The organism is Streptacidiphilus sp. MAP12-20 (assembly GCF_041262525.1).
Classification (GTDB): Bacteria; Actinomycetota; Actinomycetes; order Streptomycetales; family Streptomycetaceae; genus Streptacidiphilus.
In genome coordinates, this window is sequence record NZ_JBGCCK010000013.1 from 111,520 (window position 1) to 223,504 (window position 111,985).

The 111,985-nt window shown below is 70.8% G+C and carries 106 protein-coding genes and 1 pseudogene (2 of these 107 running past the window's edge); 38 read left to right on the plus strand and 69 right to left on the minus strand.

Going from position 1 to position 111,985, the window contains the following annotated elements:
• A protein-coding gene (locus tag ABIA32_RS19400; protein ID WP_370096790.1) for an XdhC family protein crosses the window boundary here: on the plus strand, window positions 1–507 show its 3' portion. It extends 609 nt beyond the left edge of the window; the window shows 507 of its 1,116 coding nt (coding positions 610–1,116); its start codon lies beyond the left edge, outside the window; its stop codon occupies window positions 505–507.
• Window positions 508–662: 155 nt separating this feature from the next.
• Here ABIA32_RS19400 and ABIA32_RS19405 read toward each other — a convergent pair whose 3' ends face one another.
• The 26 genes from ABIA32_RS19405 to ABIA32_RS19530 all read right to left on the minus strand — a co-directional run bounded on the left by ABIA32_RS19405 (window position 663) and on the right by ABIA32_RS19530 (window position 28,199).
• Window positions 663–1,280: a TMEM175 family protein gene (locus ABIA32_RS19405; RefSeq protein ID WP_370096792.1), complete on the minus strand. Its 618-nt coding sequence runs from the start codon at window positions 1,278–1,280 to the stop codon at window positions 663–665.
• 78 nt (window positions 1,281–1,358) lie between these two features.
• Complete coding sequence (locus ABIA32_RS19410) at window positions 1,359–1,700, minus strand: hypothetical protein (protein WP_370096794.1); 342 nt, start codon at window positions 1,698–1,700, stop codon at window positions 1,359–1,361.
• Window positions 1,701–1,748: 48 nt separating this feature from the next.
• The gene (locus ABIA32_RS19415) at window positions 1,749–3,194 is read right to left on the minus strand and encodes an ATP-binding protein (protein ID WP_370096796.1); all 1,446 of its coding nucleotides are present in this window, start codon (window positions 3,192–3,194) and stop codon (window positions 1,749–1,751) included.
• Window positions 3,191–5,071 carry a 1,4-alpha-glucan branching protein GlgB gene (glgB, locus tag ABIA32_RS19420; protein ID WP_370096798.1) on the minus strand — a complete coding sequence of 627 codons (1,881 nt, stop codon included), beginning with the start codon at window positions 5,069–5,071 and terminating at the stop codon, window positions 3,191–3,193. Before glgB ends, ABIA32_RS19415 begins: the two co-directional genes overlap by 4 nt.
• Entirely contained in the window at window positions 5,068–7,092 is a 2,025-nt protein-coding gene (locus ABIA32_RS19425) for an alpha-1,4-glucan--maltose-1-phosphate maltosyltransferase (protein WP_370096800.1), read from the minus strand. The genes glgB and ABIA32_RS19425 overlap by 4 nt, the downstream gene beginning before the upstream one ends.
• Before the next feature lie 177 nt (window positions 7,093–7,269).
• Complete coding sequence (locus ABIA32_RS19430; RefSeq protein ID WP_370096802.1) at window positions 7,270–8,118, minus strand: xanthine dehydrogenase family protein subunit M; 849 nt, start codon at window positions 8,116–8,118, stop codon at window positions 7,270–7,272.
• Window positions 8,115–10,508, minus strand: coding sequence for a xanthine dehydrogenase family protein molybdopterin-binding subunit (locus ABIA32_RS19435; protein WP_370096804.1), 2,394 nt, complete (start codon window positions 10,506–10,508; stop codon window positions 8,115–8,117). The genes ABIA32_RS19430 and ABIA32_RS19435 overlap by 4 nt, the downstream gene beginning before the upstream one ends.
• Window positions 10,509–10,543: 35 nt before the next feature.
• A complete protein-coding gene (locus ABIA32_RS19440) occupies window positions 10,544–11,068 on the minus strand; it encodes a (2Fe-2S)-binding protein (protein WP_370096806.1) in 525 nt (174 codons plus the stop codon).
• Window positions 11,065–11,802 (minus strand): type 1 glutamine amidotransferase domain-containing protein, encoded by a 738-nt coding sequence (locus ABIA32_RS19445; protein ID WP_370096808.1) that lies wholly within the window; start codon window positions 11,800–11,802, stop codon window positions 11,065–11,067. The genes ABIA32_RS19440 and ABIA32_RS19445 overlap by 4 nt, the downstream gene beginning before the upstream one ends.
• 129 nt (window positions 11,803–11,931) lie before the next feature.
• Complete coding sequence (gene glgA, locus ABIA32_RS19450) at window positions 11,932–13,086, minus strand: glycogen synthase (protein ID WP_370096810.1); 1,155 nt, start codon at window positions 13,084–13,086, stop codon at window positions 11,932–11,934.
• Window positions 13,087–13,112: 26 nt separating this feature from the next.
• Window positions 13,113–14,435: a sugar phosphate nucleotidyltransferase gene (locus tag ABIA32_RS19455; RefSeq protein WP_370096812.1), complete on the minus strand. Its 1,323-nt coding sequence runs from the start codon at window positions 14,433–14,435 to the stop codon at window positions 13,113–13,115.
• Between the two features lie 14 nt (window positions 14,436–14,449).
• Window positions 14,450–15,181: a MinD/ParA family protein gene (locus ABIA32_RS19460; protein ID WP_370096814.1), complete on the minus strand. Its 732-nt coding sequence runs from the start codon at window positions 15,179–15,181 to the stop codon at window positions 14,450–14,452.
• A 22-nt stretch (window positions 15,182–15,203) separates the two neighbouring features.
• Complete coding sequence (locus tag ABIA32_RS19465; RefSeq protein WP_370096816.1) at window positions 15,204–16,433, minus strand: PP2C family protein-serine/threonine phosphatase; 1,230 nt, start codon at window positions 16,431–16,433, stop codon at window positions 15,204–15,206.
• A gap of 49 nt (window positions 16,434–16,482) precedes the next feature.
• Window positions 16,483–16,917 carry an ATP-binding protein gene (locus ABIA32_RS19470; RefSeq protein ID WP_370096818.1) on the minus strand — a complete coding sequence of 145 codons (435 nt, stop codon included), beginning with the start codon at window positions 16,915–16,917 and terminating at the stop codon, window positions 16,483–16,485.
• On the minus strand, window positions 16,910–17,221 hold the full coding sequence (locus ABIA32_RS19475; protein ID WP_370096820.1) for an STAS domain-containing protein: 312 nt from the start codon (window positions 17,219–17,221) through the stop codon (window positions 16,910–16,912). Before ABIA32_RS19475 ends, ABIA32_RS19470 begins: the two co-directional genes overlap by 8 nt.
• A 56-nt stretch (window positions 17,222–17,277) precedes the next feature.
• Entirely contained in the window at window positions 17,278–19,404 is a 2,127-nt protein-coding gene (glgX, locus tag ABIA32_RS19480) for a glycogen debranching protein GlgX (protein WP_370096822.1), read from the minus strand.
• Window positions 19,401–19,754 (minus strand): STAS domain-containing protein, encoded by a 354-nt coding sequence (locus ABIA32_RS19485; protein ID WP_370096824.1) that lies wholly within the window; start codon window positions 19,752–19,754, stop codon window positions 19,401–19,403. The genes glgX and ABIA32_RS19485 overlap by 4 nt, the downstream gene beginning before the upstream one ends.
• The gene (locus ABIA32_RS19490; RefSeq protein ID WP_370096826.1) at window positions 19,754–21,592 is read right to left on the minus strand and encodes an AGE family epimerase/isomerase; all 1,839 of its coding nucleotides are present in this window, start codon (window positions 21,590–21,592) and stop codon (window positions 19,754–19,756) included. The genes ABIA32_RS19485 and ABIA32_RS19490 overlap by 1 nt, the downstream gene beginning before the upstream one ends.
• Window positions 21,589–22,053 carry a VOC family protein gene (locus ABIA32_RS19495; protein ID WP_370096828.1) on the minus strand — a complete coding sequence of 155 codons (465 nt, stop codon included), beginning with the start codon at window positions 22,051–22,053 and terminating at the stop codon, window positions 21,589–21,591. Before ABIA32_RS19495 ends, ABIA32_RS19490 begins: the two co-directional genes overlap by 4 nt.
• On the minus strand, window positions 22,053–22,658 hold the full coding sequence (locus ABIA32_RS19500) for a DJ-1/PfpI family protein (protein WP_370096830.1): 606 nt from the start codon (window positions 22,656–22,658) through the stop codon (window positions 22,053–22,055). Before ABIA32_RS19500 ends, ABIA32_RS19495 begins: the two co-directional genes overlap by 1 nt.
• Complete coding sequence (locus ABIA32_RS19505; protein WP_370096832.1) at window positions 22,651–24,258, minus strand: GMC family oxidoreductase; 1,608 nt, start codon at window positions 24,256–24,258, stop codon at window positions 22,651–22,653. Before ABIA32_RS19505 ends, ABIA32_RS19500 begins: the two co-directional genes overlap by 8 nt.
• Before the next feature lie 45 nt (window positions 24,259–24,303).
• Window positions 24,304–24,675 (minus strand): nuclear transport factor 2 family protein, encoded by a 372-nt coding sequence (locus ABIA32_RS19510; RefSeq protein WP_370096834.1) that lies wholly within the window; start codon window positions 24,673–24,675, stop codon window positions 24,304–24,306.
• Between the two features lie 46 nt (window positions 24,676–24,721).
• A complete protein-coding gene (locus tag ABIA32_RS19515; RefSeq protein WP_370096836.1) occupies window positions 24,722–25,171 on the minus strand; it encodes a nuclear transport factor 2 family protein in 450 nt (149 codons plus the stop codon).
• Window positions 25,172–25,223: 52 nt separating this feature from the next.
• The gene (locus ABIA32_RS19520; RefSeq protein WP_370096838.1) at window positions 25,224–25,682 is read right to left on the minus strand and encodes a nuclear transport factor 2 family protein; all 459 of its coding nucleotides are present in this window, start codon (window positions 25,680–25,682) and stop codon (window positions 25,224–25,226) included.
• Window positions 25,683–25,714: 32 nt separating this feature from the next.
• Complete coding sequence (locus ABIA32_RS19525; RefSeq protein WP_370096840.1) at window positions 25,715–27,370, minus strand: thiamine pyrophosphate-binding protein; 1,656 nt, start codon at window positions 27,368–27,370, stop codon at window positions 25,715–25,717.
• Between the two features lie 4 nt (window positions 27,371–27,374).
• A complete protein-coding gene (locus tag ABIA32_RS19530; protein WP_370096842.1) occupies window positions 27,375–28,199 on the minus strand; it encodes a type 1 glutamine amidotransferase domain-containing protein in 825 nt (274 codons plus the stop codon).
• Between the two features lie 244 nt (window positions 28,200–28,443).
• On the opposite strand from ABIA32_RS19530, the gene ABIA32_RS19535 reads away from it, so the two are divergent.
• The 4 genes from ABIA32_RS19535 (at window position 28,444) to ribA (ending at window position 32,200) form a co-directional block, all read left to right on the plus strand.
• Window positions 28,444–30,159, plus strand: coding sequence for an FAD-dependent oxidoreductase (locus ABIA32_RS19535; RefSeq protein ID WP_370096844.1), 1,716 nt, complete (start codon window positions 28,444–28,446; stop codon window positions 30,157–30,159).
• A gap of 130 nt (window positions 30,160–30,289) precedes the next feature.
• Window positions 30,290–30,625 (plus strand): putative quinol monooxygenase, encoded by a 336-nt coding sequence (locus ABIA32_RS19540; protein WP_370096846.1) that lies wholly within the window; start codon window positions 30,290–30,292, stop codon window positions 30,623–30,625.
• Window positions 30,622–31,098 carry a group II truncated hemoglobin gene (locus tag ABIA32_RS19545; RefSeq protein ID WP_370096848.1) on the plus strand — a complete coding sequence of 159 codons (477 nt, stop codon included), beginning with the start codon at window positions 30,622–30,624 and terminating at the stop codon, window positions 31,096–31,098. The genes ABIA32_RS19540 and ABIA32_RS19545 overlap by 4 nt, the downstream gene beginning before the upstream one ends.
• 61 nt (window positions 31,099–31,159) lie before the next feature.
• Entirely contained in the window at window positions 31,160–32,200 is a 1,041-nt protein-coding gene (ribA, locus tag ABIA32_RS19550; protein ID WP_370096850.1) for a GTP cyclohydrolase II, read from the plus strand.
• A 51-nt stretch (window positions 32,201–32,251) separates the two neighbouring features.
• On the opposite strand, the gene ABIA32_RS19555 is transcribed toward ribA, so the two are convergent.
• Together ABIA32_RS19555 and fbaA are read right to left on the minus strand one after the other, a co-directional pair.
• Window positions 32,252–33,193, minus strand: coding sequence for a TolB family protein (locus ABIA32_RS19555; RefSeq protein WP_370096852.1), 942 nt, complete (start codon window positions 33,191–33,193; stop codon window positions 32,252–32,254).
• A 281-nt stretch (window positions 33,194–33,474) separates the two neighbouring features.
• Complete coding sequence (gene fbaA / locus ABIA32_RS19560) at window positions 33,475–34,503, minus strand: class II fructose-bisphosphate aldolase (RefSeq protein ID WP_370096998.1); 1,029 nt, start codon at window positions 34,501–34,503, stop codon at window positions 33,475–33,477.
• A 193-nt stretch (window positions 34,504–34,696) separates the two neighbouring features.
• Here fbaA and ABIA32_RS19565 point away from each other — a divergent pair, with 193 nt between their 5' ends.
• Complete coding sequence (locus tag ABIA32_RS19565) at window positions 34,697–35,392, plus strand: DedA family protein (RefSeq protein ID WP_370096854.1); 696 nt, start codon at window positions 34,697–34,699, stop codon at window positions 35,390–35,392.
• Between the two features lie 16 nt (window positions 35,393–35,408).
• On the opposite strand, the gene pyrE is transcribed toward ABIA32_RS19565, so the two are convergent.
• From pyrE to ABIA32_RS19600, 7 genes are all read right to left on the minus strand, one after another.
• Window positions 35,409–35,945: an orotate phosphoribosyltransferase gene (pyrE, locus tag ABIA32_RS19570; protein ID WP_370096856.1), complete on the minus strand. Its 537-nt coding sequence runs from the start codon at window positions 35,943–35,945 to the stop codon at window positions 35,409–35,411.
• A gap of 11 nt (window positions 35,946–35,956) precedes the next feature.
• On the minus strand, window positions 35,957–36,799 hold the full coding sequence (locus tag ABIA32_RS19575) for an aldose 1-epimerase (protein ID WP_370096857.1): 843 nt from the start codon (window positions 36,797–36,799) through the stop codon (window positions 35,957–35,959).
• A gap of 53 nt (window positions 36,800–36,852) precedes the next feature.
• Window positions 36,853–38,058, minus strand: a complete 1,206-nt coding sequence (locus tag ABIA32_RS19580; RefSeq protein WP_370096859.1) for an SRPBCC domain-containing protein — start codon at window positions 38,056–38,058, stop codon at window positions 36,853–36,855.
• A 41-nt stretch (window positions 38,059–38,099) separates the two neighbouring features.
• Complete coding sequence (locus ABIA32_RS19585; protein WP_370096861.1) at window positions 38,100–39,581, minus strand: polyamine aminopropyltransferase; 1,482 nt, start codon at window positions 39,579–39,581, stop codon at window positions 38,100–38,102.
• A gap of 95 nt (window positions 39,582–39,676) precedes the next feature.
• The gene (locus ABIA32_RS19590) at window positions 39,677–40,183 is read right to left on the minus strand and encodes a DUF2617 family protein (RefSeq protein WP_370096863.1); all 507 of its coding nucleotides are present in this window, start codon (window positions 40,181–40,183) and stop codon (window positions 39,677–39,679) included.
• A 601-nt stretch (window positions 40,184–40,784) separates the two neighbouring features.
• The gene (locus ABIA32_RS19595) at window positions 40,785–41,369 is read right to left on the minus strand and encodes a hypothetical protein (RefSeq protein WP_370096865.1); all 585 of its coding nucleotides are present in this window, start codon (window positions 41,367–41,369) and stop codon (window positions 40,785–40,787) included.
• Window positions 41,370–41,423: 54 nt separating this feature from the next.
• Complete coding sequence (locus tag ABIA32_RS19600; RefSeq protein ID WP_370096867.1) at window positions 41,424–42,593, minus strand: pyridoxal phosphate-dependent aminotransferase; 1,170 nt, start codon at window positions 42,591–42,593, stop codon at window positions 41,424–41,426.
• 173 nt (window positions 42,594–42,766) lie between these two features.
• On the opposite strand from ABIA32_RS19600, the gene ABIA32_RS19605 reads away from it, so the two are divergent.
• Window positions 42,767–43,753 (plus strand): zinc-binding dehydrogenase, encoded by a 987-nt coding sequence (locus ABIA32_RS19605; RefSeq protein WP_370096869.1) that lies wholly within the window; start codon window positions 42,767–42,769, stop codon window positions 43,751–43,753.
• A 34-nt stretch (window positions 43,754–43,787) separates the two neighbouring features.
• Here the strand turns inward: ABIA32_RS19605 and ABIA32_RS19610 are convergent, their stop codons facing one another.
• On the minus strand, window positions 43,788–44,792 hold the full coding sequence (locus ABIA32_RS19610) for an Ig-like domain-containing protein (protein ID WP_370097000.1): 1,005 nt from the start codon (window positions 44,790–44,792) through the stop codon (window positions 43,788–43,790).
• 117 nt (window positions 44,793–44,909) lie between these two features.
• Window positions 44,910–45,464: a YbjN domain-containing protein gene (locus tag ABIA32_RS19615; RefSeq protein ID WP_370096871.1), complete on the minus strand. Its 555-nt coding sequence runs from the start codon at window positions 45,462–45,464 to the stop codon at window positions 44,910–44,912.
• 351 nt (window positions 45,465–45,815) lie between these two features.
• Between ABIA32_RS19615 and ABIA32_RS19620 the strand changes: the two genes are divergently transcribed.
• Window positions 45,816–48,563: an FG-GAP repeat domain-containing protein gene (locus ABIA32_RS19620; protein WP_370096873.1), complete on the plus strand. Its 2,748-nt coding sequence runs from the start codon at window positions 45,816–45,818 to the stop codon at window positions 48,561–48,563.
• A 102-nt stretch (window positions 48,564–48,665) separates the two neighbouring features.
• Here ABIA32_RS19620 and clpB read toward each other — a convergent pair whose 3' ends face one another.
• From clpB to ABIA32_RS19660, 8 genes are all read right to left on the minus strand, one after another.
• A complete protein-coding gene (clpB, locus tag ABIA32_RS19625; RefSeq protein WP_370096875.1) occupies window positions 48,666–51,260 on the minus strand; it encodes an ATP-dependent chaperone ClpB in 2,595 nt (864 codons plus the stop codon).
• Window positions 51,261–51,366: 106 nt separating this feature from the next.
• Window positions 51,367–51,873 (minus strand): LURP-one-related/scramblase family protein, encoded by a 507-nt coding sequence (locus tag ABIA32_RS19630; protein ID WP_370096877.1) that lies wholly within the window; start codon window positions 51,871–51,873, stop codon window positions 51,367–51,369.
• Between the two features lie 163 nt (window positions 51,874–52,036).
• A complete protein-coding gene (locus ABIA32_RS19635) occupies window positions 52,037–52,744 on the minus strand; it encodes a hypothetical protein (protein ID WP_370096879.1) in 708 nt (235 codons plus the stop codon).
• A gap of 132 nt (window positions 52,745–52,876) precedes the next feature.
• Window positions 52,877–53,917 (minus strand): inositol monophosphatase, encoded by a 1,041-nt coding sequence (locus ABIA32_RS19640; protein WP_370096881.1) that lies wholly within the window; start codon window positions 53,915–53,917, stop codon window positions 52,877–52,879.
• Window positions 53,829–54,857 carry a hypothetical protein gene (locus ABIA32_RS19645; RefSeq protein WP_370096883.1) on the minus strand — a complete coding sequence of 343 codons (1,029 nt, stop codon included), beginning with the start codon at window positions 54,855–54,857 and terminating at the stop codon, window positions 53,829–53,831. Before ABIA32_RS19645 ends, ABIA32_RS19640 begins: the two co-directional genes overlap by 89 nt.
• Before the next feature lie 42 nt (window positions 54,858–54,899).
• Window positions 54,900–55,691, minus strand: a complete 792-nt coding sequence (locus ABIA32_RS19650; RefSeq protein ID WP_370096885.1) for an endonuclease/exonuclease/phosphatase family protein — start codon at window positions 55,689–55,691, stop codon at window positions 54,900–54,902.
• Window positions 55,692–55,827: 136 nt separating this feature from the next.
• Window positions 55,828–56,541 carry a flavin reductase family protein gene (locus ABIA32_RS19655; RefSeq protein ID WP_370096887.1) on the minus strand — a complete coding sequence of 238 codons (714 nt, stop codon included), beginning with the start codon at window positions 56,539–56,541 and terminating at the stop codon, window positions 55,828–55,830.
• Window positions 56,542–56,545: 4 nt separating this feature from the next.
• Entirely contained in the window at window positions 56,546–57,538 is a 993-nt protein-coding gene (locus ABIA32_RS19660; protein WP_370096889.1) for a DMT family transporter, read from the minus strand.
• 127 nt (window positions 57,539–57,665) lie between these two features.
• On the opposite strand from ABIA32_RS19660, the gene ABIA32_RS19665 reads away from it, so the two are divergent.
• From ABIA32_RS19665 to ABIA32_RS19675, 3 genes are all read left to right on the plus strand, one after another.
• Window positions 57,666–58,331 (plus strand): phosphotransferase, encoded by a 666-nt coding sequence (locus ABIA32_RS19665; protein ID WP_370096891.1) that lies wholly within the window; start codon window positions 57,666–57,668, stop codon window positions 58,329–58,331.
• A 113-nt stretch (window positions 58,332–58,444) separates the two neighbouring features.
• Entirely contained in the window at window positions 58,445–59,044 is a 600-nt protein-coding gene (locus ABIA32_RS19670; RefSeq protein ID WP_370096893.1) for a hypothetical protein, read from the plus strand.
• A complete protein-coding gene (locus ABIA32_RS19675) occupies window positions 59,041–59,298 on the plus strand; it encodes a hypothetical protein (protein WP_370096895.1) in 258 nt (85 codons plus the stop codon). The genes ABIA32_RS19670 and ABIA32_RS19675 overlap by 4 nt, the downstream gene beginning before the upstream one ends.
• Before the next feature lie 97 nt (window positions 59,299–59,395).
• On the opposite strand, the gene ABIA32_RS19680 is transcribed toward ABIA32_RS19675, so the two are convergent.
• Window positions 59,396–61,177, minus strand: a complete 1,782-nt coding sequence (locus tag ABIA32_RS19680) for a hypothetical protein (RefSeq protein ID WP_370096897.1) — start codon at window positions 61,175–61,177, stop codon at window positions 59,396–59,398.
• 174 nt (window positions 61,178–61,351) lie between these two features.
• Here ABIA32_RS19680 and ABIA32_RS19685 point away from each other — a divergent pair, with 174 nt between their 5' ends.
• On the plus strand, window positions 61,352–61,489 hold the full coding sequence (locus tag ABIA32_RS19685; RefSeq protein WP_370097015.1) for a hypothetical protein: 138 nt from the start codon (window positions 61,352–61,354) through the stop codon (window positions 61,487–61,489).
• Between the two features lie 344 nt (window positions 61,490–61,833).
• Here the strand turns inward: ABIA32_RS19685 and ABIA32_RS19690 are convergent, their stop codons facing one another.
• On the minus strand, window positions 61,834–63,351 hold the full coding sequence (locus tag ABIA32_RS19690; protein ID WP_370096899.1) for a hypothetical protein: 1,518 nt from the start codon (window positions 63,349–63,351) through the stop codon (window positions 61,834–61,836).
• Here ABIA32_RS19690 and ABIA32_RS19695 point away from each other — a divergent pair.
• Entirely contained in the window at window positions 63,341–63,877 is a 537-nt protein-coding gene (locus tag ABIA32_RS19695; protein ID WP_370096901.1) for a hypothetical protein, read from the plus strand. The two genes, ABIA32_RS19690 and ABIA32_RS19695, sit on opposite strands and share 11 nt — an antisense overlap.
• Window positions 63,878–64,057: 180 nt before the next feature.
• Here ABIA32_RS19695 and ABIA32_RS19700 read toward each other — a convergent pair whose 3' ends face one another.
• Entirely contained in the window at window positions 64,058–64,714 is a 657-nt protein-coding gene (locus tag ABIA32_RS19700; RefSeq protein WP_370097002.1) for a hypothetical protein, read from the minus strand.
• A 142-nt stretch (window positions 64,715–64,856) separates the two neighbouring features.
• On the opposite strand from ABIA32_RS19700, the gene ABIA32_RS19705 reads away from it, so the two are divergent.
• Window positions 64,857–66,674, plus strand: a complete 1,818-nt coding sequence (locus ABIA32_RS19705; RefSeq protein ID WP_370096903.1) for an NHL domain-containing thioredoxin family protein — start codon at window positions 64,857–64,859, stop codon at window positions 66,672–66,674.
• A 51-nt stretch (window positions 66,675–66,725) separates the two neighbouring features.
• Here ABIA32_RS19705 and ABIA32_RS19710 read toward each other — a convergent pair whose 3' ends face one another.
• Both ABIA32_RS19710 and ABIA32_RS19715 read right to left on the minus strand, forming a co-directional pair.
• Window positions 66,726–68,042, minus strand: coding sequence for a M18 family aminopeptidase (locus ABIA32_RS19710; protein ID WP_370096905.1), 1,317 nt, complete (start codon window positions 68,040–68,042; stop codon window positions 66,726–66,728).
• Window positions 68,043–68,274: 232 nt separating this feature from the next.
• On the minus strand, window positions 68,275–70,104 hold the full coding sequence (locus ABIA32_RS19715) for an acyl-CoA dehydrogenase (protein WP_370096907.1): 1,830 nt from the start codon (window positions 70,102–70,104) through the stop codon (window positions 68,275–68,277).
• 135 nt (window positions 70,105–70,239) lie between these two features.
• Here ABIA32_RS19715 and ABIA32_RS19720 point away from each other — a divergent pair, with 135 nt between their 5' ends.
• From ABIA32_RS19720 to ABIA32_RS19730, 3 genes are all read left to right on the plus strand, one after another.
• Entirely contained in the window at window positions 70,240–70,665 is a 426-nt protein-coding gene (locus ABIA32_RS19720; protein WP_370096909.1) for an SseB family protein, read from the plus strand.
• 117 nt (window positions 70,666–70,782) lie between these two features.
• A complete protein-coding gene (locus ABIA32_RS19725) occupies window positions 70,783–71,742 on the plus strand; it encodes a pirin family protein (RefSeq protein WP_370096911.1) in 960 nt (319 codons plus the stop codon).
• Between the two features lie 180 nt (window positions 71,743–71,922).
• A complete protein-coding gene (locus ABIA32_RS19730; RefSeq protein ID WP_370096913.1) occupies window positions 71,923–72,654 on the plus strand; it encodes a hypothetical protein in 732 nt (243 codons plus the stop codon).
• 12 nt (window positions 72,655–72,666) lie between these two features.
• On the opposite strand, the gene ABIA32_RS19735 is transcribed toward ABIA32_RS19730, so the two are convergent.
• Window positions 72,667–73,050 (minus strand): hypothetical protein, encoded by a 384-nt coding sequence (locus tag ABIA32_RS19735; RefSeq protein ID WP_370096915.1) that lies wholly within the window; start codon window positions 73,048–73,050, stop codon window positions 72,667–72,669.
• A gap of 311 nt (window positions 73,051–73,361) precedes the next feature.
• On the opposite strand from ABIA32_RS19735, the gene ABIA32_RS19740 reads away from it, so the two are divergent.
• Window positions 73,362–73,835, plus strand: a complete 474-nt coding sequence (locus tag ABIA32_RS19740; protein WP_370096917.1) for a hypothetical protein — start codon at window positions 73,362–73,364, stop codon at window positions 73,833–73,835.
• 12 nt (window positions 73,836–73,847) lie between these two features.
• Here the strand turns inward: ABIA32_RS19740 and ABIA32_RS19745 are convergent, their stop codons facing one another.
• Both ABIA32_RS19745 and ABIA32_RS19750 read right to left on the minus strand, forming a co-directional pair.
• Entirely contained in the window at window positions 73,848–74,669 is an 822-nt protein-coding gene (locus tag ABIA32_RS19745; protein ID WP_370096919.1) for a protein phosphatase 2C domain-containing protein, read from the minus strand.
• A gap of 52 nt (window positions 74,670–74,721) precedes the next feature.
• A complete protein-coding gene (locus tag ABIA32_RS19750; protein ID WP_370096921.1) occupies window positions 74,722–75,780 on the minus strand; it encodes a P1 family peptidase in 1,059 nt (352 codons plus the stop codon).
• Between the two features lie 99 nt (window positions 75,781–75,879).
• Here ABIA32_RS19750 and ABIA32_RS19755 point away from each other — a divergent pair, with 99 nt between their 5' ends.
• Window positions 75,880–76,287 (plus strand): VOC family protein, encoded by a 408-nt coding sequence (locus ABIA32_RS19755; RefSeq protein WP_370096923.1) that lies wholly within the window; start codon window positions 75,880–75,882, stop codon window positions 76,285–76,287.
• Between the two features lie 14 nt (window positions 76,288–76,301).
• Window positions 76,302–76,694 carry an ArsR/SmtB family transcription factor gene (locus tag ABIA32_RS19760; RefSeq protein WP_370096925.1) on the plus strand — a complete coding sequence of 131 codons (393 nt, stop codon included), beginning with the start codon at window positions 76,302–76,304 and terminating at the stop codon, window positions 76,692–76,694.
• A 47-nt stretch (window positions 76,695–76,741) separates the two neighbouring features.
• Here ABIA32_RS19760 and ABIA32_RS19765 read toward each other — a convergent pair whose 3' ends face one another.
• Complete coding sequence (locus ABIA32_RS19765) at window positions 76,742–78,727, minus strand: APC family permease (RefSeq protein WP_370097003.1); 1,986 nt, start codon at window positions 78,725–78,727, stop codon at window positions 76,742–76,744.
• 260 nt (window positions 78,728–78,987) lie between these two features.
• Between ABIA32_RS19765 and ABIA32_RS19770 the strand changes: the two genes are divergently transcribed.
• Both ABIA32_RS19770 and ABIA32_RS19775 read left to right on the plus strand, forming a co-directional pair.
• The gene (locus ABIA32_RS19770; RefSeq protein WP_370096927.1) at window positions 78,988–80,841 is read left to right on the plus strand and encodes an APC family permease; all 1,854 of its coding nucleotides are present in this window, start codon (window positions 78,988–78,990) and stop codon (window positions 80,839–80,841) included.
• Window positions 80,842–80,940: 99 nt separating this feature from the next.
• A complete protein-coding gene (locus tag ABIA32_RS19775; RefSeq protein ID WP_370096929.1) occupies window positions 80,941–81,375 on the plus strand; it encodes a hypothetical protein in 435 nt (144 codons plus the stop codon).
• 18 nt (window positions 81,376–81,393) lie between these two features.
• Here the strand turns inward: ABIA32_RS19775 and ABIA32_RS19780 are convergent, their stop codons facing one another.
• On the minus strand, window positions 81,394–82,380 hold the full coding sequence (locus ABIA32_RS19780; protein WP_370096931.1) for an SDR family oxidoreductase: 987 nt from the start codon (window positions 82,378–82,380) through the stop codon (window positions 81,394–81,396).
• Between ABIA32_RS19780 and ABIA32_RS19785 the strand changes: the two genes are divergently transcribed.
• Window positions 82,310–82,471 carry a pentapeptide repeat-containing protein gene (locus ABIA32_RS19785; RefSeq protein WP_370096933.1) on the plus strand — a complete coding sequence of 54 codons (162 nt, stop codon included), beginning with the start codon at window positions 82,310–82,312 and terminating at the stop codon, window positions 82,469–82,471. The genes ABIA32_RS19780 and ABIA32_RS19785 overlap by 71 nt on opposite strands.
• Here ABIA32_RS19785 and ABIA32_RS19790 read toward each other — a convergent pair.
• Window positions 82,405–83,190: pseudogene (locus ABIA32_RS19790) on the minus strand (SDR family oxidoreductase); the annotation flags it as partial. The gene ABIA32_RS19785 and the pseudogene ABIA32_RS19790 sit on opposite strands and share 67 nt — an antisense overlap.
• A 91-nt stretch (window positions 83,191–83,281) precedes the next feature.
• On the opposite strand from ABIA32_RS19790, the gene ABIA32_RS19795 reads away from it, so the two are divergent.
• From ABIA32_RS19795 to ABIA32_RS19810, 4 genes are read left to right on the plus strand one after another with little or no spacing between them, the layout of a single operon-like run.
• On the plus strand, window positions 83,282–84,034 hold the full coding sequence (locus ABIA32_RS19795) for an enoyl-CoA hydratase family protein (protein ID WP_370096935.1): 753 nt from the start codon (window positions 83,282–83,284) through the stop codon (window positions 84,032–84,034).
• Window positions 84,035–84,078: 44 nt separating this feature from the next.
• The gene (locus ABIA32_RS19800; RefSeq protein WP_370097005.1) at window positions 84,079–84,945 is read left to right on the plus strand and encodes a CoA transferase subunit A; all 867 of its coding nucleotides are present in this window, start codon (window positions 84,079–84,081) and stop codon (window positions 84,943–84,945) included.
• Complete coding sequence (locus ABIA32_RS19805) at window positions 84,942–85,703, plus strand: CoA-transferase subunit beta (RefSeq protein WP_370096937.1); 762 nt, start codon at window positions 84,942–84,944, stop codon at window positions 85,701–85,703. Before ABIA32_RS19800 ends, ABIA32_RS19805 begins: the two co-directional genes overlap by 4 nt.
• A gap of 20 nt (window positions 85,704–85,723) precedes the next feature.
• Window positions 85,724–86,767, plus strand: coding sequence for an NAD(P)H-dependent flavin oxidoreductase (locus ABIA32_RS19810; RefSeq protein WP_370097007.1), 1,044 nt, complete (start codon window positions 85,724–85,726; stop codon window positions 86,765–86,767).
• 76 nt (window positions 86,768–86,843) lie between these two features.
• Here ABIA32_RS19810 and ABIA32_RS19815 read toward each other — a convergent pair whose 3' ends face one another.
• Genes ABIA32_RS19815 through ABIA32_RS19830 form a run of 4 tightly spaced genes read right to left on the minus strand, consistent with a single transcriptional unit; the run spans window position 86,844 to window position 89,672 of the window.
• On the minus strand, window positions 86,844–88,001 hold the full coding sequence (locus tag ABIA32_RS19815) for an acetyl-CoA C-acetyltransferase (protein ID WP_370096939.1): 1,158 nt from the start codon (window positions 87,999–88,001) through the stop codon (window positions 86,844–86,846).
• A 34-nt stretch (window positions 88,002–88,035) separates the two neighbouring features.
• Window positions 88,036–88,632 (minus strand): TetR/AcrR family transcriptional regulator, encoded by a 597-nt coding sequence (locus tag ABIA32_RS19820; protein WP_370097009.1) that lies wholly within the window; start codon window positions 88,630–88,632, stop codon window positions 88,036–88,038.
• A gap of 21 nt (window positions 88,633–88,653) precedes the next feature.
• Window positions 88,654–89,445, minus strand: coding sequence for an SDR family oxidoreductase (locus tag ABIA32_RS19825; protein ID WP_370096940.1), 792 nt, complete (start codon window positions 89,443–89,445; stop codon window positions 88,654–88,656).
• The gene (locus tag ABIA32_RS19830) at window positions 89,442–89,672 is read right to left on the minus strand and encodes a hypothetical protein (protein WP_370097017.1); all 231 of its coding nucleotides are present in this window, start codon (window positions 89,670–89,672) and stop codon (window positions 89,442–89,444) included. Before ABIA32_RS19830 ends, ABIA32_RS19825 begins: the two co-directional genes overlap by 4 nt.
• 45 nt (window positions 89,673–89,717) lie before the next feature.
• Between ABIA32_RS19830 and ABIA32_RS19835 the strand changes: the two genes are divergently transcribed.
• From ABIA32_RS19835 to ABIA32_RS19850, 4 genes are all read left to right on the plus strand, one after another.
• Window positions 89,718–90,650, plus strand: coding sequence for an enoyl-CoA hydratase (locus tag ABIA32_RS19835; protein ID WP_370096942.1), 933 nt, complete (start codon window positions 89,718–89,720; stop codon window positions 90,648–90,650).
• Window positions 90,650–91,804 (plus strand): acyl-CoA dehydrogenase family protein, encoded by a 1,155-nt coding sequence (locus tag ABIA32_RS19840; RefSeq protein ID WP_370096944.1) that lies wholly within the window; start codon window positions 90,650–90,652, stop codon window positions 91,802–91,804. The genes ABIA32_RS19835 and ABIA32_RS19840 overlap by 1 nt, the downstream gene beginning before the upstream one ends.
• A 2-nt stretch (window positions 91,805–91,806) precedes the next feature.
• Window positions 91,807–92,781, plus strand: a complete 975-nt coding sequence (locus ABIA32_RS19845; protein ID WP_370096946.1) for an acyl-CoA dehydrogenase family protein — start codon at window positions 91,807–91,809, stop codon at window positions 92,779–92,781.
• A gap of 141 nt (window positions 92,782–92,922) precedes the next feature.
• Complete coding sequence (locus ABIA32_RS19850; protein ID WP_370096947.1) at window positions 92,923–94,329, plus strand: DUF222 domain-containing protein; 1,407 nt, start codon at window positions 92,923–92,925, stop codon at window positions 94,327–94,329.
• A gap of 162 nt (window positions 94,330–94,491) precedes the next feature.
• Here the strand turns inward: ABIA32_RS19850 and ABIA32_RS19855 are convergent, their stop codons facing one another.
• On the minus strand, window positions 94,492–95,106 hold the full coding sequence (locus ABIA32_RS19855) for a helix-turn-helix transcriptional regulator (RefSeq protein WP_370096949.1): 615 nt from the start codon (window positions 95,104–95,106) through the stop codon (window positions 94,492–94,494).
• Between the two features lie 202 nt (window positions 95,107–95,308).
• Between ABIA32_RS19855 and ABIA32_RS19860 the strand changes: the two genes are divergently transcribed.
• Genes ABIA32_RS19860 through ABIA32_RS19870 form a run of 3 tightly spaced genes read left to right on the plus strand, consistent with a single transcriptional unit; the run spans window position 95,309 to window position 97,949 of the window.
• Entirely contained in the window at window positions 95,309–96,061 is a 753-nt protein-coding gene (locus tag ABIA32_RS19860) for an SDR family NAD(P)-dependent oxidoreductase (RefSeq protein WP_370097011.1), read from the plus strand.
• Window positions 96,058–97,164, plus strand: coding sequence for an alpha/beta hydrolase (locus tag ABIA32_RS19865; RefSeq protein ID WP_370096951.1), 1,107 nt, complete (start codon window positions 96,058–96,060; stop codon window positions 97,162–97,164). The genes ABIA32_RS19860 and ABIA32_RS19865 overlap by 4 nt, the downstream gene beginning before the upstream one ends.
• Before the next feature lie 14 nt (window positions 97,165–97,178).
• Entirely contained in the window at window positions 97,179–97,949 is a 771-nt protein-coding gene (locus ABIA32_RS19870; protein ID WP_370097013.1) for a glucose 1-dehydrogenase, read from the plus strand.
• 25 nt (window positions 97,950–97,974) lie between these two features.
• Here the strand turns inward: ABIA32_RS19870 and ABIA32_RS19875 are convergent, their stop codons facing one another.
• On the minus strand, window positions 97,975–100,530 hold the full coding sequence (locus ABIA32_RS19875; RefSeq protein ID WP_370096953.1) for an ATP-binding protein: 2,556 nt from the start codon (window positions 100,528–100,530) through the stop codon (window positions 97,975–97,977).
• A gap of 270 nt (window positions 100,531–100,800) precedes the next feature.
• Between ABIA32_RS19875 and ABIA32_RS19880 the strand changes: the two genes are divergently transcribed.
• Complete coding sequence (locus ABIA32_RS19880; protein WP_370096955.1) at window positions 100,801–101,238, plus strand: hypothetical protein; 438 nt, start codon at window positions 100,801–100,803, stop codon at window positions 101,236–101,238.
• 135 nt (window positions 101,239–101,373) lie between these two features.
• Here the strand turns inward: ABIA32_RS19880 and ABIA32_RS19885 are convergent, their stop codons facing one another.
• The 5 genes from ABIA32_RS19885 to ABIA32_RS19905 all read right to left on the minus strand — a co-directional run bounded on the left by ABIA32_RS19885 (window position 101,374) and on the right by ABIA32_RS19905 (window position 107,450).
• Window positions 101,374–102,675 (minus strand): nitrate/sulfonate/bicarbonate ABC transporter ATP-binding protein, encoded by a 1,302-nt coding sequence (locus tag ABIA32_RS19885; RefSeq protein WP_370096957.1) that lies wholly within the window; start codon window positions 102,673–102,675, stop codon window positions 101,374–101,376.
• A 31-nt stretch (window positions 102,676–102,706) separates the two neighbouring features.
• Entirely contained in the window at window positions 102,707–104,461 is a 1,755-nt protein-coding gene (locus ABIA32_RS19890; protein ID WP_370096959.1) for an ABC transporter permease, read from the minus strand.
• 182 nt (window positions 104,462–104,643) lie between these two features.
• Window positions 104,644–106,008 carry a hypothetical protein gene (locus ABIA32_RS19895; RefSeq protein ID WP_370096960.1) on the minus strand — a complete coding sequence of 455 codons (1,365 nt, stop codon included), beginning with the start codon at window positions 106,006–106,008 and terminating at the stop codon, window positions 104,644–104,646.
• Between the two features lie 384 nt (window positions 106,009–106,392).
• Window positions 106,393–106,698: a hypothetical protein gene (locus ABIA32_RS19900; protein ID WP_370096962.1), complete on the minus strand. Its 306-nt coding sequence runs from the start codon at window positions 106,696–106,698 to the stop codon at window positions 106,393–106,395.
• A gap of 146 nt (window positions 106,699–106,844) precedes the next feature.
• Entirely contained in the window at window positions 106,845–107,450 is a 606-nt protein-coding gene (locus tag ABIA32_RS19905) for a DedA family protein (protein WP_370096964.1), read from the minus strand.
• Between the two features lie 159 nt (window positions 107,451–107,609).
• On the opposite strand from ABIA32_RS19905, the gene ABIA32_RS19910 reads away from it, so the two are divergent.
• From ABIA32_RS19910 to ABIA32_RS19920, 3 genes are all read left to right on the plus strand, one after another.
• On the plus strand, window positions 107,610–108,497 hold the full coding sequence (locus tag ABIA32_RS19910; protein ID WP_370096965.1) for an NAD-dependent epimerase/dehydratase family protein: 888 nt from the start codon (window positions 107,610–107,612) through the stop codon (window positions 108,495–108,497).
• Between the two features lie 445 nt (window positions 108,498–108,942).
• A complete protein-coding gene (locus ABIA32_RS19915) occupies window positions 108,943–109,446 on the plus strand; it encodes a hypothetical protein (RefSeq protein WP_370096966.1) in 504 nt (167 codons plus the stop codon).
• 247 nt (window positions 109,447–109,693) lie between these two features.
• Window positions 109,694–110,170, plus strand: a complete 477-nt coding sequence (locus ABIA32_RS19920; RefSeq protein WP_370096968.1) for a class F sortase — start codon at window positions 109,694–109,696, stop codon at window positions 110,168–110,170.
• A 126-nt stretch (window positions 110,171–110,296) separates the two neighbouring features.
• Here the strand turns inward: ABIA32_RS19920 and ABIA32_RS19925 are convergent, their stop codons facing one another.
• Entirely contained in the window at window positions 110,297–111,667 is a 1,371-nt protein-coding gene (locus ABIA32_RS19925; protein WP_370096970.1) for a S8 family serine peptidase, read from the minus strand.
• Between the two features lie 203 nt (window positions 111,668–111,870).
• On the minus strand, window positions 111,871–111,985 hold the 3' end of the coding sequence (locus ABIA32_RS19930; RefSeq protein WP_370096972.1) for a class F sortase. The gene runs 527 nt beyond the window's last position; 115 of the gene's 642 nt are visible here — the last part of the coding sequence; its start codon lies beyond the right edge, outside the window; its stop codon occupies window positions 111,871–111,873.

Here is a 111,985-nt window from a genome sequence, read left to right on the forward strand (position 1 = left end):
CGGATGATCGTCTTCGGCGCGGTGGACTTCACGGCCGCGCTGGTACGGCTGGGCGCGTACGCGGGCTTCGCGGTGACGGTCTGCGACGCACGGCCGGTCTTCGCGACGGCGGCGAGGTTCCCGGAGGCGGAGCGGGTGGTGGTGGACTGGCCGCACCGGTACCTCGCGGCGGAGGCGGAGGCGGGGCGTCTGGACGGCCGCACGGCGGTGTGTGTGCTGACGCACGACGCGAAGTTCGACCAACCGTTGCTGCGGCTGGCGCTGAGGCTGCCGGTGGGCTACGTGGGTGCGATGGGGTCCTGGCGGACCCATCACGAGCGTCTCGACGAGCTGCGCGAGGCGGGGCTGACGGAGGCGGAGTTGGCGCGGCTGCGGTCACCGATCGGGCTGGACCTGGGGGGACGCACCCCGCAGGACACTGCGTTGGCGATCACGGCCGAGATCGTCGCGGACCGCAACGGCGCGACGGGCGCGCGGCTGGGCGAGTCGGGCCGGCCGATTCACTGAAGCATCAGTTGCACCATCAGGGGCGCGAGGAACTGCTCGAGCAACCACCCTGTGCGGATGGCCCTGTTCGTTCGGGGACTCATCTGCGTGGGTGGCTTGTCGCGCAGTTCCTCGCGCCCCCGAGGTGTTGCAACTTCCCCTTTGCCCCATAGAACTCAGGTCGGTTCGCGGAGCGGGATCGCCAGTTGGTTCGCTGCGTAGTACGCCGCGATGAGGGCGTGGGCGATCAGAGTGAGGGACGCCGAGATGAAGGCCAGCCCCAGGGCGATCGGGTAGGCCACCGCGCCCAGGCCGAAGCGGACGCGTGTGCCGCGCGCGCCCGCGCGGTCGACCGTGGCGTGGAAGAGGTGGCCCTCGCGGGTGACGTACCACCAGAACGCCGTGAAGCAGAGCGCGTAGACCACCATCCACCCGCTGTACAGCACCGACGCCGCCAGGCCCGCGTCCACCGAGACGGCGAGGTTCTGGGCCATCACCGCCGTCGTCCACGGGATGCCCGAGACCACCATCAGGACCAGCAGGTTGAGGAAGAGCAAGGGCCGGTCCACCCGGACCAGGTGATTGAAGATGTGGTGGTGGTTGACCCACATCACGCCGATGATCGTGAAGCTCACCACGTACGCCGCATAGTGCGGCCACTGCCGCCCCAGCTCCAACCAGAGGCTGTGGCCGGGAGTCTGCTGCGGGGCCCGGATGTCCAGGATCAGCAGGGTGATGACGATGGCGAAGACCCCGTCGCTGAAGGCCTCGATCCGTCCGGTCTCGTGCTGCATGCGCGTGCGCCCCCTCCGGGAGGGAAAGGAAAGGGGCGCGGAGGGAACGGGGAACCCTCCGCGCCCCGGTCGAGGGGATCAGCTGCCGAAGCCGGCCGTCTGACGCCAGATCTTGTCGTCACGGACGATCAGCGTGCCGAAGGCGTGCTCGGGTTCGCCGTTGAGGCTCATGATCGCGCGGTAGAAGATGGTGTCCTCCGTCTCGACGTACTCCTGGAGCTCCAGCAACTTCGGCTTGACGGTGAGGTAGCCGGTGAAGGTCTCCCGCACCTCCTCGATGCCGGTCGAGACGCCCTCGAAGCGCAACAGCACCGCGTCGTCGTTGTAGTTCTTCATCAGCGCGTCCAGGTCGAGCGCGTGCAGCGCGTCCATCTGGCGGCGGAAGACGGGGTGCAGCTTGGACATGTCGTAGCTGGCCATGGTCGGTTCCCTCTCCAGGGGTCGGGTGTGTCTACGGGTCGGGTGTGTCTACGGGTCGGCGGTCACCGGGAGGCGGACCTCGATGCGGGTCTCGCCGGGTACGGAACGGGCGGTGATCGTGCCCTTGTGGCGCTGGGTCACGATCTGGTGGGCCAGATGGAGCCCGAGGCCCCGGCCTCGGCCCACGTCCTTGGTGGTGAAGAAGGGCTCGAAGACCCGCGGCAGGACGTCCGCCGCGATGCCTGGGCCGGAGTCGATCACCTCGACGACGAGCGTGTCGGCCTCGTGCCCGGCCCGCAGGGTCAGCGTGCCGCGACCGGCCATCGCGTCCACCGCGTTGTCGATCAGGTTGGTCCACACCTGGCCGAGTTCGGACGGATAGCCGCTGAGCCTGGGCAGTTCCGGCTGGTACTCGCGGACCACGCTGACCGGGCCGAGCTTGGTGCGCAGCAGCGTCAGCGTGCTCTCCAGGCTCTCGACCACCGAGACCGCGCGGCGCGGGCCGCGGTCGCGGCGGGAGTAGTCGCGGGTGGCCGCGACCAGCGCGGCGATGCGCAGGCCCGCCTGGCTGAGCTCGGCGGCGGTGGTGCGGGCCTCCAGTACCGCGGCGAGGTGGTCCAGCGCGGCGGGCAACACGTGGGGGCCGAGCCCGGCCGTGTGTCCGCGGAGATCGGCGAGGAGCAGGCCGCGTTCGGCCATCACCGTGGCCAGCAGGCCCGGGTGGCGGGCGCCGGCGGCCTCGGCCCAGTCGGCGAGTTCGTCCTCGATGTCGGCCATGGTCAGCGCGTCGACCGGCAGGGCGTCGTCCGGCTCGGCGGCGACCAGCAGGCGGATCATCGCGGAGACGGACGCGTGCTCCGCCGGCGAGGCGACCTCGCCCCAACTCCAGGCCGTCTCCACGAGCAGTTCGACGATGTCGGCGAGCTCCCGCGCGGCCCGGTCGACGACCGAGACGGGGTTGTTGAGCTCGTGCGCCAGCGCGGCCGCCAGCGTGTCCAGGGCGGCCGCCGCGGCGTGGTCACGGGCCTGGGCCTCGACGCTCTTGAGCCGCCAGGCCAGCACCGGCAGCAGGCGGCGGGCCACGCCGTTGCAGCGCTCGAGCATCTCGGCGAACACCTCGCCGGAGTAGCCGACCACCCTGACCGGCCCCTCCGCGCGCACGGTGGCGGCGTGCGCGGTGCCGCTGAGCAGCGGGATCTCGCCGGTGACGCAGTGCGCCGCGGGCGGCTTGCCCGGTTCGGGGCGGGCCGAGGAGGGGTCGGAGCTGTGCCGGGTCAGCTCCTCCTCCCGGCCGTCCATGACCTTGGTGACCACGAGCTCGCCGTCCAGCAACACGTAGAAGTGGACGGCCGGTTGGCCCTCGCGGAAGAGGATCTCGCCGGGGACCAGCCGACGCGGCTCCCCCACTTTGGCCAGCCAGGCCAGCTCGGCCTCGTCGAGGCCGTCGAAGAGCAGCACTCGACGCAGCGCGCTGTGCAGTACAGCCGCGTTCATCTCGGCACCAGCCAGAGCGCGGCCAGCGGCGGCACGGTCAGCTCGGCGCGAGCCGGCAGGCCCCCGTACGGCACCGGGGCGGCCCGGACGCCGCCGGGGTTGCGGACGCCGCTGCCGCCGAACTCCGCCGCGTCCGTGTTCAGCAGCTCCCGCCAGACGCCGGCACGCGGCAGGCCGAGCCGGTAACCGTGGTGGACCACCGGGCTGAAGTTGAAGACCCCCACCAGCGGGACGCCCTCGGCGTCGTAGCGGATGAACGAGTAGACCTGGTGGTCCGCGTCGTCCGGGTCGATCCAGCGGAAGCCGCCCGGCTCGCAGTCGCGCTGCCAGAGCGAGGGCAGCGCCCGGTAGTGCATGTTGAGCGCGCGCACCAGTTGCTGGACGCCGCGGTGGCCGTCGCCCTCCTCGCCCGGCTGATCGAGTACCTGCCAGTCCAGGCCGCTGTCGTGGTCCCATTCGCCGGGCTGGGCGAACTCCTGGCCCATGAAGAGCAGGTGCTTGCCCGGGTGCGACCAGAGATAGGCGAGGTAGACCCGGAGGTTGGCGAAGCGCTGCCAGCGGTCGCCGCGCATCTTGCCCAGCAGGCTGCCCTTGAGGTGGACCACCTCGTCGTGGCCGAGCGGCAGCAGGAAGCGCTCGCTGTGCGCGTACATCATCGCGAAGGTCATCCGGTGGTGGTGGTACTGCCGGTGGACCGGGTCCTCGGCGAGGTAGGCGAGGGTGTCGTGCATCCAGCCCAGGTCCCACTTGAGGCCGAAGCCGAGGCCGCCGTGCTCGACCGGGCGGGTCACGCCCTCCCAGGCGGTGGACTCCTCGGCGATGGTGACCACGCCGGGGCAGCGCCGCGCCAGGGTCTCGTTGAGCTCGCGCAGGAAGGACACCGCGTCGTGGTTCTCCCGGCCGCCCTCGGCGTTGGGCAACCAGGCGTGCTCGGCGCGGCCGTAGTCGAGGTAGAGCATGGCCGCGACCGCGTCCACGCGCAGCGCGTCGACGTGGAACTCCTCGCACCAGTAGACCGCGTTGGCGATCAGGAAGTTGCGGGCCTCCGGACGGCCGTGGTCGAACTGGAGCGTGCCCCAGTCGGGGTGTTCGGCGCGGCGCGGGTCGGGGTGCTCGTAGAGGTGCGTGCCGTCGAAGCGGGCGAGGGCCCAGCCGTCCTTCGGGAAGTGGGCCGGCACCCAGTCCATGATGACGCCGATCCCGGCCCGGTGCAGGGCGTCGACCAGGGCGCGGAAGTCGTCCGGGCTACCCCAGCGCGCGGAGGGGGCGTAGTAGGAGGTGATCTGGTAACCCCAGGAGCCGCCGAAGGGGTGCTCCATCACCGGCAGGAACTCGACGTGGGTGAAGCCCATCCAGGCGACGTAGCCCGGCAGTTGCTCGGCCAATTCACGGTAGCTCAGGCCATGGCGCCAGGAACCGAGGTGCACCTCGTAGACGCTCATCGGCGCGGCCTCGGCCGGGCGGTTGCCGCGCCCGGCCAGCCACGCCTCGTCGCCCCAGACGTAGGACGAGCGCTGCACGACGGACGCGGTGCGCGGCGGGCACTCGGCGGCGCGGGCGAAGGGGTCGGCCTTCTCCCGCACGACGCCGTCGGCGCCGAGCACCTCGAACTTGTAGCGTGCGCCCTCCGCCACCTCGGGCACGAAGGTCTCCCAGACGCCGCTCCCCTCGACCTGACGCAGCGGATGCCCGCTGCCGTCCCAGCCGTTGAAGTCGCCGACCAGCCTGACCGCGCGGGCGGCCGGCGCGAGCACCGCGAAGGCGACCCCGTCCCTGCCGTCGCCGCCGGTCGCCTGATGCGCGCCGAGAATCCGCCACAGCTCCTCGTGGCGGCCCTGCGCCAGCAGGTGGAGGTCGAGTTCGCCGAGCCGGCTCACCACCGGCTCCTGCGGATCGTCAGGATCTGCGCCACCCGCTGACGCGGGTCGAGCCGGACGGAGTTGACCTGGCCCCAACGGGTGCTGCCGCCGCCGAGCTCGTCGTCCACGACGAAGCCGTCGCCGGGCCGCAGGCCGAGCGCGGGCAGGTCGAGGTGGATCCGGCCCTGCTGCGGGCGGTGCGGGTCGAGATTGAGCACGACGATCACCCGATCCTCGCCGGTGCCGTCGGTGGCGGTCACGCTCTTGGAGAAGCAGAGCAGCTGGTCGTTGTCGGTTCGGTGCAGGCGCAGGTTGCGCAGCTGACGCAGAGCGGGGTGGCGTCGGCGCAGCCGGTTGAGCCGGGTGATCAGCGGGGCCAGGCTCTCGCCGCGTTCCTCTGCTCCAGCCCAGTCGCGCGGGCGGTAGTCGTACTTCTCCGAGTGCCGGTACTCCTCGCTGCCGGGCCAGGCGGCGACAGACTCGCAGAGCTCGAAGCCCGCGTACATGCCCCAGCTCGGTCCGGCCGTCGCCGCCAGCACGGCACGGATCTCGAACGCGGCGCGGCCGCCGGTCTGGAGATGGGCGGGGAGGATGTCGGGGGTGTTCACGAAGAGGTTGGGTCGCAGGTAGTCGGCGGCGGGAGTGCCGTCGAGGCCGGTCAGTTCGGCGAGATAGGCCTCTACCTCCGCCTTGGCGGTGCGCCAGGTGAAGTAGCTGTACGACTGGTGGAAGCCGACCCTGGCCAGCGCCTGAAGCATCGGCGGGCGGGTGAAGGCCTCGGAGAGGAAGAGCACCCCCGGATCCTCGGCGTGGACGGCACGCAGCAGGCGCTCCCAGAAGTGCAGCGGCTTGGTGTGCGGGTTGTCCACGCGGAAGATCCGCACGCCCTGGGCCCGCCAGTGGCGCAGCACACGCAGGCACTCGGCGAGGATGCCGTCCGGGTCGGTGTCGAAGTCGATCGGGTAGATGTCCTGGTACTTCTTCGGCGGGTTCTCGGCGCAGGCGATGCTGCCGTCGAGCCGGTAGCGGAACCATTGGGGGTGCTCGGTCACCCAGGGGTGGTCGGGCGAGCACTGCAGCGCGAAGTCCATCGCCACTTCGAGGCCGAGGGTCTCGGCCTTGGCGACGAAGGCGCGGAAGTCGGCGAGGTCGCCCAGGTCCGGGTGGACTGCGTCGTGGCCGCCGGCCGGGGAGCCGATGGCCCAGGGCGAGCCGGGGTCGCCCGGCTGTGCGTCGAGGGCGTTGTCCCTGCCCTTGCGGTGGCTGGTCCCGATCGGGTGGATCGGCGGCAGGTAGACGACGTCGAAGCCCATCGCGGCGATGGCGTCCAGCCGGGCGGCGGCGGTGCGCAGTGTGCCGGAGCGGCGCTCGGCGCCGGTGCCGGTGGCCCCCTCGGAGCGGGGGAAGAACTCGTACCAGGAGCCGTAGAGGGCGCGCAGCCGGTCCACGCGCAGAGGCAGTTCGGGGCTGGAGCTGAGGTGTTCGCGCAGCGGCTGCAGTGCCAGGACCTCTGCGACGGCGGGGGCGCGGAGCGCGGCGAGACGCTGGAGGACGGGGCGGCGACTGTCGCGGAGCAGTTCGGCCGCGTCGGCCAGGGCGGGCACCTGGGCGAGGAGTTCGGCGCCCTGCCAGAGCGTCAGCTCGACGTCGACCCCAGCCGCGACCTTCGCCTGCGCGCCGCGCAGCCAGGTGGCGACCGGGTCGACCCAGGCTTCGACCCGGTACTGCCACTCGCCCTCGCGGTCGGCGCGGATCTCGGCGTGGAACCGGTCGGTGCCGCGCTGCCGCTCCCGCATCGGGAATCGCAGCGAGCGGGCCGGCCGGCCCGGGGCGAGCAGGACGACCTCGGCGGCGAGGATCTCCGGGCCGTCCTTGAAAACGGTCGCCGACACCTCGACGCACTCCCCCGGCACCGCGCGGGCGGGCCGCGCGCCGCCATCGACCTGGGGTCTCAACCCCTCGATCACGACCCGGCCGAGCGTCGACGCGGTGTCCTGCAGGCGGACTGCGGCAGGGTCGTAGCTCGGTGTGGTCGTCACGTTCTCATCCCCCGTCTCGTCGTGGGTGATCTGCCATGCGCTCTGCTAGGGGCGCGAGGAACTGCGCGAGCAACCACCGACATGCGGCTGGCCCTGTGCGTTGAGGACCATCCGCACGCCGGTGGCTTGTCGCGCACGCAGTGAATCAAGCAGAGCCTCGCGCCCCTGATGGTGCGACTAGATCCAGGTGCGATGGATGGCGCGGCCGGTGAGCACACCCGCGATATGGCGGAGGTACTCGGCGGAAGAACCGCGCCCCGCCATGAAGGTCGTGACCGGCTCGGCCGTGAACGCCGCGATCACTTCGCGGATGCTCGGCTTGGTGCCGCCTGCCAGGCGGGCCTCCACGCCCGGCAGGCGGAGCGGGGAGGGGGTCGCGGCCGTGACCGCGATCCGCAGGGAGGTCACCGAGCCGTCCGAAGGGGCGCGCTGAAGACGAACGGCCACCGCGCACATCGGGAAGCGGGTGGCCCGGTCGGCCGACTTCTCGAAGGCGCTGAGCTCGCCGCCCGTCGGAATCTCCAGCGCGACCACCACCGCACCCGGGGTGAGCGCCGTCCGCAGCTCGCCGGCGGGCACGGTGCGACGCCCGGTCGAGGACGCCAGGGTGACCGTCGCGCCCAGCGCCAGCGCCGCGACCGGCAGGTCGGTCGCCCGCGCCGGGCCCGAGCGGTCCGCCGCGAGGTTGCCGCCGACCGTGGCCCGGTTGCGGACCTGCGCGTCGTCGTTGGCACGGGCCGCCTCGGCCAGGGCCGGGGCGAGCCGCAGCACCGCCGGATCGGCGGCCAGGTCCGACAGCGTCGTGCTCGCGCCGATACGCAGCCCACCGCCGGGGAGAGAACTGATCCCGCGCAGCTCGGCGATCGCGGAGAGGTCGACCAGGATCGGCGTCTCCGTCTCCCCGGTGGCGAGCCCCACCAGCAGGCTCTGCCCTCCCCCGAGCGGCAGTCCGCCCGTCGCCTCCAGGAGCGCCGTGGCCTCCCCCAGCGATGCCGGGCGGGCGTAGTCGAATCGGGTCAGGATCATCGCGCGACACCCTCCGGGTAGAGCTGCCGCCAGACCTTCTCCGGTGTGAGCGGCATGTCCAGGTGCTGCACGCCGAGGTCGGCGAGCGCGTTGACGACCCCGTTGACCACGGCCGCCGCCGGCGGCACGGTCGCGATCTCGCCCGCGCCCTTGGCGCCCAGCGGGTTGTGCGGGGTGGGCGTCTCGGTGCGGTCGAGCTGGAAGAAGGGCACGTCGGCCGCGCGCGGCAGGGCGTAGTCGCGCAGGTCCGCGCTGACCAGCTGCCCGTCCTCGGCGTAGACGGCCCGCTCCATCAGCGCCTGGCCGAGGCCGTGCACGATGCTGCCCTCGATCTGGCCCTTGACGATGGTCGGATTGCCCACGAAGCCCGCGTCGTCGACGGCGGTGTAGGCCACGACCTCGGTCTCGCCGGTGAGTTCGTCCACCTCGACGACGGCCACATGGGTGCCGAAGGGGTAGTTGAAGTCCGGCGGGTCGAAGAAGGTCGTCTCGTCGATCGTCGGCTCGATCTCCGGGGGCAGGTTCCAGCCGTACCAGAGCGCCATCGCCAGGTCCGCGAAGGTCTTGGACTGGGTCTCGCGCTCGCCCTGGACGAAGATCACGCCGTCCTCGCCGTAGACGACCTTGTCCACGTCGACGTGGAACAGCGCGGCGGCGGCCCGGCGCATCTTCTCCTTGACCTTGCGGGCGGTCAGCGCCAGTGACGGACCCGCCATGCTGAACGACCGGCTGCCGTAGGTGCCCTGGCCGTAGGGGGCGCGCAGTGTGTCGGCTTCCATGACCTGCACCTGCGCCGGGTCGATGCCCAGCTCGTCGGCGACCACCTGGGCGTAGACGGTGTAGTGGCTCTGTCCGGTGGAAGCGGAGCCCACCGTCGCACTCACCTCGCCCGTCGGGTGCACCCGGATGTTGGAGCTCTCCCAGGTGCCGCCCAGCATGCCCTCCTGGGACATCCGGGTGGACGGGCCGACGCCGCAGATCGCGACGTAGCAGGCGATGCCGACGCCGAGTCGCTTGCCACGCCCGCGCGCCTCGACGCGACGGGCGTCCATGTCGGGGTAGCCGGCCAGGGCCAGCGCCTTGTCGAAGTTCTCCCGGTAGCTGCCGGAGTCGTAGGTCCAGCCGAGCCCGTTCTCGTAGGGGAAGGCGTCGTCCGGCACCAGGTTCTTCCGCCGCACCTCGGCCGGGTCCATGCCGATCTCGGCGGCGTAGCGGTCGACCAGACGCTCCATCAGGAACGTCGCTTCCGCCCGGCCCGAACCGCGCTGGGCGCCGAGCGGGACGGTGTTGGTGAAGGCCGCGTAGACCTCGCAGAACGCGGCCGGGATCTGGTACATCCCGCTGATGCTGCGGCCCATCAGCGCCGTGGCGACGCCGGGGCCGATGGTCGACGGGTACGCACCGAGGTTGGCGTAGCTGGTGCAGTGCAGCCCGGTGATCCTGCCGTCCCTGGTGCCGGCCAGCGTGACGTGCTGGCGGTGGTCACGACCCTGGACGGTGGAACGCATCAGCCCGGTGCGGGTGTCCACCCACTTGACCGGCCGACCCAGCATCTTGGAGAGCAGCAGCACCAGGGCCATGTCCGGATAGAGGTAGCCCTTGGTGCCGAAGCTGCCGCCGACGGTGGGCGCGATCACCCGCAGCTTGTTGAAGGGGATGCCCAGCACCAGCGCCGCGAGCAGGAAGCGGTGGTTGTGCGGTCCCTGGGTGGAGGCGTAGAGGGTGTAGTCCTCGGTGGCCGCGACATAGTGGCCGACTGCGCCGCGCGGCTCCATCGGACTGTTGATGGTGCGCTGGTTGACCAGGTCGAGCTCGACCAGCACCTCCGCCTCGGCCAGGGCCTGTTCGGTCTTCTCCTTCTCGCCGCAGGTCCAGTAGGCGTTGAGGTTGCCCGGCACCGCCTCGTGCAGCTGCGGTGCGCCCTCGGCGACGGCGTCGTCGGCGCGGGTGACGACCGGCAGCAGCTCGTAGTCCACCCGGATCGCCTTGAGCGCCGCGTAGGCCTGCCACGCGGTCTCCGCGACAACGGCGGCGATCTGGTCGCCGACGTGCCGCACCCGGTCGCCCGAGAGCACCGGCCGGGAACCGGGGAGCCCGTAGGGGTGCGGCGGGAAGTGGCTCTCCACGCCGCCGGGGATCCAGATGCACGGCAGCGGCATGACGCCCGGGAAGTCCGCGGCGGTGACCACCTTCAGCACGCCGGGCATCGCCTCGGCGGCGCTGGTGTCGATGCCCTTGATCAACGCGTGCGCGTGCTCACTGCCCAGGATGGCCATGTGCGCCATCCGCGGCAGCTCGACGTCCGCGATGAACGTCGCCTCGCCGCGCAGCAGTTGCGGGTCCTCCCGGCAGTCGCTCGCCACGCCGAGGACGCGTCGTTCTGCACTCATCTCCTGTCCACCTCCCTCTCGCTCCGACCGGTCCTTCAGCTGCCGGCCGCGGTGCCGACAGCCGTGTCGACAGTTGGGGCGGCGACCGAGGCGGCGGCGACGCCCTGGGCGCCGCGGACGATGCTCTGGTAGCCGGTGCACCGGCACAGGTTGCCGGTCAGCCACTCGCGGATGCGGGCCTCGGAGGGCTCCTTCTCCCGCTCCAGCAGGTCGCGCAGCGACATCACCACCCCGGGCGTGCAGAAACCGCACTGGGTGCCGTGCTCCTTGCGCAGCGACTCCTGGACCGCGTCCAGGCCGCCCTCGGGGGCGACGCCCTCGATGGTGGTCACCTCGTGGGCGTCCGTCTGCACGGTGAGGACGAGGCAGCTCTTGACCGAGAGTCCGTCGAGCTGGACCACGCAGGTGCCGCACTGACCGGTGTCGCACCCCACCTTGGTCCCGGTGAGGCCGAGCTCGTCGCGGAGCGTCTCGACGAGCTGCTGCTGCGGCTCGGCGTCCGTCTCCACGGATCTTCCGTTGACTCTCAAGGACACTCTCACGGTGGACACCCCACTCACGCAGCCAGCTGCTTGATGAACGTCTCGGCCAGTGCCCGTGAGGAGTAAGGGTTCTGACCCGTGGTCAAGTTGCGGTCCACGACCACGTGCGAGTCCCAGATCAGCTCGGCCTTCTCGTAGCGCGCGCCGAGGCGGGTGAGTTCGACCTCGAGAATGAGCGGCAGCCGGCCGGCCATGTTGGTGACCAGCTCCTCGCTGTGCGAGAAGGCCGTCATCCGGTAACCCTCGAAAGGCCAGTGGCCCTCGCCGTCGCGCAGCGCCAGCATCGAGGTGTGACCGTGGCAGACGGTGGCCAGCGGCTTCTCCGAAGCCAGCCACCAGCGCAGCAGCTGCGCCAGCTCGTCGGACTTGGGCAGGTCGCCGATGGCGCCGTGGCCGCCGCTGATGTAGAGGCCGTCGTAGTCGGCCAGCGACGCCTCAGTGAGCGCCTCGATCCGAAGCGGCTGCTTCAACTGCGCGGCGTCGTCGACGACGCGGACGTACTCGGCCGCGTTCTCGGCGTCGCGGTTCTCGCTCCCCTGCGGCCGGACCCACTGCAGGAACTCCGGATCGATGCTGGTCCGGTCCACCGTGGGGGACGCCCCGCCGACAGTGGCGACGTCCACGTCATAGCCGTGCTCGCGGAAGATCTGGTAGGGCACCACGAACTCCTCCGCCCAGAAACCGGACGGGTGCAGCTCGCCGTCGAGCAGGTGCAGGGTCGCCTTGGCCGTCATGACCACGAGAATCTTCATCTCTGCCTTCCCCTTCTGGACCATTGCCTGATGCGGTACGGGAATTCCATGGAGCAACGCGGAGCCGTATTCGAGCTCGATTCCAGCATGGCTTCAGGTGGCAATCGAGCGGCGGCGCGGATTCCCCGGCTACTTAGTCACCTGCGTTTGATTCAGCAGCGTGCGATAAATGTCGCGGACCTGGAGACAGGCCGACTCCCAGGAGAACGCGCACTGCGCGCGGGCCCGCCCTGCCGCGCCCATCGACGCGGCCAACGCCCGGTCCGCGAGCAGCCCGTTGACCGCCTCGGCCAGATCGACGGCGAAGACCTCGGGATCGGGATCCGGCGGCACCAGCAGCCCGGTGAGACCGTCGACGACCACCTCGGGGATGCCGCCGGTGTCGGTGCCGACGACGGCCGTGCCGCAGGCCATCGCCTCCAGATTGACCAGCCCGAGCGGCTCGTAGACGGACGGGCAGACGAAGACGTCGGCCAGGGTCAGCAGCCGGCAGAGCGTGGGCACGTCCAACTGCTCGCGGATCCACAGCAGATCGCAGCCCGAGGCGCGTACCTCGGCCGCCAGCGTCCGGAACTCCCGGTCGATCGCAGGGGTGTCCGGCTCGCCCGCGCACATCACCAGCCTGGTGCCCGGCAGCAGCCGCGGCGCCGCCCTGAGCATCCGGTCCAGGCCCTTCTGCCGGGTCAGCCTGCCCACGCAGACCACCGTCGGCGGACCAGCCCGCACGCCGAGCCGGTTGGGCCGGTGGTCGGGCCGGTAGACTTCGGTGTCGATGCCGTTGTGGACGACGCTGACCCGCTTCGGGTCCAGCTCCGGCCAGAGCCGCAGCAGGTCGTCCCGCATCGCCCCGGAGACCGCGACGACGTGGTCGGCCGAGGTCAGCGCGACGTCCTCGGCGAAGCCCGAGACCGCGTAACCTCCGCCCAACTGCTCCTCCTTCCACGGACGCAGCGGCTCCAGGCTGTGCGCGGTGACCACATGGGGGATGCCGTGGCGGAGCTTGGCCAGGTGGCCGCCGAAGTTGGCGTACCAGGTGTGGCTGTGCACCAGCTCCGCGCTCGCGGCGGCGCGGGCCATCGCCAGCCCGACCTCCAGCGCGGCAATCGCCGGATCGCCGTCCGGCACCGGGTGCGCGACCACGCCGGGGGCGTCCCTGTGCGCGCCGAAGCAGTGCACCTCGAGATCGACGAGCGGCCGCAGCCCGCGCGCCAGGAAGTCGACATGGACGCCCGCGCCGCCGTAGACCTCGGGCGGGAACTCGCGGGTCAACAGGTTCACGTGCATCGTTCCCCCCAGGGGTGAGAAGCAGGTCAGACCCAGCGCAGCAGGTCGCGCACCCCGGAGAGGCTGACGCCGGCCGGGTAGCGACCCGCCTCCGTGATCCGGACCTTCGGCGAGGCGTGCACCCCGCGCAGCCGGGCTCCCGGCGGCACCTGCACCTCGTCGCCGAGCGCGCAGTAGTCGCTGAGGTGGACCGGCCGGTCCAGCGTGGAGCGGACGTCGACCATGCAGCCGAGGAAGACGTCGCTCAGCCGCGCCCCCGGACCGATCACGGTGTGGTCCCCGCAGGCGACGCCGCGCAGCACGCAGTTCTGGCCGATGTCGGCGCCGTCGCCGATGTCGGACTCGGCCAGGGTCACCCCCGGGCCGATCTCGACGTCCCGCCCGATCCTGACGCCGGGGCCGATCCTGACGCTGCCGTCGCTGATCTTGTCGGCCAGGGTGCGGCCGCTGACCGGGTCCTTCATCTCCAGGCTGCTCTCGTGGATCCGGACGCTGTCCGAACGCCAGAGCAGCGGGTCGATCCCGGCGCTGAGCAGCGGATAGCGGTCCAGCAGCACGTCCTTGAGTGTGTCCAGGTAGGCGGGCGGGCTGCCCAGGTCGCCGAAGCGGCGGATCGGGCGGGTGAGCACCCGGTGCCCGGCCGCGACCAGGTAGGGCAGCAGATCGCCGCCCCAGTCGAGCCGGATCCGCGCCATCGCGGCCAGCGCGGGATCGGTGGCGGCCATCCGCAGCCGGCGGCAGTCCACCAGGTACATCCCGGTGTTGGTGTGCAGCAGGCCGTCCGGGTGGGCCCGGCCCATCGCGCGTGCCTGCGCCCAGCTCGGCTTCTCCACGAAGCGCCGCAGCACGCCGTCGGGTCCTGCCTCCAGCACGCCGTAGGTGCCCGCCGCGGTCTCCGCCGGGCGCAGCACCGAGGCCACGGTGACCACCGCGCCCGCGTCCAGGTGGGCGCGGACCAGCGGCTCGAGGTCGAAGTCGAAGACCGAGTCGGTGGGCACCACCAGGGCCAGGCCGCTCAGGTCCCAGTAGTCCAAGCAGCGCAGGGTCGCCTCGCCGCTGCCGGTGTTGCCCTGGTCGAAGCGGGCCCGGGAGTAGCGCACGGCCGCGCCGAAGCGTTCGCCGTGGCCCAGCACGCTCTTGGTCTGGGCCCGGTTCTCCCGCCCGTTGGCGACCACGTAGAACTGGCGGACGCCGAGCCGACCCAGGCTGGTCACCATCCATTCGATCAGCGGCCGTCCCGCGACGGAGACGGCCGCCTTGCTTCTCAGGTAGTCGTCGGAATTCAGGGTGATCGGCCTGGCTCTGATGCCCTGGCCGCCGGCGAGCGCAATTGCCGAGACTGCTTCCATTTCCCGCACCGCCCTTAGTCGAGAACCGTGTTCGCCAGTCGTCGGAATCCGGTGGCCAGAGAATGTTTCGGCCGGGCTTCGGAAAAGATCCTGGTCCCGGCCAATTGCGACATTTCCAGGGCATAGGGCAGCGGCAGCGCGGCGATGCCGTGGGCGCGTTCGGCCCGCTCGCAGGCCTGCTGCGGGTCCTCCTCGGTGGCGACCATGTTGACCACCAGGGCGCGTGCGCAGTCCAGCCGGTGGGCCATGGCCTTCGCCTCCTCGGTGCCCGGCAGGTCGACCAGGTCCGCGCGGACCACCGTCACCAGCACGTCGGCGCAGGCCATCGCGGTGACCGTCTCGTTGTTGAGCCCGGTGTGGGTGTCCAGCAGCAGCACGTCCAGCGACTGACGCTCGATCAGCCGGTGGAAACCCTCGGGCAGCAGGCCGACGTCGTAGCCGGTGGCCAGGATCTGCGCGAGCGGGCAGGAGGCGGTCCTGGCCGGGACGAGGGTGAGACCCGGCGGTCCGACCGGCCGGGCCGCGGCCTCGATCTCGCAGCGGCCGAGCAGGTAGTCGCCGAGCGAGAGGCCGTCGGCGGGCAGGCCGAAGAGGGCCTGGAGAGTGGGCGAGTGCAGGTCCGTGTCGACCATGGCGACCTTGGCGCCCGCCTGGGCCAGGAGTTGAGCCAGGTTCGCCACCACCGTGGACTTGCCGGTGCCGCCCCGGAAGGAGTGCACCACGACGATCCGCGCCTGCCCGCTCATGCGCCCACCTCGCTACGCTCGCTCATGCCGCCGCCACCGCCTGCTCGGCCGGACCGGTCCCCGCGAGGGCGCCGCGCTGGACCACCATCATGGTGACGTCGTCGTGCTGTTCGCCGCCGCCGGTGTGCTCCAGCACGGCCCGGCCGACCCGGTCGAGCAGTTCCTTGCCGTCCGCCGCGGGCTCGGTGAGCAGCGCCAGCATCCGCTCCTCGCCGAGGAAGCGGCCGTCGGGGCAGCGGGCCTCCGGCACGCCGTCGGTGTAGACGAAGAGGGTGTCGCCGGGCTCCATGTGCGCGTAGCCGAGCCCGAAGGTGCTGTCGGGGAGCAGGCCGACGGCCGGGCCGGTCACCTCCAGCGCGGAGAGCTCGCCGCTCTCCTGGGCGATCAGCCGGGGCGCGTTGTGGCCGCCGTTGATGTAGACCAGGCTGCCGGTCGCGGGATCGAGCACGCAGAAGAAGAGGGTGGCGAAGTAGCCCTGCCGCAGATGGTTGCGGGTCAGGTAGTGGTTGGTGCCGAGCACCGCGTTCATCATCGGGGTCACCCCGACCGGGTACAACGCGCCCAGGTCCTGGCCCCCGGCGACCAGGTGCTGGAGCCCGCTGTACTCGGCGGTGTGCCGCAGCAGGGTCCGGATCAGCGCCATGAACAGCGCCGAGCCGACGCCCTTGTCGCAGACGTCGGCGACCACCAGCGCCAGCCGGCGCCGGTGGACGAGCTCGAAGACGTCGTAGAAGTCGCCCGCGACCTGGCGGGCGGGGCGGAAGCTCACCTCGATGCTCCAGCCCTCCGGCGTGGGCAGCTGTTCGGGCAGGAAGCCGGCCTGGATCTCCCGGCCGATCTCCAGCTCCCGCTCGTAGCTCATCCGTTCGGCGTGCGCGTGGGCGCGGGCCCGCTCCGAGCAGTCCTGCAGCCGGGACCTGACCAGGGCAGGCAGGAAGGGCGGCACCAGGAAGTCGTGGCCGCGCCTGACGTGCTCCTCCAGCGCCTCGAAGCCGTCCTCGGCGTAGACCAGCACGATCGGCACCGGTCCGCCGGTCAACCGCAGCCGGTGCGCGACCGCCGCGACCGAGACCGGCGGCACCCGGGCCGGCGCCATCAGCACCTCCACCTTCGGCAGCTCCGCGAGCGGCGCGGAGAGCAGATCGGCAAGGCCCCACCCGACGACGCCCACCCCCTCCGACTCCAGGCTCGCCAGCAGGCTGTGCGGCGGGCGCGGGAGTTCATCGAGCATCAGGACCGTGACAGCTGGCATGAGAGGGCGTACCTCCTGGGTGACGCGCTGTGGTCGTGGCGTCAAGGGGTCAACGGCGGACCGCGAGGGTGCAGACGTTCCTGCCGTCGAGATAGGCGTAGCTGAACTCGTCCACGCTGGTGAGCGCGAGGTGGATGCCGAGGCCGCCGATCGGCCGGGCGTGGGCCGGCAGGCCGGGTTCGGGGCGGCGCCAGCGGCTCCTCGGGTCGAAACGCGGGGCCCGGTCGACCAGGCGGATCACGACCAGGTCGGCGGTGACCTCGCCGGTGACGGCGATCTCCCCCGGCCGGCCGCGGTAGCCGTGGATCACGGCGTTGGTGGCCAGCTCGTCGACGGCCAGCCGCAGCCGGTAGCGCGCCGCCTCGCCGAGCCCGCCCTGCCCGGCCAGGTCGAGGACGAGCACGCTGATCGCCCCGAGTGACCCGAGCGAGGCGGGCACCCGCAGCACGGATGCCCGCTCGCCCACCGCGACCTGCTCACTCATCGATGAGCTGGACGCTGCGGTCGAGGCCTGCGGCGCGGATCACCCGCGCCACGGCCTCGTTGGCGCCCACGACGCGGATCTCCACGCCCTCGCCCATCTTCTGCCGGGCGAAGACCAGGGAGCGCAGGCCGGCGCTGGCCATGTAGCCGACCTTGGCCATCCGGATCTCCACGGTGCCGAGACCGCGGGCGGAGGCCTTCTCGATGACCTCGTGGAGTTCGCCGGCGGTGGAGGCGTCGAGCTCCCCGGCCAGTTCGATCACCGAGGTGTCGGCGGAGCTGCTGTACGAGATGGACAGTGGCATGTCGGTTCCCCTTCCGTAGGTCGCTTGGTCCCGCTTGGTCCCGCTTGATATCGGGGTCAGCTCTCGTTCGGCACCCGGCCCACCAGGACCACCACCGAGCGCGGTCCGGCCAGATAGCTGCCCGGGTTCTCCAGCACCGGCTCGCTGCCGGGCGCGTGCGCGCCCTGCGGGCCGGTGAGCGAGGTGTCCACGGCCAGGTGCCAGACCCGGCCGCCGGGGAGCTGCGGCAGCTCCAGGTCGTGCGCGTCCCAGTGCGCGTTCATCGCGGTGTAGACGCAGTCGCTGTCGCCGACCGAGGTCCGCATGACGGCCAGCAGGCGGCTGTACTCGGACCAGTCGGGCTGCCAGGCCCACTCGCCGTGCCAGCTGATGTCCGGCATCACGTCGCCCTCGGGCACGTCGCCGTAGGGGTGCTCGGGGACGCGTAGCACCGGGTGGGCCGCCCGCAGCGCGATCAGCTGCCGGGTGAACTCCAGCAGTTCCGCGTTGCGCTCGGTCATGTCCCAGTCGAGCCAGGAGAGTTCGTTGTCCTGGCAGTAGGTGTTGTTGTTGCCCTGCTGGGTGCGGCCGAACTCGTCCCCGGCCAGCAGCATCGGTACGCCCTGGCTGGTGAGCAGGATGGCGAGGGCGTTCTTGGCCTGCCGCAGCCGGAGCGCGTTGACGCCCGGGTCGTCGGTCGGCCCCTCGGCCCCGCAGTTCCAGCTGTTGTTGTCGTTGGCGCCGTCGCCGTTGTGCTCGGCGTTGGCCTCGTTGTGCTTGTCGTTGTAGCTGACCAGGTCGGCGAGGGTGAAGCCGTCGTGCGCGGTGAGGAAGTTGATCGAGGCGTGGGTGCCGCGCCCCGCGTACAGGTCCGGCGAGCCGGCGATCCTGGTGGCGAGTTCGGGCACCATGCCGCTGTCGCCCTTGAGGAAGCGCCGGACCGTGTCCCGGTACTTGCCGTTCCACTCCGCCCAGCGGCCGTAGGCGGGGAAGTTGCCCACCTCGTAGAGCCCGCCCGCGTCCCAGGCCTCGGCGATCAGCTTGGCGTTGCGCAGCACCGGATCGAAGGCCAGCAGCTCCAGCAGCGGCGGGTTGGCCAACGGGGTGCCGTCCTCGGCCCGGCCCAGGATCGCGGCCAGGTCGAAGCGGAAGCCGTCCACGTGGAAGTCGGCCACCCAGTGCCGCAGGCAGTTCAGCACGAACTCGCGCACCACCGGGTGGTTGCAGTTGACGGTGTTCCCGGTGCCGCTGAAGTTGTAGTAGTAACCCTCGCCGGTCAGCATGTAGTAGGTGGCGTTGTCCAGGCCGCGGAACGAGATGGTCGGGCCCTGCTCGTTGCCCTCGGCGGTGTGGTTGAAGACCACGTCGAGGATGACCTCGATCCCGGCCGCGTGCAGGTCCTTGACCAGCGTGCGGAACTCGTCCGCCTGCATGCCCCAGCGGCCGGTGGCCGCGTAGCCGGCCTTGGGGGCCATGTACGCGACGGTGTTGTAGCCCCAGTAGTCGAGCAGCGGCTGACCCGTCTCCGGGTGGCTGTTGGGGTTGTCCCACTCGTCGAACTCGAAGATCGGCATCAGCTCCACGCAGTTGACCCCGAGCTCCTTGAGGTACGGGATCTTCTCGCGCAGCCCGGCGAAGGTGCCCGGGGCCGCCACCCCCGAGGAGGGGTGGCGGGTGAAGCCGCGGACGTGGGCCTCGTAGACGACCAGGTCCTCGGTCGGGATCCGGGGCGGGGTGTCGCCGCCCCAGTCGAAGTCGTCCAGGCCGATTCTGGCCCGGTACTGGTACGGGTCCGAGCGGTCCGGCGCCTTGCCCCACACGTCCCGCCCGGCGATGATCCGCGCGTACGGGTCGCTGAGCACCTTGCGCGGGTCGAAGCGGTGGCCGCGGGCCGGGTCGAAGGGACCGTCGGCCCGGTAGCCGTACTCGATGTTCTCGTGGTCGAGGCCGAAGACCGTCATCGAGAAGATGCTGCCGGTGCGGAACTCCTCCGGGTACTCCAGCTCGGCGTAGGGCTCGACCTCGCCGCGCTTGAAGAGCACCAGCGTCATCGCGGTGGCCTGGTCCGAGTAGACGGCGAAGTTCACCCCGCCCGGGACCAGCGTGGCCCCGAGCGGGAAGGGGCGGCCGGCCCGCACGCCGAAGTCGCCGATCCGATGGGTCGGGTAGGAGTCGATCCGGTGCACCGCCTCCGTCGCGCTCATCGCAGCGCCCTGCTGACGGTGCTCGGTTCACTGACCGTGCCGGACTCCTCGAAGAAGTCGAGGAAGCCGGTGACCGACATGACGAACCGCAGCTCCTCGCTGAGCCCGGTCAGTCGCACGGTGGCGGAGGCACGCTGCGCCTCGCGGTAGACCACGAGCAGCGTGCGCAGCCCGGCGCTGGAGACGTACTCCACCTTGCCCAGGTCGATGACGAGGCTCTTGCCCTTCGCCTCGCCGAGCAGCGGCAGCAGCTGGTCCAGCAGCCCGGTCGACGTGGCGCTGTCGATCTCGCCGCTGAGCTCCGCCACCGTGCCCTTGCGGCTGTTGCGGGTCTTGAGGTCGAGCGTCATCACGCACTCCCGTCCGGACCGGCCACCGGGGTGAGCCGGACCTTGACCTTGACCCGGTCGTCGCCCTCGGGCAGCGTCACGGTCATGGCCTCGGCGTCGAAGTCGCTGTGCTCCTTGCCCTCGATCTCCACCGAGCTGATCCGCACCGAACCGGTCGGCAGCAGGTCGGGGGAGACGCGCAGCACCCGGCCGGGCAGGCCGTTGGGGGTGGGCTTGAAGTAGAAGTCCATCTCCCGGCCGCGGATCAGCAGGTTGTTGTAGACCGCCGCGAGGTAGCAGAGCTCGGCGGAGTGGTACATGCTCATCGAGTGGCTGCCCTTGAGCCGCTCCGTGCCCAGCAGGTACGGCATGCCGCCGGCCAGCACGTTGAAGTAGACGGCTCCCTCGTCGTGGTCGAGGAAGAAGGCGTTGTAGAAGGCCTCGGCCTGGCGCGCCTCGCGCTCGTAGGCCGGCTTCCCGGAGACCCCGTTGAGGATCAGGTAGGCCAGGATCGCCTGCTCCTGCTGCCACCAGGCCTTGCGGTCGTGCCAGGCGAAGCGGTGGTGGTCCTCGCCGTCGCTCTTGAGCCGCTCGACGACGTCGTACCAGCCGCCGCGCTGCTGGTCGCTGCCGGCGACCGGCATCAGCTCGGCGATCTGGCCGGCGAGCTCCGCGTACTCGGGCTTGGACCGGAGGGAGTTCATCCGCATCAGGTTCCAGGCGATCTTCAGGTTGTGGCCGACGACCGCGCGGTTCTGCTGCCAGCCGTGCTCGGTGTCGTGCGACCAGTCGCGGTGGAAGCGCTCCTGGACGAACGGGGAGGTCTTGTAGTCGGGGAAGTGCTCGACGATGGTGTCGAAGGTCTGCTCCAGGAAGTCCGCGTAGCTCTGCTCGCCGGTGGCGAGGTAGAGGTTGATCAGGTACGCGGGGGCGTGGTCGCCGACCGAGTTCCAGTTCTTCCGCTCCTTGTTCTCGCCCAGCGACTCGTGCGCGGCGCTGAACAGGATCGGGTCGACGTGCGAGTAGTAGCCGCCGAGCTCCGGGTCGTGGAAGAACTTCTCGAAGAGCCGGATGGTGGCGTCGGCGTCGGCCTTGATCTGCGGGTCGCCGGTGATGCGGTAGGTCTGGATCGGGCCGGCCAGCGCGTAGATCTGCTCGTACATCGGGATCGCGTCGTAGTCGTCGGAGAACTCCGAGCTGAACAGCTTCCGCTCGCTCGCCCCGTCGATGCTGACGCCGTGGTACCAGTAGACGACGTCGTCCTCCTGGTCGACCACGCGCATGTGCTTCCGCAGGTACTCGGTGCCGCGCTCGGCGACCTCCAGATACTCGTCCTTGCCGGTGAGCAGGTAGGCCGAGGCCATCCCGTAGACCAGCCGGGAGATGGTGTCGGTCTCCTGCACGTGGCTGGAGCCCTTCTCGCCGCCGAGCCTGACCTCGGTGCGGTACTCGTCGAAGTCCACCTCACCCTCGGGGAACTGGGCCTTGCGGTAGAACGAGGCCAGCTGCTCGATCTGGCGCACCCACCAGCCGGTCTCCTCGAAACGGAACTCCTCCGCCCCGCGACCGAGGAAAACCAGCCGCTTGGCGGCGCAGTGCACCTGGTCGGACTTCGGGTAGAAGATCCCGTAGACGAAGAGGAAGCGGCCCGGCGAGAGCATCTCGTCGATGTGCCCGGAGGCGTCGATGTAGGGCTCGCCCAGGTTGCGGACCAGCTCGGCGCTCGGCTCCTCGCTCAGCGAGACGGTGAAGGCCCGGCCGTCCGCCGTGTGCATCTTCAGCAGCCGCTGCTCCGCGTCGAAGTGGTCGATGTAGCCGGCGATCGTGTCGGAGAAGGTGAAGTTCGCCGTGTCCGTCATGACGTGCTCCTTCCGTCGGTTCGCTCTCGCACTGCTTGGTCCGGCACTGCTTGGTCCGGCACTGCGTCGTCCTGGAAGCCCTGGCTGATCTCGACGATCACGCCGTCCGGGTCGCGCAGCCACACGCTGCGCCAGCCGCAGATGAAGTCGTCGAAGCCCAGCGGGCCCAGGGTGATCTCTGCCGCCTCACCCATCCCGGCGAGGAAGGCGTCCACGTCCTCGGTCTGGAACGCCAGGTGGCGCATCTGTCCGGGCGCGGCCGGGCCGTCGTTCAGCGCGGCGGCCGCAACCGGCGGAGCGGCCGGGAAGAGCTCCAGATAGGCCTCGCCCCGGCGCAGGAAGACGATCTCCGAGTCGCCCAGGTCGACCACCCTGGCCCGGTCGAAGCCGAACCAGCGGGTGTAGAACTCCTCGGTGGCCTTCTGGTCCCGGCAGTTGAGCCCGACATGCGACCAGCGCATCACCGGGCACCGCCACGGGCCGCCAGCAGCTCGATGATCCGGCGCGCGAAGAGGTGGTGGTGCGCCCCGGTCCGGCCGGTGACCAGGTCGCCGTCGACGACCACGTCCTCGTCCACGTAGTTCGCGCCCATGTTCCTGATGTCGCCGATCAGGTTGTTGTGGCAGACGACCTTGCGGCCCCGGACCTGCTCCGGGATCGAGGCGGCCAGCCACATGCCGTGGCAGATCACGCCGGTGAGCACGCCCGGCGCCTCGAACGCCCGCCGCAGCAGTTCGGTGGCCGGGGCGAGCCGGTCCACGTCCTCGGTGTAACGGAGCCGGTCGGCGACCATGCCGGAGGGCACGATCACCGCGCCGTAGCTGCGCAGTTCGGCTTCGGAGAGGCCCTCGAAGCTGCGCTCCACGACGAAGGGCGCGCGGTACTCGTGGCCGGAGAAAGTGATCGACTGCGCACCCCAGAGCCGGGTGAGGAAGTCGACCTGCGCGCCCTCCTCGGCGAAGCGGTGCTGGTAGTAGAAGATCTCCGGCTCGTAGTAGTCGCTCTCCATCAGGACCGCGATCCGCTGCCCGCTGAGCGGGCCCGGCGCGAGCACGGCGTCAGACACGGGACACCCCCTTGATCAGATCGGCCGCCCGCTCGGCGATCATCACGATCGCGGCGTGGCAGTTCCCGGACGGCACCGCCGGCATCACGGAGGCGTCGACCACGCGCAGTCCCTCGACTCCGTGCACCCGCAGCTCGGGGTCGACCACCGACAGGTCGTCGATGCCCATCCGGCAGGAGCCGGCCTGGTGGTGGTAGCTCTCGGCACTGCGCCTGACCCAGGCGCGCAGCGCCTCGCGGTCGCCGACCTCCGGGCCCGGTTGGAGCTCCTGCTTGTACAGCGAGGAGAAGGCCGTGGTGCCGAAGATCTCTCTGGCCAGCTCGACGGCCTGGACCATGCGGTCGAGGTCCCAGCGGTCGCCGAAGTAGTTCGGGTTGATCAGCGGCGCGGCCAGCGGGTCGCGTCCGGCCAGCCGGATCCAGCCCCGGGAGACCGGGCGGACCACGCCAGGCAGGATGCTCACCGTGTTCGGGTGGGACTGGCCCACGATCACGTCGAAGGGCACGTGCACGAACGCGATCTGCAGGTCCGGCGCGGGCAGTCCCGGCCGGGAGGCCAGGAAGAGCGCGCTCTCGGAGAGGTTCTGGTGCGGCGGCGCGAGCTCCTGGCGGACCTCGGCCATCAGACCGGTCAGCACGTGGTTGTGGAAGTTCTCGCCGACCCCCGGCACGGCGGCCCGGACCGGGATGTCGAACCGGCGCAGCTGGTCGGGCGCGCCGATGCCGGAGAGCAGCAGCAGCTTGGGCGACTCGATCGCGCCCGCCGCGACGATCACCTCGCGCCGGGCCCGGACCCGGTGCACCCCCTCGGGTGCGGCCTCGCCGCGCGCGTCCTCGACGATCCGCCCGCCGCCAGGGGCGGGCTGCGCGGACTGGACGTACTCCGCGCCGACGCAGCGGTCGCCCTCGAAGAGCAGCCGGGTCGTCTGCGCGGCGGAGCGCAGCGTCAGGTTGGGACGGGTCAGGGCCGGCTCCAGGTAGGAGGCGAGCGAGCCCTGGCGGCGGCCGTCGGCGACGTCGAGGTGGTGCCAGCCGGTGCCGAAGAGACCGCGTCCTGGACCGTCGATGTTGAAGTCGGCGATCTCCTTGTGCCCCAGCTCCACCGCCGCGTCGATGAAGACCCGCGAGGCCGGGTTGGGCTCGTGCCGCGAGGCGTTGGTGATCCGCTGCGGCCCGGCGGTGCCGGTGGTCGGCGCGGTCACGTCCTCCTGCGCCTCGGCGAGCGCGAAGTACGGCAGCACGTCCTGGTAGGACCAGCCCGCCGCGCCCTGGTAGGCCCAGTTGTCGAAGTCCGAGGCGTGGCCCCGGATGTGCATCATGATGTAGAGGTTGCTGCTGCCGCCGGGGGCCTTGCCGCGCGGCTCGTAGACGCTGCGGCCGTCCAGGCCCGGCTGCGGCACGGTGGTGTAGCCCCAGTCGATGGAGCTGCCCAGCAGCTTGTACCAGACCGAGGGGTCGTCGACCTCGGGCGGGATCACGTTCCCGCCGGCCTCCAGCACCAGGACGGTGGTGTCCGGGTCCTCGCTGAGACGGGCGGCCAGCACGCTGCCCGCCGCGCCCGCCCCTACGACGACGTAGTCGTACTCCTTTGCGGCTGTCATCTCGGGTCTCCTCCCAGATCTGTCAAAGGCACAGCCGACGGACGGTCATACCTGCGAGAGCACCTGGAAGGGCACGGTGTCGTGGTAGTTGGCCATATAGGCGATCCTTCCGCCGACGATCTTGAAGTAGTTCATGACCTCGGCCTCGACCGGCTTGCCGGTCATGCTCTCGGCGACCAGGTGAGAGACGGCGGCCGCGTCCTCGCCGTCGACCAGGAAGCGCACCGGGTGGTTCTGGAAGACCCGGTACATCTTGTCCATCCCGGTCATCATGGTGCGCAGCGTCGCGAGCCCCTCGATGTGGCCGGCCAGCTGCTCGTCCATGACCATGTCCTCGGTGAACAGGTCGCACCAGCTGTCCCAGTCGCCCTTGTTCGCGAACTCGTAGTACTTGCTGAGCACTTCGCGCGCGTCCATAGCCATCGCCTCTCGCGTTTCGGGGGGTCGGTGTCAGGGGTGCAGGTCAGTAGCGGATGCCGCCGGGGCGGAAGGGCGCCCAGAACTGGCTGAAGGCGGCGGCGTCGTCGCCCATCAGGCCGTCGTGGCCCTCGACGATCCGGCCGTCGCGCCAGCGCATGAAGTGGAAGACGGTCACGTCCAGCCGGTCGTACGGGGACTGGCTGTCCTCCGGTGCGCCCGCGCGCAGGCCGTAGTTGTGGCAGACGTCGGCGGAGCAGTCGTCGCCGACCATGACGACCTCGCGGTCCATCCGGAAGCTGCCGCCGGTGAGCTTGCCCGCGGTGGCCATCATGTCCAGGAAGGCGTCCAGGCTCTCGTACCAGCCCGCGAGCGGGTGGTTGCCGGGGACCAGCCAGCGCAGGTCCTCCGCGTAGTACTCGGTGATCTTGCTCCGGTCGCCGCTGCCGAGCGCCTGGTAGGCCGCCTCGACGCGGGCACGGGTCACAGCTGTCATGGCCGGTCCTCTCAGCTCTCGGTCGGGGTCTGGATCGGGGTTTGGATCGGGGTCACAGCGAGCCCGACCCCGGCATCGGATCGAGGGCGTTGACGGCGTAGCTGCGGATGAGCGGGCCGTTCGGGCCTGCCACGACCGTCCAGGTCTGGTCAGCGTCGAAGCCGAGCCACTCGCTGCGGTCGGCCGGCGGGTTCCAGATCCTGGCCTGCCAGTTGACGAAGACACGCACGGTGACCGGGCCGTCGGCCGGGCCGGAGAGGTCGGGCTCGACCTTGGTGACGGTGTGCACCTCGTCGAAGAAACGCTTCGTCACCGCCGCGTACCAGCGGGCGAAGCCGTCGTGGCCGCGGAAGGTGTCCTCGGGGACGCCGAACTCCAGCTCCGGGTGCAGGAATCCGAGCGTCTCGGCGAGCGGGACGTGGCGGTCGAGGGCGACGTACCAGGCGACCGCGAAGTCGTGGATCGCCGCCTCGGTCAGAGCCTTCGGGCCAGAGTCGGGCACAGCGGGCACGGCGGGCCTCCTTCGAAAGTAGGGGGGGTCTCTCAGATCCGGATGTCGACGTCGACCAGGAACGGGCCGGGGTGGTCGAGCATCCGGTCGGCGGCGGCCGCCGCCTCGCCGGGCTTCTCCAGTCGCAGTCCCTGGGCGCCCAGCGCGCGGGCCAGCCCGGCGAAGTCGAGCTCCGGGTGGGACAGGTCGAAGGAGGAGGGGAAGGGGTGCGCGGGGATGCCGCGCTCGCGCCAGTACTGGTCGATGTTGTCGTCCAGCAGCCGGTACTTGCGGTTGTTGCAGACCACGAACTTGGCGCCGACGCCGTGCCGGACCGCCGTCCACAGGGCCTGGTAGGTGTACATCGAGCCGCCGTCCCCGGCGAAGCCGATGACGGTCCGCTCCGGGTGCGCCAGCTTCGCGCCGACCGCTCCGGGCAGGCCGACGCCGAGCGAGCCGCCACGGGTCAGGTGGTAGTCGCCGGGACGCTCGGGCGGCAGATAGCGGCTGACCAGCGGGGAGTTGGTCAGCGCCTCGTCGAAGACGACCAGGTCGCCCCCGGTGCGCTGGGCGATCCGGTGCAGGAACAGCTCGAACGCGCTCGCGTCCGGGCCCGGCTGGACCGCGGGCGCGGCCTGCCGCTCGGCGACGCGTGCCGCCAGCCGGCGTGCGGCCGCCGTCCGTCGCGCCGGGCTCATCCGCCCGGTCAGCGCCCCGGCCAGCGCGGCCAGGGTGGCCCGCGGGTCGGCGGCGATGCCCAGGTCGACCGGATGGTTCTTGGCGATCTCGTAGGTGTTGAGGTCGACGTGGACGATCCTGGCGTCCGCCCTGAACGGCGAGACGAGCTCGGGGAAGACCTCGGGGAAGACGTAGGTGCCGACGATCAGCACCGCGTCCGCCTCGCGCACCAGACCGGCGCTGTGCTCGCCGAACATGTGCCCGGTCATCCCGCGCCGCAACGGGTGCGAGGCCGGCAGGTTGACCTCGGAGGCGTCGACCTCCCAGACGTCCGCGCCAAGCAGCTCCGCGACCCGGGCCAACTCGGCCTGCGCGCCCGCGAGATGGACGCCGTCGCCGACCAGCAGCAGCGGCCGTTCGGCGTCCGCGAGCAGGGCGGCCGCCGCACCGACGGCCGCCGGGGAGGGCAGGCTGTCGGTGCGGGGCACGACGGTGGGCAGCACCGGCTCCTCGTTGGGCGCGTCCAGCACGTCCATGGGCAGCGCGACGAAGACCGGGCCCTGCGGCGGGGTGAGCGCGATCTTCACCGCGCGCCGGATGGTACGCAGCAGCGAGGCCGGATCGGTCACCCGCGTCGCGTACTTGGTGACCGGCTTGGCCATGGCGACCAGGTCGCAGGCCATCTGCGCGTCCATCGCGTCGAAGCGCACGCCCGCGTCGCCGGCCACGACGACCAGCGGGGTGTGCCCGCGCAGCGACTGGTAGAGCATGCCGATGCCGTTGCCGAGCCCGACGCCGGAGTGCAGTTGCAGCAGCGCCGCACCGCCGGTGGCCCGGGCGTAGCCGTCGGCGATTCCGGCGGCCACCGTCTCCTGGAGGGAGAGGATGTAGCGGAATTCGGGATCGAGATCGGCGGCGTCCAGGAATCCCTGTTCGACCGTGCCCGGATTCCCGAACATGAGCCCGAGACCGTCGGCCCGGAACTGCTCGATGAGTTTGAACTTTCCCGCCCTGGAGGCCCTGGAAGTCATTTCCTCACCAGCCGTACCGGATCAGTCCACTCTCCAGGACCTCGACAATCTTCTGGCCCGTGAGGTAGGAGTCCGGCGTCGAACGTCCGGTCACGAACGGGTAGTCGACGATCACCGAGACCGGCTTGCCGAAGTTGCCGTGGTAGGCCCCGTCGGGTCCGGTGGCGTCGCGCAGGATGTACTCCAGCGGATACGGCGGCGGGCCCATGACGAAATCGGTCCCGAGGAATCCGGTGCCGTCCTTGTAGTCGTACTCCTTGCAGTGACCGGTGACGTGCTTGCCCCAGATGATGCTCTTCCGGTCGCTCCAGTCCCGGGCGAAGGCCAGGCAGGCGACGCCGTAGCACTCGGCGGCCACCACCTTGTCGGCCCGCAGGAACGCCAGGATCAGGCCGTGCGCGCGCTCGTTGTTGGCCAGGTCCACGATCGGCCCGCTGCCGCCCACGATGAGCAGCGCGTCGTAGCCGGCGATGTCCTCGGCGACCCGGTCCAGGTCGCGGTGGTACTGCTCCAGCGCGGGCAGGTAGCCGGCGTCGCTGGTGTAGGGGCGCTCCGGCAGCCAGGAGCTGAGATCGAGCGGGTTGTCCAGCCGGGTGGACGCTTCGAACTCCCGGCCCAGTTTGGCGTTCTCGGCCGAGGTGACCGAGCGGCCCAGCGGCGGGTCGATGAAGTTCTCGTCCAGACTGGGCGGCAGCGCGTGCGCACGCTTTCCGGTCGGCGTCGCGAAGACGACCTCGTAGCCGCGGTCGTCGAACTGGGAGACCGGGCCGATCAGTTCCTCGGCCCAGTAACCGTGCTCCGAAACCACGACCAGAATTCTCTTGCTCATCGAGCCCTCCCTCGGATTACACGATCGGCCCCGGGGGCGTCCCGGCCCTCACCTACGCTGCGCCGCATCGGGATTGCCGTCAAAGGGGTCCGGGGCGACTTAGTGATGTGCCGTCATTCGATGATGTTCTAACGGGACTTCACGAAGTATGGGCGATCATCGGGAGATATCCTGGGGATCGGACCACGGTGTCCCTGCCGCGTCTATCCTTCGAAATCCAGGCGCACCCACCAGGGAGGGCTGCATGAGCCGGGGATCGAGGGAGCCGGACCCGCCCGAGAGTGACAGGCCGGGGTCCAAGCCGGTCATCCTTGCCGTGGACGACGATCCGCAGGTGCTCCGGGCCATCCGCCGTGACCTGCGCAAGGCCTACGCGGACCGGTACCGGATCCTCACCGTCGGCTCCAGCAAGGAGGCGATGCGCGCGCTCGACCAGCTGGACGAGCGGCGTCAGGAGCCCGCGCTCTTCCTGGTGGACCAGCGGATGCCCGACATCACCGGCGTCCAGTTCCTGGTCGAGGCGCTGGCCAGGTTCCCCGGCTCGCGCCGGGTGCTGCTGACCGCCTACGCCGAGCTGGAGACCGCGCTCACCGGGATCAACCACTCCCGCCTCGACCACTACCTGCTCAAGCCCTGGGGACCGCCCGAGGACCTGCTCTACCCGGTGCTGGACCGGCTGCTCGACGAATGGTCGGCCGGCCGCCGCCCGGTCCGCCGCAGGATCGAGGTGATCGGGCACGCCTCCTCCCCCGCCACCCGGGCCGTGCGCGACTTCCTGACCCGCAACGGCCGCCCGCACCAGCTGCGCGACCCGCTGGAGACCCCGCACGACTCGGAGACCGGTCGGCTGCTGGCCCGGTCGAACGGGGCGGCCCTGCCGCTGGTGGCGCTGCTCGACGGCGAGGTGCTCTCCGCCCCTGACGAGCAGGAGCTCGCCGCACGCCTCGGGCGCGGCGACGCCTCGACGCTGCCGCACTACGAGTGCGTGATCGTCGGCGCGGGCCCGGCCGGTCTGGCCGCCGCCGTCTACGCCGCCTCCGACGGACTGCGCACCCTGGTCGTCGACGCCGCGCGGCCGGGCGGGCAGGCCCGCAGCGCCGGGCACATCGAGAACTATCTGGGCTTTCCCTCGGGACTCTCCGGCCAGGAGCTGGCCCGCCGCGCGGCGGTGCAGGCGCTGGGTTTCGGCGCGGAGCTGCTCTGCCCGGCCGAGGTGGTCGCGCTGCGCCGGGAGGACCCGGCGAAGATCCTCACCCTCGCCGACGGCTCCGAGACCAGCGCGGAGACGGTACTGCTCTCCCCGGGGATCAGCTACAACCGCCTCGACGCACTCGGCGCGGAGCGGTTCGAGGGCGCGGGGCTCTACTACGGACTGGCCACCACCGAGACCCAGGCCTGCCTGGGCCTCCAGGTCTTCGTGGTCGGCGGCGCGAACACGGCCGGCCTGGCCGCGATCCGGCTGGCCAAGTACGCCGCCGAGGTCACCCTGCTGGTCCGCGGCGACTCGCTGGTCGCCAAGATGTCGCCGTACCTGGTGGACGAGATCGACCGCACCCCGAACATCGCAGTCCGGCTGCGCGCGACTGTCAGGGAGTTCCTGGGCGAGGAGCGGCTGGAGCGGATCGTGGTCCACGACGCCGCCACCGGCCTGCTGAGCCAGGAGGAGACCGGCTTCGTCTTCCTCTTCATCGGCGCCCGCCCGCACACCGACTGGCTGGAGGACGTGGTGGAGCGAGACGCCCACGGCTTCGTGCTCACCGGCTCCGACCTGGTCGCCAACGGCGGCGAGGTGCCCACCGAGTGGAGCCTGGAGCGCGCCCCCTACCCGCTGGAGACGAGCATCCCCGGGGTCTTCGCCGCCGGGGACGCGAGAGCCCAGTCGGTGAAGCGGGTCTCGGCGGGCCTGGGCGAGGGCTCGATGGCCGCCGCGCTGATCCAGCGCTACCGCGTCACCGGATGACCGGCGGTCGATCACCCTTATCGGGCGAGTACGACCGAAGCGGTTGCACCAAGGCCCGCAACAACGTAATCATGATTACAGACTCTCACTCACTATTTTGGTTCGGACCGATGAGCAAGGGGTTACCTTCGTGACATCCACCGTCGAGTACATCCGCTACCGCATCGCCGCAGAGGGCCACGACGAGTTCCTCGCCGGCTACCGCAAGGCGGCCGAGTCCCTGGCCGCCGCCCCGCAGTGCATCGACTACGAGCTCAGCCGGTGCGAGGAGGAGCCCGACCGCTACATCCTCCGGATCCGCTGGACCTCCGTGAAGGACCACATCGAGGGCTTCCGCGGGGGCGAGCACTTCCCGGCCTTCTTCGCCGCGGTCAAGCCCTTCTTCAACAGCATCGAGGAGATGCAGCACTACACCGTCACCGACGTCCATGGCATCGGCAAGGCGGCGGGAGAGGAGCAGTCATGACGGAGAAGACGACCCCCACGATCCTGGAATGGGCCGGCGGGCTCGATGCTCTGCAGAAGCTGACCACGGTCTTCTACGGCCACGTGATGCAGGACCCGCTGCTCGCCCCGGTCTTCGCCGGGATGGACAAGGAGCACCCCAAGCACGTCGCACTCTGGCTGGCCGAGGTCTTCGGCGGCGGGACCGCCTACAGCGAGAGCCGCGGCGGCCACCCGCACATGGCCAGCCGGCACCTCGGCCGCCACATCACCGAGGAGCAGCGGCGGCGGTGGACCACGCTGCTCGCCGACACCGCCGACGAGGTGGGCCTGCCCAGCGACCCCGAGTTCCGCGCGGTGTTCCTGTACTACATCGAGTGGGGCAGCCGGATGGCGCTGATCTACTCCGGAGACAACCCACCCCCGATCGACGCGGCCGACGTGCCGGTCTGGTCCTGGGGCCAGACGCCACCCTGGCAGCCGGCTTCGGAGTGAGTGCCAGGGTGCCCGCCGCACCGCCAGCCACGTCCCAATCTGGGAGCAGGTCATGCCACGGATGAGCACTGAGCAGCAGCAGCCGGCCGTGATCGACAGTTTCGTCGGTCCCTGGGAGTTCCTGGACAACTCCTTCCCCGCCCCGGTCCACCTCGACGGCCGCAGATACCCGTCGGTCGCCCACGCCCTGCACGCCTCCCGGGCTCCCGAGCGGGCGGACTGGGAGGAGACCAAGGTGGCGCTGATGCGCCGGCTGGTGGAGGAGAAGTTCCGCGACTCCGAGCTGCGCGGGCAGCTGCTGGCCACCGGCGCCGCCGAGCTGGTCGCCGGGGACGACGAGGACACCTTCTGGGGCGGCTGCGGCGGCAAGGGCCAGAACAGCATGGGCCTGATCCTGATGGCGGTCCGCGCCGAGGCCCGGCGGGAGGCGGAGCCCGGCTCCGCGCCGCAGCGGCAGGCGGAGGCGCTCGGCGAGTCGGGCGGCGGCGCCCTCGACTGCGCGGCCCGCGCGCTGATACCCACCGTGCACGGGGCCTTCACCGCCTGGGGATACCGCGGCGTGCTGCAGGGCGAGGAACAGGTCGCGCTGACCCTCGGTCCGGTCCGCGGCCAGGACCGGCTACTGGTACGGGTGCACTCCGAGTGCCTCACCGGCGAGGCCTGGGGCTCGCTGCGCTGCGACTGCGGGCCGCAGCTGGACACCGCGATGGCGGCGGTGGCGGCGGAGGGCGCGGGCGTCATCCTCTACCTGCGCGGGCACGAGGGCCGCGGCATCGGCCTGCTGGCCAAGCTGCGCGCCTACGCCCTCCAGGACGCCGGCTTCGACACCGTCGACGCCAACTCCGCGCTCGGCCTGCCTGCGGACGCGCGGGACTACCGGATGGCCGCGCAGATCCTCACCGACCTGGACGTCCACTCGATCCGGCTGCTCTCCAACAACCCGGACAAGGTGGATTCGCTGACCCGCTTCGGCATCGACGTGGTGGAGCGGGTCCCGCTCTACGTCACGCCGACCGCGCACAGCATCGCCTACCTGCGCACCAAGCGGGACCGGATGGGCCACGACCTGCCCGAACTGGGCGTCTCCGGCAGAGCCTCCTGACAGCCGCTGCCCGGAACCGTCCGTGACGGTTCCGGGCAGCGGGTTCGGTCATCAGCCGCGGTAGGCGGGGAGGCCGACGAAGCTGGAGACCTTGACCGGAGCGCCGCGACCGTGGTCGGGCATCACGTCGATGCCGGTCGGGGTGCGGAAGGCGATGCTCGCGCCGTTGGCGGAGAACACCGGCTCGGTGTAGTTGGTGGTGGCGTGCGGCGTGAGGTCCTGGATCACCGGCTTCGGGGAGGCGTAGTTGAACTCGAAGATGTGGTCGTGGCCGCCGACGGAGCGGACGAAGACGATCTCGTCGCCGCTCGGGGAGAGCGCGGGCTCGGAGCCCTTGACGACGGCTCCGCCCATCTGACGCAGGTAGTCGTCGCGGATGTAGACCTCACCGGTGTGGGGGTTGTCGTAGACGATCGTGCCGTAGTCGCCGTTCCCGCTCGGCCAGTTGTTGCCGGTCGTCGGCAGCGGAGCCCCGGGCTCGCCGAAGTAGCCGTTCAGGGGCAGCTGTGTCGGCGTGGCGTTGTGGGCGGTGGCGGGAACGGTCTCCAGGCGGGTGGTGCCGCCCTTCGAGGCGACGAAGATCAGGTCGTCCTTCGCGGGGATGCCGACGCCGTAGGCCTTGGCGATCTGCCAGGTCGGGTGCGACCAGGTCTGACCACCGGGGTTCTTGCCGACGACGACGCGGCCGCTGCCGTTCGGGTTCGCGACGTCGAGGTTGCCCTGGCTGTCGACGAACGCGGCCTTGGTGCCGCTCCGGTTCCAGGCGAGGTCACGGACGTCGGTGCGGAAGTTGACCCACGTGCCGTTCTCGAGGACCCACGGCGAGCCGTTGCTGATCGTCAGACCGTTGCTCGCAGGCACGTGCAGGAACGCCGGCGCGGCGGCGGAGGCGGCGTGCGGGGCAGCGCTGGCGAGGGCCGGCGCGAGGGCGCCGGCGGCGGTGACTGCGGCGACGACGATGGCTGCGGCGGTGCGGCGGTGGCGAACAGACATGGCAGGTGCCTCTCCGGTGGTCGTGGTCGCGTTGCCGGAGCCGCGGTTGCCGCTCGGTGCGATGAGAGAATCCTGTCAACGGAAAATCATGGATCTGTCGGGCTGATGTCACCGCCCTGCAACAGCCCGAAGGGGCGCGAGGAACTGCGCGACAAGCCACCCTGTGTGGTGACTCGCCGAACGAGCAGGGCCATCCGCATGCCGGTGGTTGCTCGCGCGCGCAGTTGATCAAGCAGAGCCTCGCGCCCCTGATAGTGCAACTACAGCTAGCGCCTTAGCTGCTACTTCAGCTTGTTGCCCGCGGAGCGCAGCTGCTTCGCCGCCTCGGTGACGCGCGCGGCCATGCCGGCCTCGGCCAGCTTGCCCCAGGTGCGCGGGTCGTACGTGTTCTTCTTGCCGACCTCGCCGTCGACCTTCAGCACACCGTCGTAGTTGCGGAACATGTGGTCCACCACCGGACGCGTGAACGCGTACTGGGTGTCGGTGTCCAGGTTCATCTTCACGACGCCGTTCTCCAGCGCCGTCTCGATCTCCTCGACCGAGGAGCCCGAGCCGCCGTGGAAGACGAAGTCGAACGGGTCCGTCTTGCCGTACTGCTTGCCGATCGCGTCCTGCAGCTCACGCAGCAGCTCCGGCTTCAGGACGACGTTGCCCGGCTTGTAGACGCCGTGGACGTTGCCGAAGGACGCGGCCAGCAGGTAGCGGCCCTTCTCGCCCAGGCCCAGGGCCTCCGCCGTGCGGACGGCGTCGTTGACCGTGGTGTAGAGGGAGTCGTTGATCTCGTGCGAGACACCGTCCTCCTCGCCACCGGTCGGGGTGATCTCGACCTCGAGGATGATCTTCGCGGCGCGGGCCTGGGCCAGCAGTTCCTCGCCGATGGCGAGGTTGTCGGCCAGGGTCTCCGCGGAGCCGTCCCACATGTGCGACTGGAACAGCGGGTTCTCGCCACGCGCCACGCGCTCGGCGGATACCGCCAGCAGCGGGCGGACGTAGCCGTCCAGCTTGTCCTTGGGGCAGTGGTCGGTGTGCAGCGCGACGGTGATGTCGTACTTCGCCGCCACGATGTGCGCGAACTCGGCGAGCGCGACGGCGCCGGTCACCATGTCCTTGTTGTACTGGCCGCCGAGGAACTCGGCACCGCCGGTCGAGATCTGGATGATGCCGTCGCTCTCGGCCTCGGCGAAACCACGCAGCGCGGCGTGCAGGGTCTGCGAAGAGGTGACGTTGATGGCCGGGTAGGCGAACTTGCCTGCCTTGGCCCGGTCGAGCATCTCGTTGTAGACCTCGGGCGTTGCGATAGGCATTCGAATCCGCTCCTGTCGGTGGGCGTCTACGCATGTAGTGGGTGGCTACGCCGGGCGACGACGACCGGGCACCGGCGCCATTCTCGCACTCCAGGGCAACGGGTTCATCCCGTCGGACGGCTCGACGTGAGGTGACCTAGGTCCTTGCGCGGCCGGGGTAGCGCACCGTAGGGAAACCCCGGCCCGCTACTCTGCGCGGGTGAATCAGTTTCTCGCGCTCAACCCGCTGGACGCCAAGGCGCTGATCGGGCAGGTCGGCACCGTCGGGCTGCTCGCGATCGTCTTCGCCGAGACCGGCCTGCTCATCGGCTTCTTCCTGCCGGGTGACTCGCTGCTGATCCTCGGCGGCGTGGCCGCGTCCGGCGCGGGCAAGGCGCTGCTCGGCACGCAGATGTCGATCGGCACGCTGCTGCTGGCGACCCCGCTCTGCGCGGTCGCGGGGGCGCAGCTCGGTCACCTGCTGGGCGCGAAGGTCGGCGGACGGCTCTTCGACAGGCCGAACTCGCGGCTGTTCAAGCGCAGCCACGTGGACAAGGCGGAGGAGTACTTCAACCGTTTCGGCCCGGCCAAGGCCGTGGTGATGGCCCGTTTCATCCCGGTGGTGCGGACCTTCCTCAACCCGGTCGCCGGAACGCTGGAGATGCCGGCCAGGACCTTCCTGCTCTGGAACATCGTCGGCGGCGTGGTGTGGACCGAGGTCATGCTGCTGATCGGCTACAAGTTCGGCGACTCGATGGCCCCGGTGATCGACAAGTATCTGATCCCGGCGGTGCTGCTGATCGTGCTGCTCTCGGTGATCCCGATCCTGATCGAGATCCTGAAGGGCCGCCGCAACGGTGGCGGCGAGGCCGCACCGGCGACCGCAAGCACCGGGGGACGCCACCGCAAGCGGTGACGTCCCACCCGGACTGCTACAGCCCGAGGTCGGCCAGCTGGTAGGCGGCCAGGTACGGCAGGCCCGCCTCGGCGATCGTCGGCGCGGCGCCGCGCTCGACGATGACGGCCACGGCCACGACCTCGCCACCCGCCTCGCGCACAGCCTCGACGGCGGTGAGCGGCGAGCCGCCGGTGGTGGAGGTGTCCTCGACCACCAGCACCCGGCGGCCCTTGACCTCGGTGCCCTCGATCCGGCGCTGCATGCCGTGCGCCTTCTGCGCCTTGCGGACGACGAACGCGTCCAGGCGCGAGCCGCGCGCGGCGGCGGCGTGCAACATGGAGGTGGCGACTGGGTCGGCGCCGAGCGTGAGCCCGCCGACGGCGTCGAAGTCGAGGTCCTTCGCCAGGTCCAGCATGACCTGCCCGACGAGCGGAGCGGCGACGCCGTCCAGCGTGATCCGGCGCAGGTCGATGTAGTAGTCCGACTCCAGCCCTGAGGACAGGGTCACTTTGCCGTGGACGACGGCCTTGTTCTTGATCTCTTCGAGAAGCGCGTCACGTGGGGTGCTCATGAGGCTCCAGCTTAGCCGCGCGCCCAGGTCCAGGTGGTGCTGACCTCGAGCGGATCGATCGGGGTCACCAGGCGCGGCGCGGTGTTCAGGCCGTTCGGCGGGCCCGACTGCGGTTCGACGCAGATCGCGTCGTCCTGCTCGTCGAAGACGACCACCCAGCCGCAGTCGCTGGTCAGCGTCAGCGCGAGTTCGTCGCCCCAGCGCAGGGTCGCGGCGACGCCGTCGGGCAGCGCGAAGCAGTCGTCCCAGGGACCCGGCTTCGGGTCGACGCGGTGGCCGGTCGGGAGGTGGTCCTCCCCACGCTCCTCCTGCCAGGCGGGGTCGAACTCCAGCGCTGCGACCGGCCCGCCGGGCCGCAGCTGCTTGCGGAACCACGGGTGCCAGCCGGCCTGCGCCGGGAAGGAGTCCTCGGTCGCCTCGACCGACAGCGTGATCCGCAGCTGCTCGGGCGTCAGCTCGAACAGCTGGGTGACCCGGCCGGGGTAGGGCCATGGCGCGGCGAGGTCGTAGACGAAGGCGGCGGACGCGCCGGCCTCGGTCTGGGTGAGCGTGGTGGCGGTGCGCCAGCCGCTGCGGACGCCGGTGCCGTGCGCGGCGTGCGGGGCGAGGTCCACGGGCAACTGGTGCCGTACCTGCCCGTTGTTGAAGCGGCCCCGGTCCACCCGGCCCGCCCACGGGACCATCGGGAACGAGCCGTAGCCGAAGACGTCGCCCTCCGGCGCGGCGGGGTCCTGCGCGGTGCGCAGCAGCTCGACCTCTCCCAGGCGGAGACTGCCCACCCGGCAGCCGTCGTCGGGCAGAACGGTGACGGCCACGTCGTCCGCGGTCAGCAGGACGGGGGCGGGGTGGTGCACGGGTGGTTCCCTTCAGAGGTTCACGGACGGTTCGATGCTTGCACGAGTCGGGCTCAGCGCGAGCGGCGCAGGGCGCGGACCAGGATGACCGCGCCGCCGATCAGGGCGACGCCGCCGCCGACCAGCCAGGGCGTACGCGGCCGGTCCAGCTCCGCGACGGGCGGCTCCCCCATCCTCCGCTCCGGCGAGCCCCAGCGCGCCGAGGCCCGCGACCGCGCGCTCCGCGCCGGCAGCGCGGGCGCGTACCGCCCACGCGGCGGCGCGTGATCGACCTCCTCGGCCGACCTCCCGACAATGCTGCGCCGCCCGGGATCCCCGACCCCGGCCTCCTCCAGCGCGCCGAGGGCCTCCAGATCCCGCAGATCGCGGAGCTCGGCCAACTCGGCGAGCTCGCCGAACTGCTCCAGCTCCTCGAAGTCCGCCGCGTCCTGGAGATCCCCCTCCCCGTCCGCATCGCCGAACCCACCTGCCTCCTCGCCGTCGGCGGCGAGCTCCGCACGGTCACCCGGAGCGGCAGCGCCCGGTGCCCCGGAGGCGGCGGGCGGCTCGGCCGCGGCTGCAAGCTCCTCGCCTTCGGCACCGCCGCACCCATCGACCTCTCCGCCATCTGCGGCGGGCTCCGCAGCATCTGCCGCAGCGGCAGCGCCCGGCGCGCCGGAGTCTGCACCCTCCTCGCCCTCGGCATCGCCGAACCCATCGACCTCTCCGCCATCTGCGGCGGGCTCCGCAGCATGTGCCGGAGCGGAAGCGCCCGGCGCGCCGGAGGCGGCGGGCGGCTCTGCCTCAGCCGGTTCCGCCGCGTCCGCCGAAGCGCCGGACGCATCGCGCCCCGCCGCAGCCGCGGCGAGGTCGGCGCAGAAGCGGTCCAGGAGGCGGCGGGCGGCCGTTTCGAGCGCCTCGGGCGGCAGCTCTTCGACGCGGCCCTTGGCCTGAAGGGACGTCAGGAAGGTCACCCTGGTCGAGTCGTCCGCGGCAGCGGCCAGGCGGAGGCGGACCGTGCCGGCGACGCTGCCGGTACCGACCGACTGCTCGCCGTCCAGCGCGAAGGCGTAGTCCGCGGGCCCGCCGTCCAGGCGGCGCGCCTCCCCCCGGTAGGTGATCGAGGAGCCGCCGACGCGCAGCTTGAGTCGGCCGGTCAGGGGCACACCGCCACCCTCGTCCAGGCTGAAGCCCGGCAGGCAGGCGGCGAGCAGCTCGGGCCGGTCCAGCGAGCGCCGGAGGGCCTGCGGCGGCAGTGGTACCAGAACCTCATGCTCCATGCCTGGTGAGCCTACCCACCCCGGGCCCGGGAAGGGACGGTTCAGCGCGGTTCGAGCAGCGTGGCAACCCGCCCGTCGCCGCCGGCCGGCTCCCGCAGCACCCGCACGCCGTCCGCCGAGAAGCGGTCCAGCCCGGAGAGCGCGGGCGGCTCCTGCGCGGCCAGCACGAAGTGCCACGCGCCGCCCACAGCCCCGGGCTCCTCGCAGCCGCCCCGCCCGGCCGCCGCGTAGCCGACCGGCGTCAGGCCCACCGCGCGGACCGTGTCGCTGACATCCCAGAGCCGGTCCCCGGCGTGCACGACCAGCCGCCCGCCCGGTGCCAGCATCCGCCGGACCAGGCCGTAGAACTCCGCGGTGTAGAGCTTGTCGGCCTCGTCCAGGCGCGGCGCGGGCAGGTCGGCGACGATCACGTCGTAGGGGTGCTCCTGCCGGGGCGCGGTGCGCAGCCAGCCGAAGGCGTCCGCGGTGGCGGTGTCCACCCGCGGGTCGTCCAGCGCGTGCCGGTTGAGCGCGGCCAGCACCGGGTCCGTCCGGGCCAGCCGCAGCAGCAGCGGGTCCCGCTCGACCAGCGTGACCCGCCGGACGCCGGACGCGTCCAGCGCCTGACGGACCGCCAGGCCGTCCCCGCCGCCCAGCACCAGCACCCGGTCCCGCCGCCCGCCCGCCAGCGCGGGGCCGGTCAGCGCCGAGTGGTACGCCGCCTGGTCCCGCCCGCACAGAGCCAGCCGCGAGCCCAGGTAGAGCCGGGCCGGCGTGCCCGCGCCGCCCGTCAGCACGATCTGCTCGTAACGGCTCTGCTCGCTGACCCGCACCGGACCGCCGTAGAGGCGGCGCTGTGCCGCCCGCTCGAACGCGCCGCTGCCGACCCAGGCGAGCAGCAGCACCGCGACCACCGCCCCGCTCAGCAGCCAGAGCAGCAGCCGCGCGCGCGGCGCCGGTTCCTCGCGGAAGAGCCAGAGAGCGATCAGCCCGCCCGCTGCGGCGTTGATGACGCCGGTCAGCAGCGCGCCGGTGAGCTGGCCGAGGGTGGGCAGCAGCAGGAAGGGAAAGGCCAGCCCGCCGATCAGCGCCCCCACGTAGTCGGCGGCGAACAGGTCGGCGACCGCGCGGCCCGCCTCCTGTCGCCGGATCCGCTGCATCAGCGTCATCAGCAGCGGGATCTCCGCGCCGATCAGCAGGCCGATCAGCGAGGCGACGGCCACCAGCGCGGCCTGATAGTGGCCGAGCCAGACGAAGCAGCCGTAGAGCGCGAGCACGGAGAGGCCGCCGACCAGCGCCAGCACGCTCTCCACGAGCGCGAAGGACGCCGCCGGACGCCGAGTGAAGCGCTTGGCCAGCAACGAGCCGAGGCCCATCGCGCAGACCATCACCGAGAGCACGACGGAGGCCTGGGTGACCGAGTCGCCGAGCAGATAGCTGCCGAGGGCGACCAGTTCCAGCTCGTAGACCAACCCGCAGGCGGCACAGACGAAGGCCGCCAGCAGCACCAGCAGCCGCGCGGCCCGGGGGTTCGGGTTGATCACGCGGAAACGCTAGGCGACGGAGCGGTGCGGCCACGTCGCCCATTGGGGTGGTGACTTACGGTACCGGCTTGACCGGCCGGACAAATGAATGATTGTTAGCTCCGTCTCCGCAGAGTTGACCGCGTGCAGACCAAACGGCCCTCTTGCGGATAGGCGTGCCAGGTACGCCAGAGGATGCCGTGCTCGTCGCAGCCGGCCAGCAATGCGGTGAAGGCATTCGGATCGCCGGGGAAGACTCCGGCCAGGCCGTGCGGATGGTTCTCCACAAGGGCCAGCAACTCCCCCGCCCGGCCTTCGAACTCGGGCGTGGTCAGCCTTTCGATGCGTGCCGCGAATTCGTACTCCCAGCCGCTGACGCGCTCGGCCGCGCGGGCCGGCAGCGGGGTCCGGCGGCCGGGGAGGCAGGCGACCGTCTCCACGCACCCCTCCTGCCCCTCGTCCAGGACGACCTGGTGCGATGCGCCGAGAAGCCGCAGTTGGATGGTGTTGGGGCCGAGTTTCAGGTCGAGCACGGCGAGCGCGGGGAGGAGCCCGCTGCCCAGGCACCAGGCCAGGTCGCCGGCGCGGGTGTCGGTGTAGTTGGTGTGGAGGGTGGTGAGCATTCTCGGCTCCGCGTACTCGGGTCACTCGACGACGCCGGGGCACGACCGGACATGGCTGGGCATGGCAGGGCATAAGGGTGCCACGGCGGAGAGACATTCGGGGGACTCAGGAAGCAGGGAAGCACGAATACTCCGTGTCCGTAGGGGATTTACCCATTTTCGGCGTCGGCGCATCATAAGTGCCCGGATTCCTTCGGCTCCGCTGTCATGCTGGCTCTCATGGCCGTTGACGTGCCGCGTTCCGCGGCGGTTGCGGAGGCACGTGCTTTTCACTCATTCATCCGGCATATACAGGCATATCCGCGCCGCCGGCGTCACTCTTCCGAGCGCCACCCGAACGGCGTCCCCCGGCGTCAACCACCCACCGACCATTCACTCCCCGGCGTGATCTCACCGCCGCGGTGAGCGCGGCGGCAGCGGGACCGGCCCCGGGCCTTCGAGCACGCGCATCACCGGACCGCGCTGCTCCCCGTCCTCCTGGTCACCGGCCTCGGCGTCGGCCTGTCGACCCCGATGCTGATGTCCACGGCGCTGGCCTCCGTCCCCCCGCAGCGCGCGGGCATGGCCAGTGGCGCCCTCAACCGGCCTCGACCCCGCCGCGTCACTCGAGCCCGGCGAGGTAGGCGAGGGCCTCGTCGGTGATCCGGACCCGCCGAAGAAGCCAACCCCGTGCGACCAGGGGCAGCGACAGGTCCTTGGCATGGGACCCGTTCTCGTGACTCACATAGACGAACAGATTCCTGTCGGAGCGGCGCATCCTCGCCCTGGTGCGCGGGTTGACGAGCGTGGCGAGGTATCCGAAGGTGCGCCGCACGCGACCGTGGTTGCTCATGAAGGCGCCCATCACCAGCGCGACGCATCTGTCGTCCAGTCGTTCGTGGAATGCGGCCTTCCAGGGCCACCAGCCCCTGCCTTCGTCGTAGGCGGTGTAGTCCCCCAGTTGATAGGGAGTGGCCCGCTCCGTCCGCACCTCCGGACGACCGTCGACCTCGCGCAGTCTGACCCAGGTGGGCGGAGGTTGCCAGAAGATGACGCGTGTCCGGCGGAGCCACCGATGAGGGAAGGTGTCAGCGACCGCCCGTACGACCCTGAGGTGGTCACCCCGGTACGGCGAATCGCCGAGCGACTCGAAGAACCGCTCGAGGCTGGCCGTTCCTGGCGCGCTCGCCGCTCCACCGTCGGACATATGACGGAGTGTAAGAGGATCCGGCAGGCCGGGTAACCCGCCCTCGGCTGCCGCTCAGGCGCCCATCGAGCCCAGCCGCCGGACGGCCTCCTCGATGACCTCGTCCTTCTTGCAGAAGGTGAACCGGACCTGGCTGCGGCCGGCCTCCGGGTCGTCGTAGAAGACGGAGTTGGGGATGGCGACGACCCCGCAGCGCTCGGGGAGCGTGCGGCAGAACTCGAGGCCGTCCTTCTCTCCCAGCGGGGTGATGTCCGTGGTGATGAAGTACGTGCCCTGCGGCTCGTAGACCTCGAAGCCCGCCGCGCGCAGCCCGGCGTCCAGCAGGTCGCGCTTGCGCTGGAGGTCGGCGCGGAAGTCCGTGAAGTAGGAGTCCGGCAGACGCAGCGCCTCGGCCACCGCGTACTGGAACGGGCCCGCGCTGACGTAGGTCAGGTACTGCTTCGCCGTGCGCACCGCCGCGACGAGTTCGCGGGAGCCGGTCACCCAGCCGACCTTCCAGCCGGTGAAGGAGAAGGTCTTGCCCGAGGAGGAGATCGACACCGTCCGCTCGCGCATGCCCGGCAGCGACGCGATCGGCGTGTGGACGGCGGGGCCGAAGACGAGGTGTTCGTAGACCTCGTCGGTGACCACCAGCAGGTCGTGCTCGACGGCCAGGGCGGCGATCCCGTGCAGCTCGTCCGGGGTCAGCACCATGCCGGTCGGGTTGTGCGGGGAGTTGAGCAGCAACAGCCGCGTCTGCGGCGTGATCAGCGAGCGCAGCCGCTCCAGGTCCGGACGGAAGGACGGCGCGCGCAGGGTCAGCGGGATCCGGCGGGCGCCCGCCATCGCGATGCAGGCCGCGTAGGAGTCGTAGAAGGGCTCGAAGGCGATCACCTCGTCGCCCGGCTCCAGCAGGGCCAGCAGCGAGGCCGCGATCGCCTCTGTGGCGCCCGCGGTGACCAGGACCTCCCCGTCCGGGTCGTACGTCAGCCCGTAGCACCGCTGCTGGTGCTCGGCGACGGCGCCGCGCAGCTCCGGGATGCCGGGACCCGGCGGGTACTGGTTGCCCTTGCCGGTCAGCACGGCGTGCGCGGCCGCCTCGGCGATCTCGCGCGGGCCGTCCGTGTCAGGAAAGCCCTGACCCAGGTTGATCGAACCCGTCGCCGTGGCGAGCGCGGACATCTCCGCGAAGATGGTCGTCCCCATGCCCGCCAGCCGGCGGTTCAACAGCGGCCTGTCGCTCATGACCGCAGCATAGGCCGACCGACTCGTGGCCTGCCGCATAGGGCCTCCGTCCTGCGCGGAAGGTCCCGGTCGGCCTAGGTCCCGCGCCCGAGGCCGCCGTCGTGGCGCGGGCGTAGCGTCGGCAGTCGGCAGGGCGAGGAAGCGACGGGGAAGCGACGAAGGGACACGGCGAGATGCTGGCGAGCGTTCTGCGGGAGTACGGCGGGCCGGAGCAGCTGCGGGTCGAGCAGGTGGCGGACCCGGAGCCCGGGGTCGGCGAGGTGCTGGTGCGGGTGCGGGCCGCCGGGGTGCAGTTCGTCGAGACGCAGGTCCGGTCAGGGGCGATGGCCGGGACCCCGCTCGCGCCGCCGGCACTGCCGTGGACGCCGGGGCGGGAGGTGGCCGGGGAGGTGGTCGCCGTCGGGCCGGACGCGGATCCGGCGCTGATCGGGCAGCGGGTCGCGGGGCAGACCCAGCGGGGCGGCGGCTACGCCGAGTTGGCCGTGCTGCCGGCCGCCGACGCGCATCCGGTGCCGGCGGCGCTGAGCGCGGCCGACGCGGTCTCGCTGCTCGGAACCGGCCGCACGGCCGTCGCGCTCACCGAGCTGGCCGGGGTCGGGCCGGGCGACGTCGTGGTCGTCGAGTCGGCGGCGGGCGCGGTCGGCGCCCTACTGGTACAGCTCGCGCGGAAGGCCGGCGCCGCGCGGGTGATCGGTCTGGCCAGGGGAGAGCGCAAGCTCGCGCTGGCCAAGGAGTTCGGCGCGGACACGGTCGTGGACTACGGCACGCCCGGCTGGTCCGCCGCGCTGCGCGAGGCGGGCGTCATGGGTGTGACGGTCGTCTTCGACGGAGTCGGCGGCCCGATCGGCCGGGAGGCCTTCGAACTGCTGGGCGCGGGCGGCCGCTTCGTGGCCTTCGGCTTCTCCAGCGGGTCCGCCACCGGCCTCGCCGAGGGCGAGGCCGCCGCGCGCGGAGTGAGCGCGCTCTCGTACTGGGGACCGGCCGTCGGCCCGCGCGGCCCCGAGGTGCAGCTGCGCCAGACCCGCGACGCCCTGGCCGCGGCCGCGGCGGGCACGCTGCGGCCCTTCGTCGGCCGTACGTTCCCGCTCGCGGAGGCGGACGCCGCGCACCGCGCGATCGAGGCGCGCGAGTCGACGGGCAAGACGGTCCTGCTGCCCTGAGTCCGCTTCCGGCATTCGCCGGACCGGTCGAAACCTAGCCGACCGTGGTCGGCAGCTCGCCCGCGCCGCTGCCCGCGAGCCACTGGCTCCAGGAGAGGTTGAACGCGGCGTAGCCGTTGTCACCCGCCGCGTTGCCGCGCGGGGAGCCCGAGATGGTGATCGGGTCGCCGACCTCGACGTAGTTGTAGAACCACTTCGAGTCGTCCATCGACAGGTGCACGCAGCCGTGCGAGCCGGCGCTGTGGCCCGGGTAGGGGTCACCGGTCGAGTAGTGGACGTAGGTGCCGGAGTAGGTCAGCTCGACGTCGTTCGGCAGGGTGAGGTCGTAGAAGTTGGGGTTGTTCTTGTCGCAGGTGATGTTGACGCTGCACGAGGTCATCCGGACCGTCGGCTGCTTGACGATCACCGCCATCGTCCCGTCCCAGGACGGGAAGGTCGAGCTGCCCGCGTCGATCGGCATGGTCTTCACCAGCGAGCCGTTGCGGTAGACCTTCATCCAGTGACCGGGGACGCTGACCTTGGTCTCGGTGTCCGCGCCGATGGTGAAGCTGTGGTGGTAGTTGTGCGTGCCCCAGCGGCCGTTGCCGTCGCCGACGTCCTTGAGGTTGGCGTCGATGGAGACCTTGGTACCCGGCGCCCAGAAGTTCTGCGGACGCCAGTCGACCCGGTGGCTGCTGAACCAGTGCCACGCGCCGGTCATCGGCACCGAGGTGGTCACCTTCAGCGCCTGCTCGACGGCTTTGCGGGCGGAGGAGTCGACGCCGTGCGTGAAGACGATGGATATCGGCATCGCGACGCCGACGGTCGACCCGTCGAGCGGGGCTATCGAGTCGAGCTGGATCGGCGGACCGGCCGGATGCGTCGGCGACGGGCTGGCCGACGGGCTGCTGCTCGCGCTCGCACTGCCGCTGGCGCCGGCCACCGGCGAGGCCGATCCCTTCGACGCCGTCGCCGAGGCGCTCCCACCGCAGCCGCTCGCACCCGCCAGTACAGCGCCGGCCAGCAGTGCTATACCGATGCTGTTCTTGATCCGCCCCACGCGCCCCACGCCACCTGCTCCGCTCACGTCACTTCGTCACCGGACGTACTCAACACGTCCAGAGAGTCCGAACCCTACGCAAGCGGTTGCAGGCGCCATGTAAAGCGAAGGTCAAGATTAGGACTCGGTGCCCTCGGGGCCCGCAGCGCCGTCGGCGTCGTCACCCTTGCCGTCGACGTCCTGGACCAGTCCGAGGCGCTCGTTCATCCACTGGTTGAAGGTCACCGAGGCTTGGACCCAGTTCACGACCATGGCCATGAAGTAGTTGATGTTCACGCCCATGCCGACGATCATCTGCGTCTCGCCGACCACGCGCAGCACGCCGTCGTCGTGGGTGTGCGTGTAGACCTTGGGCCACAGGGTCTCGCGGTTCCACTCGTCCAGCGCCTCCAGCAGCCCGTGCTTGCCGGCCAGCTCCACGGAGTGGTTGTAGAACGCACGAACCGCGAAGAGCTCCTTCTGCTCCCCACGGAACATGAAGTAGATCTGGAAGTCCTCCCAGGGAGCGACGACGTCACCCTCGTCGTCCACGCCGTGCTTGAGCTCCATCTGGTCCAGCAGCTGCTTGACCAGGTCCGCATCCGGAATGATCACCGGCGGCGGCCCCTGCGGCGTCTGGGGCTGGGGCTCCTGCCCGCCGAAGAAGGGGATGGAGGACGGGTCGATGCTCACGAGAGAGGTTCCCTTCGAGTTACGGCTTGCCACCTTCATCCTGCCTCACCGAGGGGCACGACGCCCAGCACCCAGCGCCCCGGTCCGAGGTTTCGTTCGCGGGGACCAGGGGCCGGCGCCTGGCGGCCGTGGATGCCGGGCCAATGGAGCGCGATTCAGGAGCGCGGAGTTGCCCGGCATGCTCCGATATGGCGCGCTTCGCGAACGAATTCATTCCGGTTTCTCAACCACGAGGCCGGATTGATGCCGCCACCCGCGCCCGTGGCGCCCACTAGGCTCCCGCTGCCCCGGCGATCACCGCCGGTGGGAAGGGGTGGGTTCCGGATGCTTACATCCAGGTGGCGGACTGCGTTGATCAGCGCAGTCGCGGCGATGACGGCAGTGTCGGTGGCGGGCACCGGCCCGTCGGCGGCGGCATCGGTAACACCGACGACGGCCCGCGACCTGCTGGACATCCCGCCGGTGGACGACGGTCCGATCACGCCGACGCGGGGTCTGCAGGACGGTGCCACCGGCGCGCTCTTCGTCGCAGACTCGCAGACGCCTGCGGTGTACTCCTGGCTCGACTACGCCTCAGGCGCAGTGACGCCGGTGAGTCTGCCCGGCACCGTCGACGGCACCGTCCACGCCGACGGCGACCAGATCGGGCTCTGGGACCGGACAGCGAGCGTGCTCAGGGTCGGCGACCCGCGTTCGGGGCCCTGGACCGCCTACCAGTTGCCGCCCAACACCGACCCGGTGGCCGTGCACGGGACCGAGGTGCTCGTCGGCGCGGCCAACCAGGTCTACGCACTGCTGTCGTACGACTCCGCCGGCACAGCCACCCCCGTGCCGCTGCGCGGCGTCCCCGGCAACGCGCAGTCCTTCTCGATCAGTGGCGCCCCCGCCGGTCTGGCCGTCGGGTTCCTCACCCCGGACGGGGTCACCCACTGGGGTGTGGCGGACTGGGCCACGGCCACGTACCACGAACTGACGTCGGCGCCCAACGACTACCCGAACGGCGTCTACATCACCGGCGACCACGTCGCTGTGTTCGAACTGGACCACTCGGTCAAGGGCGGCGGCGACAAGGCCCTGATCTACCCGGTGGACAAGGCACTGGCCGGGGTCCCGGTCACCCCTCAGCGCCCCAGCGCCGACCTGCCCTACATCGCCTCCGTCCAGGTCATCGGCAACCACCTGCTCTTTCCCGACTACAACCAACTGAAGGACCTGCCACTGACCGGCGGGGCCCCCACCGTGCTGGACGGCAACGCCGACCTGTGGCTGTTCGGCTCGGGAGAGAACCTCTTCATGGCCTCGTCGGCCCCCAATGACACCTGGCGGAACCAATACACCGTCAAGGAGTACACAGCGACCCCGGACGGGGGTCTGACCAGCCACGTCGTGTACGCGCCGGCGGTGCCGAAATCCCACGTCACCGCGCTCTGGATGCGGAACGGAGAGCTCAGCCTCTCCCGCCAGTGGGCATCGACGGCGGCCTTCTCGGTCACGCCCGGCTCGGACTACGTGTTCCCTCCGACGGGCAACCTCGCCCCCGGCTGGACCCTGCCCCCCGCGCGTTCGTCGCTCCCGGCGGGAACGCTCGTCCAGGTGGACGCCTGGGGCAAGCCGGTCCGCACCGTCAACACCGGGAGCGGATGCACCCCGAAGGACTTCCAGACCTCGCAGCACTGGATCTACTGGAACTGCGGGGCGGCCGCGCCGTCCGGCGTCTACGACCTCGACTCCGGCCGGAGCATCCCGCTGCCGTCCCGCGCGCCCTACCTGTCGCGGGTCGGCGACGGCTACCTGATCAACCAGGATCTGACCACAGGTCAGCTACTCCTGACCGACTTCCACAGCGGGACCGCCGCCGCGCCCGTGGCCATCGCCACGGCCACGCTGTACGACGGGACGCCCGACGTCAGTTGGACGGTCGACCCGCAATCCGGATACCTCGCCTACGAGGGGTCGGGGGACGACCGCGACGTCCACGTCATCGATCCCGGGGTGCCGCACTCGGCCGTGACCGCGAGCCTGTCGAGCCAGTACAGCGGCGGGTCGGGCCCGGTCCCCATGTCCGTGGCGGTCTCACAGCCCATCGACGCATGGCAGGCAAGCGTGGTCCGCCGGTCGACCGGGCAGACGGTCGCCAAGCTCAGCGGCGGAGCGGCGCACGCCTCCTTCACCGCCACCTGGAACGGCAGGCTCCCGAACGGGCAGTTCGCATTCAACGGCGACTACGTCTGGTCGGTGAGCGTACTGCCGCACGGCGGCTCCGCTTTCCATCCGACCGACACGACGACCGTGACGGTTCGGAACTCGGTCGTCGACCGCCATGTCTTCGGAGACGACGACCGCCCCGACCTGCTCGCCATGCGCACCGGCCGAGGCGGGTCGACGTGGTGGGACCGCTACAACGGCCGGCTCGTGCCCGAAAAAGCCGCCTTTTGCCGTATCCCGGGCTCGACCGCGGCCATCCTTCCCTACCGGACCCTCATCCCGATCGGCCACCAGGCCGCAGGCTGGGCGAACGATCTGCTGGCCGTCGACGCGGCGGGAAACCTCTGGTGGTACCCGGAGGTCAACGCGTCGCTCAGTTGCCCGGAGACGAGCTTCGCCTACAGCGTCGGATCCGGCTGGGGCGGCTTCACCAGCATCGTCTCGCCCGGTGATCTGAACGGCGACGGGCACGACGACCTGCTGGCCCGGGACCGCAACGGCGTGCTCTGGTTCTTCCCGGGCCTTGGCAAGGGCAAGTTCGGCCCCAAGGTTCGCCTCGGCGGCGGCTGGAACGGTTACACGCACCTGATCGGCGCCGGTGATCTCACCGGGGACGGGCACGGCAACCTGCTCGCCGTCGACGCCTCGGGCTCGATGTGGCGCTACGAGGCCAACGGCCACGGTGGGCTCGCTCCGCGCGCCTGGATCGGGCGCGGCTGGGGTGGCTACAACACCTTCGTCGGCATCGGCGACTTCAACCAGAACGGCACCTACGACCTGCTCGCCAGGGACCGCAACGGCGTGCTCTGGTTCCTCGACGGCACCGGTCACGGCAACTTCCGCGCACGCACGGAGGTCAGCGCCGGCTGGGGAGCGGACTGGGGTCTGTTCTGAGCCCGAGCCAGTTCTGAGCCCGAGCCAGTTCTGAGCCCGAGCCAGTTCTGAGCACCAGCGAAGGGGCCCGCACGTTCGCGTGCGGGCCCCCTCGCTCGCGGGTCAGTCCTTCCGGGTGACCGTGAGCTGGTCCGCGCCCTCGTCCGCGTCGACCTCGACGGTGTCGCCGTCGCGGACCGTGCCGGAGAGGATCGCGCGGGCCAGCTTGTCGCCGATGGCCGACTGGACCAGGCGGCGCAGCGGGCGGGCGCCGTAGGCGGGGTCGTAGCCGGTGATCGCCAGCCAGTCGCGGGCGGCCTCGGAGACCTCCAGGGTGATCCTGCGGTCCTCCAGCCTCCGTCCCAGCGTCGCGACCTGGAGGTCGACGATCCGGCTGAGCTCCGCGGTCGAGAGCGGGTCGAAGACGACGATGTCGTCCAGCCGGTTCAGGAACTCGGGCTTGAAGGCCATCCGGACCGTCTCCAGGACGCGGTCCTTCTTCACCGCGTCGTCCACCGTCGGGTCCACCAGGAACTGCGACCCCAGGTTCGACGTCAGGATCAGGATCGCGTTGCGGAAGTCCACCGTCCGGCCCTGGCCGTCCGTGAGTCGGCCGTCGTCCAGGACCTGGAGCAGCACGTCGAAGACCTCCGGGTGCGCCTTCTCGACCTCGTCGAGCAGCACCACCGCGTACGGACGCCGCCGCACCGCCTCGGTGAGCTGGCCGCCCTCCTCGTAGCCGACGTAGCCGGGCGGCGCGCCGACCAGGCGGGCGACACTGTGCTTCTCGCCGTACTCGCTCATGTCGATGCGAACCATGGCCCGCTCGTCGTCGAAGAGGAAGTCCGCCAGCGCCTTCGCCAGCTCGGTCTTCCCGACGCCGGTCGGGCCGAGGAACAGGAACGAACCGGTGGGCCGGTCCGGGTCCGCGATGCCGGACCTCGACCGTCGCACCGCGTCGGAGACCGCCTGCACGGCCGTGCTCTGGCCGACGAGCCGCCGCCCGAGCTCCTCCTCCATCCGCAACAGCTTCGCCGTCTCACCCTCCATCAGCCGCCCGGCCGGAATGCCCGTCCAGGACGCCACGACGTCGGCGACGTCGTCCGGGCCGACCTCCTCCTTGACCATGGACGACGTCGTGGACTCGGTGCGCGCCGCGTCCTGGGCCGAGGCCAACTCTTGCTCGGCGGCCGGGATGTCGGCATACATGAGCCGGGACGCGGTCGCGAAGTCGCCGTCGCGCTGGGCGCGTTCGGCCTGGCCGCGCAGGTCGTCCAGGCGTTCCTTGAGTTCGCCGACCTTGTTCAGGCTGCCCTTCTCCTGCTGCCAGCGGGCGGTCAGCGCGCCCAACTGCTCCTGCTTGTCCGCGAGATCGCGGCGCAGCCGCTCCAGCCGGTCCACCGACGCCGCGTCGGACTCCTTGGCCAGTGCCATCTCCTCCATCCGCAGCCGGTCGACGGCGCGCTGCAGCTCGTCGATCTCGACCGGGGAGGAGTCGATCTCCATCCGGAGCCTGGAGGCGGCCTCGTCGACCAGGTCGATGGCCTTGTCCGGCAGGAACCGGGAGGTGATGTAGCGGTTGGACAGTGTGGCCGCCGCGACCAGGGCGGCGTCCGCGATCTGCACCTTGTGGTGCGCCTCGTAGCGGCCCTTGAGCCCGCGCAGGATGGCGATGGTGTCCTCGACGCTCGGCTCGCCGACCAGCACCTGCTGGAACCGGCGCTCCAGCGCGGCGTCCTTCTCGATCCGCTCGCGGTACTCGTCCAGCGTGGTCGCGCCCACCATGCGCAGCTCGCCGCGGGCCAGCATCGGCTTGAGCATGTTGCCGGCGTCCATCGCGGAGTCGCCGCCCGCACCGGCGCCGACGAGCGTGTGCAGCTCGTCGATGAAGGTGATGACCTCGCCCTCGCTCTGCTTGATGTCCGCCAGGACGGCCTTCAGCCGCTCCTCGAACTCGCCCCGGTACTTCGCGCCCGCCACCATCGCGCTCAGGTCGAGCGAGACCAGCCGCTTGCCGCGCAGCGACTCCGGCACGTCGCCCGCGACGATGCGCTGGGCCAGGCCCTCGACGACGGCGGTCTTGCCGACGCCGGGCTCGCCGATCAGCACCGGGTTGTTCTTCGTCCGGCGGGACAGCACCTGGACGACGCGACGGATCTCCTGGTCCCGCCCGATGACCGGGTCCAGCTTGCCGTCGCGGGCAGCCTGGGTGAGGTCGGCGCCGTACTTCTCCAGCGCCTTGTAGGTGGACTCCGGGTCGGCGGAGGTGACCCGGCTGCTGCCGCGGACCTCCTTGAAGGCCTCCAGCAGCGCCTTCGCCGTGGCGCCCTCGGCCTTCAGCGCGTCGGCGGCCGCGCCGCCCTCGGCGGCGAGGCCCACCATCAGGTGTTCGGTCGAGACGAACTGGTCGTCCAGCTCGGCCGCGCGGGCGGCCGCCTCGTTCAGCACCGCGACGGTCTGCCGGGCGAGCTGCGGCGCGGCGACCGTCGACCCCTGTGCGCTGGGCAGCGCCTGGGCGAGCCGCTCGGCCGCGCCGCGCAGCCGCGACGGGTCGGCGCCGACCGCCTCCAGCAGTGGCCGGGCGATGCCCTCGGGTTGCTCGAGCAGCGCGAGCAGGATGTGCACCGGGGTGACATCCGGGTTGCCCGCGCTCGAAGCCTGCCGAATCGCCGCGGACAGGGCCTCCTGGGCCTTGGTGGTGAGCTTGCTGGCGTCCACGTCTGCTCGGTCCTCCTCCGGTGGCTGCACCGCGTCTACTGCTGAGCTTGCTCACTCAAGCATGACATAAGTTGAGTCTATTCCACTCAATCTCCTGAGCGGCTGCTCAGGCGTCGCGGTGGTGCTCCTCGGCGTTCAGGTGGTCGACGCAGACAGCGATCGCGATCAGCAGCGGGACGTCCTGACCGTCCTCGATGTCGATGGCGTAGGTGTCGCGGATCGAGAACCACTTGCGGCTGACCCTCGCGATCCGGCGGCCGTCGCGCTCCATCTCGAACTCGTGGTCGGTGAAGTGCCCGGCGACCTCGATCTCGCCGCCGCCGACGGAGTCCTCCAGCTCGGCGAGGTACTTGTCGCGGAAGACGGTCATCAGCTTCTTCTTGACCGAGGCGATCCTGTCGTCGTCGCGCTCGATCACCATGGTGTCGCGGACGGAGATCATCTTCTTCTTGATCACCGCAGCGATCTCACCGGTGGCGTGGTCCTTGAGCTCGAAGGTCTCGCGCACCCGCAGTGCCTTGCCGTCGACCAGGAAGGCCTTCTCCCCGTGCTCGGTCGTGACCCAGTGATCGTCACCGATCCCGAAGACCCGCTCCCGCATCAGATACTTCATCGCACTGCCTCTCCGCACTTCATGGATGTCACCGTATGGACGTCGCCGTCGGCCTGACCGTCGGCACCACCGCCCATGCTCGCATCCGAAAGGGCGTCAGCCCACGCTCGCCGAGCCAGAGTCAGAGCCCGGGGGCAGGACCCGAGGACGTGGGGTCTCGCAGCTACCCGAAGGCCGGTAGGGCCGAGACGGTACGCAGATGATGGAGAAGGGCGTCCGGCGACAAGCGGACGAAGGGCGTGTCCGTTCCCTTCTCGGTCTCCACCTCGGCGAACACCTCCACGGCCGCAGGAAGATGAGGGCCCTCCAACACGAGGCTTATCGCGGCTTGGGCGGGATCCGGCCTGACCCGGTGCAGGACGGTGCTCGACATCGTGTAACGGGTGCCTTGGGTGAGGTGTGCGTCGAAGACGCATTTCAGGGTGCGGCGGCCGAGCGGGACAAGCGAGTAGGACGACTGATCGTCGGCGGATCGGTATCTATAGCCGAAGAAGCTCTGACCCTGCTCGCTCACCTGGAATTCCTGGTGCCGATAGCCGCCGGCCAGTATGGCCGCAGTGAAATCCCACCGATGATTGTGGATATTCTCCGCGTCTGCAGCCGACGCGGCGTCATCAGTTCTCCAGGCATGCAGCCTGAGCCGGAATTCCGGGGCGGTGAGCAGCACGATCTTCGCAAATCCGTTCGGATGCCAGAGTGATCGAGCGAGAACCTCGCCGAAGAAGTCCTCCCTCCCGATGACTTCTCCGACAAGTGCGCGAAAGACCGGAGGGTGGAGCACCGAGGAGAGAGCCCTGGACAGCGCATCACTCCTGCCATTCGCGTGCTCCATGGCGAATTGCGTAAGACGCTTCTCAAGCTCTCCGATCACCGTGATCCCCCTCCATGAGATCTGCGTGCAGGGGCCGTGAGCTCAACGGGCCGCCCTGTCCCGATTCCCGCCTCCACAGGATGCCGGATGCGGAAGCACCAGGACGAGAGCGCCGAAGCCGGATGGCCACATTCAGCCGCCTTCGATGAAATCCCCGATGCGCAGCCTTCCCAACTGCCGCTCCAGACGCGCGGCGGCCGGAACCACCCGCGCGAGTTCGGCGACCACCCGAGCGGAGCCCGCCACCAGACACTGCTCGTCCCCCGGCCCGTGCAGGCCCGAGGCGAACGGAACACCCGAGAAGTCCTGGATCCGCAACCCAGCCTCGGTCGCGATGAGAGCGCCGGCGTGGAGGTCGATCTCTCCGATTCGGTACCCGACGATGCCGTCGATGTCGCCGCGGGCCAGCATGGTCCAACAGGTCAGCGGTGCCCACAGGTCCAGCACGCGATGGGCGACGTGGGACAGGACCATGCGCAGCGCCTGAGCCTTTGCGTCGTCTCTGGCGACGCTGTACCCCTGGATCCAGGCCAGCAGCGGCCTGGGCCGCGCCTGCGTCTGCGGGGTGTGGAACAGCCGCCCGCCGGCGTCCCAGGCGCCCTGCCGATGGATGGCGGACCACGTCCTGCGCGAGACGGGGTCGTGAACCACGCTCATGACGGGGACTCCGTCGCGGCAGAGCGCGATGCCGATCGCGAGCACCGGCAGGCCGATCACCACGTTGTTCGTGCCGTCCACGGGATCGATCAGCCAGGTCCAGCGCGCCTCGGCCTCGGCGCCGACGGCCTCCCCCATTTCCTCGGAGATGATGCGATGACCGGGGAAGGCCTGCTGGATCGCTCCGACGATCAGCTTCTCCGACGTGAAGTCGAGTTCCGTCACGACGTCGCCGGACTCACCCTTGGCCTGAATGTCGAGACTCTGGAAGAGCCTGGCCCGCACCAGGGATCCTGCTGCCTCGGCAGCTTCGACGGCGACTGCACGCGCATGCGAAAGATCGCAGTCCACGAGACGGGTCACCCCTTCTGTCGGTCGCACATTGCGCATGCGTTCTGCCTCTCCTGGCGCACGGGAACCAGCCGCTTCATTCCGGCTCGCCGAATTCCGGGTCACCGTAAGGGTTCTTCGCATGGACAGCTTTTTCGATGATCTGCTCCAGATCATCTTCTCCATACTCCTCGGGCAGGTCTATCTGCAGACCGACGAAGAGCGCGCGCACCTCGGAACAGGTCGGCCTCCCACTGAGGTGAAACCGCAGGGCCGATTCCAGTGGTACCCGGCGGGCCTGGGTGAAACTGGTGCGCAGCTCCGTGGCGTAGCCATCATAGAGCGGGCTCTCGTCGGAAATCATCACGGCCGGACCGTCATCCTGGGTAATGATGATCTGATTGGCCGACAGGTCGAACCGGAAAGTCGACACGGTCGACGTCAGACCGACCCCGATATCCAGAATTTGCGACAACCCCTGCTGATGCCAGCAGGCCGCCAGAATGGTCGCGAACGACTCCTTTCTCGTCCGGTCCGTCGTCCAGAACTCCCCGGTCCCGTCCGGGCCTGAGGCGACCGAGGTCCGGTACCGCGCGTACTGCTCGCAGAGCGCCTCGTTGGTGGGATCCAGGATCTCCAGGCGCATCGTCAACGCCCGTCGTTCACGCCGCGCGATCTCCGCGCACACCGGCAGCGTGACCGCTCGGGTGTACGTACCCGTTCCCCCCTTGAACATCCACCGATCCGTGTGCTTGCGCGCAGCTCTGAACGCCCAGTCGATGTCCGCGCCCTTGAGCGTCCGGATACTCGCCAAGCCCTGGACGGTGACGTGCATGCTCCGCGTCGACTGCTCCAGCCGGCTGATCAGGGCCAGCTTTCCCTGGAGGTCGTTGATGAGGGAGAGGGTGGCCGCCAGCGTCCCACGCAGATTCTGGTCCGTCGCGTCCTCGTTCCACCTGTCGCGCAGCAGCGCGAAGGACAGCACCGCGATGACGACGAGGATCGAGTTCTCGACGAGATGAGCGGAGACGAGGTCGAGCAGGCTCAGCACGCTCACGGCGATGCCGAGGACCAATGGCACGATCGCATCGACGTTCTCAGCGAACCGAACCATCCAGCGTTTCATCGATCCCCCTCACGGCCTCGTCGGCCTTGCCGACGGGCCTGATCAGCCAGGCGGCTCGGGCAGCGCGAAGACCGCCTGGCAGTAGTGATGGTCGGCTTGGGTCGGCACCACGGAGGTCTCCAGCAAACTGAGCTGCGCGGCCGTGTAGACGATGTAGTCCTGCTGGACGCCCTTGGGCGTACTCGGCGTATGGCTGAAGGCGTTCCCGAAGACGCGGCCCTCGAAGATGCTCCCGAGAACGCTTTCGATGGGCTCGTGATTGAGGTCGATGGTCGCGATCGTCGGTCCGGCGCCGGCGAGGGTCAGCAGGTCGTCCGCGAAATCCCGCCAGAGCGAGGAGAATCGCGGCTCCGTGGCCCGCGCTCCGAAGTAGTGGAACGGAAAGAGGTGCGCGTTGACGATCCGGACCGGGACCCCGTGGAACTCGACTTCGGCGACCAGATAGCCCTTGTCGAACATGTCCCAGCGCTCTCCGGTCGGCCCCGGCCAACTCAGGCCCGGATTGTGGAACATGACCGTCCGCGCCGCAGACAGCCCGCTGCGCGAGAGAATGGCGAGGCTGAGGTCCGCGTCCGGATCCAGGTGCGACCCGCTGATCCGCGCCGTCTGCTGTGCGTCGGCCCCGAGGGCCTTGGCAATCTCGGCCGCCTGTCCGGTCCGGCCATCGCGGAACTCGTGGGACTCCTGCAAGCAGAGCACATCCGGACTGCGCTCAAGCAGTTGCTGGACGTGGTAGTCCAACTGCGCCGTTCCGGACCGCTGATGGGAATCGCCCAGAATCCCCCCGCCGATATTCCAGGTGCCGACCGAGACCGAACGCGAATTGGCGGCCACTGAGCCTCCTCCCGCATGCCCGCGCCCGGGCCGCTCCCTCAGGGTAGAGTCCGCCCTTCTTGATCGTGAGCGATTCCGATGGCTCGGTGGTCGTCGCCGATCCCCAACTCTTGTTCCAGGTTCGGATACGTCCGCTTCATCGCGCTGCTGCTCGGTTCTCCGTCAGGCTCGACGCCGGTGTCACCGTCGGTACTCGGCTGCGATAGAGGTCTTCGTCGATCGTGGCGAGGGTGGACGGCCGCAGCTGCGCGCCGAGGCCGTAGTACTTCTGGAAGCTCATGATCATCGGACGCCAGCGGTCAGGGTCGATCCGGTTCGGGTGACCCGGCATCCGGATCGCGTCGGCGACGTGGACGCGGACGACCTCCACCTCGACCGTCCAGATCCGACCGCGCTGGTCGGGGTCGTCCTCGGCGAGGGAGTGGAAGGCCGCGACCACGGCCTCCAGTTGCACCGGGCACTCGGCGGCGCGCGGCGCGTCGACGCTGCGCCCCGGCAGCAGCGTCAGCCGGGCGGCGCCGAACTTGTCCGGCTCGTAGCGGTAGCCCTTGCTGCGCTTGCCCTCGGGCACCGGGTCCGCGCCGGTCGTCAGCGCGAGCCGGTCGACGGCGTCGGCCTGGTCGGCGGCGGGCAGGTTCAGCACGCACGCGCGCTCACGGCGCAGGTTGGCCAACGTGTGCGAGGAACCGCCCAGGCCGATCAGGCCGCGTCGGCCGAGCCAGAAGGCGGAGGAGATGGGCGCGAGGTTGGGCGTGCCGTCCGCGTTGCGGGTGCCGACGAGCACGACGGGCGTGCCGAAGTAGAGGATCGCCGGGTCGATCTCGGCGTGGTTGCTGCGATCACTGTCCATGCCGTCAAGGCTGAACGATCAAGTCCTCGTCCGTCCGGCGGGAATCGGACACGGCATCCCCGGTCGGCTCCGCGTCGGGAGCCGGCGCGGACGAGGGCGCGGACGAGGGCGCGGCGCGCCGCCCCCACGCCGTTCCGGCCAGCACCAGCACCGCGCCCACCACACCGGCCACGCCGAGGTGGTCACCGCCCAGACTCACCCCGACCACGGCCGCCCAGAGCGGCTCCGTCCCCAGCAGCAGCGCGACGCGCGACGGCGACGTGCGGCGCACCGCCCACATCTGTACGGCGAAGGCGAACAGCGTGCAGAAGACCGAGAGGAACACCAGCCGCAGCCACTGCCCGCCACCGAAGCCGGCCGCCAACGCCCACGGGGCAGGACCCGTACCCGGCAGCAGACAGACCAGCCCGAACGCCACCACCGCGCCGCTGAGCTGAACAGTCGTCAGCGGCAGCGCGGCCGCGTCGCGGACGGAGCGCAGCCGCGAGCTCGCCAGCACGCTCACGGTGCGCACCAGCGCGGCGAGCAGCATCAGCCCGTCACCGGGCGAGGGCGAGGTGAATCCCGCCCCCTGGGTCAGCAGCGCCACGCCGACGACGGACAGCCCCGCCGCCGCGAGGAACCCCCGCGACAGCCGCACGCGGGCGACCAGGCTCTCGGCTGCGGGCGTGAAGATCATCGTGAGGCTGATGATGAGCCCGGCGTTGGTCGCCGAGGTGTGCACGACGCCGTATGTCTCCAACAGCAGGACCAGCCCGAGGATCCCGCCGAGCAGCAGCCCACCGCGCACCTGCTCCCGCGTCAACGCCCGCAGCCCGCGAAAGCCGAAGACGAACAGCACCGGCAGCACGACCGCGAACCGCAGCACCAGCACCGGCAGCACGGTCTGCGCGGTGGCCAGCTCCTTGGCGACGAGATAGCTCCCGCCCCACACGACGGCGACCCCCAGCAGCGGCACATCCACCCACCAGGCCCCGCGCCCCGCTCTGCCCGCCATGACTCCCCCTCGCCCCGGCCCGCTCATCCGCCATACCCGTCACACCGGGGGCGGCGAGCCTAGCGAGCCACCCGCCCCGGCGGCCCCCGCGTCCAGGTCGCGGACGCGGCCCGCTAGCTTCGCTGGAATGAGAATCGGGGAGTTGGTGGGCGCAGGCCGGACGGCGGACGTCTTCGCGCTGGACGAGGGGCGGGTGCTGCGTCGCTATCGAGACGGAAGTGACGCCACCCACGAAATCGCCGTGATGACCTACCTCGCCGAGCACGGGTATCCGGTGGCCGCCGCCTCGCCGGGTACGGACACCAGTGAGCTGGTGATGCAGCGGCTGCCCGGAGCGACGATGCGGGAAGCCCTGGCCGACGGCACGATCACAGCCGAGCGCGCGGGCGAGACGCTGGCGGACCTGCTCCGGCGTCTGCATGCGATACCGGCACGGCTCTCCACCGACCCGGAGCACCGGATCCTGCACCTGGACCTCCACCCCGAGAACGTCATGCTGACCCCGGGAGGCCCGATTGTCATCGACTGGGCCACCTCGACCGAGGGTCAGCCCGGACTGGACGTGGCGATGGCCGCCCTGATCCTGGCGCAGGTCTCGGTCTCCATGCCCGCCGTCGCCACCATGGCCCGCGCCGTTCTCGCTCCGATGCTCCGGCTTCTCGGCGGCGTCGAGCCGCGTCAGCTCGAAGAGGCGAGGAGACGGCGCGCGGCCAACCCGACGCTCAGCGAGGAGGAGATCGGTCTGCTCGGCGAAGCGGTAGCCCTGATCGACGCGCTGGCCTCCGGCTCCTGACGTGCGCGCGGGCAGCCCACTCTCGTGGGCTTCCGAAGGTTTCCGCCGCGTTGCCCATCGCGTGCTCGAGGCCGAGCCGCTCGAAGCCAGCGTCATCGAAGGCCCAGGAAACCATGGCCTCCACCGCCCGCGGGCAGACACCACTCCCCCGGCCCCGGAGCGGTCCAGGAGGCAAACCGAGCCGTGCCGTCCGCGAGATTCAACACCCTCAAAGCGGCACGGCCCAACAGGACGACACTTTCGGCATCGACGACCGCGCCCTCGTGCTGCTCGGCAAACGCGGCCGGCTCAACACCGACAGGAATGAGCGCGACAGTCCGCACTGGGCGAGTAACCTCTTCGAGGACGAGAGGAGTGGCGCGGTGAGTCAGCCGGTGCACGACGGGTCCGAGCTCATCCCCCGACCCGAGAAGACCCCCGCCGCGCTGAAGGCCGCGCTCGCGGTCGTCGCTGCCGACCGCCTTCCCGAGATGCTTGAGGGGCAGACCAGGGCGATGGCGGAGGCCATCAAGTCAGGCGGCATCAGCCCCCTCCAGGCGTTCATCGCCCACTGGGCTGCTGTGGTCGAGATCGAACGCCGGCCGGACACCTCGGAGGCCTACCACCGTTCGAACTATCTTGCGAACCATAGCGAGACCATCGACGAGTGCCGGCAGCACGCCACCATCGTCGCCGAGCTCTACCGCTCCGCCTTCGCAGCGGTGAACGGGTGAGCTGGAGCTGGGAGTACCTCCCCAGCGAGGAGTACGTCACCAAGGGCGCGCCGACTGATTTCCTCGCGGCCGTCTCAGTGAAGGCTGACGAGCTCGTCCGGGCAGCAGAAGCTCAGTACCTGGACGGCACCACATACGAGGGAGCCGGTGAGGCGATGCGATACCTCGACGTGGCGGGTGGGTCCTTTGCCTACTACGTCGTTCCTCGCCTCGAACTCGTGGTGGTCTGCCAGGTGACATCGCCCTTGATGTGACGCATCACGGACACGTCACAGCCGGGTTGCATCCCCTTCCTCGGATCACGACACTGAACTTAGAGCGACGTCGTCTCCGGCCCGGGCCCCGTACCTCTCACTTCCCCTCCAGGCTGAGCAGTCGACGCGCAGCGCGCCGCATGCGTTCGTCCCTGTGTGGCAGTTCCACCGGACCGCCCGTACTCGTCACCCGCCGACGATTGAATGCGATCTCCGCCATTTCGGAGCGCAGTTGCTCTGGAAGCCGGCCGATGTCCGCCAGGGTGCTGAGAGCCTGGATTGCCGTCAAGGTCGGCTCGTTGGAACGGCGACTGGCCGTCAATCGAGTCAGGGCCGGGAGCACGGCCTCAGCATCTCCAGCGATCCGCCAGTAGGCCTCCGCGGCGGCAGCGCCAGTCAGATCAGATCGCTCCAGGAGCTTCCGGAGGTCGCCGAGGAGTGGCGTTCCCAAGGGTCCGAGGCGACCGACATGGCGCAGAAGTCCGTCTTTGAGGCTTGCCTGGCGCAGGAGTGGTGTGATCAAGGCCAGTGCCGGCTCCGCATCACCGGTAAGGACCGCCAGGGCGACGGCGGAACTCGTGCTGCGCCAGACGTCGTCCTCGGCCGCTCCGGACGCGAGCAGGTCGAAGATCTCGACGTCGACCTCGCCTCGGGGAAGCAGCCCAGCGGCCAGCATCCCGGCGGCCACGCCCTGACAGCTGGGGGTTCGGAGCAGTTCCTTGATCTCGGCTGCCATCCCGGATGCGTCTCCGGGACGTAGGGCCGCCGTCAAAAGAGCGCCAACCCTGCCCAGTTTGAACGCTCGGGCAAGTGCGGCGTCCATGTGGGGACGTGCCGCCTCACGATGGTGGACAAGCAGGATCGCCAGTGCCCAGCTGGACGCGTCGTACCGTTCTTCAAGAATGGTCAGATCGCCCATGCCCGCCAGGGCACGTATGGCCGCGTCCGCCATGCGCGAATCCGAATGCGTGGCCTCGCGGAGGAGGAGCTGCCGCACCTCTTCACTCTGCGGACCCGCGTAGGGCATCCAGAACGCGGCATCGCTGATTCTGCTGCTGACGCTCAAGGCAGTGACCTGCTTTGGGAAGGCCTCCAGCAGCAACGCGACCACCCGCCCTTCGACGCCGCGCCACGCGTGCACCAAGTCCCTGGCGAGCCAGGACCCCCGGCCTCCTGCGTCTCCTGCGGCCACCCACTGCTGCGCAACCCGCAGCGCTCCTTCGGGATCAGCGAGCAGAAGCTCGGTGAGCCTCTCCTCCGGCGCGTTGGGAAAGGGCAATGCCGGAGAGGCTGCCGAGGCGGATCCGTCCCGGGCGATGACTGACAGAGCAACCGGAGGGTACGGGGCCGCTGATGTCCCGAGGTCGAGCAGGGCGGCCGCCAGCCGGATCTCCGGCCACTCGCTTCGCAGTGCCTCGACCCGCCGACTCGCTTCGCGGCTGTCACCTGGGAGCAGGAGCGCGAGCGCGGTCAGCGCATCGGCCCTGACCCGCGGAACCGCATCGCTCTCGTAGGTCAGCTCCAGCGCCTCGACGATCCAGGCAGGGGCGGGGCCAACCGCCGAGGCGGCGAGCCGAACCGCGGCACAGCGCACTTCGGTGTCGGCATCAGCCAGACACCTGCCTAGAAGTTCTGGCAGCTCGGCCTCAACAGCCCGCCGCGCCGCGACCTGATCCTGATCAGCCCCGCGTGAAGCCTCGTCCGCGAGCATGACCAGGAAGAACAGGGCATGGTCCCTCTTGCCCTCAAGGTTGACCGCGGCATGCGCCAGAAACGGCACGGCGACAGCTGTCGCCGAGTAAAGGGACCCCTGATGGAAGATGCAGCCCGCCAGCTCCTCGAACACCGCATCGAAGTCGTCCTCTTCGGCGGTGTACAAGGCGCCAAGAAGATCTGGGACTTCGTCCGCTGGACCGTACGCATGCTCCAAAGCGGACCAGTCGACTGCGTCGAGCTCCTCAGGTGGCCTCATGACCGCGGACCCTAGCGTCAGGGGCCGACACAAGACCACGTTCCGGAATGCGTCCACAGCCCGATGCGGTTGGATGCAGGTATGGCATCACGTGCACGCGTTCGCGCCCCCGAGCTGGTCGGCAAGGGCGGCTGGCTCAACACCGGCGGCAAGGACCTCGCCCTGGCGGACCTGCGAGGAAAGATCGTCGTCCTCGACTTCTGGTTGTCCTGCCACTGAACTCGGACCCTACAACGAGTTACTACTGCTCCGACATGCAGCTTCTTCGGAGTCCACAGTCCGATGCGATTGGATGCGCGCGGTGTGCCCAGATGAAGCTTGTGCTGTGCGCTGTCCTGCTTCAACCTGCGTGTCGTGCCGCCGCTTCCGCCGTGCTGGACCGCTGAACAACGGCATCACCCGGCATGCCTGATCCCCCACCGTCGCTGCCACGTCACGGCTTGGGGGGCAAGATAGCCGCCCCTGCATGGGACGGGACGGGCCCGCCCTGGCGGCTGTGCGCCGCCCGAGCGGGCCCTTGAGCATGAGCTTCCGGACTTCCGGACTTCCGGACGTTCGGCTGGTCAGCGGACGGACACGTAGGTGCCGGGTCCGAAGGCGTCGATGTACCAGTGGTTCGGCGTGAACCAGGCCACCTCCCAGGTCCCACCGCGAGTGGCGCGGCCGGACAGGCGGTAGTGACCGTACCCGTCGGTGACCGTGGAGCTGACGACACTCCAGGTCTTGCTGCCGTAGGGGCGGAAGAACAGGTAAACGCGGGTGTGCTTGATCGGTGCCCACGGGCCGTAACCCTGGTAGTAAAGGCCACCGCTGAAGCTCAGCGAGCTGTACCGGTGCACCGTCGTGCTGCTCGGCTTACCGCCGGTGATTGCCGTCTTGTTCGCGAAGGTGTGGACGACGTTGCTGACGGAGGCCGCGTAGCCCGGGGCCGCTGGGCTGTAGAGCTCCCAGAAGCCGTGTGGATTGTCGACCCATGCCGTGATCTGCTGACCGAACGTGTCGCGGCTGACCGGGATGTAGCCGAGGTTGCGCCAGCTGGTGCGGCCGTTCGGGGACTCCAGGACGTAGACACGGCCGTTCGGGATCTTGTGGTTGGTACTCGCCACGTTCTCGAAGAAGGTGAGCTCCGAGTACTGGTTGATGCTCGCACTGTAGAGGGTGAGGGAGACCTGCTGGGTCACCGAGGTGATGCTGAACGTGGCCGACGAGGGCTTGATGAGTGCCAGGCCGGGAGTCCTGACCGTCAGCGTGGTGACCGCGGCAGGTGCGGCAAGGACGAAAGCGAACCTGCCGTTTGCGTCGGTGCCCGCCCACCCGTAGTCGCTGGAGCCGACGTACAGCTCCGCGGAGGAGTTCCCCAGCGGCTGCCACACACCGTTGACGTCCTGGTACTCCATCTTGCCGCTGACGGTCATCTGCCGACCGGCGACGACCGCAGCCGAGGTGCGGTCCAGGGTGATGCGGGTGGGCGCGGAGGCGTAGACGTCGATCGTCCTGCGCAGCAGCTCCGTGTTGTCCGAGACCGACATGGCCTGCAGCCACATCGAGACACTCGGCTGGGTAACGTCGACGTTGACCGTGACGGCGAAGCTGCCGTCGACCGCCGAGGGATAGGTGTCGGCGGTGTAGAGCCCCCCGTTGAGCCGCAGGTCGAGCCCCTGCCCGGCGTACGGCGTGGTGGTGTCGCCTGACGCTGGGTCATAGGTGGTGACCTTGCCGCTCGCGGTCACCGACGTGTGGGCCACGTCCAGGTGGTCGGGCGACAGGGCGAGGTTGTGGTACGACGGCTGGAGCTGGTAGTCGAGCCAGTCCGACGCCGCGACGGACGGGCTCTTGTCGCCCGCGGCGTCCACCACGTCGGCCGCGTAGCGGTAACCGGTGCGCGCGAGACCGAGAGACCCGGTCGTCTCCCACACACCGTTGTCGGGCTGCCCCTGGACCAGGGTGAAGCTGCTCCCGCTGATGACGGTCGCGGTTGCGCCGCTCTGCGGCGTCAAGGTCACCTCGACATCGGCGATGCCGGAGCCGCCGTGCGCGGTGACCTCGATGGCGGTGCCGTGCGCGGTCCGCATGTTGGTCACGGAGTCGACGACCGGCTGGGTGGCGCCGGCACTGGGCGAGGCGCTGACGCTCGGCGTCCCGGTGTCGGTCGGCGAAGCAGAGCCGGCCGGACTGGGGGAGTCGGTCGGAGTCGGCGTCGCCGACGGCGAGGCGGAGTCCGTGGCTGTCGAAGAGGACGAGTCGCTCGGCGACGAGCTGTCCGACGGAGTACTCGACGCGGACGGGTTGCCGGTCGAGGTCACACTCGCCGTCGGATCAGGCGTGACATCGGCATTGGCCGACACCGCCGGCAAGGCAAGGCAGGCTGAGAGCAGCGCAGCGGCTGCGACAGCAGGGACGGTGGAGCGGAGTCTCACCTGTACGGCCCCCGGGATGAGAAGGAAACTCAGGCACTTCACAGAAGTTGAGTGTGTGCGGAACGCTAGCCCGATCCGCCGGGTCGCCCGGCGTCAGCCGCCCCATTTGCTGTGGTTACAGGCGGCAAGGGGTGACCGAATCGTTGTCATCCGCACCGGCCAGCGATCGCTGCGCCCCACCCGGATCTGACGACGGGTCGGACTCAGGCGCGGGTCGCTGTGTTCCGTCGCGTGATCAAGGTCCAGCCGCTGGAGCCCGCAGGTGTCGAAAGCCCAGGCGACCCTGGCCTCAACGGTCCGCGGACAGATGGGAGTCTTGGCGTGAACCAGAACGAGGCGCTCCGAGTCGCAATCGCCCTCAGTCCAAGCCCTACACGCGGACCTGATGCTCCACGCGGTGCCGGATGTACTCGTCGGGGTGGGCTCGGGCAATGGCCACGGCCACGTCAACGAGGCTGTGCAACTCCTGCGGGTACGCCGTCTGCCGGAGAGGTAGCCCAGGGAGGATGCAGCGACGCACGTCTACGTGGTCGTTGTTCACGAACTCACGCAGTGCCGCGTCGTGCCATTCGCGCACCACAGCGGACGCTTCATCGGGCTCGACCTCGCGCGTGTCCGCTGACTGCTGGGCCGCCACCTGGGGAAGGCGCAAGGGCAGTGCCGACCGGTACCAGGATCGAGCCGCTCCAGCCCGCTCCGGATCGGTTCCTGCCCTGAGGTAATCGAGCAGCGCCGAACGGACGCGCCGACGTCCGAACGCGTTCAGAGCTGGCTCGACGAACTGTCGGTTGAAACTTGGATCCGGGTCAGAGACCGCCGCCTTCATGAGCGCCTCGAACGAAGCGGCGGGAAGAATCACGCCTCGACGGCAAGCGTCGCGCAGCGCCGCCCGCGCACGATGGTCCCAGCTGCGTTGGTCACCAGGCTCCGCCTCAGCAGCAACGTCGAGCCCAATCGTCCGAACCACGTCCTCCAGGGCGCTCAGAAAGCACTGCCTCCCAGTCTCGGTACGCCCGGGCAGCGCCATGAACACCCGCGGAGCGTTCCCATCCTCTGCCGCACGCCTTGCGCTCTCGTCCACCGTCGACCGTCCCTCCCCCTAGCCGGAGCCTGCACGGCAGGGTAGTGCGCCGGAATGCGTCCACAGCCCGATGCGGTTGGATGCAGGTATGGCATCACGTGCACGCGTTCGCGCCCCCGAGCTGGTCGGCAAGGGCGGCTGGCTCAACACCGGCGGCAAGGACCTCGCCCTGGCGGACCTGCGAGGAAAGATCGTCGTCCTCGACTTCTGGACCTTCTGCTGCATCAACTGTCTCCACGTCCTCGACGAGCTCAGGGAGCTCGAGGAGGCGCATCGGGACACGTTGGTGATCATCGGGGTGCACTCCCCCAAGTTCGTGCACGAGGCCGAGCACCAGGCCGTCGTCGATGCCGTCGCGCGGTACGAGGTGGAACACCCCGTGCTGGACGATCCGGAGCTGGCGACGTGGAAGCAGTACGCCGTGCGGGCGTGGCCGACACTCGTCGTGATCGATCCCGAGGGGTACGTCGTCGCGCAGCACGCCGGGGAGGGCCACGCTCACGCGATCGCCACGCTCGTCGCCGAGCTGGAGGCGGAGCACGAGGCGAAGGGGACGCTGCGGCGGGGGGACGGGCCGTATGTCGCGCCGGAGGCGGTGCCCGGGGCGTTGAAGTTTCCCGGGAAGGCGATCGTGCTGCCCGGGGGTGGGTATCTGGTCGCGGATTCCGGCCATCACTCGCTCGTCGAGCTCGCCGCCGACGGGGAGACCGTCGTGGGCAGGATCGGCAGTGGGGAGCGCGGGTTCGCCGACGGGAAGGCGGACGAGGCGCGGTTCAGTGAGCCGCAGGGGCTCGCGCTGCTCCAGGACGGCGACACGGTGATCGTCGCCGATACCGTGAACCACGCGCTGCGCGGGGTCTCGCTCGCCACCGGCGAGGTGGTGACCCTGGCCGGAACCGGGCGGCAGTGGTGGCAGAACTCCGCCACCAGCGGGCCCGCCCGTGAGGTGGACCTGTCCTCGCCCTGGGACGTGGCCTGGTTCGACGGCGCGGTGTGGATCGCGATGGCGGGCACGCACCAGCTGTGGACCTACGACCCGGCCGCGCAGACCGTCCAGGTCGCCGCAGGGACGACGAACGAGGGCCTGGTCGACGGGCCGCCGCTGGAGGCGTGGTTCGCGCAGCCTTCGGGGCTGGCCGCGGCCGCCGACGGAAGCAGGCTCTGGATCGCCGACTCGGAAACCTCCGCGCTGCGCTGGGTGGAGGCCGGGACGCACGAGATCCGCACCGCTGTCGGCACCGGCCTCTTCGACTTCGGTCACCGTGACGGCGCCGCCGGGCAGGCGCTGTTGCAGCACCCGCTCGGGGTGACCGTGCTGCCGGACGGCTCCGTCGCCGTGGCGGACACCTACAATCACGCGCTGCGCCGCTTCGACCCCGCCACCGACGAGATCACCACCCTCGCGACCGATCTGCGCGAGCCCTCCGGCGCGGTCGTGGTCGGCGAGGACATCGTCGTCGTCGAGTCCGCCCGCCACCGGCTGACGCGGATGCGGCTGCCGGAGGCGGCGGTGCGGGTCGAGGCCGCCGCGCACCGGACGCAGCGGCCGGCCACCGAGGTGGCGCCCGGCGCGCTGACGCTGGACGTCGTCTTCACCCCTCCCGCCGGGCAGAAGCTGGACGAGACCTACGGCCCGGCGACCCGACTCCTCATCAGCTCCACCCCGCCCGAGCTGATCCTCGCCGGCGCCGGCCCGGACACCGCGCTCACCCGCGAGCTCACGCTCAACCCGGAGTTGACCGAGGGCGTGCTGCACGTCTCCGCGATGGCCGCCTCCTGCGACGCCGACCCGGCGATCGAGTTCCCGACCTGCCATGTGCACCAGCAGGACTGGGGCGTGCCGGTCACGATCACGGCGAGCGGGACGGGACGGCTGGCGCTGGTGCTCGCGGGGATGGATCAGTAGCGGCTCACGGAGCGAGGCCAGTGGCCAGAGGTCGTAGGCCGCGGCTCCGGCTCAGCTTTCCAGGAACGCCTTGAGCGCGCTCGCGAGCAGGAACGGGTCGTCCGCGCCGCACAGCTCGCGCGCCGAGTGCATGGACAGCGCCGCGATGCCGCAGTCCACCGTCGCGATCCCGAGTCGCGCCGCCGTAATCGGGCCGATGGTCGTGCCGCAGGGGACGGAGTTGTTGGAGACGAAGGTCTGCCACGGCACGCCGGCCCGCTCACAGGCTGCGGCGAAGACCGCGCGGCCGACCGCGTTCGTGGCGTAGCGATTGTTGACGTTGACCTTGAGGATCGGGCCGCCGTTCGGCATCGGGTGGTGGCCGGGCTCGTGGCGCTCGCTGTAGTTGGGGTGGACGGCGTGGCCCATGTCCGAGGAGAGGCAGATGGTGCCGGCCAGCGCGCGGGCGCGGTCCTCGAGGGTGCCGCCGCGGGCGAAGACCGAGCGGTCCAGCACGTTGCCCAGCAGCGGGCCCTGCGCGCCGGTGTCGGACTCGCTGCCGTTCTCCTCGTGGTCGAAGGCGGCCAGCACCGGGATGCTCGTCAGCCCACCGTCCGCGACGGCCGCCGCCAGCGCGGCGGTGCCGGCGTGAACGGACAGCAGGTTGTCCAGGCGCGGCGCGGCCAGCAGCTCGCGGTCGCGGCCGAGGTAGGAGGGGGGCTGGACGTCGTGGACCATGAGGTCCCAGCCCGCCACCTCCTCGGCCTTCAGACCGGCCGACGCGGCGACGTAGGCGATCAGCGAGCCCTCGTCGACCTTGCCCAGGCCCCAGATCGGCGTGACGTGGCGCTGCCGGTCCAGGGTCAGCGCGTCGTTGACGCTGCGGTCCAGGTGGATCGCGAGCTGCGGCACGCGCAGCAGCGGCTCGTCGAGCTGGACCAGGACAGTGCTGCCGTCGCGCAGCGCGAGGCGGCCGGAGAGGCCGAGGTCGCGGTCGAGCCAGGTGTTGAGCGGCACTCCGCCGTAGATCTCGACGGCGACCTGGCGCCAGCCGGCCGAGCCGGTGTCCGGGATCGGCTTGACCCGGAGGTTGGGCGAGTCCGTGTGGGCGCCGACGATGCGGAACGGGGTCTCCGGCGTCGCGCCCTCGGGGACGTACCAGGCCACCAGCGCACCGCCGCGGATCAGGTACCGGCCGCCGGGCGTGCCCTCCCACGCGGCGGTCTCCTCGACCTGCCGGAAGCCCGCCTTCTCCAGCCGTGCAGCCGCGCTCGCCACCGCGTGGAAGGGCGAGGGGCTGGACTGCAGGTAGGTGATGAGGTCATCGGTGTGGCTGCGGTCGAAGGCGGGGACGGCGGCGGAGGAGCCGGCTGCGGTCGCGGGGGTCAAGACTGCTCCAGAAGTACTGTGAGGGTGTCAGGTGCCGGTTGAGAGCCTGACTCTCCGGACGAGGATATGCCCGAGCCCGGGCCGGGCGTGGCGACGCGAACGAGGTGACGCGGAAGGCCCGGACCCCGCCGGGGTCCGGGCCTTCGTGCTCAGTCCTGCTCAGTCGCGCTCGGTCCTGCTCAGCGCCGCTCAGTGGTGCTCGGTCAGCTCGCCGAGTGGAGCAGCGCGCCGATCAGAACGCCTCCTCCGGGAGGTCCATGATCGCGTTGTCGATGCCCTCGGCGATCAGACGCTGCGTGTGGACGCCCGGCAGGACGTTGCGGGTGAAGAAGCGAGCCGCCGCGATCTTGCCCTGGTAGAACGGCACGTCCTTCTCGGACGCCCCGGCCGCCAGCTTGGCCTGGGCCACCGACGCGGCGCGCATCAGCAGCCAGCCGATGACGACGTCGCCGGAGGCGAGCAGCAGGCGAGTGGTGTTCTGGCCGACCTTGTACATGTTGCGCAGGTCCTGCTCGACCGAGCCGAGCTGGGCCAGCATCGCGCCGACGATGGCCTCCAGGTCACCGGCCGCGGCGGCCAGCAGGTCGCGCTCGGCAGCCAGCTCCTCGCCGCCGACGCCACCGGCGATCGACTTGAGGATCTGCTCCGAGAGGGAGGTCAGCGCCTGGCCCTGGTCCTTGACGATCTTCCGGAAGAAGAAGTCCTGGCCCTGGATGGCGGTGGTGCCCTCGTACAGAGTGTCGATCTTCGCGTCCCGGATGTACTGCTCGATCGGGTACTCCTGCAGGTAGCCGGAGCCACCGAAGGTCTGCAGGGACTGGGCCAGCTGCTCGTACGACTTCTCCGAGCCGTAGCCCTTGACGATCGGCAGCAGCAGGTCGTTCAGGCGCTCGGGCGCGGAGGCGTCCTCGCCGCGGGCCTTGGCCAGCTGGATCTCGTCCTGCACGGAGGCCGTGTACAGGACCAGGGCGCGCATGCCCTCGGCGTAGGCCTTCTGCGTCAGCAGCGAGCGGCGCACGTCGGGGTGGTGCGTGATGGTGACGCGCGGCGCGGACTTGTCCAGGAACTCGGCCAGGTCCGGGCCCTGCACGCGCTCCTTGGCGTACTCCAGCGCGTTCAGGTAGCCGGTGGAGAGGGTGGCGATGGCCTTCGTGCCGACCATCATCCGGGCGAACTCGATGATGCGGAACATCTGGCGGATGCCGTCGTGCTTCTCGCCCAGCAGCCAGCCCTTGGCCGGGTGCTTCGCGCCGAAGGTCATCTCGCAGGTGTTGGAGGCCTTCAGGCCCATCTTGTGCTCGACGTTGGTGGCGTAGGCGCCATTGCGCTCGCCCAGCTCGCCGGTCTCCCAGTCGAAGTCGTACTTCGGCACGATGAAGAGGGAGAGGCCCTTGGTGCCGGGGCCGTGGCCCTCGGGGCGGGCCAGCACCAGGTGGATGATGTTCTCGGACATGTCGTGCTCGCCCGAGGTGATGAAGCGCTTGACGCCCTCGATGTGCCAGGAACCGTCGGCCTGCTGCACGGCCTTGGTGCGGCCGGCGCCCACGTCGGAGCCGGCGTCGGGCTCGGTCAGCACCATGGTGGCGCCCCAGCCCTTGTCGACCATCAGCTGGGCGACCTTGTGCTGCTCCTCGGTGCCCTCCTCCTCGACGACACCGGCGAAGGCCGGACCGGAGGAGTACATCCAGATCGCCGGGTTGGCGCCCAGCACCATCTCGGCGTAGGCCCAGATCAGCGAGCTCGGGGTGGGCGTGCCACCGATCGCCTCCGGGATGCCGAGGCGCCACCACTCGGCGTCCATGAAGGCCTCGTAGCTCTTCTTGAACGTCGCGGGTATGGGCGCGGTGTTGGTCTCCGGGTCGAAGACCGGCGGGTTGCGGTCGGCGTCCGTGAAGGAGTCCGCGAGCTCGTTCTCAGCCAGGCGGGAGATCTCACTCAGGATGGACTTGGCCGTCTCGACGTCCATGTCCGCGAACGGCCCGGTGCCGTAGACCTCGTCGCGGCCGAGCACCTCGAAGAGGTTGAACTCCAGGTCGCGGAGGTTGGACTTGTAGTGACCCATAGTCGTTAACCCTCAACTCGATCGACGAGATCTAGCGATCTACCAGCAAGTAGCCACCATGATGCTACCCAAGGGTAACTTAGATCAACCCCTCCGGGATCTGTCGTGCGTCACATCTGTCGCTAGCCTTGACCCGTGTACGGCTATGAACAGCCCCAGCAGGGGCCGAACCCGGGCTACCAGCAGCCCTACCCGGAACCCACGCCGCCCTCGCTGGCGGACGCGATCCGGGCCTTCACCTCGGGTGCGATGACGGTCGAGGACTTCCAGTCCGTCTTCATCACCTCCAAGGTCTACTGCCCGCGCGGCGAGCGCCCCGGCTTCCTGGCCCTGCACAACACCCCGCAGCCGGTGATCCCGATGTTCAGCTCGCTCAAGGAACTGCGGCGCTACGCGGGCAAGGACTCCAAGTACTTCACAGTGAGCGGGGCGGAGGTGCTCGACCTGCTGCCCACCGGCTACGGCTTCGCGATGGACATGGAGGGTGAGCACCGGATGGTCTTCGACGCGAAGTCCGTCGAACAGATGGTCGATTTCACGATGCGGCGGATGTACGGATAGGGAGGGCGAGCAGGGGTCCACGCAGGGGGCGGGAATTAGTTGACGCTTCAACTTGCTTCAAGGTTCAACGTTCAACTACCTTGGACGTGTCGAGACGCAAGAGGCGAGGAGGCAGCCATGCCCGCTGTGACCGTGGAGAACCCGTTGGTTCTGCCGCGCGTGGAGACGCCCGACCCGGCGGCGACGACCGCGCGCCCGGTGCTGGGCGTCGTCACCGCTCCTGAGGGCTTCGAGGGCGAGGGATTCCCGGTCCGCCGGGCCTTCGCGAAGATCAATACGAAGTTCCTCGACCCGTTCATCATGATGGACCAGATGGGCGAGGTGGAATACGGAGCCGGAGAGCCCAAGGGCACGCCGTGGCACCCGCACCGCGGCTTCGAGACCGTCACCTACCTGATCGACGGCGAGTTCGTGCACCAGGACTCCACCGGCGGCGGCGGATATCTCGCCGGCGGCGACACCCAGTGGATGACGGCGGGCTCCGGAATCCTGCACATCGAGACCCCGCCGGAGTCGCTCGTCGTGACCGGCGGCCTCTTCCACGGCATCCAACTGTGGGTGAATCTGCCCGCCTCGGACAAGATGATCGAGCCGAAGTACCAGGACATCCACGGCGGCGAGGTCAAGCTGCTGACGACGCCGGACGGCGGCGCGGTGCTGCGCCTGATCGCCGGTGACCTCGGCGGCCACGACGGACCCGGCTCGACCTTCACCCCGATCACGCTGATCCACGCCACGATCAGCCCCGGCGCGAGGATCACGCTGCCCTGGCGCTCGGACTTCAACGCGCTGGCCTACGTGCTCAACGGCGAAGGCACCGTCGGCGAGGAGAACCGCCCGATCCACATGGGCCAGGCGGCGGTCTTCGGCGACGGCGACAGCATCGCGCTGCAGGCGTCGGCGATGCAGGAGTCGCGTTCGCCGAACCTCGACGTGATCATTCTGGGCGGCCTGCCGATCCGTGAGCCGGTCGCGCATTACGGGCCGTTCGTGATGAACAGTCATCAGGAACTGCAGCAGGCGATCGAAGATTTCAACGCCGGACGATTCGGACAGATCCCCCCGACTACGGCATAACCCAACTCCGCGAGCCCCGTTCACGAATTAAGTGGACGGGGCTCGCGTATGTCTGTCATACGTATGGACTAACGTTCAGTCCATTCAAAGCCTTCGCGCTGTGCGGGGCATCTGCAACGCCCCGCCCGCGACCGCAATTTCTGGCGTGTTCACGCACGCTTGTTCTGGGGGTTTTCCTTAGTGAAGCTTCGTATCTCTGCGGCCACCGCCCTGGCCGCTGCCGCCGCCGTCCTCGCCGTAGGCGCGGCCCCGGCGATCGCGGCCACCCCGGCCGTGGCCAAGCCGACCTCGCTGACGCTCAACGCGAGCACCACCTGGGCCAAGTACGGCCAGTGGGTCACGCTCACCGCCCACCTGGGCAAGACGGCCGCCAACCGCACCGTCGAGATCGACGTCAACGCCTGGGGCGGCGGCGCCTGGGTCGCCAAGAAGGCCAACGTCGACCGCTACGGCAACCTGACCGCCTACGCGAAGATGACGCGGAACAGCACCTTCACCGCGAAGTTCGCCGGTGACAGCAAGGACGCCGCTGCGTCGACCAAGCGCACGGTCTACTCCGCGGCCGGCGTGGCCAGCTGGATGGTCGGGTACTACGGGGTCAGCAACGGCTACCATCTGTACCACTTCAACACCCTGGCCAACGAGACGGGCAAGCCGATCGTCCGAGGCTTCGTCGCGCCGAACAAGGGCGGCCAGTCGGTCGGCAGCACCTGGCAGGTCTACTACCGGGGCGCCTGGTACACGGTCAGCAACCAGGGCTTCCAGCTCAGCCAGTACAGCACCCTCGGCGTCTGGTTCTCGGACGACTCGCGGCTGAACTACCTGCCGGAGCGCTTCTCCTTCAACTACGGCGGTGACGGCTACAACACCGGCGCCTTCTCCGGCTGGCAGTACTTCAAGGTCACCAGCTGACCTGAACCGCGCTCAACGCACCCGTGCGCAGGCCGGGTCGGTGGCTTCGGCCTCGCGGACCCGGCGGACGAGCTCGGCCGGGCCGCGCTGGTCCATCAGACGCATCGCGTCGGGCCAGCCACCCAGATCGAAACGGTCGACGAACCGTGCCGCCCCGTCGGTGAGCGCCGCGAACGCGCGGAGCTCACCGAGCGGGGCGGTGCCCGTTTCGGCGTACTCCGCCGCGCGGGGCAGAGCCGCCGCGACCCACGGCCCATGGCCGGTATTGCGGGCGGCGCGCACGGCCAGCGCATAGCGCATGTGCAGAGAGGCCCGCTCGGGGCTGCCGTGAGCGGACGCGTGGACCTGCCGGCGCAGCCCGTCGCCCGCGGGGACGGGCTGGTTGTCGCCGATCACGGCGTAGTTGCCGCCACAGTCCAGCCATCGTTGGACTTTGACGCACCATCACTCGCTATTCGGCTTGTCCGCAACATGTCCCGAAAGCTGCGGAACTCCCCCACCGACGCGGCCGCCAACATCGCGTGGCCGATGGCGCGGGTGACCGCATCGGCAAATGAGGTGGACGGGGCTCTCGCACGTCTGTCATACCTATGTACTAACGTTCACCATATTCACAGCTTTCGCGCTGTGCTGGGCGACTGCAGCGCCCTGCCCGCGACGCTGATTTCCGGCGTGTTCACGCACGCTTGTTCTGGGGGTTTTCTTTCGTGAAGCTTCGTACCACTGCGGCCACCGCTCTGGCCGCTGCCGCCGCCGTCCTCGCGATGGGCGCGGCCCCGGCCACGGCGGCCACTACCACGGCGTCCACCGCCGCCGGCGCCCACGTGCGCAGCGCCGCCGTCGTGAAGGAGTGGCTGGCGGGGGGCTACGCCACCGTCAACGGCGTGCGCCTCTACCACCACAGCAACCTCACCGACCAGTACCACAACCCCGACCTCAAGGGCTACGTGCTGCCGAGCAAGCCCAACAAGGCGGTGCAGATCTACTGGCAGGGCCTGCACAACGGCCACTGGACCAACATCTGGGCCGGCGCCACGCCCACCCAGGCGAATGGCATGTTCGGCATCCACTTCTTCCGCCTGCCCGAGTACGTCAAGTTCCGCGTCGCGGCCGTCTACGCGGGCGACGCGAGCAACAGCCGCTCCGCCCTGCACTGGCAGTACTTCGAGGTCACCCGCTGACCTGAGCCGCGCTCAACGCACCCGCGCGTAGAGGGCCGTGGCGTCGTCACGCGCCTTGCCGCGGGGCCAGCGCGCGCACGCCGGGTCGGTGGCTTCGGCCTCGCGGACCCGGCGGACGAGCTCGGCCGGGCCGCGCTGGTCCATCAGACGCATCGCGTCGGGCCAGCCACCCAGATCGAAACGGTCGACGAACCGTGCCGCCCCGTCGGTGAGCGCCGCGAACGCGCGGAGCTCACCGAGCGGGGCGGTGCCCGTTTCGGCGTACTCCGCCGCGCGGGGCAGAGCGGCCGCGACCCACGGCCCATGGCCGGTATTCCGGGCGGCGCGCACGGCCAGCGCGTAGCGCATGTGCAGGGAGGCCCGCTCGGGGCTGCCGTGGGCGGACGCGTGGACCTGCCGACGCAGCCCGTCGCCCGCGGGGAAGGGCTGGTTGTCACCGATCACGGCGTAGTTGCCGTCACGGTCCAGCACCAGTTGCGAGTCCCCGAGGACCAGGTACTGGAGCGAGGGTCCGTGGCTGCGGGCCGCGACGACCATCGCGGCAGGGGTGTTGGGGTGCGCGAGATCGCAGCGCGCGCCGTGCAGGGACGCCGTCTCCGCGATGGCGTCGCTCAGGCACTGAGCCATCGTCCGGTCCGGCCGGTCCGTGAGCCGGGCCAGCAGGTGTACACCGAGGCGGCGGACGAACCAGGCCGTGCCGTGCTCGCAGCCGTTCTCCATCGCCGTCGGCGAACTGCAGCCGTCCAGCAGCACGAAGGCGTCCCCCGAGGACGCCACGAAATCCTCGTTGGGCCGGTCGGCCCGTTGCGGTTCCCCCGCTATCTCCACACGCATGCTTGCCAGTGTGCGGCGCTGCGGCAGGTAATGGCAGGACTTTGACGCACCATCACCCGCTATTCGGCTGGTTCGCACACATGTCCCGAAAGCTGCGGAACTCCCCCACCGACGCGGCCGCCAGCATCGCGTGGCCGATGGCGCGGGTGACCACGTCGGCGGCGGCCGCGAAGATCTCGTTGAGCGCGCCCGCTTCGACGTGGACGGCGAAGGCCGGATCGCCCTCCGGCACCGGGAGCGGGCGCACGCAGGAGGCGAGGGCGAACACGGTGTCGCCGTCGGAGAGCAGGTGCACCGGGCGCAGCGCGCGGGCCAGGCCGTCGTGGGCGGTCCCGGCGAGCTTGTGGGCCTGGGCCTTGGTGAGCGTGACGTCGGTCGCGACGACGGCGAGCGTGGTGTTGAGCGAGGCCGCGTCCGGTGTCCGACCCTGCGGTGGCATGGCGAGGTCGGGGAACTCCCCCGGCTCGCCGTAGCGGGCGGCGTAGAGCCGGCCCGTCGCCGGGTCCACCGCAGAGCCGACCGCGTTGACCGCGACCAGCGCGCCGATGGTCACCCCCGAGGGCAGCCTGACCGAGGCCGTCCCGATACCGCCCTTGAGCCCGCCGGCCACGGCCCCTGTCCCCGCGCCGACGTTGCCCTGCGCGACGGGCCCGCCCACCGCCGCCGCCTCCACCGCCTCCACCGCCGCGCGGCCGAGCGCCGCGTCCGGGCGGGCGCGCCAGTCGCCGCCGCGGCCGAGGTCGAAGAGCGCGGCGGCCGGGACGACCGGCACGACCTGCCCCGGTTCCGGTCCGACCCGGAAGCCGCGGCCCTGCTCCTCCAGCCAGCCGACGACGCCGCCCGCCGCGTCCAGGCCGAAGGCGCTACCGCCGGTCAGCACGACGGCGTCGACGCGCTGTACGAGGTTGCGCGGGTCCAGTGCGTCGGTCTCCCGCGTCCCCGGCCCACCGCCGCGGACGTCCACCGCCGCCACCGCGCCGCCTTCGGGGGCCAGCACCACGCTGACGCCGGTTAGCCAGCCGTCCCCGGTCCGCTGGGCGTGCCCGACGCGGAAGCCGGGGACGTCGGTCAGCGCGTTGGAGAGCGCGTTGGAGAGTTGTTCACCTGTCACGACGTCAGTCTCCCATCCGTGTACGACCCAAGATCGCCACATGTTTCACGTGAAGCATTCGGCGATCTTCGTCCCGGTCCCCGGCCTAGCCTTGATCCCATGGAGCTGACGCAGATACGCCTGCTGGTCACCGACTTCCCCGCCGTCTACCGCTTCTACCGCGATGTGCTGGGGCTCACCCCGCAGTTCGAGGCCGAGCAGGGCCCCTACGCGAAGCTGAGCCCGCCGCAGGGCGGGGCCGCGATCGCGCTGCAGCGACGCGAGCAGGTCGCCGCACTGCTGCCGGACGCCGCGGAGCTGCCCGGGGACGGCGTCCGCGCGCTGATCGCGCTGCGCGTGGACGACCTGGACGCCGCCTGCGCGGAGCTGACCCGGCGTGGCGGCACGATCGCACAGGGCCCGGCGCCGATGGGCGACCGGCTCCGGGTGGCCTATCTGCGCGACCCCGAGGGCAACGTCGTCGAGCTCCAGGAGTGGCGCGCGCTGAGCCGACCCGAGTCCGCCTGAGTACGATGAAAACCATGGTCCATGGAGCCGCCGCCCCCGCTTCCGCGCTGGGCGCGCACGACGCGCACGCGGTGCCCGCCGCGGTGCCCGCCGCGCCCCCCGCCGCGGCGCTGGACGCCGCCGAGGCCGAGCGGGTGGCGAGCACGTTGCAGGCCCTGGCGACCCCGTCCCGGCTGCGCATCCTCTCCCGGCTGCGGCAGGGCCCCTGCACGCCGAAGGAGCTGGCGGCCGACGTCCAGATGGAGCAGTCCTCCTGCTCCCACCAGCTCCGGCTGCTGCGCAACCTCGGCCTGGTCGCCCGCGAGCGGCAGGGCCGCTCCGTCGTCTACGCCCTCTACGACGACCACGTCTCGGCCCTGCTCGACCAGGCCGTCTACCACGTCGCCCACCTGCGCCTCGGCGACTGACCACCGCCCACGCAGAGCTGGTGCCGCGCCCGCCACGAGGGCTGGGCTCAGAGCGCCACCGGAGGCCTCGGCTGCTCGCGGTTGACGGTCGGCTCGCCCCGGCGGACCGAACCCGGCGCGCGGCGGCTCGGGCCGCCCGCCTGCTTGGACGAGGCCAGCTGCCACGGCACGCTGATCACCATCACCCCCGGCATGAACAGCAGCCGGCTCTTGAGCCAGAGCGCCGACTGGTTGTGCAGCGGCTGCTCCCACCAGTGGCCGACCACGTACTCGGGGATGAAGACCGCCACCGCGTCGCGCGGGGAGTCCTTGCGCAGCCCGCGCACGTAGGCGACGACCGGCTTGGTGATCTCCCGATAGGGCGAGTCGAGGACCTTGAGCGGGACGTTGATGTCGTACTCCCGCCAGGCCTGCTCCAGCTCGGTCGCCTCGCCGCGCTCGACGGAGACGGTGACCGCCTCCAGGGTGTCCGGACGCAGCGCCTCGGCGTAGCCGAGGGCCCGCAGCGTCGCCTTGTGCAGCTTGGAGACCAGCACCACGCCGTGGACCCGCGCCGGGCGGGCACGCTCCATGCTCGGGTCCTCGACCTCCAACTCCTCCGAGACGGCGTCGTAGTGGCGGTGGATCGCGCGCATGTTGAGGTAGAGGAAGATCGCCGCGACCACGGCCAGCCAGGCGCCCTGGGTGAACTTGGTCGCCAGCACGATCACCAGGACCAGTCCGGTGGTGACCGCGCCGAAGGAGTTGATGACCCGTGAGCGCTGCGCCGCGCCACGCACCTTCGGGTCCTGCTCGGTACTCAGCAGCCGGTTCCAGTGCCGGACCATGCCGATCTGCGAGAGCGTGAAGGAGGTGAAGACACCGAGGATGTAGAGGTGGATCAGGCTGGTGACGTCCGCCTTGTAGGCGATCATCAGCGCGACGTTGACCAGCGCCAGCGCGAGGATGCCATTGGAGAAGGCGAGCCGGTCGCCGCGGGTGTGCAGCTGACGCGGCAGGTAGCGGTCATGGGCCAGGATCGAGGAGAGCAGCGGGAAGCCGTTGAAGGCGGTGTTCGCGGCCAGGATCAGGACCAGGGCGGTGACGGCCTGGATGTAGTAGAAGAGCACGCTGTGGTCACCGCCGAAGATCGCCGCCGCCAACTGCGCGATGACGGTCTGCTGCGGCGCGCTGGCGCAGTCGGGGAAGCCGACCAGCTGGCAGCCGTCCTGGGTGATATGGATCTTCGAGGTCAGCGCCAGGACGGTGATGCCGGAGAACATCACCACGGCGGTGATGCCCATGACCGACATGGTCTGCGCGGCGTTGCGCGACTTCGGCTTGCGGAAGGCGGGCACGCCGTTGGAGATCGCCTCGACGCCGGTCAGCGCGGTACAGCCGGAGGCGAAGGCGCGCAGGGCCAGCATGAGCAGGGCGAAGCCGGTGAGGGTGTTCTTGTGGTCAATCGGCGTGATCGGGTACTGCGCGCTGGAGGAGACCGGCGAGTGGCCGAAGGCCATCTTGATGAAGCCGGTCACCACCATCAGCACGATGCCCGCGATGAAGAGATAGGTCGGCGCGGCGAAGGCCTTGCCCGACTCGCGCACCCCGCGCAGATTCACCGCCGCCAGCAGCGCGACGAAGACCACGGCCATCAGCACCCGGTAGTGCACCAGCCCGTTGAAGGCGGAGATGATGTTGTCCACGCCGGAGGCGACGGAGACCGCGACCGTCATCACGTAGTCGACGAGCAGCGAGGCCGCGACGACGAGGCCGGCCTTGGCGCCCAGGTTGCGCGAGACGACCTCGTAGGAACCGCCGCCGCTGGGGTAGGCGTAGACGACCTGGCGGTAGGACATCACCACGACGGCCATCAGCACCACGACGGCGAGGCCGATCCACGGCGTCAGGTAGAGGAAGGCCGTGCCGCCGATGGTCAGTACCAGCAGGATCTCCTGGGTCGCGTAGGCGACGGAGGAGAGCGGGTCGGAGGCGAAGATCGGCAGGGCCACGCGCTTGGGCAGCAGGGTCTCGCCGAGCTCTTCGCTGCGCATGGCCCGGCCGATGACCAGTCGCTTCAAGGCCTGAGGGAGGTTCACCACGAACCGAGATTAGGTGACTACGGACATTTCATTTGATTTCGGCGCGCCGCCGCCCCTCGGCGTCAAGATCGCGTATGGGCGGCCCCGGCCCGCGTTACGGGAGCGTCAGGATGGCCGCCGACCGGTGCGGGCCGGGCTCAGCATGGGGACCGATCAGAGGCGTTCCACTGTGGGCGTTCACCAGCACACGCACCGCCGCCCAGGGAGGGGCCATGTCGGCAAGCGCCGCCACCACCGAGTCCGCACCGCCCCCGATACCGGAGGGCGGTGACCCGGCCGAGAGGCACCGGCTCTCCGCTCTCGGCGGGCTCGCCGCCCTCTCCCTCGACGCGATGGCCTCCGTCGCGTACGGGCCCGAGGCCATCGTGCTGGTGCTGGCCACGGCCGGCGCGCACGGGCTCGGCTTCACGCTGCCGGTGACGCTGGCCATCGCCGCGCTGCTGGCCGTGCTGACCTTCTCCTACCGCCAGGTCATCGCCGCCTTCCCGGACGGCGGCGGTTCCTACGCCGTCGCCAAGGCCCACCTCGGCCGCCGTACCGCGCTGGTCGCCGCCGCCTCGCTGGTCATCGACTACGTGCTGAACGTCGCCGTCTCGGTCACGGCCGGGGTGGCCGCGCTGACCTCGGCGTTCCCCGGCCTCTACGGGGACCGGGTGTGGATCTGCCTGGGCGTGCTGCTGCTGGTCACCGCGATCAATCTGCGCGGGATCGCGGAGTCGGCGCGGGCCTTCATGATCCCCACCGCGGTCTTCGTGGTCTCGATCCTGGCGGTGATCGTCGTCGGCCTGCTGCGGGCCCACCCGGCGGACCTGCTCGCCGCCGGGCACGCGTCCGTGGTCGCGTCGAACGCGACCTCGGTCGGGGTCCTGCTGCTGCTCCGCGCCTTCGCGTCCGGCTGCTCGGCGCTGACCGGCGTCGAGGCGATCGCCAACGCCGTGCCCTCCTTCCGCGTGCCGCGCGTCAAGCGGGCCCAGCACACCGAGATCGCGCTGGGCGCACTGCTCGGCGTGATGCTGATCGGGCTGGCCGTGCTGATCGGCCGCTTCCATCTGCAGCCGGTGGCGGACGTGACCGTGCTCGCCCAGCTCACCGACGCCGCGTTCGGGCACGGCTTCGGCTTCTACGTGGTCCAGTTCGCCACCATGCTGCTGCTGGCGCTGGCGGCGAACACCTCCTTCGGCGGGCTCCCGGTGCTGCTGCGCCTGCTGGCGCGCGACCACTACCTGCCGCATGTCTTCGCGCTCCGCGCCGACCACCAGGTCTACCGGCACGGCGTGCTGGCACTGGCGGGCGCGTCGGCGGTGCTGCTGGTGGCCTCGGGCGGTGACGTGAACAGCCTGGTGCCGCTCTTCGCGATCGGCGTCTTCGTCGGCTTCACCATCTGCCAGGTGGGCATGGTTCGGCACTGGTGGCTCAGCCGCTGCGCGGGCTGGCGCGGCAAGGCGCTGCTGAACGGCTTCGGCGCACTGCTGACCGCGGCCGCGACCGTCGTGGAGACGCTGACCAAATTCACCGAGGGCGCCTGGGTGGTCGTAGTGCTGCTCCCCCTGCTCGTGCTGCTCTTCGCGGCGGTGCGCCGCGGCTACGGCCGCATCGGCGAGAAGCTCGAGCTCGGCGTCGTCCCGGCGGCCCCGGACCGGCGGCACTCGCTGGTCGTGGTGCCCGTCGGCACGCTGTCCCGGCTGACCAGGGAGGCGTTGTCGGCGGCGATCTCGCTGGGCGACGAGGTGATGGCCGTGACGGTGGTGCCGGACGAGTCCGACGCGGAGGAACGCGAGGCGGCGGAAGCGCTGCGCCGCGACTGGGAACTGTGGCAGCCGGGCGTCCCGCTGGTCGAGATCCACTCCGCCCGCCGCGAGTTGGCCCGCCCGCTGGTCGCCCACCTGCGCACGCTGCGCGCCGAACACGCCTACGACCGGATCACGGTCCTGGTGCCGGAGGTCGAGCCGGAGCACTGGTGGACCTGGCCCCTGCACAACCAGCGCGGCGCGCTGATCTCCCGCGCGGTGCGGCGCGGCACGGACGCGACGGTCTGCCGGCTGCGCCTGCGGCTCGCGGACGCGTGAAGCGGGGCGCGACAAGAAGGCGTATGGATGCGGACCCGTCGCGTATGGAACGCGTCAAGACCTCTCGAAACGTCGGACACGCACCGCTGTGATGACGATGTGTTCCAGGACTCCGCCCCCGTCGACATGCCCACCCCGCTGCTCTTCGTCCTCGCCTTCGGCGTCGCGGCAGCCGCGTCGGTGTTCGTCGGTGCGGTGACGACGCCGAAGCACGCGGCGGTGGGTCTGGTCCTGGTCGGGGCCGCGTGCCTGGCGGTCGCCCGCCGGGGTCGCGGGCTGCGGGCGGTGCTGGTGGTCGGGCCCGTCTTCTGGCTCTGCTTCGACGGCTTCGTGGAACACCGCTACGGCGTTCTCGGCTGGAGCGGCGCCACGGACGCCTGGCGGCTGGCGGCGCTCGTCGCGGTGGCGGCCCTGCCCGGGTTCACCCGGGCGCTGCGCGGCCTCTGGACGGCGCGCAGGCGCTTCCGCCGGGCATCACTCGAGTGGTACGAGCCGGAGATGCCGGAACGGAAGCACCCGTCCGCCTGGAACTAGGGCCGCGCCTTTGGCCGTTCAGCGCGCGCCGTAGGCGGGGAGCTGCGGCTCGGCGGTGGCGAGCAGCTTGCGCGCCGCCTCGCCCGCGCCCGTCGGGGTCCAGCGCGCGGCCAGGTCGGCGGTGGGGCCGGGACGCCAGCCCTCCATGACGGTGATCCTGCCGCCCTCCGCCTCGAAGACCCGTCCGGTGACCCCGGCGGACGCCGCCGAGCCGAGCCAGACGACCAGCGGGGAGACGTTCTCCGGCGCCATCGCGTCGAACTCGCCGTCCGCCGGGGCTGCCATGGTGTCGGCGAAGGTCTGCTCCGTCATCCGGGTGCGCGCGGCCGGGGCGATCGCGTTGACCTGGACGCCGTAGCGGCCCATCTCCGCCGCCGCGACCATGGTCAGGCCGAGGATCCCGGCCTTCGCGGCGCTGTAGTTGCCCTGACCGACGCTGCCCAGCAGGCCCGCGCCCGAGCTGGTGTTCACGACCCGCGCGTCCGGCGTCCGCCCGGCCTTGGCCTCGGCGCGCCAGTGGGCGGCGGCCTGGCGCAGCGGCAGGAAGTGACCCTTGAGGTGGACCCGCATCACCGCGTCCCACTCGTCCTCGTCGAGGTTGACCAGCATCCGGTCGCGCAGGAAGCCCGCGTTGTTGACCAGGGTGTCCAGGCGGCCGAACGCGTCCAGCGCGGTGGCGACCAGAGATGACGCGCCCTCCGTCGTCGCGATGTCGCCGCCGTGGGCGACCGCCTCGCCGCCCAGGGCGCGGATCTCGGCGACGACCTCGTCCGCCGGGGTAGCCGAGGCGCCGACGCCGTCCGGTGCGACGCCGAGGTCGTTGACGACGACCTTCGCGCCCTCCGCCGCGAAGGCCAGCGCGTGGGCGCGGCCCAGGCCGCGGCCCGCGCCGGTGACGATCACGACGCGTCCCGCGCAGAGGCCGTCTGCGGACGTGGAGTTGGCGGGCGCGGATTTGTCGGGCGCAGATTTGTCGGGCGCAGATTTGTCGGGCTCGAGGCTCATCTGTCACTGCTCCTTGTTCACGGTTGCGGCCTCCAGGAAGGCGGGGCGCTCGCCGCCGCCGTGGACGGTCAGCGCGGCGCCGGTGATGTAGGCGGCCTGGGGCGAGGCGAGGAAGACGCAGGCGTCGCCGATCTCGCCGGGCTCGGCGAGCCGGCCGAGCGGGATCGTGCGGCCGACGGCGTCGACGCCCGCCTCGTCCCCGTAGTGCAGGTGCGAGAGTTCCGTGCGGACCATCCCCGGCACGACGGTGTTGACCCGCACGTCCGGGGCCCACTCGACGGCCATCGAGGCGGCGAGGTTGGCCAGTCCGGCCTTGGCCGCGCCGTAGGCGGCGCTGCCGGGGGACGGCCGGGTGCCGCTGACGCTCCCGATCATGATCACCGAGCCGCCACCGCCGCCGCCTCCTCCGCCTCCGCCGCCTCCACCGCTACGCCGCAGGTGCGGGAGCGCCGCCAAGGAGGCGGTGAGCGGGCCGATCAGGTTGAGCTCGATCACCCGGGTTTGCCGGGCGAGATCCCCTTCCTGCTCCCCCAGCAGCCCGAACGGCGTGCCGCCCGCGTTGTTGACCAGCGTGTCGAGTCTGCCGTGACGGTCCGCCACCTCGGCGAAGAACGCCCCGACGGCGGCCGGGTCGCGTAGGTCCACGCTGACGAACTCCGCCTTCCGGCCCGCCTCCTGGACCGGCGCCCCCGGCGGTCTGCGAGCGCAGATCAGCACCTCCGCCCCGGCCGCCAGGAACGCACGCGCGATCCCGGCCCCCACCCCGCGCGTGCCGCCGGTCACCACGACGACCTTCCCGGACAGATCCACGGTGATGCTCAATCCACACCTCCCGCAGCGAGGCGACCGCTGCTACCGTCTCACCTAACAAACGTTTGGTGGAAAGGTAGCTGATTCGCTCATGGGTGTCTCCACCTCCCGCCCGGAAAAGGGCATCGCCGTCGTCACGGTCGACTACCCGCCCGTCAACGCGCTGCCCGTGCAGGGCTGGTACGACCTGGCCGACGCGGTCCGCGCCGCCGGCCGCGACCCGGACGTCCGCTGCGTCGTCCTCGCCGCCGAGGGGCGCGGCTTCAACGCGGGCGTCGACATCAAGGAGGTGCAGCGCGATCCGAGTCACTCCGCCATCCTGGGCGCCAACCGCGGCTGCTACGAGGCCTTCGCAGCGGTCTACGAGTGCGAGGTGCCGGTCGTCGCGGCCGTGCGGGGCTTCTGCCTGGGCGGCGGGATCGGGCTGGTCGGCAACGCGGACGCGATCGTCGCGAGCGAGGACGCCACCTTCGGCCTGCCCGAGCTGGACCGGGGCGCGCTGGGCGCCGCCACGCACCTGGCGCGGCTGGTCCCACAGCACCTGATGCGAGCGCTCTACTACACCTCACGGACGGCCACGGCCGAGGAACTGCACCGGCACGGGTCCGTCTGGCGGGTGGTGCCGCGCGAGGAGCTCGGCGCGGCCGCGCTGGAGCTGGCGCGCGAGATCGCCCGCAAGGACGGCTACTTGATCCGGCTCGCCAAGGCGGCGATCAACGGCATCGATCCGGTCGACGTCAGGCGCAGCTACCGCTTCGAACAGGGCTTCACCTTCGAGGCCAACCTGAGCGGCGTCGCCGACCAGGTCCGTGACAGCTTCGGGAAGAGGGACGGGGGGAAGTGATGACAACGGCAGACGTGACAGCCGGCAGGTCGGCGGACAAGACGATGACGCCGGACGAGGTCGTCGCCGGGCTGGAGAGCGGCATGACCATCGGCATCGGCGGCTGGGGCTCACGCCGCAAGCCGATGGCGCTGGTCCGCGCGCTGCTCCGCTCGGACGTGTGGGACCTGACGGTGGTCTCCTACGGCGGCCCGGACGTCGGGCTGCTGGCGGCCGCCGGGCGGATCCGCAAGCTGGTCACCGCCTTCACCACCCTGGACTCGATCCCGCTGGAGCCGCACTACCGCGCGGCCCGCGAACGCGGCGCGTTCGAACTCTTCGAGCTGGACGAGGCCATGCTGATGTGGGGCCTCACCGCCGCCGTCCACCGGCTGCCCTTCCTGCCGATCCGGGCCGGTCTCGGCTCGGACGTGATGCGGGTCAATCCGAGCCTGCGGACGGTCACCTCCCCCTACGAGGACGGCGAGGAGTTCGCCGCCGTCCCCGCCCTGCGGCTGGACGCGGCACTGGTCCACCTGAACCGCGCCGACCGGTTCGGAAACGCCCAGTACCTGGGCCCCGACCCGTACTTCGACGACCTCTACTGCGAGGCCGCCACGCATGCCTACGTCTCCTGCGAGCGTCTGGTCGACACCGAGGAGCTGGCCAAGGCGGGTGCCCCGCAGAGCCTGCTGATCAAGCGCTACGCGGTCACCGGCGTGGTGGAGGCGCCGAACGGGGCGCACTTCACCTCCTGCACCCCCGACTACGAGCGCGACGAGGCCTTCCAGAAGCACTACGCGTCCGCGGCGGCCGATCCTGACCCAGCGGCGTGGGCGGCGTTCGAGGAGCGCTTCCTGTCCGGCAACGAGCACGCCTACCAGTCCGCCGTCACCGCCTGGCACGAGGAGCACGAGGAGCAGCAGCCGTGACCGAGACAGCAACTGCCCATGCCACCACGGTCAGCCGGGCCGAGTACTGCGTCATCGCCTGCGCGGAAGCCTGGCGCGGCGACGGCGAGATCCTGGCCAGCCCGATGGGCACCATCCCCTCCATCGGCGCCCGGCTGGCCAAGCTCACCTTCTCCCCCGACCTGCTGCTCACCGACGGCGAGGCACTGATCGTCGCAGACGTCCCCGCGCTGGGCGCCGAACCGCAACTGGTGGAGGGCTGGCTGCCCTATCGGCAGCACCTGGCCATGGTCACCGGCGGCAAGCGGCACGTGATGATGGGCGCCAGCCAGATCGACCGTTTCGGCAACCAGAACATCTCCTGTATCGGCGACTGGGAGCGGCCCGCCCGGCAGCTGCTCGGCGTGCGCGGTGCACCGGTCAACACGCTGAACAACCCCACGAGTTACTGGGTGCCCAAGCACGGGCCACGAGTCTTCGTCGAACGTGTCGACATGGTCTGCGGAGTCGGCTACGACCGGGCCACCGGCCCGTACCACGACCTGCGCCGGGTCGTCAGCGACCTCGGCGTCTTCGACTTCGCGGGCGAGGACCACGCGATGCGGCTCGCCTCCATCCACCCGGGCGTCAGCGTGGAGCAGGTGCTGGCCGCGACGGGCTTCCCGCTCGCCGTCCCGGCCGACGTGCCGTTCACGCGCGAGCCGACGGCGGCGGAGCTGCGGCTGATCCGCGAGGTCATCGACCCGAAGAACTGGCGCGACCGCGAGGTGCGGCCGTGACGGCGCCCTTGAACCCGCCGTTGGAGACGCCCTTCACCAAGCTGGTCGGCGTCCGGTACCCGATCGTGCAGACCGGGATGGGCTGGGTCGCCGGTCCGCGCCTCGTCTCCGCCTCCGCCAACGCGGGCGCGCTCGGCATCCTCGCCTCCGCGACCATGACCGTCGACCAACTCCGTTCGGCCGTACGGGAGGTGAAGTCCAGGACCGAGGCCCCCTTCGGTGTCAACCTGCGGGCCGACGCCGGGGACGCGGGCGAGCGCGTGCAGATCATCATCGAGGAGGGCGTGCGCGTCGCGTCCTTCGCGCTGGCCCCGTCGAAGGAGCTGATCGCGCGACTCAAGGACGCGGGCATCGTGGTGATCCCCTCGATCGGCGCCCGCCGCCACGCGGAGAAGGTCGCCGCGTGGGGCGCGGACGCGGTGGTGGTCCAGGGCGGCGAGGGCGGCGGCCACACCGGCGAGGTCGCCACGACCGTGCTGCTGCCGCAGGTCGTCGACGCGGTGGACATCCCCGTCGTCGCCGCGGGCGGCTTCTTCGACGGCCGGGGACTGGTCGCCGCCCTGGCCTACGGCGCGGCCGGCGTGGCGATGGGCACGCGCTTCCTGCTGACCTCGGACTCGACGGTGCCCGACGCGGTGAAGGCGACGTACCTGGCCGCCTCGGTGAAGGACATCACGGTGACGACGGCCGTGGACGGCCTGCCGCACCGGATGCTGCGCAGCGAGCTCGTCTCCTCGCTCGAACACGCGGGCCGGGCACGGGCCCTGGCGCAGGCGGTGTGCAGGGCGGCGGGCTTCCGGAAGCTCTCGGGGCTGAGCTGGCCGCAGATGGTCCGCGAGGGGCTGGTGATGAAGCACGGCAAGGATCTGAGCTGGAGCCAGATCCTGCTGGCGGCCAACACGCCGATGCTGCTCAAGGCCTCGATGGTGGACGGCCGCACGGACCTGGGTGTGATGGCCTCGGGCCAGGTGGCCGGCCTGATCGAGGATCTGCCGAGCTGCGCCGAGCTCGTCGACCGCATCATGGCCGAGGCCAGGGACGTGCTTGCGCGCCTGCCGCGCTGAGGCGGCGCGTGGCGGCGCGGCGCAGCGCAGGGTGCGGGGATCGGGCCCCGCACCCTGCGCTGCTCCCTGCCGCCTGCTACAGCCGCTCGATGATGGTGACGTTCGCCTGTCCGCCGCCCTCGCACATGGTTTGCAGGCCGAAGCGGCCGCCCGTACGCTCCAGCTCGTGCAGCAACGTCGTCATCAGCTTGACGCCCGTCGCGCCGAGCGGGTGCCCGAGGGCGATCGCGCCGCCGTTGACGTTGACCTTCTCCGGGTCCGCGCCCGTCTCCTTGAGCCAGGCCAGCACGACCGGGGCGAAGGCCTCGTTGATCTCCACCAGGTCGATGTCGTCCATCGACATCCCGGTCTTCTTCAACGCGTAGGCCGTCGCCGGGATCGGCGCCGAGAGCATCCGGATCGGGTCCTCGCCGCGTACGGAGAGGTGGTGCACGCGCGCCCGGGGCGTCAGCCCGTGCTCGCGGACGGCCCGCTCGCTGGCGATCAGCATGGCCGACGCCCCGTCGGAGACCTGGGAGGAGCAGGCCGCCGTGATCGTCCCGCCCTCCAGCACCGGCTTGAGCCCCGCCATCTTCTCCAGCGTCGTGTCACGGCGCGGCCCCTCGTCCACCGTGACCTCGCCGAACGGCACGGTCTCCCGCCCGAATCGTCCCTCGTCGATGGCCCGGATCGCGCGCTGGTGGGAACGGAGAGCGAAGTCCTCCATGTCGCGGCGCGAGACACCCCACTTCTTCGCGATCAGCTCGGCCCCGTGGAACTGGTTGACCGGCGCGTCCCCGTACCGGGCACGCCAGCCCGCGCTGCCGAGGTAGGGACCGTCCGTCAGCCCCAGCGGCTCGGCGGCCTGGCGGCTCGCGAAGGCGATCGGGATCAGGCTCATGTTCTGCACGCCGCCCGCGACCACCAGGTCCTGGGTGCCGGACATGACGCCCTGCGCGGCGAAGTGCACGGCCTGCTGGGACGAGCCGCACTGCCGGTCGATCGTCACTCCGGGCACCTCCTCCGGCAAGCCCGCCGCAAGCCAGCAGGTCCGGGCGATGTCGCCGGCCTGCGGGCCGACGGTGTCCAGGCAGCCGAAGACGACGTCCTCCACCGCCGCCGGATCGATCCCGGTCCGGGCGACGAGCGCGGACAGCACGTGCGCGCCGAGGTCGGCCGGGTGGACGGCGGAGAGACCGCCCTTCCTGCGCCCCACGGGGGTGCGGATCGCGTCGACGATGTAGGCCTCGGCCATGGCAGGGCTCCTTCGGTGGGGGTGAGTTCCGGATCTACTTGTCGGGGACGGCGATGCCGTCCAGCACCATCGAGAGGTACTGGCGGGCGATCTCCTCCGGGCGGTGCTGCCCGCCCGGTCGGTACCAGGACGCGGCGACCCAGACCGTGTCGCGGACGAACCGGTAGGTCAGCCGGATGTCGAGGTCCGCGCGGAAGGTCTCGGCGGCCACGCCGCGCTCCAGGGTGCGCAGCCAGGCCCTCTCGAACTTCCGCTGTGAGGCGGTGAGGAAGGAGAAGCGCGGCTGCGGGGAGAGGGTCTTGGACTCCTTCTGGAAGATGGCGACGGCGGCGCGGTGCCGGTCGATCTCCCGGAAGGACTCGGTGACCAGGGCCTCCAGGGTCTCCCTGGGGCCGAGGTCGGCTGCGAGTACGGCGTCGTAGCCGGCCCAGAGCTCGTCCAGGAAGCCGGCCAGGATCTCTTCCAGCATCGACTCCTTGGAGTCGAAGTGGTAGTAGAGACTGCCCGCGAGCATCCCCGCCTGGTCGGCGATGGCGCGCACGGTGGTGGCGTTGTAGCCCTGCTCGGCGAAGACTTCGGCCGCCGCGTCGAGAATCTCCCGGCGCCGCGCCGTCGGCTGCGCGGCGGTCATCGGATCGGCCACCGGATCTGCTCACGCATGCTGGCTGCTCACCGAGACCGTCTCACCGGTCATGTAGGAGGAGTAGCCGCTGGCGAGGAAGACGATCACATTGGCCACCTCCCAGGGCTCCGCGTACCGGCCGAAGGCCTCGCGCTCGGTCAGCGTCGCGAGCAGTTCCGGGGTGGTGACCTTCACCAGGTGCGGGTGCATGGCCAGGCTCGGCGCGACCGCGTTGACCCGGACGCCGAACTCGGCGGCCTCCAGTGCCGCGCAGCGGGTCAGCGCCATCACCCCGGCCTTCGCCGCCGCGTAGTGGGCCTGGCCCGCCTGCGCGCGCCAGCCGATCACCGAGGCGTTGTTGACGATCACCCCGCCCCGCCCCGCCGCCTTCATCGCGCGCAGCGCGGCGCGGGTGCAGCGGAAGGTCCCGCCGAGGGTGACGTCCAGCACCCGGTTCCACTGCTCGTCCGTCATCTCGACCAGCTCGGCCGTGCCGCCCAGCCCTGCGTTGTTGACGACGACGTCGAGCCCGCCGTGGACCGACTCGGCGAGCGCGAAGAGCTCCTGGACCTGCGTCTCGTCGGTGACGTCGCAGGGCAGCGAGGCGACGCGCTGCGCGCCGAACTCGGCGGCGAGCGCCTCCGCCGACTCCTTGAGCCGGCGCGCGTGGGCGTCGCTGATCAGGACGCGCGCGCCCTCCTCCAGGAACCGGCGCGCGGTCGCGCCGCCGATCCCGGCCCCGGCGGCGGCGGTGATCACCGCGCTGCGCCCGGCGAGCAGGCCGTGCCCTGCGACGTACCTGGGCTCGTTCGGCTCGTTCACGCCCGCACCTCCTCGGGGAGGCCGAGCACGCGCTCGGCGATGATGTCCCGCTGGATCTCGTCGGAGCCCGCGTAGGTGGTGTCCGCGCGGCTGAAGACGCTGCCACTCGTCCAGGCCTCGTGCTCGCGTCCGGGCCCGCCGAGGCCGCGTAGGGCGGCGAACTCCCCGCCGAGATGGGCCCGCAGCCAGGCGCGGGCCTCGCGGCGGAACGTATCGACGTCTGTCATGCCGGTACGTTAACCTACCAAACACTTGTTAGGGAAGGAGAGCCGATGAGCGCCCCCCAGGAAGCGAACCCCGTGGCCGAGAGCCCGGTGGCTGCGAAGCCGCTGGCTGAGAGCCCGGCGGTGGAGACTCCGGCCGAGGAGAGCCCCGTGCTCTACGAACGCCGTGGCCCGGTCGCGTTCGTGACCATGAACCGCCCGCGTTACCGCAACGCGCAGAACTCCGCCATGACCTACGCCCTCGACGCCGCCCTCTACCGCGCCGCCGACGACGGCGAGGTGAAGGTCGTCGTGCTGGGCGGCGCGGGTGACCACTTCTCCGCCGGCCACGACATCGGCACGCCCGGCCGCGACGCCCACCTGCCCTTCGACCGCCGGGCCGGCCTCTGGTGGGACCACTCCGACAAGCAGGGCGCCGAGAGCCGCTACGCCCGCGAGTCCGAGGTCTACCTGGGCATGTGCCGCCGCTGGCGGGAGCTGCCCAAGCCGGTGATCGCGTCGGTCCAGGGTGCCTGCGTGGCGGGCGGGTTGATGCTGGCCTGGGTCTGCGACCTGATCGTGGCCAGCGAGGATGCCTTCTTCGCCGACCCGGTGGTCCGGATGGGGATCCCGGGCGTCGAGTACTTCGCCCACCCGTGGGTGATGCCGCCCCGGATCGCCAAGGAGTTCCTCTTCACCGGCGACCGGATCAGCGCACAGCGCGGGTACGAGGTCGGCATGGTCAACCGGGTGGTGCCGCGTGCGGAGTTGGCTGAGCGCACGGTCGAGTTGGCGGAGCGGATCGCGCAGATGCCGCGCCTGGGCCTCGCGTTGACCAAGCGTGCGGTCAATCAGGCGGAGGACCTCCAAGGCATGCACGCGGGCATGGATTCGGTCTTCGGTCTGCACCACCTCGCCCACGCCCACAACGCCGAGGTCGCCACCGACTCGCTCGGCGGGATGGACATCGCGGCGATGAAGCAGAAGGCGGGCGGCGCGTAGTGGATCTGCAGCACACCCCGGAAGTCGAGGCCTTCCGCGCTGAGGCCCGCGCCTGGCTCGCCGACCACGTCCCGGCCCGGCCGCTGCCCTCGCTGGAGACCCGCGAGGGCTTCGCCGCGCACCGGGAGTGGGAGGCCCAACTGTATGCCGACCGCTGGTCGGTGGTCTCCTGGCCGGAGGAGTACGGCGGGCGCGGCGCCGACACCATGCGCTGGCTCGTCTTCGAGGAGGAGTACTTCGCAGCCGGTGCCCCCGGACGCGTCTCGCAGAACGGCATCAACCTGCTCGCGCCCACGCTCTTCGACCACGGCACGGCGGAGCAGCGGGCCCGGGTGCTGCCCTCGATGGCGAGCGGGGAGGTGATCTGGGCACAGGCCTGGTCCGAGCCGGAGTCGGGCTCCGACCTGGCCTCGCTGCGCTCGGTCGCGGAGCGCACCGACGGCGGCTGGCTGCTGAGCGGCCAGAAGACCTGGTCCTCTCGGGCCGCGTTCGCGGACCGGGCCTTCGGGCTCTTCCGCAGCGAGCCCGGACTGCCGAAGCCGTACCAGGGCCTGACGTACCTGATGTTCGATCTGCGGGCGGAGGGCGTGACGGTCCGCCCGATCGGGCGGCTGGACGGCAAGCTCGCGTTCGCCGAGCTCTTTCTGGACCAGGTCTTCGTCCCGGACCAGGACGTCATCGGCGCGGTCGGAAGCGGCTGGCGGGCCGCGATGAGCACGGCGGGCAACGAGCGCGGGCTGACCCTGCGCTCACCCGGCCGCTTCCTCGCGGCAGCGGACCGGCTGGCGGCGCTCTGGCGGGAGGTCGAGGGATCGAGCGTCGCGCCGGACCCGGCGCTCGGCGCACAGGTGGCGGACGCGCTCGTCGGAGCCCGCGCCTACCAGCTCTTCACCTACGCCAACGCCTCGCGTTTCGCCGCCGGGGAGACGATCGGGGCGGAGTCCAGCCTCAACAAGGTCTTCTGGTCGGAGTACGACATCGCCCTGCACGAAACAGCCCTCGACCTGCTCGGCCCCGAGGCCGAACTCGCCGACGGCCCCTGGGCGGAGGGCTGGATCTTCTCGCTGGCCGGCCCCATCTACGCGGGCACCAACGAGATCCAGCGCGACATCATCGCCGAGCGCCTGCTCGGCCTCCCCAAAGGACGGCGGTAGCGGTGCGCTTTCTTCTCGACGACGAACAGCGCGACTTCGCCCGCGCGTTGGACGCCATGCTGACCGCCTCGGACGCTCCGGGCGCGGCTCGGGCCTGGTCCCGCGGCGAGCCCGAGCCCGGCCGCGCGCTGTGGGCGCGGATCGCGGAGGCAGGGGTCTTCGCGCTGGCCGTGCCAGAGGAGTTCGACGGCCTCGGGCCGCTGGGGGTCGAGCTGGCCCTGGCATTCGAGGCCCTTGGACGCCATGCGGTCCCGGGTCCGGCGGTGGAGACGGTTGCCACGGCCGTTCTGCTGACGGAACTGGGCGATGCCGGACTCGCGAAGAGTTGGCTGCCCCGGATCGCCTCCGGGCAGGTGGTGGCCACGCTGCGGATACACGCCAATTCCCCGTACGCGCTTGACGCGGACGCCGCCGATGCGGTCTTCGACCTGAATGACGACGAGCTGCGACTGGCAGCGGGCAGTGGTGAGCCGGCGCCGTCTCTCGACCCGGTGCGGCGGCTCACGCTGCCGGAATCGGGCGGCGAGTTGCTCGCGACGGGCACCGCGGTTCGCTCCGCCGCAACCCGCGCGAGCGAGTGGGCCGCACTGGCCACAGCAGCGCAGTCACTGGGCGTCGGACGGGAGCTGCTGGCCCGGACGGTCGCATACGTGCAGCAGCGACGCCAGTTCGGGGTGGCAATCGGCTCGTTCCAGGCGGTGAAGCACCGATTGGCCGATGTTCTGATCGCCCTGGAGTTCGCTCAGCCCCTGCTCCACGCTGCGGCGCTCTCGCAGGACGGGCGCGACATCGCCATGGCCAAGGTCGCGACGGGCGAGGCCGCCTGCCTCGCGGCACGGGCAGCTCTGCAGCTCCACGGCGCGATCGGCTACACCGAGGAGCTCGACCTCTCCCTTTGGATTCGCAAGGCACGCCCCTTGCGGGACGCCTGGGGCACGCCGGCTGCGTGCCGGGCGAGGATTCTGGACGCGGATTGAATTAATCGAACGGAATGACTAACTCGTTCGTGTTCGGAAGATAGTCCTGTTGGGCCATGGTGGTGGGGTGGGCGGGGATTGATAATTGGTTCTATGGACGCCTCGATGTTCGGGGGCGGGTGTGAAGACGGAGATGCGTCCATGGGTGAGGGCTGTTCCGGCCCCTCGCTCGGGGATGTGTTCCGTGCGGACCCGCTGACCCCCAAGTCTTCCCGCCAGGCCCGCCACTGCGCGGAGCCCCTCCGCACCCTGCCCGCTTCCGCCCTCTCGTTTCTCGCTGCTCTGGCGGCGGAGGACGATGAGGTGCTGCACGCGGCCGGGGCCCGGTTCCAGTCCGAGCAGCTCCTGGCGTTGGTGCGGTTCGAGGAAATGGTCGGCGCGGAGTTGTCGCGCCGCCTGGCGGTGTTCGACCGCACCGGCGGCGCCACCGCCGTCCGGTCCCGCACCACGAAGGGCTTCCTCCGCACCCACGGGCAGCTCGCGGACAAGCACGCGAACCAGCTGGTCGGCCGGGCCCGGGACCTGGACAAGCTCCGCAGCGTCCGCACCGCCCTCGCGGCGGGTGAGCTCTCCTCCAGCCAGGTGGAGGTCATCGCGAAGGAGATCGCTCCGGTCGAGGACCCGCAGGCCCGCCAGCAGGCCGAGGAACTCCTGATCGCCCAGGCCAAGGTCCTGCACCTGGCGGGGCTGCGGACGGCCGCCCGGCAGGTCCACGCCCACCTGGTCGCCGAGGAAGACCCCAAGGCGGACGATGTTCCCGCGAGTTTCCAGTCCTGGGCGAAGCTGTCGCCGACCGGCACCTCGGATGACCCGTTCTGGGTCCTGTCGGGGGAGCTGTCGCCGGTGGTGGGGGAGAAGCTCCGCGTCGCCTTGGAGGCCGCCATGGGCGCTCCCGTGGACGGGGACCCGCGCACGCATGCGGAGCGGATGGGCGACGCGATCGAGACCGTCGCCGACCTCGCGCTCGGCTCGGACCAGCTCCCCACCACGGGTGGTCAGCGTCCGCACCTGACGCTGATCGCGGACCTGGACGCGCTGCGGACGACCTGCCCCACCCACCCCACCCTCGACCACACCGGGTCCGAGGACGACGAGCCGGAAGAGGGTGGGGATGACCTGTCGGGGCTGCTGCGCCCTCGGGTGGCGGCGACCACGACCCGGGGCTACCAGCTCCCCGCCTGGCAGGCCCGCAAGGAAGCCTGCGACTGCCAGCTCCGCGTCATCCTGACGCGCGGCCAGGACAAGCCCGTCTCCATCGGCCGCGCCACCCGCACCGTCCCCGCCCACCTGCGCGACGCGGTCATCGCCCGGGACCGGCACTGCGTCTGGCCCGGCTGCACCCGCCCCCCGACCTGGTGCGAAGCACACCACCTGACCCACTGGGCCGACGGCGGCCACACCAGCCTCGACAACCTCGCCCTCCTGTGCGGCGAACACCACACCGACCTCCACCAAACCGGCTGGGAACTCGAAATGCACGACGGCCAACCCCAAGCCGTCCCACCCCCCGACACCCCACCACCCCCCAACACCAGATACCCCGGCTGACCCACAGCACGGCCCATGAGCCGCCCCACCAGGCGGCCCATCGGCACGCCCACACGCATGTACGGAACCAAGCTCAGGAATGAGTGAGAGCCTCGCCCGCCAGTCGGCGCCGATGCGCAGCGGGGGAGCCGAACAGCTGGGCTGAGCCGTGGGCACGCTTGGCTACCGGCGCTTGCTGCCGCCGCTCGCCTCGTCGATGTCGGCCAGCATGGCCTCCGCCAGGTCGCGCTCGGAGGCGTAGTAGCGCTCGGCCCACTTCAGGGCCAGACCCGGATAGGCCCAGCCCGGCTCGTCCGCCGCGCCCGCCGCGTCCGCCTCGGCACGGTGGCGCATCTGCTCGGCGAAGTCGCGGTGCCGGCCGAGCACCTCGCGAATCTGCTCGGGCTCCAGCAGGTGTCCCAGCCAGAGTCGCAGCATCGGCCCATGCTTGAGCACTGGCGGATCCATCGGCGCCTCACGCGCCCAGACGCGGACGGCGGTCAGACCCTCGTCGGTGATCCGGTAGACGCGCTTGTCGCGGTTGCCGACCTCCTGCGCGACCATCCGGGAGTTGGCGTAGCCGATCTGCTCCAGGCGCTTGAGCTCGCTGTAGATCTGACTGAACGACGGGCTCCAGTAGAAAAAGCGCAACGACCAGTCCGACCACTTCTTCAGGTCGTAGCCGGACAGCTCCTCGCCGAAGGAGAGCAGGCCGAGCACCGCCCAGCTGGTCGGCGGCAGCTTCGGCCCCGCCTCCAGCGCCGGCTGCTGCTTCTGCGGCTCGCTCGCTCCCGTCACACATCGCAGTTTAAGCGGCTCATACCGACCCCTTCCCCTTACTCCACTATTCCTGATAGGTATATTTCTATTAGGCATAGCTTCTATGAGGCCAGCCAGCGGCTCACCTCACCGCCAGGCATCGCCAGACACCTCCAGGAGGCACGGCATCGTGAAGTTCTCCATGATCGACTGCGCCGAACAGGCCGTCTCCGCCGCGCAGATGGCCCGCCCGGACGGCAAGCTGGACGACAGGCTGGACGGCAAGGTCGTGCTGATCACCGGCGCCGGGAGGGGTCAAGGCGCAGCGGAGGCGCGGCTCTTCGCGCGAGCCGGCGCCCGGGTCGTGGTGACCGACGTGCGGGAGGAAGAGGGCAGGGCAGTCGCGGCGGAGCTCGGCGAGGCTGGGCTCTTCGTGCGTCACGACGTCACCGACGCCGCCGACTGGGCGGCGGCGGTCCGCGCCGCCACCGAGACGTACGGTCGGCTCGACGCCTTAGTCAACAATGCGGCGCTGTGGCGCACCGCCCCTGTCGAGGCGGAGTCCCGGGCGAACTTCGAGACCCTGCTTCAGGTGAACCTGGTCGGCCCGTTCCTCGGCATCCAGGCCGTGCTGCCCGCCCTGAAGGCGGCCGGTGGCGGCTCGGTGGTGAACATCTCCTCGACCGCCGGGCTGGTCGGCATTCCCGGCCACGCCGCCTACGGGGCAAGCAAGTTCGGGCTGCGCGGTCTCACCAGGTCCAGCGCGCTCGACCTGGCCGGCTACGGGATCCGGGTCAACTCGGTGCACCCCGGCGCGATCGACACCCCGATGATCGCCGACGTGGCCGCCACCCGGGACTGGTCGCACCTGCCGCTGCGCCGGATCGGGCGCCCGGAGGAGGTCGGCGAGCTGGTGCTCTTCCTGGTCTCCGACGCCTCCTCCTACATCACCGGTGCCGAATTCACCGTCGACGGCGGGCTCACCACCTCATGACCGCCGACCCACCCACCTATGACCTGCCCGCCGCCGATCCGCTGACTCCCGTCGGCCCGCTGACCCCGGCGGACCCGCTCTCCCCCGCCGCCCGGCTGCTCTGCGACACCATGGCTGCGGCCTTCCCCGATCCGGCGGCCGGACCCCTGGACGCCGCCGCACTCCGCCGCGCCGCGAGCGCGCGCGGGCCGCGCGGCGTACCGGCGGTCGCCTCGGTGACGCAGTTCGGCGTCCCGGGCCCGGACGGGTGCACGATCCCGGTCCGGGCCTACGATCCAGAGCCGGTCCGCGATGCCGGTGCAGCCGCAGGACGGCCGCTGATCGTCTTCCTGCACGGCGGCGGCTGGGTACTCGGCGACCTGGACACGCATGACGGTCTCTGCCGCGAACTCGCCCACCGCACCGGCGCGATGGTGCTTTCCGTCGACTACCGACGGGCCCCCGAGCACCGCTTCCCGGCCGCGCTCGACGACACCCGCTCGGTGCTGCGCTGGGCCTCGGCGAACGCCGCGGCCCTGGGGTGCGACCCGGCCTGTCTCGTCCTCGCGGGCGACTCCAGCGGCGGCAACCTTGCGGCCGCGGCGGCATCGCCATTGCGGGGCCCGCGTGCAGCGGCGCAGCTGCTCATCTACCCGGCGCTCGACCCGGCACTCGACGGGCCTTCCGCCCGCACCTTCGCGCGCGGCTTCTTCCACACCACCGCCCACATGCGCTGGTACTGGCAGCAGTACCTCGGCCCCACCACCAGCCCGACCACCGGCCCCACCACCGATCCCGCCGCCGCTCCCGGCCTCGCCCCGGACCTGACCGGTTTGCCACCCACGCTGATCGTCCTCGCCGACTGCGATCCGCTGCGCGACGAAGGGCTCGCCTACGCGCGCCGACTCGGCGCCGCCGGCGTCCCGGTCCAAGTCCACCTCCACCCCGGGGTGTTCCACGGCTTCCTCGGCGGAGCCGGCCACCTTCCCGCCGCCGACGCGGCGCTGGACGCCGCGTCCCAGTGGCTCGTCCGCACCGTCGGCACCACACAGCAGCCCAGCCCCAGCCCAGCCGACAGCAGTCCGTCCGTCCCCGACCACGCACCCAGAACGGAGTCACGATGACCGAGCCAGGCAAGCTGTCCGACCTGCAAGGAAAGAGCGTCCTCGTCACCGGCGCGGCACGCGGGATCGGCGCAGCGATCGCCTGCCGGGTCGTCGAGGCCGGGGGACGCGTCCTCGTCACCGACGTGCTGGAGGAGGAGGGCCGCGCCCTCGCCGACGAGTTCGGGCGGGAGGCCGCCCGCTTCGTGACCCACGACGTCACCGACGAGCAGAGCTGGCGTGCCGCCGCCGACCACGCAGTCGCCGCCTTCGGCCGGCTGAACGGTCTGGTCAACAACGCGGGGATCTCCGGTGGTTCGAGCCCGGTGGAAGATCAGTCGGTCGCCGAGTTCAGGCGGGTGCTCGACATCAACCTGGTCGGCGTCTTCATCGGGATGCGCACCGTCGTCCCGGCGCTGAAGGCGCAGGGCGGCGGCGCGATCGTCAACATCTCCTCCGCTGCCGGACTGATGGGGCTGGCTCTCACCGCCGGGTACGGGGCCTCGAAGTGGGGCGTGCGCGGGCTGACCAAGGTCGCGGCGGTGGAGCTCGGCCCGGCCAGGGTGCGGGTCAACTCGATCCATCCGGGCATGGTCTACAGCCCGATGACCGCGCACCTCGGCATCCAGCACGGCGAGGGCGGCTACCCGGGTACCCCGATGGCCCGCGTCGGCGAGCCCTGGGAGATCGCCGAGGCCGTCGCCTGGCTGCTCTCCGACGCGGCGTCCTACGTCACCGGCGCCGAACTCGCCGTCGACGGTGGCTGGACGGCGGGCCCGCCGCTCCAGCGCCTGCTCGGCGGCTGAGGCTCGGCGTCCACGAGGACGCGGGTCAGACCGGCAGCTCCCCTTCCGCCGCTTCTGATCCCACGGCTGCTGATCCCGCGGCCTCGCCCGGCGCGGCCGGGACGGACAGGACCATGGTCAGGCCGCCCCCGGGGGTGTCCTCGGGCGTGAGCGTGCCGCCCATCGCCTCGGTAAGGCCACGGGCCAGCGCCAGGCCGAGCCCGACGCCGGTGGCGTTGTCGTTGTCGCCCAGCCGCTGGAAGGGCTGGAAGATCCGGTCGCGGTCGGCCTCGGGCAGGCCGGGACCCCGGTCCACGACGCGCAGTTCGACCCGCTCGCCCAGCGTGCTCGCGCTGAGCAGCACGGGCTGCCCGGAAGCGTGCCGCAGTGCGTTGGCCACCAGGTTGGCGATGACCCGCTCCAGCAGCGGGCCGTCGACGACGACGGCCGGGGTCGTCGCCAGGCCCTGCGTCGCCACGGCCACGTCCGCGCCGTCCGTCAGCGAAGTGAGCGAGTCGAGCGCGGTCGCGACCACGTCCTCCAGCGGCGCCGGCTGGAGGTGCAGCGAGAGAGCGCCCGCTTGGAGGCGACTCATGTCGAGCAGGTTCTCGACCAGCCGGGTCAGCTTCTCCAGCGAGACCTCTGCGGTGGCGAGGAGTTCGCGCTGGTCCTCTCGGCTGAACTCGACGTCCTCGCTGCGCAGCGACGAAACCGAGGCCAGCGCCACCGCCAGCGGCGTGCGCAGGTCGTGGCTGACGGCGGCGAGCAGGGCGGTGCGGAGCCGGTCGGCGGCCTTGACCGGCTCGACCTCGGCCGCCGCCTCCGCCAGCCGGGTCCGCTCCAGCGCGACGGCGACGTGGGCGGCGAACGCGGCCAGCACGCGCCGGTCCGAGGCGGGCAGCGGTCGGCCGCGCAGCACCAGCGAGGCGTCGGTGCCGACCGGCACCACCTCCGCTCCGGCCTCGGCGGCCAACTCCTCCGGCTCGACGACGCGTTCCACCAGCTCGACCCGGTCCATCGCGAAGGTCTCGCGCAGTCGGGCCAGCAGCGAGGGGACGGCCTGGTTCCCGCGCAGCACGCTGCCCGCGAGCGCGGAGAGCGTCTCGGCCTCGGCGGTGGCGCGGGCGGCGCGGCCGGAGAGCTTGGTCGCGGTGTCGACGATCCCGGCCACCACGATCGCGACGATCGCGAACACCGCCAGAGCCAGCACGTTGTTGGGCGCGGCGATGGTGAACAGATGGATGGGCGGGATGAAGTAGTAATTCAGCAGCAGCGAGGCGACGAGGGAGGCGACCAGCGCGGACGTGATGCCGCCCAGCAGGGAGATGCCGACCACCAGGGCCAGGTACAGCAGCGCGTCGCTGGTGAGGTTGATGGCGTCGCGGGTCTGGGTCAGGACGAGGGTCAGCAGCGGGGGCAGCACGAGACCGAGGAGCAGACCGGTGATGCGGCGTCCGGGCCTGCGCAGGCGACCGGAAGCGGGGAGGCCGCGTCCGCGACCGGCCTGCTCGTGGGTGACCATGTGGACGTCGATGTCGCCGGAGAGTTCGACCGTCGTCTCGCCGATGCCGCGCCCGGCCGTGAGTGCGCGGCGCAGCGTGCCGCGTCGGCTGGTGCCGAGGACGAGCTGGGTGGTGTTCTCCGCGCGGGCGAAGTCGAGGAGTGCGCGCGGGATGTTGTCGCCGACGACGGAGTGGTAGCTGCCGCCGAGCGATTCGACGAGGTGGCGTTGGGCGGCGAGTGCGGCGGGGTTGGCGTCGGCGAGGCCGTCGCTGCGGGCGACGTGGACGGCGAGGAGAGCGTCGCTACCCGCCCGGTCGGCGATGCGGGCGGCGCGGCGGATCAGCGTCTCGCCCTCGGGACCGCCGGTCAACGCGACGACGACGCGCTCGCGGGTCTCCCAGACCTTCGAGATGTCGTGCTCGGCGCGGTAGCGCTGCAGGCCTTCGTCGACGCGGCCGGCGAGCCAGAGCAGGGCGAGTTCGCGCAGCGCGGTGAGGTTGCCGACGCGGAAGTAGTTCGACAGTGCCGCGTCGACCTTCTCGGCGGCGTAGACGTTGCCGTGGGCCATGCGGCGGCGCAGGCCCTCGGGGGCCATGTCGACCAGTTCGATCTGGTCGGCGCGGCGGACCACCTCGTCGGGGACGGTCTCGCGCTGCGGCACGCCGGTGATCTTCTGGACGACGTCGTTCAGCGACTCCAGATGCTGGACGTTGACCGTCGTCAGCACGTCGATCCCGGCGTCCAGCAGCTCCTGCACGTCCTGCCAGCGCTTTGCATGACGGCCGCCGGGGACGTTGGTGTGCGCGAGCTCGTCGACCAGCGCGACCTCCGGGCGGCGCGCGAGCACCGCGTCGACGTCGAGCTCAGTGAACCGACCGCCCCGATACGCACGCTCGGTTCGCGGCAGGACTTCCAGACCCTCCAGCAGCTCCTCGGTGCGTGGCCGCTCGTGGCACTCGACGAACGCGACGGCCACGTCCTGGCCACGCTCCAGCCGCCGTCGGCCCTCGTCGAGCATCTTGTAGGTCTTGCCGACGCCCGGCGCCGAACCGAGGAACACCTTGAGCCTTCCCCGACCCGAACCGGCGGTTCCCGCCATCGCTGCCTTACCTCCTCGCTGCGCCCAGCGTACGGTCCGGGGCGTATTTCTCGACGAGCGCCTCGACGAGCGCCTCGACGAGCGCCTCGACGACGGCCGCCGCCGAGTCCGGTTCGGGACCTTCGCGCCGGGACGGAGGGTCTTCCGTCGATCCTGAGGTGAACAGTGCATAGATCCCGTTAAAACAGATGCGAAGTTGGCCAGAGAGCGGGTAATGTGAAGGCATACGGGCCGCCAGGGCCTGTGATTCACGGAAAGAACCGATACGCCATGTCCGAGACCGCCACAGCAGCAGTGACCGCCCGCGTCATCGTCGGTGTCCGCGACTCCGCGAAGGGCCGCGCCCAGCTGCGCCGCGCCGCGGCGGAGGCCCGTCGGCAGCACGCGGTTCTCGTACCGGTCCTCGCCTGGTCCCCGGCCGGCGGCGAGCTGCTCTACCGCACGCGGCCCTGCCCCGAGCTGGCCCACGAGTGGGAGCAGCGCGCCTGCGCGAAGCTGGACGACGTCGTCGCGGAGGCGCTGAGCGCGGAGGTCGCGCCGGTCACGGTCCAGCCGGTCGCCGTCCGCGCGGAGTCCCTGGCGGAGGCCGTCGACGCCACAGCGAGCGCATCGGACGAAATCTTCGCCCCGACCGAGCAGCCCAGCGTCCTCACCCGCCTCGGCATCTACCGCCACGCCCGCGGCCGCGGCGTCGCCCTGGCGCACTGACAGCAACCATGAGAGGCGCGGGGAACTGCGCGAGAAACCACCCTGCGCGGATGGCCCTGCTCGTTCGGGGACACACCACCCCAGTGGCTTGTCGCGCACGCAGTTCATCGAGCAGAGCCTCGCGCCCCCGACGGCTTACGCCGTCTCCAACGTGAACCGTCCGTCGTCGCGGTCGTACTCGTAGAGCTCCGCGTAGCGCCCCCAGTCGATCGCCGTCTCCAGCTGGCTGCGCGCCTCCTCGTTCGAGAAGCCCCGGCGCAGCAGGTCCAGGAAGAAGCCCTCGCGGAGCGTGTGATCGTCCGTCGCCGTCAGGGACGAGACGATCGTCCGGACCAGCGGCGCGTTCCGCTCCGCATAGCTCGCGAACAACTGCTTGCTGGTCAGGATGTCCGCCGCGGAGAACTCGCGGCCCGCGTCCGTCACCGCGATCCGCGGACCGGTCGTGCGCGCAAGGCCCAGCATGGTGACCGCGTCGACCAGCGGGAGCAGGTCGTCCACCTCGAAGCTCAGCTCGTCGGCGATCTCCGCCAGGCCGTCCTCGCCGCCGCGCGCGATGAGGATCTCCAGCAGACCGGCCATCCCGCCCACGCTCACATCCGGCAGCGGCGCGCTCGTCGGCGAGGCCGGCGGCGCCGGCCGCTGCGCCGCCGAGGGCGCGGCGGGTGGTTCGTCACGGCCGGTGAGGATGCCGTAGACGGTGTCGACCAGCTCCTCGAAGCCGGCTGTCTGCCGGTCCCTCGGCCGCACCAGGGAGACCGTCAGCTCCGCCTTGATCCGGCCGGGGTTCGAGGAGAGCACCAGGATCCGGTCCGCGAGGAGCACCGCCTCCTCGATGTTGTGCGTGACGATGAGGATCGACTTCACCGGGGCCTCGTGCCCCTCCCACAGGCCGACCAGTTCGCCTCGCAGGTTCTCCGCCGTCAGCACGTCCAGCGCGGAGAAGGGCTCGTCCATGAAGAGCGCGTCCGGCTCGACGACCAGTGCCCGTGCGAAGCCGACCCGCTGCCGCATGCCGCCGCTCAGCTCCTTCGGGTAGGCGCCCTCGAAGCCGTCCAGTCCGATCAGGTCGATCGCCTTGAGTGCCCGCTCCGACCGCTCCTCCTCCCCCACCCCCCGCGCCTGAAGGCTCAGCTCCACGTTCTGTTGCACCGTCAGCCACGGCAGCAGGGCGAAGGACTGGAAGACCATCGCCACGCCCGGGTTGGCCCCGTTCAGCACATCGCCCCGGTAGCGGACGGTGCCCTGCGAGGGGGAGATCAGTCCGGCCAGGCAGCGCAGCAGCGTCGACTTGCCCGAACCCGACTTGCCCAGCAGGGCCACGATCTCGCCCTCGACCAGCGTCAGCCCGACTCCCTCCAGCACCGGCAGGGCTCGCCCGTCCGGCGTGGTGAAGGTCTTGGTGACGTCCTCGGCGTCGACGATGACGGTTCGGTCCATCGAGCAGAGCCCTCTCTGTGTGATCAGTGACTCAGAGCGCGTAGCGGGTCTCGGCCAGGCGGTACAGGCGTCGCCACAGCAGCCGGTTCAGGGCGACGACGTAGATGCTCATGACGCTGATGCCGACCAGGATCTTCGGGAAGTCGCCGGCTCCCGTCGCCTCCGCGATGTACGAGCCGAGGCCGGTGGCCTCCAGGTGGTGGTTGCCGTAGGAGACGACCTCGGCGACGATCGAGGCGTTCCACGCGCCGCCCGCCGCGGTGATCCCGCCGGTGACGTAGTAGGGGAAGATCGCCGGCAGGACGAAGGACTTCCAGCGCAGCCAGCCGCCGACGCGGAAGCCGGTCATCGCCTCGCGCAGGTCCGACGGGATGGCCGAGGCCCCGGCGATGACGTTGAAGAGGATGTACCACTGCGCGCCCAGCGCCATCAGCAGGATCGCGCCGATGTTGAGCGAGATCCCGAGCGCGACGAAGGCCGCCGTGGCGAAGGGGAAGATGAAGTTGGCCGGGAAGCTGGCCAGCACCTGGACGATGGGCTGGGCGAAGCGGGTCACCTTGGGGTCCATCCCGATCCAGACCCCGATCGGCACCCAGATCACCGTGGCGAACGCCAGCAGCACCAGCACCCGCCCGAAGGTCGCCCCGCCGAGCGCGAGGGCGTGCCCGAACTCGGCCAACCCGACCGTCGACTGCACGTAGCGCAGCGCCTGCCAGGCGCCCCAGACCACCAGCGCGGTGACCACGCCCGCCAAGAAGACGTCCCCGGTCCGCTCGCGCGCGACGGGCCGCGCCAGCGGGTGCTCGGCCAGCCCGAAGGGCCGCGCCGCCCGGTCGAGCGCGCGGCCGACCGGCTTCAGTGGCCGCCCGATCAGGCTCGGCACGCTGCTGCGCCGCAGCAGGTCCAGCACCACGCTACGCGGACGCTCGGCGGATTCGGACTCCTCCACCCGGAACCGCTCGGACCAGGCGGTCATCGGCCGCCAGAAGAGCACGTTGACGCCGATCACCATGACGATCATGACGCCGATGGCGATGCCGACCTCGCCGAGGCTGCCCTTGCTGATCGCCGCGGCCGCGTAGGAGCCGATGCCGGGCAGGGCGTAGTGCTGGTTGAGCACGCTGATCGACTCGGACGCGGCCAGGAAGAACCAGGCCCCGCCGAAGCTCATCATCCCGTTCCAGATCAGCGGGATCATGCCGCTGGGCACGTCCAGTCGCCAGAAGCGCTGCCACTTGGTCAGCCGCATCACCCGCGCCGCCTCGTCCAGCTCACGCGGCTGGGAGACCAGCGCGTAGTAGAAGGCGAAGGTCATGTTCCAGGCCATCGCGGTGAAGATGGCGAACACCGAGGCGCACTCCAGCCCGAGCTCCGAGCCGGGGAAAAGGTTGATGAACGCGGTGACCGTGACCGAGAGGAAGCCCAGCACCGGCACGGACTGCAGGATGTCCAGGATCGGCAGCAGCACCTTCTCCGTCCGCCGCAAGCGGGCGGCAGCGGTGGCGTAGACGAAGGTGAAGAGGACGGAGGCGACGAGCGCCGCGAACATCCGCAGCAGCGAACGGACCGCGTAATACGGCAGATTCGCCGGGTCGGTGGACACCTGGGACGGCGCGGTACTCGGCAGGAACGGGGCGTTCAGCCCCGGCGCGAGCCGCAGCAGCCCGTAGAGCAGAGCCACCAGCGCGGCGGCGACGATCAGGTCCACCCAGCGCGTGCCGACGCGCCGCCAGGCGCCGGAACCCGGCTCACCCCCGGTCGACGGGAACCCTCCCTCACCCGCCACCTGCGCTCCTCCGCCGCGGAATCCTGCCTCCGCAGCCACTCAAACAGCCGCACGGTCCGCCCGCCGCCCGACACGGACGAACGGGTGACGGCGGGCGAGCGGGTGAAGGCGGGCGAGCGGGTGACGGGGGCTGCTCGGTGCGGAGCGGGTGACGGGCGGCTCGGTGCGGAGTGGGCGGCGCGTCAGCGGAACTCGCGCAGGCGGGGCCGGGCGCCGACGCCGACGAGGACGGCGACGAGGACCGCGCCGCCGGCGAGCAGCCACAGCTCGGAGCCGGCCCGCTGCGCGCCGACCTTCGCCGCGCTCTCGTACGCGTTCTCGTTGATCGCGATCAGCGACTGCAGCGCGGCGTCGTGGGCGTTGAAGTCCGCATTGGAGCCGCCCGGGGCGAGGCTGGTGCAGTAGGCGATCGCCTCTTCCAGCTTCCCGGCCGAGACCAGGGCGCGGATCTTGCGGTCGTCCAGCTGGTACGCCTGGTAGGCGAGCAGAGTCTTCTCGGCGGCCGCGCGTTCGCCGCCGAAGGTGATGTTGCGGAACTCGTCACCGTAGAAGCCGGTGAAATGTATCTGCGTGCGGTCCTGCTGGTACGCGGCGATGCTCTGGGCCAGGGCGCTGTCGTAGCCGGACAGGCTGACGCCCTGCAGCTTCAGGATCTGGTCCGAGTCCGTCTGGAAGGCCGACTCGTACGCGGGCCGCTGGGCCGCGTCCAGCACGTAGCGGCTCTCCGCGGCGTTCGAGTCGTAGACGACCGCGCGGGCGTGGGTGAGCGCCACCACGGAGTCGAAGGCGTCCTTGCGCGCCGTCTTCAGGTCCTGCCCCTCGCCGGAGAGGAAGGAACCCGCCATGCCCAGCAGCGCGACGGTCAGCAGCGTCGCCGCCGCCAGCGCCGGGTTGACGATCCGCCGGAACCGCAGCGCGAGCCAGACCTGGAGGCCGACCAGCGCGATCAGCGCTCCGCCGCCGAGCAGCAGCAGCCAGGTCCCCGCGGTGCCGAGGGCGGCGCGCTCGGAGGTGTAGCTCTGCTCGAAGGCGCCGTCGTTCGCCTTGAGCAGCTGTTCGGCGGAGGGCAGCAGTTGCTGGCGCATCAGGTCGGTCGCCTGGCGGTAGTCGGCCAGCGCGGACGGGTCCGGAGCGCCGGCCGCCGCGTGGGCGTGGGAGTTCAGCTCCAGGGCGCGACCGGCCAGGTCCTGGTAGCTGCCCATATCGTCGAGGACGCGGGCGAGCGCGGCCTGCGCCTCGGTGTTGCCGGCGGCGTCGAGGGTGGCCTGTTGGAGGTCGTGGTCGGCGGTGGCGCGGTCCTGGGTGTACTGCTGCCTGGCGGTGGCGAGGTTCCGCGTCAGCTTCGGGTCGTTGCCGAACATCAGCTGGTTCGCGGCCTGGGCGTCGAGGTCCGTCAGTGCCTGGTAGAGGCCGCCCGCGTCGGTGACCTGCGGCGCCTGGTGCCGGGTGATGACGTCCCAGTTGCTCTGCGCGCCGGTGACCGCGCCGGTCAGCACCGCGCCGAGCAGCAACGCCAGCAGCGCGCAGCCCGCTGTCGCCCAGCGCACCCGCGCCGGGACGGTGAGTGGCCCGTGCGGGAGGACTGCCCGGATCCGGCCGCGGAACAGACCGGCGGACGTGATCCGCGTCGACGGTCCGCCGCGGTCGGGCCCGTGTCCCCTTCCCCCTGTTCCGCCTGTTCCCCCTGCTTCCCCCGACTCGGCGGCCGTGTGCTTCGCTGCCGTGCGCGCCGCTGCCCGAGCCCGTTCCCCGACCGTAGTCATCCCCGCTGACGCCTTCTTCCCGATGCGGCCTCTCGACCTCGGGGCTCACTCTCCTGCGAGACGGCAGCACGCAGCGGCGTCCTAACGCTCTCTTAGCGTGCGAACGCCGCTTCTTGACGACTTGTTGGCACCGATGCCGAAGCGGAGGCGATCAGGCGGGCGGATGCCTCAGGCGAGGACGCTCTCCGGCATCGGCAGCCGGCGGCCGTTGCTGAGCAGGGTGCAGACGGGGGCGTGCGGCCGGTGCCCGCCATGGTGCGGGTGGTCGACCCGGACGCTGAGCGGGGTCGGCGGATCTCCGGGCAGCTCGGCCTCCAGCACCGTGGTGCCGGTGCCGCGCTGGTGGTGGTACCCAACCTCCTTGCCGTCGACCAGGAGGATCATGTCCTCGGTGCGCCAGCTGAAGCCGGTGCGCAGGTCGAGCGAGACGGAGTGGCCGTCGAGGTCGAGATGGTAGTGGTGGCGAGTGCTCATCCTGGACTCCTGGGACTCCCGGGACTCATGGCCTCCGAAGAAGGTCCCCCCTCAGCTTCCACGATAGCCGCGAATCAAGATCGCTGAATGTTTCACGTGAAGCATTTAGCGATCATGAAATCCCCGCTCTTCCCCCGACTGCCGGCTCAGCTTTCGCGGCGGTGCCGCCGCCAGAGCCAGGTTCCCACCGCGGCGAGCACGATCACCGCGATCACCACCGCCAGGACCTGTCCGACCTGCGCCTCGACCCGCTTGTACGCCTGCCCGGCGAAGTACCCCAGCAGCGTGAAGCCGATCCCCCAGCAGAGCCCGCCCATCGCGTTGAACAGCAGGAACCTGCGGTAGGGCATGTGCGAGATACCGGCCAGCGCGGGCATCACCGCCCGGAAGAAGGCGATGAAGCGCCCGAAGAAGACAGCAGCGGCGCCACGGTCACGGATCATGTCCTGCGCCTTGCCCAGCCGCTCCCGGTGCCGACGCAGCGGCCTGATCTCAAGGATCCGGTCGCCGAAATGGTGTCCGATCTCGTAGCCGACGCTGTCCCCGGCGATCGCCGCGCACACCACGACCGCCAGCATGATCCCGATGGAGACGTGCCCCTGGTTCGCCAGCACCCCGCCCAGGACCGCGGCGGTCTCGCCCGGCAGCACGAAGCCGACGAAAATCGCGTCCTCGCAGAAGACCAGCGCCCCGACGACCGCGTACACGACGGGCCCGGAGAGGCTCGCAAGCCAGTTGGTGATCGTTCCCATGCCCCCCAGTCTGCGCGCAGCCGCGTCCCGCCGGGGTAAGGCGCGGCAACCGGCCGTCGTACGCGTCCGACTAGGCTGACCTTGATCAACAGGATCACGAACGGGAACGCGAACAGGAACGCGAACGGGAACGGGAAGTCGGACGGAGCGGGGGCGGAGATGCGGATCTTTCTGGCAGGCGCGGGCGGCGCGATCGGTCGGCGTCTGGTGCCGCTCCTGCTGGAGGGCGGGCACCACGTCGTCGGGACCGCGCGGGCCGAGGAGGGCGTCACGCGGCTGCGCGCGCTGGGCATCGAGGCGGTCCGCGTCGACGCGCTGGATGCCGACGCCCTGCGGCGGGCCGTCCGTGACGCCGCGCCGGACGCGCTGCTGCACCAGCTGACCGACCTCTCCGGGGCCGACGGCGCGGCCAACGGCCGGCTGCGCCGCGAGGGCACCCGCAATCTGATCGACGCCGCCCGCGCCGTCGGCGTGAGCCGAATCGTCAGTCAGTCGATTTCCTGGGCCTACGTCGGCGGGACCGCACCGGCAGGCGAGGACGAGCCGCTGGACCTGGACGCGCCGCTGCCGCGCGGCGGGATGGTCGGCGCGATCGCCACGCTGGAGCGGATCTCGGGCGAGCTGCCGGAGGCGGTGGTCCTGCGCAACGGGCTGCTCTACGGCCCCGGGACCTGGTACGCACCGGACGGACCCGTCGCGGCCGCGCTCCGGGGAGAGCCGGCCGGACCGTTCCTGGCGAGCCTGACCGCGAACGCGGCCGTCAGCTCCTTCGTCCACGTCGACGACGCGGCGGCCGCCGTCGTCGCGGCACTGGACTGGCCCGCCGGACCCGTCAACATCGTCGACGACGAACCCGCCGCCGCCCGCGACTGGCTACCCGTTCTCGCCGCGACGGTCGGCGCTCCGGCGCCCTCCCCGTCGGACGCCTCTTCGGATGCCCCGGCGGCACTCTGGGAGCGCGGCGCGAGCAACACGCTCGCCCGGAGCCGCGGCTGGGGGCCGCGCCGGGCGTCCTGGCGGACCGGCTTAATGATCAACCCAGCGTGACCTGACGTTCGTTCACGTATCAACCTTCGGGGCTGCCCGCACGGCTCTGACCTCTGCGAACAGCGCGATGGGTCCGTGATTCTGTCGCCGCGTCAGGTGCGTTCGCCCCGAACGCCGAACCCTCGCCCGATTCATCGTCAGCTGACGATACGTCCACTGATTGAGTGATGCCGCCGCGCCCGATCAGCGGTCCCCTGAGGGCCGCTCTGGCGTCCCATCAGAGCCGAAATGGGCCTCGCTGACTCCGTCTCACCTGTCTGACCAGCAGTTTTACCGTGACGGTCCCTCATTCGGAGCAGCCCGAAGATGCGCGCTCCGGCAACTCGGGATGTTGTTGGGAACGTGACCGGTCGCCCCCCGTCGGTCACCACGCTCCGGAGGAGGTCCGGTGGCGTGCCAGGCGTGCCTGGACCCTCCGGGGGGTCACATGAAGAAGGAGTTCCTCATGCGTGTTCGTCGTCTCGCTGCCGTCACCGCTCTCACGGGTGCGGCGCTGGCGGTCTCCGTGCCGCTGGCGTCCGCCGTCGAGGGGGGAGTCGTGGTGGTCACCCCCGGTAGCGCGGCCCCCGGCCAGACCGTCAAGATCGGTGCGACCGGCTGCATCACCACCAGCTCCACCGCGATAGCCAGGGCCTACTCGAACGCGTTCCCGACCACCGCGCTGGACGCGGTCGGCAGCGCGGGCGAGGTGGCCGGTTCGACGCAGATCTTCTCCGGCGCCAAGGCCGGCACCTACACCGTCACCGTCGTCTGTGACGTGAACAACCCGGGCGCGAAGTCGACCGGTTCGGTCACGGTCGTCACCTCCGCCACGGGCGGGGCCAAGACCGGTGACGGCGCCTCGCAGGCGTTCCCGACCTCGTCCGTCGCGGGCGGTGCCGCGTTGGCGGTCGGCAGCATCGGCGTCGGCGCCTACGCCCTGCGTCGCCGGGCCGGTGGCCGCGCCTGATCCCCGGCGCGGGCGCCCCCGCGGTGGCCGGTTCCTCTTCGGGCTGGCCACCGCGGGTTTCCTGCTGGGGGGCACCATGGTCTACCAGGCCGTCGCCAGCGCCCCCGCGCCGCCACCGCAACCGTCCTCCGTCTGGTCGACGGCCCCCGCGTCCGTCCCGGCCACCGCGTCGAACGGCTCTGTAGCTTCGAACGGCTGGGCCGCTCACGGCTCCTCGGCGAAGCCGACGCCGCCTCCGCCGACACCGATGAACCGCTCGCTGCCGGTGCGGGTCACCATGCCGCGGATCGGCATCGACGCGCCGGTCAGCCCGACCGGTCAGGCTGCCGACGGCAGCGTGATCGTCCCCGACGAGGACCACGCCCGCCAGGCCGTCTGGTTCGACGGCAGCGCGACGCCGGGTCAGGTCGGTCCGTCGGTGCTCCTGGCCCACGTCGACTCCTGGAAGCTGCCGCTGGGGAAGGCCGCGTTCTACGAGTTGGGCGCGGCCAGGCCGGGCGACGTCGTCCAGGTGACCCGTGCGGACGGAAGCGTGGCCGAGTTCCAGGTGGATTCGGCCACCGTCGTCAGCAAGAGCGGCTTTCCGACCCAGGCCGTCTACGGGCCGACCACCACCCCGCAGCTGCGGCTGATCACCTGCGGCGGCGGCTTCTCCAAGAAGGGCGGCTACGACGGCAACGTGATCGTCTACGCCCACTTCACCGGGGCCGGGAAGGCGCGCTGAGCTAAACCGAGGTGAGCCCGGCCGAGCTGAGCCGACGTAAATCAAGATCGCCAAATGTCACGCGCGTGACATTTGGCGATCTTGGTACCTGCCCCCGAGGCCCCGCTCCCCGAGCAGGGCGTCAGGTCACTTCGCGAGCGCGCTGACGAAGAGCGACGCGTCGATCGTTCCCCAGCCGCTGGCCAGGTCGTAGCCCTTGCCGGCGGCGTAGCCCTGGACCCCGGCGTAGGAGTTGTCGCCGCTCGTCACGTCGACGATGCCGTGGCCGGCCGCGCCGTGCTCGGCCAGCGCGTAGAGGCGGGGGTTGATCAGGCCGAGCCGGTGGCCCGCCTTCTGGTCGGCCAGGGCCACGATGCCGGAGAAGATCGGCGTCGCCTCACTGGTGCCGCCCACCAGACCCCAACCGGTGTTCTTGGGGTCGAAGGACTGGTAGACCCAGGCCGCACCGTTGACCGCGCCGGTCATGCTGATGTCCGGGGTGCCACGGTGGTCGCCGGTGACGCCGGCCACGCCGTTCTGGAAGGACGGGCGGGCGAAGACGCCGGACACCCCGCCGCCGCCGGCGCCGTAGCCGTCGTTCCAGACGACGTCAGGCGCGGTGCGCCGACCGCTGTCGTCGAGAGTCAGCCGGGTGCCGCCGATGGAGGTCACCAACGGGTCGGAGGAGGGCCAGGAGTTGACCTTGTAGGGGTAGAGCTTGTTGTCGAGCGTCCCGTCCGTCGCACCCGCGTCGCCCGAAGCGCCGAGAACCGTCACGCCCTTCTGGGCCGCGGCGGCGAAGGCGAAGCGCAGCTTCTGCAGCGACTGCGTGCCGTTCGTGCCGAAGCCGGGGAAGGTGTTCTCGGTGGCGCCGAAGCTCTGCGAGATGACGTCGCCCCAGTTGTGGTCGATCGCGTACTTCTCGGCGCCCATCATCTCCGGGAAGCCCTGCGTGCCCTCGGTCTCGGAGACGCCGGTCTCGATCAGGACGATCTTCGCGCCAGGGGCGATCGCGTGGGCGTACTCGACGTCCAGCGTGGTCTCGCCGGCCCAGCCGGTCTGGTCCGCGCTCTTGGGGTTGAACGGCGGAACCTTGCCCCACTTCACCACGGAGACCCGCGTGTCCGGCAGGCCGAACTGCTTGTCGAAGGTGTTCAGGTCGCGCTGGATCGTCGGCGAGCCGAAGGAGTCGACGATCAGGATCGTCCGGCCCTTGCCGGTGATGCCCGCCTTGTAGAGCGGGGCCAGGTTGTAGGCCTTGCGGTACTGGAGCGGGGTGTAGCAGCGGATCTTCTTGACGGCCAGGCAGGTGCTGGTCGGCAGCACCGCGGGCAGTCCCGACGCCAGCAGGTGGCCCGCAGCGGCCGGCACCGGCTTCGGCAGCGCGTCGGCTGCCGTCGCCCCCGAGGCGACGGCCGTGCCGGGGGCGCCCGCCGAGAAGGCCAGCAGCGCTGCGGCTCCCGCGGTGACCGCAGCGGCGGCCCGGGTGGAGCGGGAACGGACGAGGGGGCGTCCCATGGTTCTCCTCATGCTCAGCTGCGCGGGGCAGGCGGACCGACGTTCGGGCCCGGCGTGCGAAGCGCGGCGACTGCCGCGGCAATGCGCTCGATGCTCGCGTACGGTCAAGGAGGTCCACCACCCCCGAATGGCGGGTATGGCACCCCTGGACGGGGTGACATTTCTCGCGGGCCGTCCACCACCCCTGCGCCCCTGGACAGTCCCTAAGCGCTCTGCTTGCCCTGGAGATGGGCGAAGACCACGACGTTGGAGTCCCAGTGACGGTCCTTCGTCAGATTCCCGCCGCAGGTGATCAGCCGGAGCTGGGCGTCGTTCGTC

What these genes read in the sequence shown, in the direction of transcription:
- ABIA32_RS19670 (WP_370096893.1), top strand. Translation starts at nt 58,445, where the DNA reads ATGGCCTCCACCGCCCGCGGGCAGACACCACTCCCCCGGCCCCGGAGC.
- ABIA32_RS19695 (WP_370096901.1), top strand. Translation starts at nt 63,341, where the DNA reads ATGTTGGTCACGGAGTCGACGACCGGCTGGGTGGCGCCGGCACTGGGC.
- ABIA32_RS19880 (WP_370096955.1), top strand. Translation starts at nt 100,801, where the DNA reads ATGTCCGAGACCGCCACAGCAGCAGTGACCGCCCGCGTCATCGTCGGT.
- ABIA32_RS19525 (WP_370096840.1), bottom strand. Translation starts at nt 27,370, where the DNA reads ATGACTTCCAGGGCCTCCAGGGCGGGAAAGTTCAAACTCATCGAGCAG.
- glgA (WP_370096810.1), bottom strand. Translation starts at nt 13,086, where the DNA reads ATGCACGTGAACCTGTTGACCCGCGAGTTCCCGCCCGAGGTCTACGGC.
- ABIA32_RS19850 (WP_370096947.1), top strand. Translation starts at nt 92,923, where the DNA reads ATGGGTGAGGGCTGTTCCGGCCCCTCGCTCGGGGATGTGTTCCGTGCG.
- ABIA32_RS19430 (WP_370096802.1), bottom strand. Translation starts at nt 8,118, where the DNA reads ATGATCCTGACCCGATTCGACTACGCCCGCCCGGCATCGCTGGGGGAG.
- ABIA32_RS19495 (WP_370096828.1), bottom strand. Translation starts at nt 22,053, where the DNA reads ATGCGCTGGTCGCATGTCGGGCTCAACTGCCGGGACCAGAAGGCCACC.
- ABIA32_RS19535 (WP_370096844.1), top strand. Translation starts at nt 28,444, where the DNA reads ATGAGCCGGGGATCGAGGGAGCCGGACCCGCCCGAGAGTGACAGGCCG.
- ABIA32_RS19725 (WP_370096911.1), top strand. Translation starts at nt 70,783, where the DNA reads ATGCCCGCTGTGACCGTGGAGAACCCGTTGGTTCTGCCGCGCGTGGAG.
- ABIA32_RS19760 (WP_370096925.1), top strand. Translation starts at nt 76,302, where the DNA reads ATGGTCCATGGAGCCGCCGCCCCCGCTTCCGCGCTGGGCGCGCACGAC.
- ABIA32_RS19595 (WP_370096865.1), bottom strand. Translation starts at nt 41,369, where the DNA reads ATGTCCGACGGTGGAGCGGCGAGCGCGCCAGGAACGGCCAGCCTCGAG.
- ABIA32_RS19545 (WP_370096848.1), top strand. Translation starts at nt 30,622, where the DNA reads ATGACGGAGAAGACGACCCCCACGATCCTGGAATGGGCCGGCGGGCTC.
- ABIA32_RS19640 (WP_370096881.1), bottom strand. Translation starts at nt 53,917, where the DNA reads ATGGAGAAGATGATCTGGAGCAGATCATCGAAAAAGCTGTCCATGCGA.
- ABIA32_RS19745 (WP_370096919.1), bottom strand. Translation starts at nt 74,669, where the DNA reads ATGCGTGTGGAGATAGCGGGGGAACCGCAACGGGCCGACCGGCCCAAC.
- ABIA32_RS19905 (WP_370096964.1), bottom strand. Translation starts at nt 107,450, where the DNA reads ATGGGAACGATCACCAACTGGCTTGCGAGCCTCTCCGGGCCCGTCGTG.
- ABIA32_RS19605 (WP_370096869.1), top strand. Translation starts at nt 42,767, where the DNA reads ATGCTGGCGAGCGTTCTGCGGGAGTACGGCGGGCCGGAGCAGCTGCGG.
- ABIA32_RS19915 (WP_370096966.1), top strand. Translation starts at nt 108,943, where the DNA reads ATGCGTGTTCGTCGTCTCGCTGCCGTCACCGCTCTCACGGGTGCGGCG.
- ABIA32_RS19815 (WP_370096939.1), bottom strand. Translation starts at nt 88,001, where the DNA reads ATGGCCGAGGCCTACATCGTCGACGCGATCCGCACCCCCGTGGGGCGC.
- ABIA32_RS19555 (WP_370096852.1), bottom strand. Translation starts at nt 33,193, where the DNA reads ATGTCTGTTCGCCACCGCCGCACCGCCGCAGCCATCGTCGTCGCCGCA.
- ABIA32_RS19630 (WP_370096877.1), bottom strand. Translation starts at nt 51,873, where the DNA reads ATGAAGTATCTGATGCGGGAGCGGGTCTTCGGGATCGGTGACGATCAC.
- ABIA32_RS19505 (WP_370096832.1), bottom strand. Translation starts at nt 24,258, where the DNA reads ATGACAGCCGCAAAGGAGTACGACTACGTCGTCGTAGGGGCGGGCGCG.
- ABIA32_RS19875 (WP_370096953.1), bottom strand. Translation starts at nt 100,530, where the DNA reads ATGGCGGGAACCGCCGGTTCGGGTCGGGGAAGGCTCAAGGTGTTCCTC.
- ABIA32_RS19885 (WP_370096957.1), bottom strand. Translation starts at nt 102,675, where the DNA reads ATGGACCGAACCGTCATCGTCGACGCCGAGGACGTCACCAAGACCTTC.
- ABIA32_RS19705 (WP_370096903.1), top strand. Translation starts at nt 64,857, where the DNA reads ATGGCATCACGTGCACGCGTTCGCGCCCCCGAGCTGGTCGGCAAGGGC.
- ABIA32_RS19580 (WP_370096859.1), bottom strand. Translation starts at nt 38,058, where the DNA reads ATGGAGCATGAGGTTCTGGTACCACTGCCGCCGCAGGCCCTCCGGCGC.
- ABIA32_RS19460 (WP_370096814.1), bottom strand. Translation starts at nt 15,181, where the DNA reads ATGAGCGGGCAGGCGCGGATCGTCGTGGTGCACTCCTTCCGGGGCGGC.
- ABIA32_RS19715 (WP_370096907.1), bottom strand. Translation starts at nt 70,104, where the DNA reads ATGGGTCACTACAAGTCCAACCTCCGCGACCTGGAGTTCAACCTCTTC.
- ABIA32_RS19780 (WP_370096931.1), bottom strand. Translation starts at nt 82,380, where the DNA reads ATGAGCCTCGAGCCCGACAAATCTGCGCCCGACAAATCTGCGCCCGAC.
- ABIA32_RS19800 (WP_370097005.1), top strand. Translation starts at nt 84,079, where the DNA reads ATGACGCCGGACGAGGTCGTCGCCGGGCTGGAGAGCGGCATGACCATC.
- ABIA32_RS19920 (WP_370096968.1), top strand. Translation starts at nt 109,694, where the DNA reads ATGAACCGCTCGCTGCCGGTGCGGGTCACCATGCCGCGGATCGGCATC.
- ABIA32_RS19835 (WP_370096942.1), top strand. Translation starts at nt 89,718, where the DNA reads ATGAGCGCCCCCCAGGAAGCGAACCCCGTGGCCGAGAGCCCGGTGGCT.
- ABIA32_RS19755 (WP_370096923.1), top strand. Translation starts at nt 75,880, where the DNA reads ATGGAGCTGACGCAGATACGCCTGCTGGTCACCGACTTCCCCGCCGTC.
- ABIA32_RS19665 (WP_370096891.1), top strand. Translation starts at nt 57,666, where the DNA reads ATGAGAATCGGGGAGTTGGTGGGCGCAGGCCGGACGGCGGACGTCTTC.
- ABIA32_RS19770 (WP_370096927.1), top strand. Translation starts at nt 78,988, where the DNA reads ATGTCGGCAAGCGCCGCCACCACCGAGTCCGCACCGCCCCCGATACCG.
- ABIA32_RS19485 (WP_370096824.1), bottom strand. Translation starts at nt 19,754, where the DNA reads ATGACGCTCGACCTCAAGACCCGCAACAGCCGCAAGGGCACGGTGGCG.
- ABIA32_RS19860 (WP_370097011.1), top strand. Translation starts at nt 95,309, where the DNA reads ATGGCCCGCCCGGACGGCAAGCTGGACGACAGGCTGGACGGCAAGGTC.
- pyrE (WP_370096856.1), bottom strand. Translation starts at nt 35,945, where the DNA reads ATGAGCACCCCACGTGACGCGCTTCTCGAAGAGATCAAGAACAAGGCC.
- ABIA32_RS19470 (WP_370096818.1), bottom strand. Translation starts at nt 16,917, where the DNA reads ATGAGTGAGCAGGTCGCGGTGGGCGAGCGGGCATCCGTGCTGCGGGTG.
- ABIA32_RS19590 (WP_370096863.1), bottom strand. Translation starts at nt 40,183, where the DNA reads ATGCTCACCACCCTCCACACCAACTACACCGACACCCGCGCCGGCGAC.
- ABIA32_RS19445 (WP_370096808.1), bottom strand. Translation starts at nt 11,802, where the DNA reads ATGAAGATTCTCGTGGTCATGACGGCCAAGGCGACCCTGCACCTGCTC.
- ABIA32_RS19645 (WP_370096883.1), bottom strand. Translation starts at nt 54,857, where the DNA reads ATGAAACGCTGGATGGTTCGGTTCGCTGAGAACGTCGATGCGATCGTG.
- glgX (WP_370096822.1), bottom strand. Translation starts at nt 19,404, where the DNA reads ATGAGCGCGACGGAGGCGGTGCACCGGATCGACTCCTACCCGACCCAT.
- ABIA32_RS19765 (WP_370097003.1), bottom strand. Translation starts at nt 78,727, where the DNA reads ATGCGCAGCGAAGAGCTCGGCGAGACCCTGCTGCCCAAGCGCGTGGCC.
- ABIA32_RS19600 (WP_370096867.1), bottom strand. Translation starts at nt 42,593, where the DNA reads ATGAGCGACAGGCCGCTGTTGAACCGCCGGCTGGCGGGCATGGGGACG.
- ABIA32_RS19435 (WP_370096804.1), bottom strand. Translation starts at nt 10,508, where the DNA reads ATGAGTGCAGAACGACGCGTCCTCGGCGTGGCGAGCGACTGCCGGGAG.
- ABIA32_RS19465 (WP_370096816.1), bottom strand. Translation starts at nt 16,433, where the DNA reads ATGCCAGCTGTCACGGTCCTGATGCTCGATGAACTCCCGCGCCCGCCG.
- ABIA32_RS19820 (WP_370097009.1), bottom strand. Translation starts at nt 88,632, where the DNA reads ATGACCGCCGCGCAGCCGACGGCGCGGCGCCGGGAGATTCTCGACGCG.
- ABIA32_RS19475 (WP_370096820.1), bottom strand. Translation starts at nt 17,221, where the DNA reads ATGCCACTGTCCATCTCGTACAGCAGCTCCGCCGACACCTCGGTGATC.
- ABIA32_RS19510 (WP_370096834.1), bottom strand. Translation starts at nt 24,675, where the DNA reads ATGGACGCGCGCGAAGTGCTCAGCAAGTACTACGAGTTCGCGAACAAG.
- ABIA32_RS19865 (WP_370096951.1), top strand. Translation starts at nt 96,058, where the DNA reads ATGACCGCCGACCCACCCACCTATGACCTGCCCGCCGCCGATCCGCTG.
- ABIA32_RS19685 (WP_370097015.1), top strand. Translation starts at nt 61,352, where the DNA reads ATGGCATCACGTGCACGCGTTCGCGCCCCCGAGCTGGTCGGCAAGGGC.
- ABIA32_RS19925 (WP_370096970.1), bottom strand. Translation starts at nt 111,667, where the DNA reads ATGGGACGCCCCCTCGTCCGTTCCCGCTCCACCCGGGCCGCCGCTGCG.
- ABIA32_RS19910 (WP_370096965.1), top strand. Translation starts at nt 107,610, where the DNA reads ATGCGGATCTTTCTGGCAGGCGCGGGCGGCGCGATCGGTCGGCGTCTG.
- ABIA32_RS19700 (WP_370097002.1), bottom strand. Translation starts at nt 64,714, where the DNA reads ATGGCGCTGCCCGGGCGTACCGAGACTGGGAGGCAGTGCTTTCTGAGC.
- ABIA32_RS19830 (WP_370097017.1), bottom strand. Translation starts at nt 89,672, where the DNA reads ATGACAGACGTCGATACGTTCCGCCGCGAGGCCCGCGCCTGGCTGCGG.
- ABIA32_RS19415 (WP_370096796.1), bottom strand. Translation starts at nt 3,194, where the DNA reads ATGAACGCGGCTGTACTGCACAGCGCGCTGCGTCGAGTGCTGCTCTTC.
- ABIA32_RS19490 (WP_370096826.1), bottom strand. Translation starts at nt 21,592, where the DNA reads ATGACGGACACGGCGAACTTCACCTTCTCCGACACGATCGCCGGCTAC.
- ABIA32_RS19655 (WP_370096887.1), bottom strand. Translation starts at nt 56,541, where the DNA reads ATGGACAGTGATCGCAGCAACCACGCCGAGATCGACCCGGCGATCCTC.
- ABIA32_RS19410 (WP_370096794.1), bottom strand. Translation starts at nt 1,700, where the DNA reads ATGGCCAGCTACGACATGTCCAAGCTGCACCCCGTCTTCCGCCGCCAG.
- ABIA32_RS19455 (WP_370096812.1), bottom strand. Translation starts at nt 14,435, where the DNA reads ATGGAAGCAGTCTCGGCAATTGCGCTCGCCGGCGGCCAGGGCATCAGA.
- ABIA32_RS19900 (WP_370096962.1), bottom strand. Translation starts at nt 106,698, where the DNA reads ATGAGCACTCGCCACCACTACCATCTCGACCTCGACGGCCACTCCGTC.
- ribA (WP_370096850.1), top strand. Translation starts at nt 31,160, where the DNA reads ATGAGCACTGAGCAGCAGCAGCCGGCCGTGATCGACAGTTTCGTCGGT.
- ABIA32_RS19795 (WP_370096935.1), top strand. Translation starts at nt 83,282, where the DNA reads ATGGGTGTCTCCACCTCCCGCCCGGAAAAGGGCATCGCCGTCGTCACG.
- ABIA32_RS19530 (WP_370096842.1), bottom strand. Translation starts at nt 28,199, where the DNA reads ATGAGCAAGAGAATTCTGGTCGTGGTTTCGGAGCACGGTTACTGGGCC.
- ABIA32_RS19405 (WP_370096792.1), bottom strand. Translation starts at nt 1,280, where the DNA reads ATGCAGCACGAGACCGGACGGATCGAGGCCTTCAGCGACGGGGTCTTC.
- ABIA32_RS19515 (WP_370096836.1), bottom strand. Translation starts at nt 25,171, where the DNA reads ATGACAGCTGTGACCCGTGCCCGCGTCGAGGCGGCCTACCAGGCGCTC.
- ABIA32_RS19660 (WP_370096889.1), bottom strand. Translation starts at nt 57,538, where the DNA reads ATGGCGGGCAGAGCGGGGCGCGGGGCCTGGTGGGTGGATGTGCCGCTG.